Raw genomic sequence first — 108,733 nt, 5'->3', positions numbered from 1 at the left:
AGGAGAGACTTGAACTCTCACGCCGTGAAGCACTGGAACCTAAATCCAGCGTGTCTACCAATTCCACCACTTCCGCAAAGTAAATACCTTTCTTTCATTGGGCACAACAGAAAGAAAAGAAGATTGGTGGCTACGGCGGGACTCGAACCTGCGACCCCATCATTATGAGTGATGTGCTCTAACCAGCTGAGCTACGTAGCCTCCGAAATCTTTACTCCCTCAGGAGTGGCGCGTATTATGCTCATCTACCCGAGGGTCGTCAACCCCTTTTTATGACAACTTTGTTTAACTGGCGATAATGTGTACGTTAATGGTCATTAAAACATCTATTGTAGTTGGTTTTGCACGAAAGCACGGGTTACAGCTCTTCAATTTGCGTCTGATAATAACAAATGTCTATTGGACGGGGAGAGAGATGGCGATCAACATAAAAAGGGTTATCTAAATTTCTCGCCAACTTTATTTTTTCTAAGTAGTCAGGATGGCTGGCTAATTGAATTCGAAAATGACGTTGTGCGCCTGATGGGAGCGTATCTCCCATACGGATAGAAATAATTTTATTATCTGCATTGGTAGATGCTGATTCGTTAGAATTCATATAACCGCTTCTAGGCAGTTTTTGCAAAACATCCAAACCCGCTACGACTCGGCCGAATACTGACATGTTCCTATCAAGGTGACGGGGAGCCTGACCGATTACCACATAAAACTCAGTGGTAGCTGTATCTTTTTTATTGTCTCGAGCCATAGCCAGCATACCAGGGCAATCAACTAACCAATAGCTGTTACGTTGAAGCGTAGTTGCAGCAGCAAACCCGTTAATAAAGCCACTTACCGGAGCGAATAAGCCTGGACGCTCTATTTCATAAAAACCTTCCGCCGATGTTCCAGTAAATTCTGCTTTTAAAGGGGTAGTGCTATCACTTAACTCATGCGCACCATTGCTACCCCCCTGGGCCACAAACCCATCGATTACCCTGTAAAAGGATTGGTTATCATAAAAGCGACTTTTAGCTAGTTGTTTAAAGCGTTTCACATGGTTAGGAGAAATACTGTCGGTTAACGCAACGATAACTAGGCCATCAGGTAAATGTATATAGGCTAACTGTGATTGTTCGGGGGTAAACCAGTGTGCCTCACTTTGCGCCGCAGCGCTGGTAAATAGTAGTGCGCTTATTAGGAGGGTCATTATCTTGCTCAATGTTTCACCTATTCCATTCCGAATTTTCTAACGCATTTTATATAAAAATACATCAACTTTAGAAATTAACTAATTACTTAAAATCACTTTATCATGGGTTAGATTAATATTGGCATTTATGAAAGGTTTGCCGCTTTTGGGTCATTAAGTTATCTCAATACTGTAAATAATTTTTAGGCTACAGCATGGTAAATAGAACCAATTTAATTTGTATTAATAGTGTTATTTACCTGCCCTACAAAAAGGAGCAGCCACGAACGATCCGAACCTTCCTTGGTTGAATGGTGAAAATGGTAAGCCTTGGCCTGGGGCTGAAGGCTTTATGAATGCAACCTATTACGGCAATGTGTCAGAAGGGTTCTATTCAACATTCCCTTTAAAAGGGTTTCAAAATAGCGGTAACAATAAAAATAATACGGCTTACCAAAGCTATGCGGCTGAAGATAAAGGCTCTATTGGCTATCCCACATGCCGTGAATGGTGGGAAGGTGCGGGGGCAGGGTTCAATACGCCCGATGAAAAAGAGGTGGGCCTTAGAAGCCGACTGTTAAAAGAAGCAGAAAGGTTTAAAACCAATACAGATGTTCTTCAATTTATTACAGGCCTGTTTGACACTACCCAAACAAAAGAAAATGAATTGCTCTATGCAGCGTTTTTTAATGAATACGGCATGGAAAAAATTCAAAACGCGGAAATGCGAGATTATTCCACCCAAACAACAGGATTTTGGGATACAGCGATAGGTTATGGATCGCGCTTTGCGGGAATATTAGGAACGGCGGCGTCAGCATCTCAGGAGCTTGCAGGAGCCAGTGTAGTACAGGCAGTGGCGCCCATAGGTCAGGCAATTATTTTGTTCGTGTTAACAGCATTTTTACCCCTTGCCTATATCGTGTCTAAGTATGGCCGGAAATTTATAGTGGGGTATCACTTTTTTATCGCTTCAGTGCTGTTCTGGCCGTATTTATGGGAGCTTTGCATTTTGGTGCAGCAGGGCTTTACAGAAACCGTATTTGGGGGCTCAGAGAGTTATATCGATCAAGCGCTGACTAATCCCAGTACCTTAATATGGGTGAACTACCTTACTGATGCATTATTCATATCTATACCAGGGCTGTTAACAGGGGTGATGACAGCGGCAGGAATGCAGGTCGGTAATAGTATGACAACAGCGACTAATGGAGTTAGTGGCGGTCAAGCTGCTAAGAATGCTGGTGCTTCTGGTGCCGCTAAGTTACAACAGAGAGCGAGTGAAGAGCGTAATTCAGGTACTAAGATGGGCGGCGGTGGAAAGGGCGGTATGTCAAAAGTAGCCAGAGCGACACCTAAAGGCCAAATGGCACATCAGGCAAAAAACAAGGCGCAAAATCGCTTTAAGAACCGACATAAGAAATCGTAAAAAGAAGGCCTAGATATAGGCCTTTTTAATTATCATAATCGATTTGACTCACATACTCATCTGTATCTGCGAAGTATTTATAATTCATAGCACCTAATTTATCATCGTGAGAATTATTAGCTTTTCCACCATCAGCGAAAACAGCAGTAACAACAAATTTCACAAACCAGATCAATAAGCCGAAAGTTAGTTTGAATAGTGTGTTCATTGTCAGGTTCCTCTGTTCAGTAATTGACTGACGCTCGAAACGTCCTGTGACAGTTGATAAACAAATGCGAAGCAAGCCGTGTTCAACGTGGGATGGTCAAGAAGCAATCCGAAGGAGCATTTCTTGCCATGCCGGAGCAGGTCGTTACGTTTGCGTTGTAGTCTCTGAACCAGTGGTACCGATGAACTTACTTAACAAACGTATTCGCAATTTGTTCTGCATGCAGAACATTTGTAGGGAGTATACCTTAAATTTTTGAGGAAATTATTCCATCAATAAAAAATTGCGACCAATTAGGTATGCCTATTTATACACTCGTAGTGGTTCGGCAACGTTATGGTAACTGCAAGGGGCTTTAGCGAATTGATTCAAGTAAAAACCTAGAGCGCAATAAAAAAGCCCCGCTGGAGCGGGGCCAAAGATATTACGAAGCTGTATGGTGTGCTCATTTGGCACACCTGTGTTTACACGTTAAAGCGGAAGTGGATCACATCGCCGTCTTTAACGATATAGTCTTTTCCTTCAAGTCGCCATTTTCCAGCATCTTTCGCGCCTTGCTCACCGTTAAACTCAACAAAATTGTCGTAGCCGATGACTTCTGCTCGGATAAAACCTTTTTCGAAATCAGTGTGAATTTTGCCTGCGGCCTGGGGGGCAGTCGAACCTTCAGGATAAGTCCAAGCACGCACTTCTTTAACGCCTGCGGTAAAGTAAGTTTGCAATGTTAGCAAATTGTAACCTGCGCGGATGACACGGTTTAAGCCAGGCTCCTCAAGCCCCATGTCTTCCATGAATTCGGCTTTCTCTTCGTCATCAAGTTCTGCAATTTCAGATTCAATCGCAGCACACACCGCTACCACTACGGCATTTTCCGTTTCGGCTATGGCTTTCACTTGGTCAAGATACGGGTTATTTTCAAACCCATCTTCGTTTACGTTAGCAATATACATTGTGGGCTTAAGCGTTAACATATTCATGTAGCTAATTGCCGCTAATTCTTCTTTTGATAACGTTAGTGAACGTAGTAAATTGCCTTCATCTAAATGCGGCTTAATCTTTTCCAAAACCTTCAATTCGTATTTAGCGTCAGCATCGCCACCTTTGGCACGCTTACCTACCCGAATAAGGGCTTTTTCAGTCGTCTCCAGATCGCTTAAAGCTAATTCCGTGTTGATAACGTCAATATCGTCCTGAGGGCTTACCTTACCCGCAACATGAACAATGTTGTCGTTATCAAAGCAGCGTACAACATGACCAATGGCGTCGGTTTCTCGGATATTGGCAAGGAATTTATTTCCTAAACCTTCTCCTTTTGAAGCACCTTCCACTAAACCTGCAATATCAACGAATTCCATAGTGGTGGCGATCACCCGCTGTGGATTAACGATAGCTGCAAGTTTATCTAGCCGTGGATCCGGAACAGGTACCACCCCAGTATTGGGCTCAATGGTACAGAAAGGGAAGTTAGCCGCTTCAATGCCTGCTTTCGTTAATGCATTAAAAAGGGTCGACTTACCAACATTTGGCAACCCTACAATGCCACATTTAAAACCCATGGGATGAATCCTTATAAATCGTCAGTCTCCGGCAACGGTTGCCGAGAAAGAGTGTAATCTGTTTTGTGCCTGCTTAAGATCATGCTTAATAAGCAATTCTGTGCAGCGAACCGCTTCGTCGATTGCTTCATCAATAGCCTGTTTTTCGGCAGCAGAAGGCTTGCCTAACACGTGGCCGGTAACCTTACTTTTGTGCCCAGGATGACCAATGCCAATCCGAAGACGTAAAAAATTCTTGTTGTTAGCCATTCTACTAACAATATCGCGCACACCATTTTGACTTGAACTTCCACCCACCTTGAATTTGGCGATGCCAGGGGGCATATCCAACTCATCAAACGCAACCAAAATTTGTTCAGGCTCAATTTTATAAAAGTTAGCAAGTGCTGCTACCGATTGACCACTTCGGTTCATAAATGTAGTGGGGTGGAGCAATCGAATATCTTGTCCGCCTATACTGATTCTGGCGGTATGGCCTGAGAATTTAGACTCTGGTGTTAGCGAGGTGTTATATGCTGCAGCAAACTGGTCAAGAAACCAGGCGCCAGCATTGTGACGGGTGTGTTCGTATTCAGGGCCTGGGTTACCCAGGCCCACAATAAGACGAATATCAGCCAAGCTGATTATTCCTTATCGGCTTCTTCTTGCTTAGCAGCTTTGGCAGCAGCTTGCTCTGCTTCTTCTGCGTCAATTACTGGAGTCTTAGGCGCAGCCTTTACAGTTACTACAGCAAGGTTATGGTCTTCATCACCACGGCCTAGCTCTACTGAAGATACACCTTTAGGAAGCGTAAGATCTGAAAGGTGAACGGTTTGACCCATTTCTACACCCGCCATATCTACTTCTATAAACTCAGGTAGATCTTTTGGTAAACACGTGATTTCGATTTCATTTACGTGGTGCTCAGCGATACCGCCTTCGTTCTTCACGGCAGTGCACTTATCTTCATTAATGAAGTGTAATGGAACGTGAGTGTGAACTTCCTGACCTGCAATTACACGTTGAAAATCAATGTGCGTAATTTTAGGCTTGTACGGGTGGCGTTGCATGTCTTTTACTAACGCTTCAACATTCTTTCCATCAATGTTTAATGTCAAAACATGAGAGTAGAATGCTTCGAAATCAGCAGCGTTGTTTACTTTGTTATGATCTAAAGTTAGGGCAACAGGCGCTTCGTCACCACCGTAAAGGATCGCAGGTAATTTATCAGCACGACGTAGGCGGCGGCTCGCACCTTTCCCCATATCTGTGCGAACTTGCGCATCCAGATTGAATATTGCTTCAGACATTGAATGTCTCCAGAAATTAATAATTAAAATAAGCACGGGTTTTTGCGACCAAAACCCGCATAAAGAAACCCCAAAATTTGAGGGCGGCGAATTCTACCACCTCGCTTCCAGCTTTACAATTATATTAAGTAACAACGCTGGGCGAACTTAATAAGTCCGGTTAGAACGTTCACTACGGGTAACAATGCTGAATTCAAATTAGTCAGTGATTAAAACATGGAATCAAGATACAGATTATAGCTTTCATATTGAGTGCGTTGAGAACCGAACAAAAATTTACGGGGTAATATGTCAGGCTACATCTGAATAGGACTACATTTAAAAAGACAGTGACGGGCGGGATTGAGGCCGTCTGTCCTTCTTTTAGAACTGATAATAAAAGTGTTATAGGCACAATTGAAGCATCCCATAGAATGTTAGCTTTTCCATGCGCTATCCTGATGACGGCAGAAGCGGCCGTTATGGTAGCGGAAATGATTCACGGGGAATACTACCTGTTCTTCTCAATAAACGTAATACACAGTGATTTTGACAATTCAAGACTTTTCGGCAGTTTGTTATTGTTTTGTACTGACCAATATACCAAGGTAAGCTACACCTACTTAACGATAAAAACGCTTCACTCAATCAATGTTCTCACGATTAATTAAAAAATTTAATAAGAAAAAATCTGATGTGGTTATCTATCCGCGAATTAAGACGCGCCGATTTTTAGAAGCATTGGAACCCATAAAAAAACAGTCTCCGGATTCCATGCCATTCTATAAAGCCATTACCAATGACTTATTGTTGACCTTCGCTATTGATGACGGAGAGAATTACACCTCACTTAGCCCGGTCTTGCTAGCAAAAAACAGCATCAGTGAAGAACAAATGTGGGACAGGGGGCTGGATACCGGTTTTGCAGCTATCCAAAATAGTCAAATTATTGCCAGTGAAGCGGTCTGGGAAGTGCGCCTTGATGATATGGCTGCTTGTACAATACTGTATCCCAGCTTTTGGCATGGACTGGAACAGCAAATTGGCGGGCCGGTAGTCATCAATTTCACCCACAAAAATTTTGTATTGTGCGCGCGCAAAGATAACCCTGAGCATCTGCGCACGTTAATCAACTGCATTAACGAAATTGGCTTTGACGAAACGCATTCATTGTCGCCGGAACTGTATACATTTGAAGGCGATGAGCTCCAGCGAGTTGAACTTAGACAAGCAAAAAGCTGAGAAAGACCATAAAACGTTACAACGAAAGAAGGCTAATAATGTTCGTTGATAGGTTTAACCTGTGAGTCATCGATTACTTCCGCCTTTTCTACTTCAAATACGGTACCGTACTGGGTGAAAGTCATTACGTCCTTACGTGGCTTGCCCCATACCTTAATTTTCAAGCCATGTTTGTGAAACTCTTTTGGTAATCTTTGGAAAGTGAATTTTTCGCCACTATCACTATTGAATGCATAGAAACCTCCTTCAAGATTTTTATACACAATAGTACCCGTCATACTTTGCGATATTGCTGAATTTTCTTTACGTTCTTTTGGCTGTTTCATTTCTACCTCCTGTGGCCGTGCGCTGGCTTCCTCAACTGGAACGGGGGAAGTATTATTTGATGAAAGTTCTGGAGAGCAGCCTAATAAGGCCAAGCCGACTGTAAAAGTTAATAGTGTTTTGGTCATAACGCTTTTTACTGTCTACAATAAAAGATGTCTTATCTTAGGCAGAGCGCGAGGGGGAAATCAAGTTAAGAGAGAAAAGCCATCGGTTTAAACCGATGGCGAGATAACATTAATATTCGAACATGGCGGAAATAGATTCTTCGTTGCTGATACGACGAATGGTTTCGGCCAACATCTCAGACAGCGTTAGCTGCTTTACTTTATCAATTGCGCGCATATCGTCATGCAGCGGGATACTATCAGTTACCACAATCTCATCAATCATCGAATCTTTTAAATTCTTAGCAGCATTGCCAGAGAAAATAGCATGAGTAGCATAGGCATACACTTTACGCGCACCATGTTTTTTAAGCGCTTCAGCAGCTTTAGCTAGGGTGCCGCCTGTATCAATCATGTCATCAACAATAATGCAGTCACGATCTTTCACATCACCGATGATATTCATCACCTGGGCGACGTTCGCTTTTGGACGACGTTTGTCGATGATAGCTAAGTCGGTATCGTTAAGTAGCTTCGCTGTAGCTCGTGCTCGCACCACACCGCCAATATCAGGCGATACGACTACAGGATCGACAAAGTCACGCTTCATCATATCGGCCATCAGGATTGGCGTACCGAATGCGTTATCCACGGGTACATCAAAGAATCCCTGAATCTGTTCAGCATGCAGGTCGATAGTTAATACCCGATCGACGCCCACATTCGATAGGAAATCAGCAACAACCTTGGCGGTTATAGGTACACGGGCAGAACGTACACGGCGATCTTGTCGGGCATAACCGAAATAGGGGATAACCGCTGTGATCCTTCCAGCCGATGCTCGACGCAGCGCGTCAATCATCACGATTAGCTCCATCAGGTTATCGTTAGTCGGCGCGCAAGTAGACTGGACAATAAAAACGTCCGATCCACGGACGTTTTCATGTATCTCGACGCTGATTTCACCGTCGCTGAACCGGCCTACACTGGCTTTACCAAGTTTAGTATAAAGGCGTTCGGCGACCTTCTGGGCAAGTTCTGGTACTGCATTACCTGCAAAGAGCTTCATGTCTGGCACAAGTTTTTCCTCAGTGCGTTTTTGAGAAGAGGTGGCTGGGGTAGCAGGACTCGAACCTACGAATGGCGGGATCAAAACCCGCTGCCTTACCAACTTGGCTATACCCCAATTGTAAACAACTACATGTCTGATGCGGCGCGCACTTGTTGTTGTTTTATTTTTAGTGGCGATTGATCGACACCTTTTGCAACGAAACTGCTCCATTTATCGGGTAATTTGGCCTGAACTTCCTTAGCCTGAGCTTCACTTGCAAACGTGGCGAACACACACGCTCCCGTGCCCGTCATCCGCGACGGTGCGTAGTGTACCAACCACTGTAATAAATTTGCAACTTCCGGATGCCTGTTTGTGACTAAAGTTTGGCAATCGTTTCGCGTTTCTTCAAATTTATAGTGCTGCCAATTCATTGCAGCACTATTGCGGGGTAATTCAGGCGCAGCGAACACTTCGGCAGTACTTATGTGAATACCCGGATTGGCTACAAGATACCATTGGCAGGGGATCTTTACTGGATAAATGTTTTCTCCCACACCGCCAGCAAATGCTGTCAATCCATGTATAAAAATAGGCACATCTGCACCGAGTAACAAGCCAAGTTCAGCCAGTTCTGTGGTGTTAAGTTTACAGTTCCAAAGTTCGTTTAATGCAACAAGAGTGGTTGCCGCATTCGATGAACCCCCACCGATACCTCCCCCCATGGGCAGTTGTTTGTCTAAGGTGATAATGGCGCCTTTGGAAGTTTCGCAGGTGGATTGGAGTAACCTGGCAGCCCGAACGATAAGATTTTGATCATCGGGCACACCTTCAAGTGACTGTGACATGGCTATTTTCCCATCATCAGTAAGCGTAAACGCAATTTGGTCTCCCACATCCAGCATTTGAAACAAGGTTTGAAGAAGATGATAGCCTTTTTGATTTCGCCCCAAAATATGTAAAAAGAGGTTTAATTTTGCCGGACTCGGCCACCAGTCAATTAGTTGATCGTCCATTCAGAAATCCGAATCTTTATAAATTGTTTAGGATCATTTGCGCGGGTCATTACAAGACTGTGCGGCAACCATACATTATTAATTTTATCGTAGTTGTCGTAAGCGATTCTCCAGTTTTGGCATCGGCTACACGCCGGAGAAAGTGTTTCTAACAAGCCATGCTCTGAAAGTGTGTAGGTATCACTTGCTTTAGGCAGTCCTTTTATCCACGCCAATAAATCAGCAAGGGGTATATCCCATCCAGTCACCTGAGCGATTAATTCACTTGCGTCGTGATGAGAATACTCTTCATCATTCGCTTTTAGCGTAGCTAAACCAGGCTTAGCGACCATATCTACTAAGGTGATACCTAAAAAATTAGTCAATGTGAAGTAAAAATTATCACGTTCGACATCCCATTTCACAGTGGCACTGATCGCTTCCTTATGGTTTCGAATCGCCATTTTGCCTTTTAACTGCCAGGCTTTCATTGTTTTTAGTGTGGCGACCTGTTTCGGAAGATTAACATCCTCTTTGGGCCCATCTGGTAACGTTGAACAGCCGTAAAGGGAAAGTGAAAGTAAGGCAACAAAAAAGAGATATCTGAATAGGCGTATCATATAAATAGCTGTCGAATTTCTGATGTTTCAATAGAAACACAAATACATCGGTGCTTTCAATCAATTTGCGTTTTTCGTACAATGCGCTCCGACTCTGCCAGTATGAAATTGAATGACCTTACTTGCCCTCGGAATTAATCACACAACAGCACCCGTTGAGCTACGCGAGAAAGTGGCGTTTACGCCCGACTCGATAGTAGCGGCGTTGGCGTCGCTGAAAACGTTGCCTAATGTACAGGAAGCAGTGATAGTGTCGACGTGCAACCGCACCGAGGTGTATGTAGATGCAACTCAAATGGCCAGCGAAACCCTAAGCGAGTGGTTAGCCTCTTTTCACACGTTGCCGCATCAAGCAGTTATTTCGCATAGCTACTGTTACCGTGATCGTCATGCTGTTAATCATGTTATGCGCGTGGCGAGTGGACTGGATTCGCTGATATTGGGCGAGCCGCAAATCCTTGGCCAGGTTAAGCAAGCGTATACTGACGCTAAACATTCAGGGATGGTAGGTTCAGGGTTTGAAAAACTTTTTCAACAAACCTTCGCAGTGGCAAAGAAAGTACGCACCGATACGGAAATAGGCGCCAATGCGGTTTCCGTGGCCTTTGCTGCAGTGCAGCTTGCCAAACATATCTTCTCTGCATTGCCAGAACGAGCAGTATTATTAGTAGGTGCGGGTGAAACTATCGAATTAGTCGCACAGCACTTAAAAGAGCAAGGTGTTTCTCAAATTGCGGTAGCGAATCGTACTGTGGCGCGCGCACAGAATTTGGCCGATAAACTAACTGCCAAAGTGTTGACCTTGTCTCAACTTCCCGCTCAATTAAAAGAATATGATATTGTGATCAGCTCAACCGCAAGCCAGTTACCACTAATCGGCAAGGGGATGGTTGAAGGTGCGTTGAAGCAGCGGCGAAATAAGCCTATCTTTTTAGTAGACTTAGCTGTACCGCGCGATATTGAAGCACAAGTTAACGAACTGGGTGACGCCTACTTGTATACCGTTGATGATCTACAACATATTGTAGAGAAAAACATGGCGTCAAGGGAGATGGCGGCCCAGGAAGCAGAGAAAATTATCGCCCAGTACGTTGAGAATTATCTTAGCTGGCAGCAAGCGCAACAATCGATAGACTTAGTCAAGCAATATCGACAGCGAAGTCTGGCACAGCGAGATCAATTGGTATTGCGGGCTGTAAATCAGTTGCAAGAAGGCAAACCTGCCGATGATGTCATGCAGGAGCTGGCTTACAAATTAACGAATGCATTAATGCATGGCCCCACGCGGGTGTTACGCGAGGCGGCAGCAGAAAATAACACAAATGTTACCCAGTGGCTTGAGCAAGCGCTGGAATTGACGCCTGATACTAATCAGCGCGAAAAATAATTTAACTCACTTATTTGTGAAAGGTTTAATACTTACGTATGAAAGAATCGGTCATTAGAAAGCTGGAAAATCTGGTAGAACGTTTTGACGAAGTGCAGGCTTTGCTGGGGGATCCTGAGGTTATCGGGAATCAGGATAAATTTCGCAATTTGTCAAAAGAGTACAGCCAATTGGAAGATGTTGTGGCCGGCTTCAACGCGTATCAACAAGCCCAGCAAAATTTAGCATCTGCACAAGAAATGCTGAATGAAGACGATGCTGAAATGCGCGAAATGGCGCAGGAAGAAATAAAAGAGGCAAAAGCGCAACTTGAGAATCTGGAAAGCGAATTACAAATTTTACTTTTACCTAAAGATCCTAACGATGATCACAACTGCTTCTTAGAAATTAGAGCCGGAGCAGGAGGTGATGAAGCGGCTATTTTTGCAGGCGATTTATTCAGGATGTACAGCCGTTATGCCGAATCGCGTGGCTGGCGCGTGGAATTAGTGAGTGCCAACGAAGGCGAACATGGCGGTTTTAAAGAAGTCGTCGCTAATTTGAGTGGTGAAGGTGTATATGGAGTGATGAAATTTGAATCAGGCGGTCACCGCGTACAGCGTGTGCCTGAGACAGAGTCACAAGGCCGCATACATACCTCAGCCTGCACGGTTGCAGTGTTGCCTGAAATTCCAGAATCTGAAGCGATCGAAATTAATCCTGCCGATCTTAGAATTGACACGTTTCGAGCGTCCGGTGCTGGCGGTCAGCACGTAAACAAGACTGATTCTGCTATACGTATTACGCACTTGCCAACAGGGTTGGTGGTGGAATGTCAGGATGAACGTTCACAACATAAGAACCGCGCCAAGGCAATGTCAGTTCTTCAGGCTCGTTTGAATCAAATCGAAGAGGAAAAACGCGCGAAAGAAGAAGCGACTACTCGGCGTAACTTAGTAGGAAGCGGTGACCGCTCAGAGCGAATTCGAACCTACAATTTCCCTCAGGGCAGAGTAACTGATCACCGAATTAACCTAACCTTATACAAGCTTGACGAAGTGGTAGAAGGGAATTTAGCCGGGTTAGTAGAACCTATTAGACAAGAACACCAGGCTGATCTGCTGGCATCACTGTCGGACGAATAGCTCACCATGCGCATAGATCAAGCGCTTGCGTTTGCACAGGCAGAACTTGCTGGCACAGAGACTCCCGCTATAGACTCACGGGCACTGCTTTGTCATTGTCTGAAAAAGCCTGTAAGTTATCTTTATACCTGGCCAGAACGCGAGCTCTCAGAAGCACAGCTTTCTCAATTTAATACGCTGGTAGCTAAGCGTAAGGAGGGTACGCCGGTGGCCTATTTAAGGGGACATCAGGAATTCTGGTCTATGGATTTTAGTGTTTCTGAGGCGACGTTAATCCCCCGCCCGGAAACTGAATTACTCGTCGAAAAAGTCCTTGAATTGAATCAGCGTGCTGATGCTGCTATTTGTGATTTAGGTACAGGAACGGGCGCCATTGCGATAGCACTCGCCAGTGAGCTGCCTAAAGCACATATAACAGGTGTCGACAGAGTACCCGAGGCGGTGGAACTGGCAAAGTCGAATGCCGCGCTTAATCATGTTAAAAACGTGACTTTTAAACAAAGTGATTGGTTTTCAGCTATTCCCAATTGTATCTTCGATATCATTGTCAGCAATCCTCCTTATGTAGAATCCGCCAGCGAATATCTTTTGCAAGGAGATGTTCGATTTGAACCCGCATCAGCACTCACGTCTGGAAAAGATGGGCTTGATGATATACGGAATATTTTGTCTACGGCGGCACACCATCTAAATAACAATGGTATGTTGTTAATCGAACATGGTTATAACCAAGGTCCAGCAGTTGCAAAGGAATTTGAAACACATGGATTTACAGACATCATTACATTTTACGACGTTAATACGCTCGATCGGGTCACAACTGGCCGCTGGTATACTTGCTAATAATTAAACTTGAAGTAGTATTCAAATAGCTAAGCGGTAAAAAGAGTATAAAAAGCATGAGTGATGACTTGTTATTTGCTGAAGATACCGACGAACCCCCCATTGAAGTTTTGGGTTTTTGGAAGGTTTTAATTGTTGATGATGAACCTGAGGTTCATGCGGTTACAAAGTTAGCATTAAGTGATTTTATGCTAAACGGAAAACGCCTTACGTTTATAAGTGCCTATTCAGGTTCACAAGCAAAAGCATTGCTACAAGAACATGATGATATTGCAGTAATATTGCTGGATGTGGTTATGGAAACCGATGAAGCAGGTCTGGAAGTCGCTCAGTACGTTCGAAATGAGCTAGACAACCATTTCACTCGGATCATATTGCGAACGGGGCAGCCGGGTCAGGCTCCAGAAAAACACGTTATCATTAATTACGATATCAATGATTATAAGTCTAAAACCGAATTGACCGCCCAGAAGCTGTTCACAGTGATTATTGCCGCGTTACGGTCTTACCGGGATATTATCGTAATAGAAGAAAATCGCGCAGGGCTCGAAAAAATTATCGATGCTTCTACTGATTTATTTGCTACTCATTCTCTCGAAAAATTCATGCAGGGGCTTATTCAGCAGGTTTCTTCTATATTAGGGTGCGCCCGCGATGCTGCATATATCACTACAGCAGTTGCCGCCCCCAAGCCCATTGACAAACAATCACCTGATGAGCTTTATGTATTTGCTGGCAATGGTGAGTATTCACAGAAAGAGGGAAAAAAATTACAAGACGCAGTGGACGACAAAGTCTACGCCTTATGCAGAGAAGCACTGCGTTCTAAAAAGATTGTGTACGGAGATGACTATGTGGTCGCTTACTGTGACAGTAAGAATCGCAACGGTTCGTTACTTTACCTCACAGGTTTGCCCAGAAAAGTAGGCGAAACAGATAAACGATTAGTTAAACTGTTCTCTGATAATGTGCAAATAGCCTTTGAAAATCTTTTGTTGACTAACGAAATTGAAGGCACACAACGAGAGGTTATCGAACGTTTGAGTAAAGCTTTGGATCATGAGCCGCAAAGTAATCGGCATATCGAACGTATGGTATTAATGGCAGAGCTATTGGCTAAAGGGCTTAAAATGGAAGACCGTAAGGTGAAAACGTTTAAGTTAGCCATTCCATTGCATGATGTAGGCAATACTCGGATATCGGCGCAATTGTTGCACAAAACTGAACCATTAACAGAAGATGAAATTTTTCAAATTCGTAAACATGCGGAATTTGGCTACCAAATCCTTAAAGATTCAGAAAAGCCCACGATTCAGCTCGCTGCAACCTTAGCCAAGCAGCATCATGAACGTTGGGATGGAAATGGCTACCCTCAAGGGCTCAAGGAGAAAGAAATTGCTTTGGAAAGCAGGATTGCAGCATTGGTGGATGTATTTGATGCCCTATTAAATAAACGGCCTTATAAAGAGCGTTGGCCTCTGGATAAGGTTAAAACAACCCTGAAGGAGGAGTCAGGAAAACATTTTGATCCTCGTTTAGTTTCATACTTGCTTGAAAATATTGATTTATTCATGCAGGTACAACATGATTACGCCGACTTAGAACAACAATAAGGTATTTACCATGTATGCAGCAGCTAAGCATATTCACTTAACCGCTATCGCGCTAAGTGTACTTTTATTTATTATACGATTTATATGGTCACAATTCAGTCCCGCATTTTTACAAAAAAAATGGGTCAAAGTTGTCCCCCATATTATCGATACTATTCTGTTACTCAGCGCGATCTGGCTATGCGTTATCATTTCTCAGTACCCATTTGTTCACGATTGGGTAACCTTTAAGGTAGTAGGCCTTATTGCCTACATTTTATTGGGGATGTTCGCCCTAAAATGGGGCAGAAATGCTCCCATGAGATGGATCGGATTCGTCGGTGCTCTTATTTGGCTAATGTTAATTGCGAACGTTGCTATCACGAAGCAACCCATGTTTTTTTAGGAGAGTAGACATTACTTATGAATGAATCCAAATCTGTGGTTTCAATCAACACTATTGAAGTATCCAACACGTTACCATTCGTGCTTTTCGGTGGTATGAACGTGCTCGAATCACGTGATTTAGCTATGCGTATTGCAGAGCATTATGTCAATGTGACGCAAAAGCTGGGCATTCCCTACGTATTTAAAGCGTCATTTGATAAGGCTAATCGTTCGTCGGTGCATTCATATCGGGGCCCAGGAATGGAAGAAGGATTAAAGATATTTGAAGAAATCAAAAATACCTTTAATGTTCCATTAATCACTGATGTTCACGAACCTTTTCAGGCTGCTCCTGTAGCTGAAGTAGTCGATGTAATTCAGTTGCCTGCCTTTCTCGCCCGTCAGACAGACTTAGTGGTAGCAATGGCGAACACCGGCGCTGTGATCAACGTTAAAAAACCGCAGTTTTTAGCCCCCCATGAAATGCGACACATCATCAAAAAGTTTGCTGAAGCGGGCAACGATAACATTATTTTGTGTGAACGTGGGACGAGTTTTGGTTACAACAATCTTGTTGTTGATATGTTGGGCATGGATGCAATGAAAGAATATGCGCCCGTCATTTTTGATGCGACTCACGCTCTACAGAAACCAGGCGGTCGTGAAAGTTCAGCAGATGGTCGGCGTGCACAAGCTGCGCAATTAGCGCGTAGTGGAATGGCATTGGGGTTAGCGGGTTTATTCATAGAAGCACATCCTGATCCAGATAAAGCGAAGTGCGATGGGCCTTGTGCGTTACCTTTAGATAAGCTAGCGCCTTATTTAGAGCAAATGAAAGCGTTGGACGAACTTATCAAAAATTTTGCTGAATTAGATACCAGCCAGCGTTAATTAATATAGTAGAATGTCTAAGCAAGCCTGGCGGCGATAGCCGCCAGTTGCTTATCAGGTGTGGTTTTTATTTTATTCGCTGCGTAAGCTTGCGGTTTTACGAGTCTTACGTTTGTCATGCTTAGCAAATAAATTGTTTTTATTTACTATAGTTATTTCATCGGTAAAGGCTTTGTCCACCTGACTTTGAATAGTTTCTGTCAACTCTATGACAGGCTTAATTGAAGCTAAATCAATGCTATTGTGAGCCATTTCATTCAGCGTATAAAATTGGTTTTCAACATGCACTTCATTGGCATTTACTGCCGCTGAAGCAAATGCGACAACAGAAATTGAAGCTAAAAGTAGTTTGTTCATATCACACCTAATATAAGTAATTTAATGTTGGTTGCCGAAATGTTAATTTTTTTACAAATCGTCACAGCGTTACCCTATGAATAAAAAGGGCATTTCTTTACTGCGGGGAAATAATAAACAACTTTTAGTAAACTTGAAAACGAGTTAAAGTATGTCATGTGCATTAAAAAAACTAATGCTTCTGTAACCTTAATTTCATAAAGTTGAATTGATCCAATGCACCGAAGATTACCCCCGCTGAATGCCTTAAAAGCCTTTGAAGCCGCAGCGAGGCATTTGAGCTTTACCCGTGCAGCAGACGAACTGTTTGTAACCCAGGCCGCTGTCAGTCATCAAATCAAAGCACTTGAAGATTACTTATCCATGAAATTGTTTCTACGGCGTAATCGAACTTTGTTATTGACAGAAGAAGGCCAAGCATATTTTCTTGAGCTGAAAGACATATTCAGAAACCTGCAAGAGGCCACGGAAAAGTTATTAGCGAAGGGTTCAAAAGGTGCGGTGACGGTGGCCATGCCGCCGAGTTTTGCTAGCCAATGGTTAGTACCTAGAATCAGCAAATTTAGTTTGGCGCATCCTGATATTGACGTTCGTATTAAAGCCGTCGACTTTGACGAAGGTTTTTTGGACGATGATGTAGACGTGGCTATCTATTACGGCAAAGGGCGGTGGAGTGGAGTAAGTGCGGATAAGCTTCATACAGAATTTCTTACACCACTTTGTTCTCCATTATTATTCAGCGGGCCTAAACCTCTTAATGATCTGTCAGATCTGAAGCATCATGTTCTTCTCCACGATTCCAGTCGCGCCGCCTGGAAAGATTGGTTAAAGCACGTAGGCGTACATGGCGTAAATGTTAATCAAGGGCCGGTGTTTAGCCATTCAATGTTAGTTTTACAAGCCGCAGCACTAGGTCAGGGAATTGCATTGGGCAATACAGTACTTGCAAGGCCAGAACTTGACGCGGGGCGCTTAGTCATCCCATTTGAAGAAAAAGTGGAAAGCCGCGATGCATTCTACCTGGTATGTGATGAAGCGCAGGCAGAATTAGGTAAAATAGCCGCCTTTAGAGATTGGGTGTTAACTCAGGTTGAGGAAGAACAAGATGTCTTATAGTGTGGAGGTGAAAAAAGCGAACAGGTCAGCATTTGCGCGCGCAATTATTGCCCATGGGGCGGGAGCGGGAAAGTCGTCTGATTTCATTCAGCAAGTAGCTATTGGTTTATCTGAGTCGGATGTAGAAGTCGTGCTTTTTGATTTTCCCTATATGCAAATTATAGAGCATACAGGTAAACGGCGCCCCCCGGACAGAATGCCCAAATCAGAGGCTCACTTTCAAGACATTATTTTACATATCAAACAGCAGTATAGCCCTCTCCCTACTTTTATAGGCGGTAAGTCTATGGGAGGAAGAGTGTCTACATTGATTGCAGATGACGTTGATATAGAGGGTGGCATAGTTTACGGCTACCCGTTTCACCCCCCCGGCAAGCCCGAAAAAACGAGAACAGAGCATCTTAAAACGTTATCGACTCCCTATTTGATTCTTCAGGGCGAGCGGGATCCTTTTGGTACCGCCCACGAGATTCAAGACTATTCGTTGAGCACGTCGATCCAGATTGATTTCATGCCTAATGGAGAACATAGTTTCAAACCCCTGAAAGCAAGCGGTCTATCTCAGCAAGACAATATTAATTCAGCAATCGACAAAACAGTCCAATTTATAAAAACACGGTGTAGTTAATGAGATTATTTTTTGTCGCAGGAACGTTAAGCGCATTTATAGCGGTTCTGTTAGGGGCATTTGCCGCCCACGAGCTAAAAGATTCCCTAAGTGCAGATTCATTAAACGTATTTGAAACCGGAGTGCGTTATCAAATGTATCATGCACTTGCAATGCTATTATTGCCGGCTTTATCTGCATTTGGGCATCACCGGTGGCTTAAACGGGCTGGCTGGGCATTCTTAATAGGCAGCTTTTTATTTAGTGGTAGCTTATATATGTTGGCTACTACGGGACAACCCGTGTTTGGACCCATCACGCCTATAGGCGGGATCGCACTTATTATCGGTTGGCTATGTATGTTTGCGGCGAGTTTACGTGGATTTAACAATGACTAGCGTGATTGCGTATTGTCGAAGTGGATACGAAGCAGATACTGCAAAAGAGCTTTCAGAACGCACAGCTAAGCTGAATGTTTACGGTTATCCAGTATTTAAGCCGAATCAGGGATATGTTGAATTTACATTTTATGAGCCGCTAAAAGAATCGTTCTGTACCAGCGAATTTAATATCAAAGATACGGTTTTCGCCCGGCAATTAATATGGCTATTTGCTCAGTTGCCTGAGCTTGACGCTACCGATCGTATTGCTCCAATTTTGGATGAAGTAAGCCGGCATTCACATAAATTTGGCGCAGTCTGGGTTGAATATCCCGATACCGATACAGGAAAAGGACTGGCTAAATTTTGCCGAAAATTTGCTGTGCCGTTACGGCAAGCTTTGCGCAAAAAACAGCATTTGAGTAAGCAGGAAAACCTTAAGCTGCCGGTATTGCATGTATTTTTCACCGATTTTAATATTTGTAAGTTGGCTGTAAGTTATCCGCGTACTCGCAGCCCATTCGAACTGGGTGTGTGTCGGCTAAAGTTTCCTTCGGCCGCTCCGAGTCGTTCGACTTTAAAACTTGAAGAAGCAATTATTACCATGCTTGATGAACAACAGCGGAAAACTGTTTTCAGGGCTGGCGCTCGGGCGGTAGATCTAGGTGCTTGTCCTGGAGGCTGGACTTATCAGCTCGTTACGCGAGAAATGTATGTGGAAGCCGTAGATAATGGTACAATCGATGACAAGTTGATGGCCACAGGTCAAGTCGTTCATTTTGCTGCTGATGGGTTTGCTTATAAACCACAGCATCAAAAAGTAGATCTCTTGGTCTGTGATATGATTGAACAACCCGATCGCGTGGCTAAATTAATGGGTGACTGGTTAGTGACGGGGCGTTCACTTCACGCTATATTTAACCTGAAACTTCCAATGAAGCAGCGTTACGAAACAGTTTCAGCGGCGTTGTTGTCCTTAAAAGCTCGATTAGCAAAATTGAATGACACATTTATTGTGACCGCCAGACACCTTTATCATGACCGTGATGAGGTAACGGTGGTAGTAATTCGACAATGTTGAGTTGAGATAAAAATCATGAAATTTTATTTATTTCACGTAACATTTTGATATTTATAGAATAAATATATTATTGCGGTGGTTTTTACGCGCAGAACTTAACCTTTCTGCGGAAAAAGGTATAAATGTGGTAGCAAAATCCTTTATAATCCCGCCGTTTTTTTACACTGAACCAACGAAAGTGAACCAATGGCAGACTTATCTCATTACAGAAATATAGGTATTTTCGCCCACGTAGACGCGGGGAAAACAACCACAACAGAACGAATCCTGAAACTTACTGGTAAAATTCATAAAACCGGTGAGGTACACGACGGTGAGTCAACAACTGACTTCATGGAGCAGGAGGCTGAGCGCGGTATTACGATTCAGTCAGCAGCGGTTAGCTGTTTTTGGAAAGACCATCGTTTCAACGTTATTGACACTCCCGGACACGTAGACTTTACAGTTGAAGTTTATCGTTCACTGAAAGTATTAGATGGTGGCATCGGTGTTTTCTGTGGCTCTGGGGGTGTTGAGCCTCAGTCTGAAACTAACTGGCGCTATGCAAACGAATCTGAAGTCGCACGTATTATCTTTGTTAACAAACTAGATAGAATGGGCGCAGATTTTTATCGTGTAGTTGGTCAAGTCAAAAAAGTACTTGGTGCCACGCCACTTGTAATGACGTTACCCATTGGAATCGAAGATGATTTCGTTGGTGTAGTAGACGTACTTACGAAGCAAGCATACGTTTGGGATGACACAGGTCTTCCAGAAAACTATGAAATCAAAGATGTCCCAGCTGACATGGTTGATAAAGTTAACGAATATCATGAAGCGTTAATAGAAACTGCTGTTGAGCAGGATGATGACCTTATGATGGCGTATATGGAGGGTGAAGAGCCTTCTGTTGAAGATATCAAGCGTTGTATCCGTAAAGGAACGCGTGACCTTGCTTTCTTCCCAACTTTCTGTGGGTCTGCGTTTAAAAACAAAGGTATGCAGTTAGTATTGGATGCGGTTGTTGATTATTTACCTTCACCTACTGAAGTTGTACCACAACCGTTGACCGACGAAGAAGGTAACGAAACGGGTGAGGTGGCAACGGTTTCAGTTGATGAGCCTCTACGTGCTCTTGCATTCAAGATCATGGATGACCGTTTTGGTGCGCTTACGTTTGTGCGCATATATTCAGGTAAAATCAGCAAAGGTGATACCATACTTAACTCTGCCACAGGCAAAACAGAACGTGTTGGCCGAATGGTAGAGATGCAAGCGGATGAGCGTAACGAACTTACTTCTGCACACGCAGGTGACATCATCGCTATCGTAGGCATGAAGAATGTGCAGACAGGTCACACATTGTGTGATGTTAAGCACCCTTGTACACTTGAAGCAATGGTCTTCCCAGAGCCAGTAATTTCGATTGCAGTTGCACCTAAAGATAAGGGTGGCTCTGAGAAAATGGGTATCGCGATTGGTAAGATGGTTGCAGAAGATCCGTCTTTCCGCGTAGAGACAGACGAAGATTCTGGTGAAACTATTCTTAAGGGTATGGGTGAGCTTCACCTTGATATCAAAGTTGATATTCTTAAGCGTACCTATGGTGTTGAACTGGTAGTAGGTCAACCACAGGTTGCTTACCGTGAAACTATCACGCAACAAGTTGAAGACAGCTACACGCATAAGAAGCAGTCTGGTGGTTCTGGTCAATTCGGTAAAATTGATTATCGTATCAAGCCTGGTGAGCAAAACTCTGGCTTTACATTCACGTCGACTGTTGTTGGTGGTAACGTACCTAAAGAATTCTTCCCAGCCATTGAAAAAGGCTTCAAGAGCATGATGGAAGAAGGTCCAGTAGCGGGTTATCCTGTACTCGACGTTGAGGTAGAGCTTTATGATGGTGCTTTCCACGCAGTTGACTCATCAGCTATCGCGTTCGAAATCGCAGCTAAAGGTGCTTTCCGTCAATCTATGCCTAAAGCAGGCCCTCAGCTTCTAGAACCAGTGATGAAAGTTGATGTGTTTACGCCTGAAGATCACGTAGGTGATGTTATTGGCGACCTTAACCGTCGTCGTGGCATGATCAAAGATCAGGAAGCTGGCGCAACAGGTGTCCGTATTAAAGCGGATGTACCACTTTCAGAAATGTTTGGTTACATTGGTCACCTACGTACTATGACATCTGGACGTGGTCAGTTCTCAATGGAATTCAGTCACTACAGTTCATGTCCACAGAACGTAGCTGAAAAAGTAATTGAAGAAGCAAAAGCACGTAAAGAGAAAAAGTAAGTTCTTTTTCTAAACATTGCAAAGCCCGCTCCTTGTAGCGGGCGTTTTTTTGTTTTCGGGTAGGGGATAACTACGAGACAGGTGGACGGGCTCACCTGATCTAAAACTGGTCTTTAATTGCTAAAGATTATGAATGAAACTTATCAGAATTTCTTATTGAGTTAGCTAACTGTGATCCCAGTTTTTGACCTAGATACACTTTTCTGCATTCCAAGCGGTTGTCCGGCCTGTCTCACATTTCTGTTCGAAGCCTTAGTTGCAGTAATCATAGTATTTTGCTGGCGGCGAGGGAGTCTTTTTCATTCACTGTTTAAAATCCAACGCGGCGTTAAAAGGGAAGTAATAATAATACGTCCCTTGTGTCTATCCGCTAGGGGTGAATTTAGAGCGATAGCGATCTCAGTAACCATGGTTACAACAATCGTTTGTCATTCTAACGCGGTGCGCCTTAAGTCGGGACCATTCACCATTGTCACGCTTATTATCCCGGCATGCTGGGTGAGTAAACTTGCAGAAAAAGCGAAACGGTTATTTCCCATGGCGCAGATAGTTAACGCTTCAGATTAAAAAATAACATTGCCTCGCCGGGGGACACTTAAATCTACCCCATACTTTCTTAATGATCTCTGTAGAGCCTTGACGGTATGTCGCATTCTAATTAGGTCTCTTTTGTAGTTTTGCTCATCTATATCACGCGCACTATATTTGTGTGAGACGAATATTTGCGTAATATTGTCGAAATGTCTGGCGGCGTCGTGAGGCAACACCCCAACAACTTGTTCAAAAAAACTCATTGGAGGGGTTTGATAGCGGTGAAGTCCAACAGAGGCACTTACTGCTTTCGTCGCGATCAAGTAATATCGAGTGATGGGATCAATTGAAGTTTTATTCCATCGGGGAAGAAAATAGAGCGCTAACAGACCACTAATCGTTAACAAACTGCCCAAGATGAGAATGGACATTTTTAGTGGCGTAAGCTGACCAAGTATCGCTGTAAATAGATTTTGTTGCTGACGATTATCAAACCCCAATACCCATCGGCTCCACAGATAGTTCAAGTTGGTAAACATCAAACTAATGTCTTTTACTAAGCCAGATTGACCAAAACCTGAAAAAATAGTGTATTGCTCCAATTCACCGGAGGAATTCAATGCATTCCGTAATCCAGCATCTATTCTCGAAGGGGCCACAACTGCGGTAGGGTCAAATCGAGTCCAGCCAGCGCCGTCCACCATAGCCTCAACCCACGCGTGGGCATCATATTGATAAACGCTGACCACATTATTTTTTAACAGCTCACCTCCTTGATAGCCAGTAACGACGCGCGCAGGAATACCTGCCAGTCTAAGCACATACGCCATTGCACTAGCATAGTGCGAACAGAATCCTGCTTGTTCTTCAAAAAGAAATGTATCGGCGAAATCATTGCGCATCGCAGGGGGGGAAAGCGTATATATGAAAGGTTGTTGGGAAAAGTATATTAAGACCGCATCAACAAATTGCTGATTGTCAGGATGCATCTTGCGTAACGAGGTGACCCACTTTCGCGTTCGCTCGTTGCCCCGCTCTGGAACTATCAGATTAAGCCGGCTTTCCATCGCAAAATTTGGTGAGGGAAGCGTAGTTGCAGGAAAAGATATAACATTGTATGCCCGTTTGCTCTTTAATGGTCGTTTTGCAATGAGCTGATAGTCTCGTGAGTACCATATCTGATTTCGATCTGACCTGGTCGTAGGAACGGCAATATCAATGGCATAGAGCCACGAACGCCCGCTAGGTTCGGCAATAACTTGATAGTTGTAACGTCTAATATCAGTATTGGCAACAAAAAGCTGACCGGATCTTTGATTGCTTTGACGAAGCAGTTCTCTGTGTGGACTGATTTCCCAACTTTTACCATCAAACGCTTCCAGAGTAAGTGCTCGCCAATACCGCTCTCTGCGAGATGGCACGCTGCCTTCGAATGTTGCGTGAAAAACTAATTCGTCAGATTGACTTAAACTAGCGATATCACCAGGAGTGACTTTTTCTGCTAAACCCGTTTTTGTCATTTGGCTGGTAGGCATTTTCCATAGCGGGCCTATGTGCGGTAAAATAAGAAACAGGATTACTGCAATAGGAAATGCCTGTAGGAGTTGAAAGCTAATGGCTTTGATTCTCTTTTGCCAGGATAATTGAGGTGTGAAAAAACTGATCAAGGCAAAAAATAAAAACAACAAAGTAGCAAAGTAAAATAACGCACTAGCTATGCCTTGTTGGAAAATAAACCCGCAACCAATTAAAAAGAGTCCACAAGCAAATAGTTGTAAAAAGTCTTTTCGTTTACTCAGGGTAATTAGCTTCAAGGAACACGCCACGACTAACAGATTGACCATCGAGAGCAACAGGCCCAGATCAATGCTAAACCATGCTAAAGCTAAAGATGAGAGGATAGCAAGCAAGTTTATCGTTTGTTGTGTAGGAGTGTGCTGATACCAACCCAAATATAGGGAAATTCTGACAAATAAAGTACAAAACGTCAGAATGACTACCCAGAGCATCAATGGGGCGAACAAGCTTAAAGCTAGTAGGCTAATAAAAATTGCAATGCATAGGCTTGCCGCGTGACCTGCGATTGGAAGGCGCCCGGCAGTCATACATTATTACCTTTTTTTGGGTAGTACGCGAGTGCAGTTAAGCAACGATGTTTATGTTGTTCGCCCTGAGAGGGCTCAATTCTTGTGTCAGCCAGTATCAGACCAAATGGCACGTTTTTTTCAGAGAGCTTGAGGATTTGATAGCATAAACGACTTAACTCAAGTTCAATATCAGTACCTGTTGGAATGAGCTGTAGGTAACCCGTTTCGGTTTGCTGATGACTAAACGACTTACTGACCCAGTCCCCTCCTTTTGCCACGTTCTTCCACGCCACACGATGGAGGGGCTCTCCCTGATGGTATGGACGTAAGGCATAAAAATCGTCATGCCCTTCCTGTTGAGTTGCTGAAGGTTCGCCTATACCGGATTCAACGTGCAGTTGAACCTGGCAGGCGAGAGGCGTGGGATAAACGATAACGTGTTGGTTTAGGTTAAGGTGAGTCCAACAGCGATAAAGACCAAATGGGTATTCACTATATAATGTGATTCTAGGTAACGGATAAACGCCCCTTCTCGGCGTAAAATAAGGTAAACAAAGTTGGGTATTATCCGAATCTAAATCTATGCTTAGAATGTTTTTTTCTCTTCTCCAGCAGGCATTCACTACGCCGTGGGGTGAGCGTGCTTTATTATTGCTTAAAAACTGGATAGTTAATGAGGCATGCCCTTTAGCGAATACAGGATGTAAAGGCTGTGCTTTAATCTGTAACCGGGAAAAATTTAGATAACTGACAAATAAGTTGAGTAAAAAAATACCTAGAAGAAGATCAAATAGTAATAGCATCAGATTATTTTGATAATTCGCGCCTAATATAAATAACCCAGCGCATGTCACGAGATATCCCAAGCCAAACCACGCAGGAAAAATAAATATTGTACGATGGGTAAGATCTTGTTTTGCAGCTGGTGGTATTCGTTTATTCAACCATTGGTCGACCCGAAAATTCCAAAAGCTTTTTGCTCGCGTTAACATGGTTGGCTCTAGGCGGCTATCGGGTCAACACTTTCTAACAAGCGTTCACTTAAAACTTTTTGTTCGTAAGGGGCATCTCGCTCAGAACGTAAGCGATGCTCAGCAACCGCTACAAAGACAGCTTGAACATCTTCAGGTACAACAAAATCCCTTTCGTGTAAATATGCCCATGCCTTGGCCGATTGCAATAGTGCTTTGCTAGCTCTGGGAGACAATGGGTTAGGGTATATACCATCTTCTCTACTTCGAGTAACCAAACGTAAAATATAGCTAATCACATCATCACTACAATGGACGTGGTTTACTTCCTGCTGATACTTGAGTAAATCTGTCGTCGATATCACTTCATTCATAGCAAAAGGAAGCCTATTGCCCCCTGTTTGGAGCATAGCCTTTTCTGCTTCCCAATTAGGATAGCCCAGTGAAATTCGCATAAGAAAACGATCAAGTTGGGACTCTGGTAATGGATACGTACCAGATTGATAACCCGGGTTTTGTGTACCGATCACGAAAAATGGATGGGGGAGGGTATAGGTTGTGCCATCTACACTAACCTGATGCTCTTCCATTGCCTCTAGCAACGCACTTTGGGTTTTGGGGCTGGCGCGATTGATTTCATCGGCTAGCACCAATTGATTAAAGATTGGACCGGGTTTGAAGGAGAATTCGTGTTTGTGGCTATCAAAAATATTCACCCCCAGCATGTCAGCAGGTAATAAATCTGACGTGAATTGTATTCTGGAGAAGTCCAGCCCAAACGCTTTAGCCAAGCCATGTGAAAGTGTCGTTTTTCCCATTCCAGGTAAATCTTCAATCAGTAAGTGGCCATTCGCAATCAGACATGTAATGGCAAGTTTTATCTGTTCTTGTTTGCCCATAATATGTTGTCCCAAAGCTTTTACTACCGCGTGAAAGCGTGTGTTCATATTCATACCCTGACACCAACTCCTAATTGTTACATCCTAACAAGTTGTTTGTAGTAATAGGTGAGTGCGCTAATACCTAAGTATAGGGTAAGGAATACACAACAGAATAAAATTGGTTGTTTTAACTACTGCGGTATTGTCTAAGGTTGTCTATAATGGGGCGTTCTCAATAGGAAGTAATTATGAAAACAATTGATATTGATGATGATTTGTACGCATTTATCGCTGGTCAGACGAAACATATTGGCGAAAGCGCATCTGATATTTTGCGTCGTTTACTGATGCCGGAAACGCCACCCCCTGTGCGTAATGAAACGCCACCTAAGCCAGTGCAAAAGACTGAGCCAGAGCAAAAGGTTGGGTCAATGGTACCGGATGAAGCTCGTGTTAGCTCAGTTGGTAGCGATGATATATTGGAGAAAATTTCTGAAACGGAGTTGGCGCAATTTACCAAACGCGTTGATCAGTTCCTTTTTGTATTAGCTCAGCTGTTCCAAATCCACGGCGATGAATTTGGCAAAGTCGAACAAATTCGCGGTAAAAATCGGATTTATTTTGCACAAAGCAAAGAAGCCTTATTGGAAAACGGGTCAAGTACTAATCCAAAAGCAATACCAGACAGTCCGTTTTGGGTGGTGACTAACAATAATTCTGCAAAAAAAGTGGCTATGTTAAAGGAAGTGTTGGAAACGCTAGGCTATAACCATCAAATTATTAACGAGATTACTGGTCGCTTTGCACCAGAAACCGTAGAGAAATAACGTTAAGTAACTGGATTAAGGATTCTCAATGGCATTACATGAACACGCGGGGCAACCAGCCGCGGCAGAGCAACTCATCAATGTAGCTGAATTGGTCAGTCAATACTATTCATTAACTCCGGATGTAACGGATCCAGCTCAGGCAGTGAGTTTTGGTACATCTGGTCACCGTGGAAGTGCCGCCGCCCGTACGTTCAATGAAATGCATATTGCCGCTATCTGTCAGGCTTTAGCTGAGCATCGGCAAGCAGAAGGAATAACGGGGCCCCTATATATTGGTAAGGATACCCACGCGTTATCCGAACCCGCCATGCTAACAGCTATTCAGGTATTAACCGCGAATGGCGTAAACGTGGTTATTCAGCTAAAGGAAAATGCAAGCCGTGGCTTTACCCCTACACCAGTAATTTCTCGCACCATTATTCGCCACAACCTTGCATCTGACAATGCCCTAGCGGATGGTGTAGTAATCACGCCTTCGCATAATCCTCCAGAAGACGGGGGATTTAAGTACAATCCTCCGCATGGTGGCCCCGCCGATAGCGATGTGACTAAAGGCATTCAGATGCGGGCCAATGCTCTTATGGCTGAACAAAACAGAGAGGTAAATAAATTTTCTTTAGAACAAGCGTGGTTATCAGGCCGGGTTAAAGAAGAAGATTTTATGGAGCCTTACATCGATGATCTTAGCAAGGTCATCGATATGGAAGCGATCGCCCAAGCAAATTTAAAATTGGGCACTGATCCGTTAGGTGGCGCTGGTATTGGTTATTGGGAGCGTATCGCAGAAAAGTATGGTCTCGATATTACAGTGGTTAATCAAACCATCGACCAGCGTTTTGCTTTCATGCGTCGTGACAAAGATGGCAAGTTGCGTATGGACTGTTCTTCACCTTACGCCATGGCGGGTTTAATTGAGCTTAAGGATAAGTTTGATTTAGCCTGGGGAAACGACCCGGATTTCGATCGTCATGGAATTGTATGTAAAAGCGTTGGTTTGATGAACCCTAATCATTACTTGGCCGTGAGCATAGATTATTTATACCGTCATCGTAAAGAATGGCCTGCCACGCTGAAAGTAGGCAAAACGTTAGTTTCCAGCAGCATGGTAAACCGCGTTGTTAAACAATTGGATAAGCAATTGGCGGAAATGCCAGTGGGCTTTAAGTGGTTTGTTCAGGGACTGGCTAAAAGTGAAATTGGTTTTGCTGGAGAAGAAAGTGCGGGGGGGATTTTCTTACAACGCGATGGAGCCACCTGGGCGACAGATAAAGATGGCTTCATTATGTGCCTACTGGCAGCCGAAATAGTGGCGGTGACAGGAAATGATCCTGGCGCACACTACCAGGCGTTGACCGCAGATTTTGGGGAACCCGTTTATCTGCGCAAAGACGTCGCAGCGACCTTGGAACAAAAAAACAAACTTTCTGCTATAGACGCCTCTGTCATCAAGGAGGCTACGTTGGCAGGGGAAGCTATTATAGCAGTGCAAACCCATGCACCTGGTAACGACGCAGCAATAGGCGGTGTCAAGGTTGCCACAGAAAATGGTTGGTTTGCGGCAAGACCCTCTGGCACAGAGCAAATTTACAAAATTTATGCTGAGAGTTTTAAAGGTGAGGAGCATTTACAGCAGCTACTAGCCGAAGCTCAAAAACTAGTCGATGGAATCATTGATTGACCTAGATGTAAATTAGTTACACTCAATGTGTTAATTTTATGTTAATGGACTGGCTGTTGCATACGTTTTCATGCAAAAAAGATCGAAAATTAACATTCTATTAACACATGTGCGTCTATAACACTGCTATATTGATTCTCACTAAACAGGTTTCGTAATTAAATTACCATATTGATATTGTGGTAGCTAACACGGTGAGAATCATTCTATGGATCGCAAAGCAAAAGCTCTTTCTACGACGTCATCGAAATTGGTCGCGAATGACACTGACAAAAGTGTGTTTAAAGACGCGGTCATTCGACATCTTCACTGCACCTTAGGCACTGATGAAAATAAAGCCAATAATCACGCATGGTGGAAAGCCACATGCTCGGCTATTCAGGAGAACGTGTTAGAAGGGTTGCGTAAAACCCAGAAAACCCATTATCTCAATGACACCCGCGCCGTGCATTACTTTTCAGCTGAATTCCTTATGGGGCGGTTACTTTCAAACAATATGCATAATCTAGGTTTATTCAACACAGCTCAGGAAGCGTTGAAAGAACTAGGTGTCGAACTGACTGATATCATGGAAGAAGAACCTGACATGGCGTTAGGGAATGGCGGCTTAGGCAGGTTAGCAGCTTGTTTTATCGATTCGTTGGCAACGATGGAATTACCAGCCATCGGTTACGGCTTACATTATGAGCATGGTTTGTTTCGTCAGGAAATTAAAAGTGGTGCCCAGATCGAACGGCCAGACAGCTGGCGCGACTACGGTAATCCCTGGGAAATCTGTCGTCCTGAATCTATTCAAGACGTCTCTCTTTACGGCTATGTGGAAACTAAATACGGGGATAACGGACGTATTCAGAAAGAATGGCACCCTGGGGTTATCGTGAAAGGTGTACCCTGGGATATTCCTGTTGTTGGATATGGAGGTAAAACGGTTAATGTATTGCGACTTTGGCAGAGTGAATCCTCAGACTATTTTAACTGGGACGTTTTCAATGCCGGAGGTTATGTTGATGCCCAACGTGAAAACGTGCATGCAGAGACGATTTCTAAGGTACTTTATCCCAACGATGAAACAGAAGCGGGTAAAGAATTGCGTCTTATTCAGCAATATTTCTTTTGCTCTTGTTCTCTGAAAGACATTATTCGCCGCTACAAGCGAGCTCATGGTGATGACTGGAGCCGGTTTGTAGAGCAAGTCGTTATTCAATTAAATGATACGCACCCGGCGATTGCTATACCAGAGCTGATGCGCATTTTAGTTGACCGCGCTGAGTTGGATTGGGACAAGGCATGGGACATTTGCACGCAAGTGTTTGCTTATACAAATCATACGTTACTACCAGAAGCGTTAGAAAAATGGCCAGCACGTATGATTGAAAAGATTCTGCCAAGACACTTGGAAATTATTTATGAAATAAACCATCGTTTTATGGCGTTGGTTGATAAAAAGTGGCCAGGCGATAATCAGATTAAAGCCAAGCTTTCCATTATCGAGGAAGGTAATGAGAAAATGGTACGGATGGGTAATCTTTCCGTTATTGGCTCATTCGCGGTTAACGGCGTAGCAGAGATTCATTCACGTTTAGTTAAACAAAACCTGTTTCCCGAATTCGAGGCATTATGGCCCGGGAAAATTACTAATGTGACGAATGGTATTACCCCACGGCGCTGGTTAAAAGCGTGTAATCCTGCACTATCAGAATTAATTGATAAAAAAGTTGGGGACGATTGGCCACTACACTTGAAGAAGCTGGAGGGCCTCGCAAAGCATGCGGATAACAAAACATTCCAAAAGCAGTTTATGAAAGTAAAGCAGGCTAATAAACAACTTTTAGCGAATGAAATAAAACAAACGTTGAACATCGATGTAGATGTGAATGCAATATTCGATGTGCAAATTAAGCGTTTGCATGAATACAAGCGACAGCATCTGAACTTATTGCACATTATGGCACTGTACCGTCGAATTTTGGAAAACCCTGACTATGATATGCATCCGCGCGTATTTATATTCGGTGCAAAAGCTGCCCCAGCTTATCACTTGGCAAAGGACATTATTTACGCCATCAATATGGTCGGTAATAAAATCAATAATGATCCTAGGGTCAGGAATAAAATTAAAGTGGTCTTTCTACCCAATTATCGTGTTTCATTGGCAGAAAAGATGATCCCCGCATCAGATGTGTCTGAGCAAATCAGTACTGCAGGTAAAGAAGCCTCGGGTACTGGCAATATGAAGTTGGCGCTAAATGGTGCTGTGACTATAGGCACGCTTGACGGTGCAAATATAGAAATAGCTGAAGAGGTGGGCGAGGATAATATCTTTATTTTCGGTATGACAGTAGAAGAAGTGGAAGGGCTGAAGAACAAAGGCTACAACCCTCTCGATTATTATTATCGCGATGCCGAAATTAAAGCCATTCTTGATTGGCTGGAAACCGATTATTTCACACCCGGCAAGCCTGGGGCGTTAGTTTCAATTAAACAAAGTTTGCTGGATCAAGGCGACGCGTATATGGTGTTAGCTGATTTTCGTGCCTACTCGGATGCGCAGAGCAAAGTCGATGAAGCATATCGAGACAAAGAGCGCTGGGCTAAAATGGCCATTATCAATACTGCGAAAATGGGCAAGTTCACTTCCGACCGTTCGATACAGGATTACGTTGATAAAATCTGGAAATTACGTCCCTGTGAGGTGAAATAAATTAATGAGAGGCGTTAGCCTCTCATTTTTTTAGCATCGCCAGCGCCTGCTTATTGTTTAATACGCGCTCTTTACCCCATCTATTTTTGCTCGTAAACTACCGTCGCCATTTTCATCGTCACCACTATACGAAATAATATAAAGTCTGGCTGTTCTTAAATTGGGTTAGTCAGGACAAGTAGTACTCAAGGATCAAACATGAAACCATCTATTTTAGTGCTCTGCGCACTTTCACTAACCATAATGGCCTGCGGAGGCGGGGGCAGTTCTAATACCAGCAATTCAGGACAAAACGTTCAAACACCTCCCGAGAAACAAACTCTAATTATTAATGGTATTGCGACCGATGCCCCGCTAGCTGGAGCCACGGTAACATTAATGATGGACGGCGAAGAAATTGCGTTTTCTACAACTACAGATAACGATGGGCAATATTCACTTGAGCTAGAATATGATGATGCTGACCTAGACGATTTTATATCACTAAAAGCTATGGGAACAGGCAGTCAAGCTAATGCAGGGCTTATTTCACTAGTAGGTGAGTTGAGCTCTCTAGTTAACGACGCCGGTTCTGATAATGTATTGGATGCTTCGGAAAATTTCGCTGTCACAGTGAGTCATATAACAACTGCAACCTATGGACTGATGGTTAAGGCGGCAGGTAGTGAACTTGTTCATTCAGAAGTAATGGTTGAGCAGCTGGCAGAAAAGATTTCCCAACAAGATGTATTGACTGTGGCTACCGCAATTAAGGTAGCAATTGATAAGTCAGAAGCTAATGCTGATCTTGCGCTACCCCCTGGTTTCGACGACACCCTAGAGCTGATGCGATACAGTGGTAGTATGGACGAATATGTGGCATCCGTCGTATTGACAAAAGAATTCGACGATGCGCAAAAAGAAACGCTGGAAGACCCCACAATTTATGATGCCAGCTTAACATTTCCCACGTCATTTGAATTGTTTTTTACTGACGCTATTAATTACATAGATAATAACCCTGCATTTAAGTTTAGTGCAGATGGTACTGGCCAATATCAAGAGCATGCATTTACGTGGGAACACCATGGTAACAGTATCGACATTGCCTTTGCCGACTCGACTTACTTTGAAAGCTATTCCTTTCACACAGATTTACAAACCCATCATAGAGTAAGAGAAGGGTGGAAAAACATTACTTTTACAATAATAAGCCAGCAGGAAAACACGCTGAGCCTGGCCGCGACCTTTACCACAGAAACGTATTACCCTGACAACCCTGAAATTGACACTAAAATTATTCAAACATCAGAATTTAAGTCAGCGACGATGAAAACGTACTTAATTTCGTTTGCAACCCCCATCACGCTTCACTTACCTCTTGCTAACTTTGGTCATTCCGACGGACTTAGTTTGCAAGGCGAAGCCACAAAGTTAAGGATGGAAGCTGACAAGTTCACCTTTAAGTCTGATGGGACGGCGATAGGAGAAATTACGGGGATTAGCGTTAACTGGAAGTTTGAGAACGATGAATTAGTTCTTGATTACTTAGGAAGCAGTTTATCGTGGGATAGTGATTATGCATTTCCCTTCACTTCGATGAAGTTGCGTAAGGTATCTGATGATAATTTTCTCGATCTTGTGCAAGTTAAATTGGAAGATGGCAATGGAATTCACGCTTTTTCATCAGTTTACAATGCGAACTTAACTGGAAGAGTGGGGAGTTGGCAGGAGGATTCGGTCTCCGGTATTTATACTTATGGAGTTGATGTTGAAGGGGGAGGGCTCGATCATTTTTATTTTATTTTACACGAGAATGGCGATGCGGACACAATTTCAACTTACGACGACGACAATAACGGTTCCCTGTCGGAAGATGAGGTCATTAGATTTTACGGTAAATGGAAAGTCGAGGGTGGCAATATAATTATTTCCAGAACGAAATTACGTTCGGGTTCTTTTTCTCCTCAGTGTAGAGAGCCGGGTTATATAAATGGACAAGAAGAGTGTGTTCTTTATCACGAACGAACGTGGGACTTGCTCAGCGCTAAGGAAAATGAATATTTTATTTTCCACAAACACCACTATTACTATAGTAAATTCTATAGTGAGGACGACTTTATTTCTCCAGATAGCATTCAGTGGGATCTTAGGCGTTTATATAAAATAGGCAAAGAGCCCGTGGATTTATCTCACTTAGACGTCGAGTAAGCGGCTTTTTTCGTTACTCTCCTTGACGTTAAAGCAAGCCCAAATTTGTTTGGGCTTGCTTTTATGGCCGATATCTAATTTACTGCCCGATAAAAATGGATAACTCTTTTTCTGTACAGAAAAAGAGTTATCCATCTAATCAATACGTATTTGAAGAGAAACGTAGGGCTAGTACAAATAAAGCGTACACAGAATACATTCCTTCTTCTACCATAAGGCGGGGCTTTTTCCACTTTCGAACTATTCCAATTTGGCACGGTTCAACGTCTTTAAACTTTCTCACAATTGGCATCTCAAGCGTTGAAAACGTTTGTGTAGAGTGAGCGCACCTTATTGCGGATTAGGTTCAAACTGTATAGCATTACAGGTCGTTTTGAGTTTTTAAATGCTGAAGAAAAGATAATCTATACTTTGGTATATAATTTCATATATTATTTAGTTTGCTTAAACAGGCTTCAGCATGTTTTTATAAGCCCTATCTAATGTTTTATTGCAATTTGTTGCGTAGGAAGTTTCACGGTCAATGAGTAGTTTGCATACATCGCTCGCCACCATTCCTAATCGATATGCTTTTATCGATACTATTGACCACTGCGCGTCTAATAGCTCCCATATATCTTTGATGCTTATTGATATCGTCCGCTTCTCAGATGTGACTACCAGTTTAGGTATTAAAGTAGGCGACCGCTTTCTGTTGGAGATCGCTAACCGCATACGCTTCTTGTTCGGTCATGACGTCGAAATTGGTCGAATTAGTGGTGACGTTTTTGGCGTGGTTATTTCGGGTCAAAAAAGTCATATGCAATTGCGAGAAAAGTTTGAGCGCTTAGTAGAGCACTTTAAAACACCTATGCATTATGATGATCATGCTTTCATTGCTGATTTTAATGTGGGGGTAACGAGCTCGTCAGCACAAAACTTTAATCTGATTGCGTTTGTTTCACGAGCGGAAGCAGCACTTAAACAAGCTAAAGAAAATAAATATGAAAATTACTTTTTGCTTAATGGCCATGAAAAGCCTGACACGGGTAGGAGCTTAGCGCTTAAAGCAGATTTGAAGCGTGCGTTACAGAATGACGAACTAGAGTTGTATTTTCAGCCGCAAGTGGATTTAAACACATTAAAGATTATCGGGGCAGAATGTCTATTGCGCTGGAATCACCCATTGGATGGGATTCTGTTTCCTGGCCCATTAATCGAAGCCGCTGAATCATATAATATGATGCAGGAGCTTGCCTACTGGACATTTGAACGAGCCTTTCTAAGTGTGGCGGAGCTGAATTCCAGAGGCATCGACATAATGATGTCAGTAAATATTTCACCAACCCAATTGTATGACACTAAACTGATCAGCCAACTTAAATATCTAAGTCATTGTTACGATGTCGACTTAAAACGTATTGAACTAGAACTTACCGAAGATATTGCGCTTACTAATTCGTTAATGGTGAAGAAGCAATTATCTCAATTGCGGGCCTTGGGGGTGGGGATTTCAGTAGATGACTTTGGAAAGGGATATTCAAATTTAGCTTATATTCGAGATCTGGATATCAATGCACTCAAAATAGATAAGAGTTTCGTACTTGAGTTAGGTGATAACCCCATAAATAGAGCAATAATTGAAGCCGCTCGAATTATCGGCCATGCCAAAAATTGTGATGTAATTGCTGAAGGTGTTGAAACACTCGAGCAACTTCATATTTTACGAGAAGTAGGTTTAACAATGGGACAAGGGTACCTTTTCTCGAAAGCCATTCCTTTAACTGAATTTGTAGAGTTAACTAACCAAGATATTATAGTCGGTGATTCGCCGCTAAGAAAACTTATGGTGTAACCGCTTTGGAAATTTGCCACGCATACCGTTAAACTGTCTCCAATCAAATTTAAGATGGATTAATGATGCAACGTCTGATTGAGACTGGTAAATTTTTAGAAATCTCCCGCCACCAACCTGAACTGCTACAGAATGTTCCTCCGTTTACACTCGCAAACAAGACTCACATTCTGGTAGTGGCGCCCGGCATAATTCAAATAACGCCGCCTAAAGATGAGAGTGTTAGCCTTAAGCACATTGTCTTATCGTGTGGGGTGCATGGAAATGAAACTGCTCCTATTGAGATCTGTGATGAATTGGTTGAACGTATCCTCACTGGTCAATTAGTGCTTAAACACCGGGTGTTATTTCTATTTGGCAATCTGGCAGCAATGGATATTGCTGAACGATTCGTAGAAGAAAATATGAATCGCCTGTTCAGCGGTGCGCATTCTGAGGGTGAAGGTTTAATCAATGATGAGCGTAAACGCGCAAAGCTGTTAGAGGACGCCATTACCGCATTTTTTGCCGATGCAGCGCAGAGCGAAACGCGAATTCATTACGACTTACATACGGCCATCCGCGCGTCTAAAAACGAAAAGTTTGCGGTATATCCCTACTTGCATGAGCGTAAGCACAGCCAGTCTCAACTTGCATTTATGGCCGCTTGTGGGGTGAAAACCATATTGTTGTCAGAAAGTCCCACCACCACCTTTAGCTATTATTCATCGCATGTTCACAATGCTCACGCCTTCACCGTTGAACTTGGAAGAGTTAAACCTTTTGGACAAAATGACATGAGTCGGTTTGAGGAGGCTAAGACATCCCTGATTAAGTTAATTTCCGAAAGCGATTTTTCGCCTGAATATCGTGAAGAAGACATGCTTATTTATCGAGTTAACCAGGTAATTAATCGTGAGCATGAAAATTTTCACCTACACTTTGATGATGACACGCCTAACTTCACTGATTATGCTAAAGGAACAGTGTTGGCATCTGAACCAAACAAAACTTATAAAGCCGAAATGGACGGGGAAGCTATTGTTTTTCCCAACGCTAAAGTGGCGATAGGGCAAAGAGCCTTACTAACCGTAGTACCAACTAAACTGGAAACACTGGATGTTTAAATTAGACCCGCGCTTAGAAAATGACACAATGGTGGTAGGTGATTTACCGCTTTGCCGTGTATTGTTGATGAACGACAGCCAATTTCCGTGGTTAATTCTGGTTCCCAGAATTGAAAATGCGGTGGAGGTTTGTCAGTTAGAAGCGCAGGACAGATTGCGATTATGGGAAGAGTCTCATCTGATTAGTGAGTCAATGATGTCTCTTTTTTCACCAGATAAATTAAATGTAGCTGCGTTAGGTAATGTTGTAAAACAACTGCATATTCATCACGTAGCGCGATTCACCAATGACATCGCCTGGCCACACCCTATTTGGGGAAAGCTGCCGGCTGTTAACTATTCTGTCGAACATGCGGCAAACCGATTAAAACAGTTACGAACTAAACTGAACATGGAGAAGTAAGTAGATGATTATTTCCACAACCCCGACTTTAGATGGGAAAAAAATCGAACAATATTACGGTATTGTTGTAGGCGAGGCGGTGATGGGAGCAAATATTGTAAAGGATATATTTGCTTCTATTCGAGACATTGTGGGCGGACGTTCTGGCTCTTATGAAGATGAGTTAACTAAAGCCCGTAAGATTGCTTTTACAGAAGTAGAAAATGAAGCGCGGGGGATGGGGGCAAACGCGGTTGTCGGTGTAGATATTGACTATGAAGTCCTTGGCGATAAAGGCAGTATGTTAATGGTTAGTATTAGTGGTACGGCAGTGAGAGTAGTCGACGAATAAGATAACTGCCCACGGTAACAGAGCAAAAAAATACAAAAGTACAAAGTAAAAAGTAAAAAGTTACTTCCTGCGGATATGCATGGACGAATTTAAATAGCTGTGACCTCGCGATACAATAGTGAAGTACACCATCCACTAATATGGTCAGTTATTTGAACGCTATTTGTGCGAATATTAAACACAGGACTTCACTAAATATTCTGCCCCTGTAAAGGTTGTGGTGTTTGTTTATGACTTAACCATAGGGATAGCAATTTACTTTACCTACGATACTTTTATACCTAATACAAAGGACATTAATGTAAGTTCGCTTTAGGACAGCTTATTTCGACGATCGCCAAGCGAGTTTCGAGAAACGGTTAGCGACTCAACCGCACATATAGAAGCCTTGCAGTGGTTAAACGCCCCGCGCCATACGAGTGAAAGAGAATGGCATGGGTTCGGCATTTCGAACGATGCATCTTGGTTAGATATATTTTTTCTTTTCGCTGGTTAGGCAGCATTCCCAATGGGTATAATCCGGGTGTTACCATTACGATATGTGGGTTGGTGAAAATTTCGCCGCCCTTTCAAGCGCATCGTTTCGTAAACACTGAAAGCTTTTATTTATACTCTGGGAAACGAAATCAGTGTTTCAAAAGCTAGTCTTTTTTGGTGGTGAATGCGATAGCGCAGCGGGTAATGTTACCGATTGGAAAAAGGTTAAATTTGTCAGCGTTTTTAACCTTTTTCCCATCGATAGTCTTAGCCATTCAATTGGGTTGTTCGGTAAAGTAGCAGTGTGAGACGTTATAATTGAGATGAAAATTGACGCAGCTGCGCCTATAGGTGCATTTGATTCGGGAGTCGGTGGTTTATCGATTTTGAAAGAAATCCGTTATTTAATGCCACAGGAAAAGCTGATTTACGTGGCAGATTCCGCCTATGCTCCCTATGGGCGTAAAGATGATGAAGCAATTTTTCGTCGCTGTCAGGTAATATGCGACTTCCTCATTCAGCGACACTGCAAGCTTATTGTTGTAGCGTGTAATACGGCTACCGCAGCATGTATTGATAGATTACGACAAACCTATTCTATTCCTATTGTGGGGGTCGAACCTGCTCTCAAACCAGCCGCTATGTTAACCCAATCTAATAGAATAGGACTTTTGGCGACGGAAAGTACGCTAAAAAGCCGTCGTTTACTTTCATTGATGACGCGTTTTATTTCATTTGAACAGAAACTCTATCCAGTTGGCTGCCCTGGGTTTGTTGAGCTGGTAGAAAAAGGCAAATTTGATTCATCGGATGTGTATGATTTAGCTCAACCTGTTCTATCACAGCTGATTACAAATGACGTGGATTCATTGGTGTTGGGTTGTACGCATTTTCCCTTTATCCAGCCTGTGCTTGAAGATATTGTTGGAAGCCGAATGCACATTATCAATCCAGCAGCAGCGATAGCAACTGAAGTGCTACGTCAACTAAACGCGTCTAATTTGGCTGGTGGATATAACCAACAAAGCACTTTACAGTTTATTACCAGCGCCGATCCGACAGAACTGGAACCTGTAGTAAAAAGGTTATGGCGAACAGCATTTTCAATTCATAAACTACGCACATAGTCTATGCGCTACCAAGAATCTTCGTCCTTGTCTTTCTCAGATTTTGGTTTGTAATCTTTTGGCATCTTAAACCGTGAACTGTAACGTAGCAGCATGACGTTTCCCAGTACCACTCCAAACACCAGTAACGCTATAACAATAATCCAGCCTAAGCTCATACCTTTCCCCGATTCAGTACGTAGCACTCAAATAATTCTTCTATTCTTATTAGGATGGCATCTTTTCCAGAAATGTCACTTTCTTTCAGTAGATTGTGCAAAGCCTCGCAATTTCTAGCTTGTTCAAATGGGGCCGCGGTTTTTTGATGACTCAAATGCCAGGGTTCTTGAGCGACGCCCCCGTTGAATGCTTCGAAAGGTCTGTAGAAACCAAATTTGCTGGCGTTATCACATAGCCAATTAGCTAATCCGAAGCAAGGACCTTTTGCTTCATATTCTTCCACCACTAGCTTAAATCGCCAGTTTTTGCGTTTAATAGATTGTCTGTCATAAACGTCAAAATCAGTTCCCCAGTGGTGGCGGCTACCTCCTGGTAATGCCGACCAAGTCAGTATTGCATCTATTTTTTCGTTTGCAGATAGACTGGCATGGTCAAGTTGTTCGCTATTTGCATCCAGTAGAGGAAGTTCTCCTGACCATTTTCTGTTCCAAATGGAAAGCTGACGCTCGAAACTGCGATAACTGCTAACAATTTGGCAGTCGACACCAGCATTCCGCGCCGCGGTTTGCATTTCTTTAAATGGCCCGACTACGGCACTATGTAATTGATGATGCTCACTAAGGCTGGTCAGGTGTGGATGGAATATTCCCATCCACTCATTATTGCTTATCATGCAAGTAACCTGACTAATAGGTGATAATACATTTGTGATAGCAATTCGAGATCGCGCTTATTTACATGCTCGTTAATCTTATGAATAGTCGCGTTAACAGGGCCTAATTCGATTACCTGAGCGCCTGTGGGGGCAATAAAACGACCATCTGAGGTCCCCCCGGCAGTACTTAATTTAGCTGGTTTCCCTGTAACTTTGGTTATTGCGGCTTGAGCGGAGTCTACCAGTGCGCCTTTTCCCGTGAGGAAAGGTTGACCGTTATGAGTCCATTTAATGGTGTAATCGAGCTTATGCTCGTTTAACAGGGCTTCAACCCGTTTGATGAGTTCGTTGTCGGTTACTTCGGTAGAAAAACGAAAATTAAAGCAAACATGTAATTCACCAGGTATTACATTGCCAGCCCCTGTTCCACCGTGAATATTCGAAATCTGAAAACTGGTTGGAGGAAAATACGCATTACCCTCATCCCAGGTTATAGAAGAAAGCTCGGCGAGGGCTGGAGCAGCTAGATGAACTGGGTTCTTTGCCAAATGGGGATACGCCACGTGCCCTTGTATACCTTTTATGACTAAATCTCCTGTCAGGGAGCCCCGTCGCCCATTTTTTATCACATCACCCACGTGCTCAGTGCTGGATGGCTCGCCTACCAGACACCAATCGATTTTTTCATCTCGCGCTTCAAGGGTATCAATTACCCGGGTAGTGCCATTTATGAAGGGACCTTCTTCGTCACTGGTGATTAAGAACGCGATACTTCCTTTATGATCGGGGTAGTCGCGCACAAAATGTCTGGTCGCTACCATCATAGCAGCAAGACTACCCTTCATATCCGCAGCTCCACGGCCATAAATACAGTTGTTTTTTTCAGTGGCAACAAATGGCGGGGTATCCCAGGCCGATAAAGGGCCACTAGGTACAACGTCGGTATGTCCGGCAAAACAAAATAGAGGAGGGTGGGAGCCTTTGCGCGACCATAAATTAGTGGTGTCTTCGAACACCATGGTTTCATTGGCGAATCCTGATTCGCTTAACCATTCTTGCATTAACTGCTGACAGCCCGCATCATCAGGGGTGACCGACGGCTTATTTATCAGAGCTTTAGTGAGTTCGATAACATCACTCATGAATTGAATATTCCCTCAAATTGCGCATTAGAAAAACCGATATAGTAACGGCCATCATGTTCAACTATAGGACGCTTTATCATAGCGGGATTTGCAGCTAACAAAGATAAAGCCTTGTCCTTATCCAAGTTTTGCTTATCTTCATCATTTAATTGCCGGAAGGTGGTGCCCCTTTTGTTTAACATTTTTTCCCATCCCAGCTGCGGCTCCACTGATTGTAGCCAATCCAATGTAACGCCATTCTTTCGGTAGTCGTGGAATTCGTGTTCTATTTGATGCTCATTAAGCCATTTCTTTGCTTTTTTTATTGTGTCGCAGTTCGGGATACCAAAAAGGGTTGTCATAAATTTATGCTGTAAAATGAAAATGGATGGTTGCCAGTTTATCCTGCTCGATACACTGATGCAAAAAATGCATTTACTGTGAAAGCGTTACAAGCGGGGGACGAAATATCGTTCCTTTAGAGCGAGAGGGTGTATAAACACTTTGATCGTGAGTAGTCGTGCAAACGATTAAATTACTGTTTAGCAAAACCTTGTCCCCCATATTATTACAACCAATTTATTAATTGCTAAATCGGCATGAACTCTGCAAAAACTTAGCCGACCTCTAATAATTGGAAAACAAAGGAGTTAAAGATGTCTACGGTAAGAACGGCAAGTGCACAATATCAACCTTTAGGCAAAGACGGGCAAGGACACGTATCATTGGGTAGTGGTGTATTGTCTGAACAGCCCTATGGTTTTAACACGCGTTTTGAAGATAAGGCTGGTACTAATCCCGAGGAATTAATTGCCGCTGCGCATGCCAGTTGCTATGCAATGGCGTTGTCATTTGGGCTAGCTGAAGCAGGTTTTGAAGCGGGTAAGTTAAATGTAGACGCAGCTGTTACGTTGGAAAAAGATGGCGACGGTTTTACCGTTACACAGTCAGCATTAATATTAAATGCGAAAGTTGACGGGATGGACGAAAAAGAGTTTGAAGCTGTTGCGAATGATGCAAAAGACAATTGTCCTATATCAAAGTTGTTAAATGCAGAAATCACGTTGGAATACAGTTTTCGAAACTAAGCGTCATACATAAAGTTCGAATAAGTGATCTTCAAGTGCTACGAGGTATTTATTGTTAGCAGGAACCAAAGCACGGATGCTATTTGTATTACGCACCACAATTAAAAAAACGGGTTCGATACCTTTCGATTTCAACCATACAGGATTGATATTCATTAATGGGGTACCTGCTTTTACTTGTTCTTCTCGGCCTACGAGTCTTTGGCATTTCTCTCCCATAAGATGGTGAGTGAAAGCACTTATTTTTATCCACAGCTTTAGTCCCGAAGATGCTTGAAGTAAAACTTCATAACCCGTTTCAGGTACCGTTTCCACTCGAGCATCACATGGTGCATATAGGGTATTGCCTGTTACTCGAATGGCACACCCATCACCCAGTGCACCGCTGTTAAATAATGCATTATGTACGTGGTCGTTTGCTAATCTGCTGCCTGTAACCGGCGAAAACACCGGTATCTTGTATGAATAATCATGGGGTGGAACGTCTGGAAGAGGAAAGATATTGTTTACCCTTTATGTTTCATTTACGGTATAGCCAGCATTACGCAATGCACGGACCGCGTCCTTCAGTTTATTATTTTTTACCAGAAAGAAATCTGTTTCAAATGTCGAGACGATAAAAATGCTGATCTTTGCCTTTGCTAATACATCCCCAATCTGCGCCATTATCCCTACCATAGACAAAGCTAATGGGCCAATCAATTCTAATGCGCGCCATTGAAGATCGGAATCCAGTGAATTCACTGAAATATGAGAGGGAACCACGATAGAAAGTTCTTCACTCGTTTTTCCAAGGAAGAAAAACGGACTGGAAAGTACTTCCGCTGGAATTGCAGCATCCGACTCCAGACTGTGAATAGTAAATTCCATAGGTAATACGGCCAATGTCTGTTTAGGCATATTATTCCTTCAATTTATAAGTACCGAACATGCTAGTCATCAATATTCAATGCCCACAGTTATCACCAGTTATCCACTTATTCTGTGGATAAGTTTGTTAAGTAGTGTGGGGTTGATTTGTAACTCACTGATAATAATGAATTAAAGAAGCTGTTTATTCATTGTTCAATGTTTTCTTATTACACATTTCAACCATCTTTTTGAGCAGATGTCTATAATTATTGTAGAATTTTTTTTGTTTTGCAGGTTATTGTTGTATTCCGTACTAAAAAAGGAACAGTCACATGTCTGAAAATTCGATCTCCTCTTGGTGTGATATCACAGTAGAAGACGCCACATCTCTGAAGAATTTCTATGTGAAGGTAATGGGGTGGACTGCCGAAGCGTTTAACATGGGGGATTACGAAGACTACATTATGAAGGACGCTCAAGGTAATGCCATAGGGGGGATATGCCATGCAAAAGGTTCGAACAAGTCTATGCCTGCTAGCTGGATCCAATACTTCACTGTGGCTGATTTAGCTGAGTCACTAAAGCACGTGGTCGCCAATGGTGGCGAGCAGATCGGTGATATTCGCTCACACGGCGATGCACAGTTTTGTGTTATCAAAGACCCTTCAGGTGCTTTTAGCGCTCTTTATCAAGCGAGTTAGGCAAATTCGCAAGAGTGTGCTGCAAGATTTGTGAAAAAAATGTATTCAAACAAGTGGGATGGGAGGGAATACTATGGTGTAGCAAATCTTTGTAATGCAAGTTATCTGGATTTTTCTACGTTACCCATGCTGCTACTTCTTTTACGTGTGAACTGCTTTAAGTTCACACGATTTTTGTCCACTGATTCTTTGATTAACGGATTCCCATGGGAAAAAAAGATCACACCCCGAGAGAGCCCTTTTTATTACAGTTTTATACTAATTATGACTGAATAGTTGAATTGTTTTAGGGAGCTGTTAAATTAGCCAAACCAAGGACTTACATTACGGGAAGGATTACGTTGGCAGCACCATTGGATATCTACGCTGGCCCCACGGCGATGACTGCCCTGAAACGGCATGGCTTTTACCCCTTACTTTTTAAATATTTTCTGGGCGCATCAGGTGGACCGAAATGGTTCGTTTTGACTGGGCTGGACCGCGTTATTTTTCCTGAATGGTTTCAACGCAGGGGAGGGCAAGTTCAGGTAATCGGCTCTTCAGCTGGCGCCTTTCGTGCTGCTTGTTTTGTACAGCATGATCCACTTAGGGCCATTAACAAACTGGCCCACTCTTATGCCAATACAACTTACCCTAAAAAAACAAACGAATTCGATATCTCCAGAAGCGCCAAGAAGATTATCAATAATATGTTAGGGGGCGACGGCATTATGGATGTGCTGACTAACGAACGCTTTAAACTGCACGTAGTTATAGCCAAGTGTCATGGTATGATGGAAAACCAAGGACGATTAGCACAGTTAGGCGGTTTAACTATGGCTGCGAGTGCAAACACCATCAACCGCCGTTACCTCCAGCAGCAATTCACACGGTATATTTTTTCTGCGCCAAAAAGCAAATTTGAGATTAACGATCCCTATAATCTCGAAACAGAACGTCTCGAATTCGGCTATAACAATGTTAAAGATGTATTGCTCGCCTCCGGCTCTATTCCGGTGATAATGAGGGGCGTTGAACACATTGTGGATGCGCCTGTGGGGGTATATCGCGATGGGGGAATCATCGACTACCACTTCGATTTAAGTTTTGGCCCGGAGCCAGGACTTGTTCTATATCCTCATTTTTACCCCCGCCCCATTACAGGATGGTTTGATAAAGGGTTAAAGAAAAGGTGGCCTCACGCCAGCAGTTACGCCAATACGGTAATGCTGGTACCTTCAGCGGAATTTGTTAATTCGTTGCCTTTTTCTAAAATCCCCGATCGTAAAGACTTTAAAAAGATGGATGACAAGACCCGAATCAGTTATTGGGAAACGGTTATTCAAGAGTCTGACAAACTGGGAGAGTACTTTATGAAAATTACCGAGGATCAATCCATAGTGGATTTAATCAAACCGCTACCGTTTGAATGCTTACCCTCTCCAAAAATCAATGAACTGAGTGCAGTTTGAGCAGTTAATCGCCATCTAATTAAAATATACTTGCGTCCGGGCGGGAGCATCGTTATTATACGCGCCGTTCCAGCAACTTAGACTACTGGAACGGCTGCAAGATTTTCAATGCGTCTATAGCTCAGTTGGTTAGAGCGCTACCTTGACATGGTAGAGGTCCCCTGTTCGAGTCAGGGTAGACGCACCATTCTTAAAGGCTTTCGCCTTACGTTCCACCGTTTCCTGAATATGAAACCTATTCCTAGCCGTATACAGCATTGCTATTTGCCATATTATAACGCGTCCAAGTAGGTCTTGAAGACTCAAAACAAATCAAATTGGTAATATCGCCCCTGTTGGAGATGGTAAACACTCAATTCGCGTTGCTAAGCAAGGGTCATAACCTAGGATAGGGGATTTACCAAAACTGGAATTGTTACTGAACAACCCTGTATTCCAATTGATTCTCTACGTGGGTGGGCATGCAAAAGGTTTGTTGATTTTCCCAGCTCTCAAAAAGTAGCCACATTTAGCGCGACCCAAATAGAGCGCAACGCCGTAGCATAAAAAAGGCCGCTAAATGCGGCCTGATTCATTTATTTACGTTTGTTTCGTCTAAAGCCAATAAGAGCTAAAGCGGGAAGAAATAGTGCTGCTGCTAACGGCTCCGGCACTAGATATTTAGTATCTGTCAATGTAAGCGAATTACCCACACCAAAAGCGATTTGATAGATATCATCACCATAGTAATAGTTGTCACCGTAGAGCAACGTCAAATCAAGCGTCCAGCCGTGGTGATTTAGTTGAGGGTCGTACAGAAACGGGTATCCATCCTCTTCTCTATAATAGAAATTATCAATTGTCGCGGTATTATATTCGCCAACTGCCGTTTTATAATGGGGCCGATTGAATGAGGCATCTATTCCGTAAAATGCATTTAGCCGACCTACAATCCGAAAATTGTCAGCGACATTAGTAAGATTCTTATCTAAGTTGATATCCCATGAGTAATAAAGGGGGTTACCATCAAATCCAAGCTCAAATTCGTTAGGGCCAACGTGAATGCTAGTAATATAGCCAGGATTCCTACCCAAGCTGTTATCAATAGTAAACACTTGATTATCTAACTCAGTGTAGTTGAAAGTGTATAGCAGTGACGCATTAGCCCATGCAGGGATTAACAGTGCTGCTAAAAGTAACATCTTTTTCATTATTCAATTCCTTCTGAAGTTGTTAAGTTAATGTTTTGTTGATTTATTTTGTAACTCTACTGTATGTAATTTGTTCAGTTTTTTCAATTGGTTTGTGAGTAGTTTTGGTTTACCCCATTTTCAGGAATGGTTTTGTTATTGTCTAAACGTTCTATTGTGATTTGCGACGCTAGGACACTCGCTTGAATTACGGGCGCTCTCAACTTGTTGGAGTAGAAGTAACCATCCTTATTTGAACGTATATTGATGAAATCTACATCAACCTTATATTCTCCTCGAAGGTCAATCTCGTCCCCTGAGGTTCTCTTCAAGGCGATTCTTTAAACAGCCATGCTCCATGCGTATTCCTTTTTCGTAAATATTAAATAATTCCGTTAGGAGACTACTGGAAACGTGATGGGGTTGTTTATTGTGGAGGGTGGCAATGGTGATCATCTTTCGTATCAGGGCAAGTTAACTGTTTTGAAAGTCTTGGGTTATTTTTAAAACTGTAAACCTTTAAAAATAACTTAAACACAATCACAGCCATATCGTTACATGTGCTGACCGGTAATCGCCATTATTACGACAGCGTGGTTTTTAATACGCCAGCAAATGCGCTGGTCGATTAATACGGTACAATGATAATCTAGGCAGAATCTCTTCTACGCTGGTATATAGGTCGGAAGATATCTTTTCAAATCCATTAAATAATACGTGGTAATAATTATCTACGTCGTGTTTGCTTACTCCCTTAAGCCCATTTGAGTGAGGGTGACGAATGATCAATGAGGCTTGCGTAAGACGCTTAAAGCTCGTCTTCTCTTCGTGATGATTTTCTTAGTTTGTTTAGCAAACTTTTACGATGGGTATCGATAACCCTTCATTGTTCTGCCCGATGTCGTTTTCCTTTAAGTACGTCTATTTTCTGATTACGCATTTGCTTTTCTCGCAAAGCCCTACAAATTAATCCCCGTTCTGTTACGTAGCTGTTTGTTACCATGTGCAGTCAAAAACACCTGTTTTGCCGACAGGTTACCGATATAGTTTACATGGCCGTACCTATTCGATGCCCCACAGCACTCAATGATATTTATTTATGAATTGGTTTTGCGGGCGGTAGTGCAACAACCATAATGAATGGGGCAAGCAAGCTCTGAGGCTTTTCGTCGAATAGAGTATAAGTGAATATGATTTTGTTTGATTTTGCGGACGTAAAGAAGGAGTGTCTGAGTTGATTGCGCGACAATCGCCGCGCCATTTGTAGTGATTTTAAGATGAGGTGATTAGCTTTCGACGCCGACCCAAGCCGACGCCCGCCAAAGCAACCATGCCAGCTATTAACGGCTCGGAAACGCCAACCGTGAGTAGCTCGCCGACAGTGTCTGATATTTCCAGATAACTATTTTCACCAAACATGACAAATTCATCGGCTGAGGGAAGCGCACTTAAGGAGAGCATCTCTACGTAAGAATCTAGCGTAAATTGAAACTCCCAAAAGCCTTCGTCTAGCCAAGGGCTGACATTAACCAAAGGATCATACTCACCACTATATTCCATAGTGATGTTAGCGTTATCCCCATCAATCATGTATGCCGCACTTTCGTCCCCAAAAATTCTGAATACGAGACGGCCTGCGGAAGATAAGTTTATATTTTCTAAATTAACGACAATGCGCGCTTCCTGCATTACCTTAATCGGCGAATTATCGATATCCAGTAACAGGTAACCCGCATCTTCACCATAAACGGAACGGTACAATGATTCACCGATAAGGTGATCTAAATCGTATCTGACAACAGTGGCTTGGGATGACAAGGAAAACAAAAGAAGTAGCGAGGCATAGAAAGCTTTCATAGCAAATCCTTTTAATAATACAAATAACTAAGATAAATGGCAATGCAGTGAAATGCGTTATTAAAATGGGGGGAGGTAGTGCAAGACCTGCATTGCAATCCCAGTGTATACAGAAAACCATTAAAAAAACCACTTAAATTTTCTTTTAGGTATAAGCTTTACCGACTCATTCTTGTTTATTCTAATGAGGTCTTATATTCACTATTTTTATGTATAATTTGTTTGATGCTTTTTTAGTCAGTAGGGTGAAGTAGCAAATAAGCAAGGAGAAACCTATGACTTTAGTAAAAGGGTTACTGCACACTGTTAGCGGAAGCTGCAGAAAGAATATCATTTGCCTCCACGTATCAAGCAAGTCAAGGGATGTATAACCCTGATGTGGTTCTGGTGGATATACGAGACATTCGCGAATTAGAAAATAGCGGTCAAATACCGGGCGCCTTACATGCCCCGCGCGGTATGTTAGAATTTTGGGTAGATCCTGACAGTCCCTATTTCAAACCTATATTTGGGAAAACAAAATCATTTATTTTATACTGCGATTCGGGCTGGCGCTCAACATTGGCTACTGCCACTCTGGTTGAGATGGGGCTACAATCAGTGAGCTATCTCGAAGGTGGTTTCACAGCCTGGAAACGATCGGGTTTGCCTGTAGAACCGGTCGCTCGTGAAGAATTAGTGTTAGGCTAACTTGAAAAGAAAGTTGTTCAAAATGCGCTGCCAGGCTGGTTAAGAAAGGCTTTTTCAGCGGGCGTAGATTCTCTACCTAGAATGGTGTTCCTATGGGGATAGCGGCCGAACTTGCAAATAATATCGCGATGTTGTTTTTCGAATTTTAACTGCGCTTCAAGCCCTTCAGTTGCGAAAAGTTGCATCGCTATGTCATGAATATGAAGTGACTCACTATGCATAAAAGGCATATACATAAACGCACGTTGTTCAATAGGTAACGTTTTATCTGCAGCTAAACTGATTGCTTCTTGAGATAACGCTAATGCTAATACATCATTCGAAAACGCTTTCTCGTTGTCTCTAAAAATATTTCTGGAAAACTGATCCAGCACAATAACCTCAGCCAGTCGTCCCAGGGGAGTGGCCCGCCAGTGCCATAGCTCACCTCTCGTAGCTGCAGTGTGAATTTTCGCGTAGCGAACTGCTATCAACTTGTCTACGCTGTTATCTTTTTTAAACCATTGCTCAGGTTTAAGCTCCTGAAACCAAAATGCGATGACACCTGATGCTTCTTCTGTTGAAATACCAGTCTTTTCTACCATTTGGGTTACTCACTTCTTACATTCGATTCTATTATCGTAGCGTGCTTTCTGTACCGATGCCTGTCGATGATATAAACAGTAAGGCAATCACTAATACAGGCCTGAAACTAAACGGGGACATTCACTAAACTCAACTCTATATTTACTATGAAGAGACGCTGAATTGTTCAAAAATGACTGGTGAACGCTTTATTAAATCTTTCAGCCCGTCCGCTATAGTACATAAGTTGGTATAAGAAGCGGGTCCGTAATGGGGCGAGTCTGGCTTTCCGTTATCGTGTTATAGCTTAGCCTCGCTATTGTCGCGTATTCCCGCCGTTAACTCAGCCTACACCGGAGGGGGTAGACGAGCAAAACTGGGGGGAAGTTTTCTCACTACTATTAGATTAGGATCTTATCTGCCCACTTTTTCGTAAGTTCCTTCGTATGAGCAAAAACATAAGGGACGCAATTGGATAAATTGACTGGGTTCATCAGGGGGCAAAGCTACCCATTCGGCGATGCTTTTGTCAGTATCAAAACAGGGTTACAAGATCTAGGGATGTCACTCCTTGAGCGTATACCCAGTATTGCATTAGGCGCGCTACTACTTCTTATTATCATTTTTGTTGCTTCACCCTTGTCTCGAATATTGCTCAAGCCATTTAACTACGTGACGAAAAGTGATCTTATACGTTCAGTGTCACGCCGTGCTGTATCGTTACTTATCATTTTATTAGGGTGCTACCTTTTTTTAAAGCTAGCAGGATTAACCGAATTTGCAGTGGCGATCATAAGTGGCACAGGGGTGCTAGGTCTTATCCTTGGATTCGCATTCAGGGATATAGCCGAAAACTTTATTTCAAGCTTGCTGCTGACGGTTCAACGGCCGTTTAAACTAGGTGATATCGTAAAAGTAAATGAGTACACCGGTGTGGTTCAAAAGGTTACCACCCGAGCCACCACGTTAGTGGATTTTGATGGCAATCACATCCAAATTCCAAATGCGATTATTTATAAAGGGGTGGTAAAGAATTTCACTACCAATCACAGAATGCGGGGAACTTTTGTCATCGGAATCGGCTACGATAATGATGCCAAAGCAGCGCAACAGCTTGCAATGCAACTATTATCTTCTCATCCCCACGTGTTAGATGATCCCGAGCCACAGGTGCTGGTGGATAATCTTGGTTCATCAACTATAAATTTGAAAATCTACTTTTGGATTAATGTAGAAGTTGTCAGTGTACTAAAAATGGCATCCGTACTGATGCGAGACATAGTGGCACTGTTTGAAGGTAGTGGTATAAGTATGCCGGATGATGCCCGTGAAATAATATTTCCGGAAGGTATCAACGTAATCCAATCCAGTGAGCAAAAAAGAGCGCATGAGGAGGTGTCTCATAAAGAGTCGAATGTGATTTCACGCGCATATGAACCTGGAAAAGTTAAATCTGCGAAGGATTCAGCCCCTGATGATGTGAGCAGTGAAGCTCAATCTATACGACAGCAGGCAGCACAGACCAGCGATCCCAAAAGCGGTGAAAATATTCTTTAACGCGTACTTGTCGCTGAGACTTCAATTCCACACTGCTTAAAAAAATTTTGCCACATTACGACATGGTTTTGCATTTGTGTCTGATATTCAGCAAAACCTTCCACAGTATGGTGATGAACATACTGCTTAAACGGCTCGCTTAAACTATCGTCGTTAATCCAACTATCCCACACGGGTTGTAATTGATAGTGGTAATGATTTAACTTACTGCCAATAGGTTGTATTTTTTGAACGAAGAACAGCTGAAAAATATTTCGTAGTATTTCCGCCTTATTGAAATCCGTGGTCTTAGTACAGTCTAGCTTTTTAAGTTCAAAGGCCGTTACCTCAGTAATACTTGCTAATTGACTGGCTAAAACTGATTGGGTGCGCCACAGTTTCGCCGGTAACCTTGATAATTGAAGCGTTGCCAAGCTTGCTTCAACTTCGTGATTTACCACCGCTAACGGATTGTTTTTTAAAGAGTTCAGGTAAGAAAGAGCAATAACCGAATTCATGTCAGTATGTTCTGAAGTATTGCTTAACGTACCTTGGCTAACACTTAAGGCGGTTTTGATTTCTTCACTCTTTTGGATGAGAGTGCCCCAGAGCGCGGTATACTGTGATTGCTTTATTTTGAATATCTTGCCAATACGTTGTGAAAGCTCGGTATGCGTTAAAGCAATTGAGAGTTCACAACGTTCCAGAAGCGTGAGCAATTTTGCTTCATAAACAAATCGCTGCGACAAGGGCTGTACTTTCCCTAAAGTGGTGTTTCTTTCTGCTATCAAAGAAGACAGTTCACACTGACTCAAACGACTAAGGTCGAGTAAATTGATACTGTTTTTTTCAAATTCACGGGTAGCGTCTGGAATATCAGGAAACGCGAAACCACGGTTACGAACAGGCGTGATGACGGGAATATCGAGTACCCGTTGAAGTCGCTGCCGATAATCATTCAGCGTTGTCTCCAATGCGGGTTCAAAGCTACACGACAAAATACCCACTATAGATATAACTATGAGTCCTCGTAGGTATAGCCGTTCTGAAAATTTACTAATCATGCGGTGGCATTTGATTGAATACTTCTGCCGCCGTCAACATAGATCGTCTGCCCAGTGATGTAGTCAGCATTGATCAAAAACAACATAGTGTGCGCTATTGCTTCGGGGGAGCCTAACTTTTTTAAGGGTACGGTGTTTATTAACTGTTCCTTTTCTTCTTTAGACATCTTCCTTTCTGGCCAGAGAATAGGTCCAGGGGCGATTGCGTTAACGCGAATAGTTGGCGCAAGCTCAGTGGCTAGAGAACGGGTTAATGAACCCAAGGCCGATTTGGCTAAACAATAAACTGAATGCTCTGGAAGAGGCCTGTCTATATGCATGTCAGTTAAATTAATGATGCAGCCATTTTGTTGTTGCAAGTTTTTCTGTAAAGCTTGAACTAAAAAAAGTGCGCCTTTGACATTACTGCCGATTAATTCATCCCAAACCGGGAGTGTAATTTTCCCCAATGGCGTGGGATAGAAGGCGGACGCATTATTTACCAGCACATCGATTCTGCCAAAAGCCTTGAGGGCTTTTTTAGCCAACAATGCGACATCTTCCATATCGGATAAATTGGCTTGAATGATTTCTGCGGAGTTCATTTTTGAAGTATTAAGTTGACCTTGTAACGCCTTCGCAGCTTCTTTTGAATTATGGTAATGGATAATTACCCGGTAACCAGCGTCATGCAGACTTATCGCTAGCGTTTTTCCGATGCGCTTGGCCGCCCCTGTAATCAATGCAACGGGTGAGTCGGTCATTTGTTTTCCTAATACTGATGAAGAAATTGCTGAATAATGGATTGAGAGGATGACACATAATCACCACCAAATAAAAGGGCGTGATTAAGCAAATGATATAGTTGATAAATCTGTTTTCGAGCTTCGTAGCCTGGCTGCGTTGGTAGCCTTTGGTAATAGGCATTGTAAAAGTTTATCTTGAACCTTCCAAATAACTCAGTCATGGCGATATCAGTTTCAGCGTCACCCACGTAGACGGCAGGATCGAAAACCACGGGGCCATGTTTGCAAAAACCTACGTTCCCCGACCATAAATCTCCGTGTACTAGTGAGGGCGTTGGTTTATGATCCGAAAGAAAAATGAGCACTCGTTCGACAAAATGATCCGGATTAATAATGCGTACATCTTTTCGGGCAAGCTTTTCGAGCATCGCTCCGATTCGGTGTTCGGCAAAAAAGTGAGCCCAGCTTTCAGTTTGCGTATTTTGTTGAAGGGTCGCGCCAAGATAATTCGGGTGAGGCCAGCCGAATTGTTCTATTGCAGTAGTAGACTGATGCATTGTCGCGAGTTGTTCCCCCAACGTTGACCATTGGTCGAATGAACCCGATTGGAACTTAATATGTTGAAGTACCAAGTACGCCACAGGCACTTCATTGGTAGTGACTTCACCGGTGCAAATAACCCGTGGGCAGGCGAGGGTATTTGTACCACGAATTGCCGATAGCCCTTCAGCTTCTCGAGAGAATGCATCAATAGTCAGGGCTGTAGATGTTTTAACAAAATATCGGTGGGTATCATCTTTAACAATATAGCAGTCATGAGTGTCTCCACCGGCTACGCGATGGAAGCTTTGCACCACAAAATCATTCTGCGTCTGTTCACTGATATGTTCGCTAATAAAATGCCACATATATTGCTTTTGTAATGAGAAAGATAATACAAAAGTATGACAAAGATTGAGGGCATTTCCACAAAGCAGGGGGGGTGTTTTTGATTAATTTAACGCTTTTTTTAAATACCGTTGCATAACTAATGCTTACCGTTATAATCCGATGTCCTTGGGCAACATTGCCCGTACGATTCGCAGTAAGCGGTAAATTAACTACATAAGATACAAGTGGCACAGAGTAGGTGTCACCACTGTTAAGGAATTTTCATGCCTGTAATAACTCTCCCTGATGGAAGTCAACGCGTCTTCGACCATGCAGTTTCAGTTTTAGATGTAGCCCAAGATATCGGTCCGGGTTTGGCTAAAGCCACCATTGCAGGTAAGGTTAATGGTGAGCGGGTCGATGCCGTCGACCTGATAGAACAAGACGCCAATTTACAAATAATTACCGCGAAAGATGAAGATGGTCTAGAAATTATTCGCCACAGTTGCGCCCACCTTATTGGACACGCAATTAAGCAGTTATGGCCTGATGCAAAAATGGCAATTGGTCCGACTATCGATAACGGCTTTTATTACGATGTAGACATGCCGCATAGCTTAACTCAAGAAGACTTACAAAAGTTAGAGAAGCGCATGCTTGAGTTAGCTAAAACCAATTATGATGTAATAAAGAAAAAGGTCAGTTGGGCAGAAGCACGAGAAGCATTCGCACAGCGCGGTGAAACGTACAAAATTGAAATTCTGGATGAGAACATCAGCCAGGAGGATAGACCAGGGTTGTATCACCACGAAGAATATGTGGATATGTGCCGTGGACCGCATGTTCCGAACATGCGCTTTTGCCACCACTTTAAATTAATGAAAGTGGCGGGAGCTTACTGGCGAGGCGATAGCGAAAATAAAATGCTACAACGCATTTACGGTACGGCTTGGGCTGATAAAAAACAATTGAAAGCCTATCTTAATCGCCTTGAAGAAGCAGAAAAACGAGATCATCGTAAGATCGGAAAGTCGCTAGATTTATTTCACTGGCAAGAAGAAGCACCAGGCATGGTATTTTGGCACAACGATGGCTGGAGTATATATACCGAACTGGAAAGATTTGTTCGCGGATTGTTACGTAAATACCACTACGATGAAGTTAAGGGGCCATTAATGATGGACCGTTCGTTGTGGGAAAAGTCTGGTCATTGGGATAAATACGCAGAAAACATGTTCACGACCGAGTCCGAAAAGCGTGAATATGCTATTAAACCAATGAATTGTCCGGGTCACGTACAAATTTTCAATCAAGGGCTGAAATCTTATCGCGATTTGCCGATAAGAATGGCTGAGTTCGGTTGTTGCCATCGCAACGAACCATCTGGAGCGCTACACGGACTTATGCGAGTGCGGGGTTTCACCCAAGATGATGCACACGTTTTCTGTACTGAAGAGCAGATTCAAGCGGAAGTGGGTAGCTGTATTGATATGGTTTACGAAGCTTACGAAACGTTTGGATTTAATAAAATTGCCGTGAAACTTTCGACTCGACCCGAAAAACGTGTCGGAAGTGACGAAATCTGGGATAAGTCAGAAAAGGCATTGGCAGACGTGTTAAATGACAAAAACATTGAGTTTGCCTATTTGCCGGGTGAAGGTGCATTCTATGGGCCGAAAATTGAATTTACGTTGTATGATTGCCTAGATCGGGCATGGCAATGTGGAACAGTTCAATTAGACTTTTCTATGCCGAACCGTTTAGGCTCTACCTACGTAGCAGAAGATGGTGAACGTAAAGTTCCTGTTATGATCCACAGAGCGATACTGGGGTCACTTGAGCGTTTTATTGGTATTTTAACGGAAGAATATGCGGGATGGTTTCCACTTTGGTTGTCTCCACAGCAAGTTACCGTAATGAATATTACTGATAAACAAGCGGGTTTTGTCAACGAATGCGTACAAAAACTGCAAGATTTTGGCTTTAGAGCAAAGTCTGACTTGAGAAATGAGAAAATAGGCTTTAAAATTCGCGAGCACACTCTTAAAAGAGTACCATATATGCTTGTCATTGGTGACAAAGAAGTGGAAGCTGGAGAAGTTGCCGTGCGAACACGCAAAGGTGATGACTTGGGTAAAATGTCCCTCGACGCATTTATGAACAGAATGCAGCAGGAAATTGCTGACAAATTGATTTAGAATCTTAATCTGATATCAGATGAGATTCAGTGGTATACTTGCTTACCACAACGGTGCCCTCAATCAAAACGGATTGATTCAGGGTGTACGATGATAATTTTTGGAGGAATAGCACATTAAAGGCGCTAATAATAAGGCTCAGGGCGATAAAGCCCGCATTAACGATGAAATCAAAGTCAATGAAGTTCGACTCATTGGTGTTGAAGGTGAACAGATAGGTGTAGTACCCATTACAGACGCTTTGAAAAAAGCAGAAGAGGTAAATCTCGATCTGGTCGAAATTAGTCCGAATGCTGAGCCGCCAGTCTGTAAAGTTATGGACTATGGCAAGTTCCTCTTTGAAAAAAGCAAGGCTCAGAAAGAGCAAAAGAAAAAGCAAAAGCAAATTCAGGTCAAGGAGATTAAATTTCGCCCTGGCACTGATGAAGGCGATTACCAGGTAAAACTGCGCAACCTGCGTCGCTTTCTGGAAGGCGGTGACAAAGCCAAAGTCACAATCCGTTTTCGCGGACGTGAAATGGCGCACCAGGATATTGGTATTGACTTACTTAACCGGGTTAAAACCGAGTTAGAAGACATTGCCAACTGTGAGTCTTTCCCTAGAAGGGTAGAAGGCAGACAGATGATCATGGTGCTCGCCCCACTTAAGAAGTAGTAGTGGTCTAAAGTTTTCAGGATTCTGCACTCCCGAAACACCCTGCTGCAAATGTAACTGGTGAAATGATGACTGCACATCTCATTAGCCAATATTAACAATGCGGAGTTTTAGCAATGCCTAAAATGAAATCTAACAGCGGAGCAGCCAAGCGCTTTAAAAAGACTGGCTCGGGTCGCTTTAAAAGCAAGCAGTCTCACTTACGTCATATCTTGACTAAGAAGAGTACTAAGCGTAAACGCCATTTACGTGGCAAAAAACTGGTTCATGATGCTGATACCAAATTGGTACAGCGTATGTTGCCATACGTTTAAGACGAGGAGACTGAATAATGGCTAGAGTAAAACGCGGTACCATTGCACGTGCCCGTCATAAAAAAGTTTTAAAACAAGCTAAAGGTTACTACGGTGCTCGTAGTCGCGTATATCGCGTAGCGGTACAGGCTGTAACTAAAGCTGGTCAGTATGCTTACCGTGACCGTCGTCAGCGTAAACGTCAATTCCGCCAATTGTGGATTGCTCGTATTAACGCGGCAGCCCGTCACAATGGTATGTCATATAGCCGTTTCATTAACGGTTTGAAAAAAGCGTCTGTTGAAATTGATCGTAAGATCCTTGCCGACATCGCAGTACATGACAAAGCAGCATTCAGCGCATTAGTCGAAGCGGCTAAAGGTGCATTAGCTTAATTATTAATTATTAACTAATTAAGTTTAAGTTCTTTCGGAAAACGGCGAACCAGGATGGTTCGCCGTTTTTCGTTGTGAAGCGCATTCTAATTCCCAATAATAGGTGATTAGCGCGATGAATGTGGGATATATGTATGTCTCACGTATTGATTAAAGAATGCTATGACTCTTCAAGTCGTGAGAACACAGCGCGGATACATACCCGTTTCATGTTTCAAGTAAGACTATCGCAACTCTTGCAAACTTAAGCTTCACTCTCCTACCGTTTCCAGACGTGGGTTTGTCAAAAGTTGAAACGCGTTCGTACTTAGTGCGCATCCATATTCCTGTTGAGTATAAGATGGCTCTAATGCCAATGCCAATGCCAATGCCAAAGACAAGGCTACATATGGCGCGGGGTTGTGTGGAGCAAAAGGTGAGGCAAACTGGGGGCTAGCTGCACACGGGCGATTTACTAAAAATATCTAATAAACCTCTAACAAACCATCATGACGATCTGCCACGCATAATCATTTTGTTTGACGTAAGTTAACGCACCAATCAATCAGTTTCAACAGGATGAGACAACAGGGTGGCGTCAGGAATCCAAACGGTAACCAACAACTTCTTTAATTAAAAAGCCCAATATAAAACAGTGATGCTTTTGGCTAATTACCGTGCACGTGGAACGCAGAGTCAAATAGTAAATAGTTACTTGCCATAGTGTGTCCACAGCCAACTTCTAAGAACTTGTGAACGAGGGATGTTCAGCGATTTAGCCGTTTTTAACAGAGAAGATAGCTTAGGTTTTTTACCAGAAGCGATATCGAAAGGGGTTCTTAATTGAAGTTTCCCCGAAAACATATCGCTTGATAATGGGGTGTAGTAGAGACAGTCCTTGAAAAAATAATGGGTTACTTGACTATAACGTGAGCTTTTTGGATTATTAACTTTGGAGCCGCCATGTAGTAACCCGCTAGCCCAAACAAGCGCATCACCTTTTTTCATTTTTGCTAGTTTGACTTTCATGTCAAACTTCACAACGAGTTGTTCAATATACTTCTCATATTCAGGGTAGCTGATGTGAGAGTTTCCCTGTCCAGGTGTGCCATGCTGGAGGTTTAATGAGAACAAATCGATATTTGGTAAAGTGTGACTATTTTCCACATATTTTATTGCCCCGTTTTCTTCCGAAATATCTTCCAAAGCGACCCATACTCCAGCCATGAAGTGGTTTGGATAACTATTGAAATGGACGGTGTCAGCATGCAGTTTTTGTTGCGTACCTTGATCAAAATTCAGTGACTGGAAGGCAAATGTTTGTTTTCCATATACGTCGGATAAAAGTTTTATAATCCGCTTATCAATAGCAAGCTCTTTTATCACCTGAGATTGTTTCCAGCCATCTTGCCATCTTAATCTACCGGTCGTTTTTCCTTTTTCTTTTTCAAAATGCGCTTTGCACTCTTCCACAATTTTATTGGCGCGCTCTTCAGATACAAAATTCTCTAAGATACTAAATCCAGTATTCTTCAGATCCAAAGCCACTTTCATGGCTTGGTCATCCTGAAATTGGGAACGTATCTCTTTTTCGTTGAGAGCGTGAAATAATGGAAGTTGAGCTAAGTGTGGCATGAAGTTCCTTTTAATAGTTTACGACGCTACTTAATACGATTATATCGATTCTACATGATTAGTAATAAAGTAGACGGCGATTATACACTGTAAATTTAATAAATCAGCTTGATTAGGTAGCGAATTGAGTTAGCTCTCGTGTAAACTACGCTTTTTGAATTTTTAGGCGGCTGCGAAAATAACAGCAGTTATCCAGTCATTATGCCAATCGGGGAAATCATGGAGCTTGAAGCAATTATCAATCAGGCAAAAGCGCAGATTGAAACTGCAGATGATGCAGCATCGCTTGACCAGGTCAGGGTCGAGTTTATGGGTAAGAAAGGTAAACTTACGGAGCTATTAAAAGGGCTCGGACGTTTATCTGCAGAAGAACGTCCTGCAGCAGGCCAGAAAATTAATGTGGCGAAGCAGGAGATTCAGCAGGCAATAAGTGCAAAGGGCGACGCGCTGCGCACTGCTGAAATGAATAAAAAGCTTGCTGAAGAAGCTATTGACGTTACCCTGCCCGGTAGAGGAGAAATCCCAGGAAATTTGCACCCAGTTAGTCGCACTATTGAGCGCATAGAATCCTTCTTTTCTCAACTAGGCTTTGCTGTGAAAAGTGGCCCTGAGATTGAAGATGGTTTTCATAATTTTGATGCATTGAATATTCCGGCTAATCATCCGGCTCGCGCTGATCACGATACGTTCTACTTCAATCCGGATGTGATGTTACGTACACAAACATCTGGTGTACAAATTCGAACGATGGAAGTGGAAAAGCCACCTTTAAGAATCATCTCGCCTGGCCGTGTTTACCGAAATGACTATGATCAAACGCATACGCCTATGTTTCATCAGGTTGAAGGGCTGATGGTCGATAAGAATGTTAGCTTCACCGAGTTAAAAGGTATATTGCACGACTTTTTACATCACTTCTTCGAAGAGTCATTACAAATTCGTTTCCGCCCCTCTTACTTTCCTTTCACTGAGCCTTCTGCTGAAGTAGACGTGATGGGTAAAAATGGCCAATGGTTAGAGGTATTAGGTTGCGGTATGGTTCACCCAAATGTCCTTAAAGCCGTAAATATTGATCCGGAAGAGTATACCGGATTCGCGTTTGGTATGGGCGTTGAGCGTCTCACCATGCTCCGTTATGGCGTAACTGATTTGCGCGCATTTTTCGAAAATGATTTACGTTTCCTCAAGCAATTCAATTAAAGGCAAGTAACTAATGAAGTTCAGTGAAAATTGGTTAAGAGAATGGGTTAACCCAGCAGTGACAACTGCAGCGTTGTCTGAGCAACTTAGTATGGCAGGCCTTGAAGTTGACGGAGTTGAGCCCGTGGCAGGGGAGTTTACCGGCGTAAAAGTAGGCAAGGTCATAGAGTGTGGCCAGCATCCGAATGCAGATAAACTTCGCGTAACAAAAGTGGACGTAGGCGCAGACACGCTGCTCGATATTGTGTGCGGCGCACCGAATTGCCGCCAAGGAATTATGGTTGCTGTAGCCGTTGTCGGTGCAGTACTTCCAGGTGAATTTAAAATAAAGAAAGCAAAACTACGTGGTGAACCTTCTATGGGCATGCTTTGTAGTTTTTCTGAATTAGGCATGGGCGAAGATCATTCCGGCATCATTGAATTGCCAGCCGATGCACCTATTGGTCAGGATATCCGCGAATATTTAAATCTCAATGATTCTACTATTGAAGTTGACCTGACCCCAAATCGCGCAGATTGTCTTGGTGTGCGAGGCATTGCCCGGGAAGTTGCGGTACTCAACGATCTTGATTTGATTGAGCCTGACGTAGAATCGGTAAAGCCAACCTGTGATACGAAATTAACTGTAAAACTAAATGCGCCCCAGGGTTGCCCCCGTTATCTCGGTCGCGTGGTTAAAAACGTCAATGTGAACGCATCGTCCCCCCTTTGGTTAACTGAAAAGCTAAGGCGGTGTGGAATACGTAGCATCGATCCTATCGTCGATGTCACTAATTTTGTATTACTGGAACTTGGCCAACCTATGCACGCTTTCGATTTGGATAAAATCGAAGGTGGTATTCAAGTAAGAATGGCAACTTCTGGTGAGCAACTAACGCTATTAGACGAAAATACGGTTGAACTGTCTGACAATACCTTAGTGATAGCGGATGATAAGAAAGCGCTAGCAATGGCTGGGGTTTTCGGCGGTTTGCACTCTGGCGTTTCCGCTAAGACGAAGGACATTTTGTTAGAAAGCGCTTTTTTCAGTCGTGATGTGATTATGGGGCGAGCACGACAATATGGCTTGCATACCGATGCTTCACATCGCTATGAAAGAGGTGTAGACCCTCAACTTCAGCACAGAGCTATGGAACGTGCAACTGCGCTTATTCTGGAGATTTGTGGTGGCGAAGCAGGACCTATAGCGGAAGCTGCAGATGAGCATTCCTTACCGTCAGTTACCGAGGTGACATTACGGCAAGAAAGACTCAATCGGGTGTTAGGAATTGAAATATCCACGGATAAAGTTACTCAGCTTCTTTCTCGGTTAGGTCTTGCTACTACTTTCTCTGAAGGCGTCTGGTACAATATTGTTCCTAGTTATCGTTTTGACATAGCCATAGAAGAAGATTTAATCGAAGAAGTTGCTCGTATTTACGGATATAACAATATTCCAGACGTTGCCCCTACTGCGCATTTGAATATGTTGCCCGCACAAGAGGCGTATTTATCCGACGCTCAACTAAAATCAGTCTTGTTGCAACGCGGTTATCAAGAAGCGATCACTTATTCGTTTGTTGATCCTAAAATTCAGCAAGCGCTCTTTCCGGGGACTAAATCTTTAACATTACCTCACCCTATTTCTTCTGATATGTCAGTAATGCGGGTGAGTCTTATGCCGGGTTTACTGGGGGCCGCAGCGTATAATCAAAAGCGCCAGCAAGCTCGAATTCGATTTTTCGAAACAGGCCTTAAGTTTATAGCAGATGATTCAGCGCCAAATGGCGTGTTACAAGTTCCGGTAATTGGCGGTTTAATAGTCGGAAAACGAAATGAGGAACATTGGGATTTAGGTGACGAGGCCTTTGATTTCTACGACCTCAAAGGTGATGTTGAAGCGCTATTAACGTTAACGGGTAACGTTTCTGAATTTTCGTTTGTAGCATCTAATCATTCTGCATTACATCCGGGGATGGCTGCTGACATAGAATTTCAGGGTAAAAAAATTGGTGTGATTGGCGCAATCCATCCGCAATTCATGAAGTTGCTAGGATTAAATGGTCGGGTTTTTGTGTTTGAACTTGATCTTAGCGCGATTAATACGCGTAATTTGCCCCAAGCAAAACCCATTTCTCGTTATCCCGCAAACCGTCGCGATATCGCCATTACGGTGAAAGATGACATTGCGGTAGGAGATATACTAAAATTTGTAGAAAAAATTGGCGTAAATCAACTAGTTGGCCTAAACTTGTTCGACGTATATAAAGGGAGTGGTATTGAACCCGGCTATAAGAGCCTGGCAATAACACTAATTTTGCAGGATACAGACAAAACTCTGGAAGAATCTGAAATACAGCAAGCCGTAAATACGGTTGTTTCAGGGCTAGAGTCAGAGTTTGAGGCAGCGTTAAGAGAGTAAACTATGGCATTGACCAAAGCCGAGATGGCTGAACACTTATTCGAAAAGTTAGGCATAAACAAACGTGATGCAAAAGATCTGGTAGAAGCTTTTTTTGAAGAGATTAAAGCCGCACTGGAATCTGGTGAACAAGTGAAACTATCAGGTTTTGGTAATTTTGACCTGAGGGATAAAAACGAACGTCCAGGACGTAACCCGAAAACAGGTGAAGATATCCCCATTAAGGCCAGAAGGGTTGTGACGTTTAGGCCAGGGCAAAAGCTAAAAAGCCGAGTTGAAAATTCAAAGCCGAGTGAATAACTTATAGAATGCTTTGGATGATGTTGTTAAAAGCAGTCGACTTCATGTTCGACTGCTTTTTTATTTGGCGATTGATCTCGGTTTAAACGTAATTTATGTCGCTTCTCTTTTAGCAAATATCAAGCAGCAATAATGGATGATTAGCGCTGAGAAAACGGAATCTATCTTATTCCCAAGCCAATGGAGCTGTACCTTCCTTTAAACGCGGTTACTCCGACTGCTGAATTGCTTATTTCTTCCTCGCTTAGCCTCACTGAATTTCCCTAATCGGCTGATGTAATATCAAAAAGCGCCATAGATGATAGGCGCATATCGTCTCGAAAATGTATAAGCATTATTTTTCTTAACAGACGAGCTCAAGTGTGATTATTGGCCGGACTTAACGTAAAGTTAACTCCTGCCAAATATCTTTCATAAATCACTATGGGTAAAATCGGGTGAGTTAATTCACCGCAGCTGTGCAATTTTATTGGGCAATTATGCTAAATTACGCAAGGTGAATTTGAAATGTGGAGAAGGTATGAAGCGCATCGCTTTAGTAGGAATGTTGGTTTTAGCGATTACTGTTGTGGCGTGGTTTGGGTGGTTATCAAAAGATTCGGCTACAGATGAAGTTGTGCCTGTGATAACTGTCATGGACATCTTACACGCTACCGATCTTCAGGAAGGCATCAAACAAGCGGTATTAAAGCACGATGTTGATAAAGTTGAACAGTGGTTGGAAAAAGCGCAAGAAGTAGCAGAAGAGGCCAGATTACCCCAATCGGACATAAACTATCTGGAATCAAGACAGGCTAAAGAATACGTAATCTTTAATGCAAAGCGAACCTTGTTTAATGACGAATTCGAGCAGCGTTTTTATTCTTTGCAAGATATCGAGTCGTTGAAGAAAAAATATCCGGAAGCAAAAGATTTATTTCCTAGCGTTGAACGCCTTTTGGCTAAACGGGATCAAATCGTTATGAATATAGCCTCGACTCTTTCAGATGGCGCAGAGCCAGGGGCAGCTGAGATTAAAAAAGCCAAGGCTATGTGGGTAGAGCGCTATAAACAGCAAACCCAAAGTGAAAATAATGAAAATTTAACGCAATAAACGTAACCTTTTACTTATTGGTAATAGCCACCCTAAGGCCTTAGCCTGCTGGTTTTAAGGTAAGGGTATGTTCGACCGGGCCGGGTAATAATGGCGTAGAGCGTTGGTTTGCATAGTCATCAAATCCTGTTTTGTAAAAAGGTGAAAGGGGATGCCCAGATTGTCCGCCTGGGATTGTCATAATGGCCTTTTCAAGGTGCTTAGGTTGGACAAAAAAACGTTGTGAAGCGCCAAAAGTTGGTAATTGAACCGCCGGCATATAGCTATCACCGTAGCCAGCGACTTCATCCATATTCAAGTATTTAGCCATAAACGGCATTTGCTTAGCAAAGGGATGAGCTACGCGTAATGTGTTTACTTTTCCCCACGTTAAATCCATCAACGAACGCGTTCCGTGTTTTTTAAATAATTTATCTTTAGTTATGTCATAGCGGGAAAGTAAAAAAGACTGCCATGATGACTGTCCTACTGGGAGCCAACTCTTGGGCTGCTGTTCCAGAAGTTGCCATAATGCAGGCTCGAGCTGCCGATATAATTGCGCAGGATCTATCTCATTTTCAGTAAGTTTACTGAATATGGGACTAAATAATGCGTCCACTATCGATGAACGGTAGCGTCTTACCAATGTGTAGCCAACAGAAGATTCACAGGCACACGCCTGCCAATTTTCAAGGGTTTCGATGTCCTCGTGATATTTATCTTGTTTACTTTGTAATAAGGCCAGTAGGTGTTGATGCCACGGAGTTAGAAATTGTGCTTTATTATCAAGCTGTATTGCATAAAAATCCTGTTCGTTGAATTGTTGTTTCTCATGTAGTCTCTGTTCAATTTGTTTTGCCCTCGCGCCGAGTGCATAACCGCCATCGCCAAAGCGAGACATTTGCTCAGCCGAGATTACGCGAGAATTCGCCGTCCAAATTCGGTTCTTTGGTGGGTTTTTAATAATGGGTAAATCGCGTTCGTTCTGCCCCCAGCTGTCATCCCACTTTGCTTCAGCAATCGCACGAAGAGTGGGAGTAGAGCGCGCCGTTACAGCTCCCCCTGGCGTCCAGGCAGCATTACCTTGCCCGTCAACCACTACAAAATTTTGAGCTGGGATAGCCATAGTTCCAGCCACTTCAAGCGCATCATCAACTGACTGAGGAGTATCTAAGTCAGCAATTCGGAGGTTAACAGCATAAGGATAATGAGCCACCCAGCTTAATGCGTATCGCTTGTTATCAACGGTTCTAACGGGACCAAACTCACTCATTTCAAGCTTGTATTCGTATTCATCGTTATCGATGCTGATTTTTTCGATGATAGTGTGGGTTTTCGTTGATTCACTCAGCGCAATCCAATCGACATTATCAAGATTGGAATTGGTAAATCCCCATGCTATGAAGCCATTAGTTCCTACCACTATGCCAGGTAAACCCGGCAGAGAGACCCCGGTTAGCTGCACATCGTGACTTTCGTGAATATAATTAAGTTGGGTGCGATACCAAATAATAGGTACGCGTAATCCGAGGTGCATGTCGTTTGCCAGCATTGCGCTACCTGTTCGGGTAAGTGTTCCGGTGACTGCCCAGTTGTTACTACCAATGTCTAACGGTTCTTCAAAAGTTTGATGCGCGTCAGCAGTCTGAATATTCAACTCAGGAATAGAGATATCTTTCGGAGGGATAACACTTACGTCCAAAGCTGATTGATAGGGGCTGGGCTGAGTCAAAAATTCCAGCATAGGCTGACCAAAATAACGAGCAACTCCAGTACGTGCCATATCTAGTTCGACCTGTCCAAGCTGCAAGTCCATATACATGGAAAATACAACTAAAATGCTATCTTGAGGCGTCCAGCGTGCCGGTGAAAATCCGGTCAATACATACTCAAACGGAGGAACGGATAACTCATCGATTACCTGATTTACTCCTCTTGTATAAGCCTCCAATAGTGCTTTTTGCTCGCTATCTAGTTCTCTATAAACTACATCTGCGCGTTTACGGAATTGATGGAATCTAGCCCGCTTGTCAACATCAATAAGCTTTTCCCCCAACCATTCTGCTAACTCACCAGCGGCTACACGGCGTTGCAAATCCATCTGGGTTAATCTGTCCTGGGCATGGGCTATGCCTAAGGTGAAAGCCGCATCAGTACGGTTTTTTGCATTAATTATTGCCTGACCCAACGTGTCACGGGATAGTGTACTTACTGCGCTGAGGTGTGGGGAATCGAGAGCGCCTCCAAGGTCGGGTAAGCTTGAACGCATTACTACGACCAGGGTTACCGCCAAAGCTAAAATAATGCTAATAAATCCAATAGACAGCCACTTTATCCAGTGCATCACGTGTTAAACTCTCCTTTTTTCAACTATCCTAACCAACACCTGAAGTGATGAGAAGTAACTTTTGAGAGGAATATGATGGGTCCTTTGATGATGGACTGTTCTGCAGAGCTATTAACAGCAGAAGAGCGTGAAATGCTTGCTCATCCGCTAACGGGCGGAATAATTCTTTTTTCACGGAATTATTATGATCAACCGCAATTAACTGAATTGATTCGTCAAATACGCGACGCGTCCAAAACGCCGCTGATTATAGCTGTAGATCACGAGGGGGGGCGCGTTCAACGTTTCAAGCAGGATTTCACACATTTACCCGCCATGGGACAACTCACTGAGCTCACCAGCACGAAAGAGGAAGCAGGCAATTTAGCAAGAGACTGTGGTGTTATTATGGCTTATGAGCTTAAGTCAATGGACATTGATTTAAGTTTCGCGCCGGTATTGGATATTAATGGTATCTCTAATGTCATAGGCGATCGCGGTCTAGCAGACAATGCCAGCGATGTGATTGTGTTAGCGAGAGAATTAATTGCGGGCATGCGACTTATGAATATGCCCACCACCGGTAAACATTTTCCTGGTCATGGAAGTGTAGAAGCAGATTCCCATATTGCAGTCCCTGTAGACGACCGTTCGCTGGAAACTATTTTAGAAGTGGATACAAAGGTGTTTAAAGCCTGTGTTACGGATAATTTACTGGATGCAATTATGCCGGCCCATGTGATTTATTCGGCCGTGGATCCACAACCGGCTGGTTTTTCTTCTTACTGGTTGCAAACGATGCTAAGGCAGCAATTTGGTTTCACTGGCGTTATATTTTCAGACGATTTGTCTATGGAAGGCGCAAAGGTGGCGGGTAATTACTACCAGCGAGGTGAGGCAGCGCTGCTGGCAGGTTGTGACATGATTTTAGCATGCAATAATCCTGCGGGAGCGGTTTCAATTTTAGACAATCTATCCCATAACTTTATTGGTAATCCCCGCTTAAGCCAGTTTGTACATCATGCGTTACCTAAAGACGCGAAAAAATACTATGAAGCATCAATAGACGCATTGAAAAAGGCGCTCGTTTGACAACAAAATGGAGTCACCAAGACGTTGTTGGCTCCGACTCTATTTTGCTATCTCATAGAAGAAATATCAGGTAACTATTATCATCATATGCATAAGGCATGTCTTTGTTGTCGGGACCAACAACACCAATAAAGTCATAATCCCGGTTTTCCAGAATAGGTAGCATTTCCATTTCAAATACTCTGCCATTAGCGTCGATTACGCGACCTTCCCTTTCGAATGCTGTAAAATCCGCTACATGAGATTCGATAAGTGTTTTTAACTCTTCAATTAGTTCTTTCTGCTCACGTAGCAACTGTTTGTCAACATAGAGGGGGTCGCCAGCTTCCTGAATTGCGCGAACGATTAATTCACTTATTTGATTAGTATATTTATTGATATCGTCTTCAATTAGTCCGATGGGTAGGGAGTAGGGAGTAGGGAGTAGTGAGATAGACTTTATTTTTTATCTGCCTTCTGGTGCTTCCAACAACCCACCAGCCACTTTAATGAGTTTAAGTCAGCTTGGTCTCCATCGACATAGCTTGGTAGGCAAATCGCCAGAATTAAACGTGAGGTTACGTTAACGGGACACTTTCTCAACATCTTTGACTCCGCTTACTGCGTTTTCATAGCGAGCAAGTACAAAGAAGTAATCAGAAAGCCGGTTAATAAATTGTAATATGACGGCAGGCACCTGGTGTTTTTCCGACAGCGCGACTAACGCACGCTCTGCGCGTCGACACACGGCACGGCAAATATGGCTTTGTGAGGCACTTACTGCTCCACCCGGAAGAATAAAAGACCGTTGTTCCGGAATGTCTTGGCTGAGACGATCGATTTCAGTTTCTATCGCCTGTACATCTTCCTCGCTCAGAGTTGAGGTTGCAGAAATAGCAAAGCCGACTTCGAACAGTTGATTTTGTAGGGACGAAAGTAAAGGATTGGGCGTTTTGCTTAAACTAATTAACAAACCTATATGGCAATTAAGTTCGTCTAGCTCGCCATAAACCTGCAAAATTTCATCCGATTTTGCCAGTCGCTCGGTTTTTTCCAGGTAAACCTGAGTATGCCCCTGGTCACCTTTTTTCGTATAGATTTTGGACATGGTTATTCCTTATCCATAGGCAGTTGATGACGTCGAATTTGTACTACCATACCGAATAGAGGGTGGTCGAAATAATGAATTTGTTTACTTATCACTCTACGCATTTGTTGAAAGGGAACGGAGACCAACCGATATTGCGGATTTTGTTGCTCTTGTTGGGCTGAATTTATCGGAATGGGCTGACGGTAAAACAACTCGCTTTCGATGTGTAGATAAGGCACGCGGTTAATATATTTCAAAAACACCTTCATATACCCATCCAGTTTCCATATCGGAATGGGTCCTTGGGTTGAATCGGCAGATATCCCCTGTTTGGCTTTACGTTCATTGTCTTTAACTGCGGCCATCATACTGGCAAACGGAACCGGCTCGGGGTGATTCAGTTGGCGTTGTAACTGTTGAAAGAATTTACCCTGCTTATCTTCTTGTTGCGTCGTAGTGCCGATTATCGATTTAATCGAGTCATCGTTAATTGCATCTCCGGTAAGCGTAAATTGCTTAGCATAATCATTTCCAGCGAATAACCTGACCTTTTCAGCGTTATCTTTGCCAAACTTAACCTGTTGGCGCCAAGTCATATGCAGTAACCTGTTCAACCCCCGCGCCTGACGTATCTGCTGAGACAATTTTGCTAATTCACGTGCTGATTCAGGTAAAATATGTGCATTTCGGGCGAACGGCTTTTCGTCTCCGTTTAGTTCAATTTTGATCTCGTCAGGATAGGGGAGTGAATTATCTTCACGGTGCCGCGTCCACGTACCATCTTTCCACGATAGCCAGGCTTTTTCTTCACGACAAAACTGTAGCTTTGGGATACTTGGGCTGGGTGGAACGGGGGGGAGTGCGTAATTCAACCATATTCCAATAACATCCTGCTCAGTTACCGTATCAGCTAGGATGGCATCTCGGGAAGACGGCTTTGACGCTGCTAGCGTATGTTGCGGACTAAAACGACTTGCCGCGAAAGAATCGGTCGTCGATTCTCGCTCATAATTTTGCCGGGATTCGGCAGACATAACTTCATCACCTTCTAATGGTTCGGCCTGTAGCCGCTTCCATTCATCGTGCATTTGCAAAATAGTATCAATCGAAGGTGGGGTAGCAAGATGTAACTCGCTATATTTTCCACAAACCGGAAGGCTTTGTTTTACATTGTTTATGTCGGGATGTATTAAGTCGGATATGACATCTATCTCAGTGTCGATCGGACGTAAATTATCGGCGAAGTCAAATTGCTCATCAAGTTCAGTTAACGCAATAGCGCGATCAAATAAGATTACTTCCACGTCAAACCACCAGGAATCATCGTCTTGAGCCTGAGCAAAACCAGAAAGAAATAATAATGTGATTAAAAAGTGAAAATTCATTTTCCGGATGTCCCTTTTGCGAATGCGTCTAGCAATTCTCCGACAAAGGTTAGGCGTGCTTTCGCGGAATCGGTCTGTTTAACCACTCTCAATTTTTGACTTCCTTCAAATTTAAATGTGTCGGATTGCGTTTGTACCAGCTTAATAATAAACCCTGGATCCACCTTCGCTTTTTCACTGAATTCAATAGTACCACCGACACTGGTCATATCCATCTTAAGAATACCCAACTCTTTTGCTATCAGTTTTAGTTCCGCCACTGCAATTAAATTCTTGGCCGCATCGGGTAACAAGCCGAAGCGATCTATACACTCAATCTGAAATTCATCAATCTCTGCCTTTGTATCGCAACTGGCCAATTGCTTATACAGTGATAAACGCGTGTTAACATCAGCAATGTAGTCTTCTGGTAACAAAGCTGGAATACGCAGTTCAATTTCAGTTTGGTTTGAAAGAGTATCGTTTAAGGTTGGCTCACGACCTTCTTTTAATGCCGTAACGGCTTGGTCGAGCATATCCATATACAAACTAAACCCGATGCTGGTTATTTGGCCAGATTGACCTTCACCCAATAATTCACCCGCGCCACGAATTTCTAAATCATGAGTGGCTAACGCAAAACCTGCTCCCAAATCTTCTAATGCCGCTATGGCTTCAAGACGTTTGGCGGCGTCTTTGGTCATCCGTTTCGGATGGGGGGTTAGCAAGTACGCGTAAGCCTGATGATGAGAACGACCTACACGTCCACGCAGTTGGTGAAGTTGTGCAAGCCCTAAGTGGTCTGCTCTATCCATGATAATAGTATTGGCGGTGGGGACATCAATACCTGTTTCAATAATGGTAGTACAAACCAATACGTTATATCGTTGGTGATAAAAGTCGCTCATTACCTGTTCTAGCTCACGCTCTCGCATTTGGCCATGTCCAACTGCTATACGTGCTTCGGGCACAATCTCGGCAATTTCTTCAGAGGTCTTAGCTATGGTATCTACTTCGTTATGAAGGAAGTACACCTGTCCTCCACGCAAAATTTCGCGCATAATGGCTTCACGAATAGTGGCTTTGTTGCGTTGTTGTACAAAGGTTTTAATTGACAAACGTTTGGCTGGAGGGGTAGCGATAATTGACAAATCGCGCATGCCCGAAAGCGCCATATTCAATGTACGTGGAATCGGTGTAGCGGTAAGAGTCAAAATATCCACGTCAGCACGTAGGGACTTAAATTTCTCTTTCTGGCGCACGCCGAAGCGATGCTCTTCATCAATGATAACTAGCCCAAGATCAGCGAACTTGATATCGTTTTGTAGAAGTTTATGGGTGCCAACAACAATATCGACTTTGCCCTGCTCGATATTCCCAATAACCTCTTTCTGCACTTTTGCACTGACAAAACGACTCATTACCTGAATATTAAACGGCCAGTTGGCGAAACGATCGACAAAGTTCTCGTAGTGTTGTTGAGCGAGCAGGGTAGTCGGCACCAATATAGCCACTTGTTTACCCTGATTGGCTGCTAAAAACGCTGCGCGCATGGCCACTTCGGTTTTTCCGAACCCTACATCCCCGCACACCAGTCTATCCATAGCTTGAGGGTTGCCCATATCTTGAATAACCGACGTTATGGCTTGCTGTTGATCTGGTGTTTCTTCGAACGGGAAACTGTCAGCGAAGGAATGATATTCTTCCCAGTTGATAGGGTAAGCAAAACCCGGTTTTGAAGCTCGTTTAGCGTAAACGTCGAGTAGCTCTGCTGCTACGTCACGAACTTTTTCTGCTGCTTTTTGTTTTGCTTTACTCCACGCGTCTGAACCTAATGAATTAATCGGGGCATGATCAACGTCACCCCCTGTGTAGCGAGCGATTAGGTGAAGTGATGATACAGGTACGTAGAGCTTGGCCTGTTTGGCGTATTCAATACACAGATATTCGGTAGTGACGCCCCCTGCATCTAATGTTTGTAAGCCTAAGTAGCGTCCGACACCATGGTCTAAATGGACTACCGGCTGGCCAATGGACAATTCAGCAAGATTTCGAATAACTGCATTTTCGTCGGTCGCCGCGCGTTTTTCTCGCAGTCGGCGCTGACTGATTTTATGACCGAGCAGTTCCGACTCGGTAATGAATAAAATGCACTGCGTTGAAGTTTGCCAAATGAAGCTGTTTTCAACCTGTCCTACCGTTATACCTACAGGGTCATCGGTAGTTAAGAAATCGCTAAAGCCCAAACATGGCGCTGGATGAATACCTGACTTACCCAGTAAGGCCAGCAAATTTTCTCTTCTGCCTTGAGATTCTGCACAGAACAACACCCGGTCTTGTTTGGACTTCGCCTCATCGAGGAGTTTCTTTAAACGTTCTGCGGGATGCTTTTTTTGAGGCTCAAATGCAATGTCGTTCAGAGGACTAAAGCCAGAATTATAATTTCCCGCTTTTTCCGAAAGCACATCTCCTTGCAAGGTAACCCGAGGCCACTTTTTAATATCTTCAAACAGTTCGTTAACAGGCAAAAATACCTCTTCAGGAGGTAATAACGGGCGTGTTAGGTCATAACGCAATTGTTCGTATCGTTCTGTTATGTCATGCCAATGTGCTTCGCTTGCTTTAAAAATATCCCCATTCAAAAAAACCACAAACTCAGGATGAAGATAATCGAATAGTGTTGCCGTATTTTCGAAAAACAGAGGTAAATAATACTCTATTCCACTGGGAAGTGTGCCTTTGTTGACCTGATAAAAGATAGATTCACGGGCGTTGCTGGCATCAAATTGAGTTAAAAATTGTTGTCTGAATAATGATAACGCATCTTTATCTGTAGGAAACTCGCGCGCGGGGAGTAACCGTATTTCTTTAACTTCTTCGCTCGAGCGCTGACTATCCGGGTCAAAAAAACGAATGGAATCAATTTCATCATCAAATAAATCTATACGATAAGGTTTACTGCTTCCCATCGGGAATAAGTCAATAATGCTGCCTCGTATGGAAAATTCACTATGACTCATTACCTGATTGACGTGGAGGTAACCGGCCTGTTCTAAGCGGCGTCTGAAATTATCACGATCAAGTGTCTGACCCTTATTCAGCATTAGCAAATATTTGTTCAGATAATCAGTGGGGGCAAGACGCTGCATCAATGTATTTACAGGGACGATGAAAATACCTTTGGCTTTATTGGAAAGGTAATAAAGCGTTTCCAGGCGCTGAGAAACAATATCCTGATGGGGGGAAAACGCATCGTACGGTAGGGTTTCCCAGTCGGGGAAAAGTGTGATTGTGGCTGCGTCATCATTTATGAAAAAACGCAACTCACGCTCCAGCTTCATCGCCGAAGGCGTATCAGTAGTTAACACCAGCAATGGCCCATTATGTTGAGTATACGCTTGGCTGATAACCATAGCGCGACTACTGCTGGTCAGTTGCCCCCATTGCTGATGGTCGCCAAATTTTGCTTGGTGTTTAATTTTGGGTAAAGGAAGCATAGAACGTGAGGCTGTCATGTCACCCTTTATAAGTTAGTGGTATCGTTTGAGTAGAAATTGTGTCGGCGAAAAATTAAGATTGGTTCCGCTTTTGTGAACGTTTCCGCAATTGCTGTGTTTGCAAATGCAAACTAGCGCGTACTAACAATTCCTGATCTTCTTCCCGAATACGATTAAAGATGAATGCTATATGGTATTCATCTTCAGCCTGCTGACAAGTAATAACTTCACCATAGCAAAAAATAGCCGCCGCTTCTTCGTTTAAAAACAGCTTTAATTCGGCTTTAGTGCCTACAGGAATGACGTCGTGATGATGTACAACAATGCCCCCACCACCGAATTTTAACGCTTCAAAGCGTGTATCCGGTTCATCCTGTTGCTGCAAAATATAGGACATCATCAAATCAATTTTTCGAGATTGCAGATGGAGATAATCAACCAGCTCGGTAGCGTGATCGCTCAATCCGCGTAATGGTCGGAGGGCCTGAGACTGAATCGAAGACATTTCATTTGCAATTCTGAAGGCATAAGGCATGACATCATCAAGTTCGCCAGTATCGGGCAAAGTGAAGTCATCGTCTAGCGGAGTGATATTAATTTTCAATGGGTGGGCAATCATGAAAAATTCATCAAACTGCGCCTGTTTTTGTTCCAGAGATAAGTTGTCCATCTGCTTTACCTGATACTTCTCACTTCTCAACTTGTTAGTGTGCTAGCTTACACGTAGTATAGTGAGTTTACTATCAATGCCACTGCGCTGTGCGGCCTTTTTTACCAGCCGGCATTTTATATACCAGTATAGGCACAGACTTAAGAAAGTGATCACTTCTAATATCATGTTAAATTCGTTACCTGCTTTTATCGCCTTACGCTATTCAACATCCGGCAAACACAAGAGTTTTGTCGCGTTCATCAATCGCTTTTCCGTTGCAGGAATTGCCCTTGGGGTGATGGCACTTATCGTAGTAGTGTCAGTCATGAATGGTTTTGAGGGGCAGTTAAAAGACCGCGTGTTAGGAATTGCACCTCACATAGTGGTAAAAGCGAGTGACGCCTCCGAACAATCGAATTTGTCATCTTTACCTGGCGTCATCCGGGTTATGGACTTTATCGAGTCTGAAGGCGTTATTCAATCTCGCAGTGGTTTGCGAGGTGTGCAACTTCAGGGCATCGATCCGCTTATAATGCAACAACACAGTATTGTGCAATCAAAAATGCTTGTAGGACAGTTTAACCAGCTTACACCAGGTAGTTATCACGTGGTGATCGGAAGAGCGTTAGCGGTGCAGTTAGATCTTCATATAGGAGACAGACTTAGGCTACTGGTGGCAGGGGCCAGTATTTATACCCCTTTTGGCCGCATGCCTGGCCAGCGCCTTGTCACCGTGAGTGGCATATATGATGTAGGCTCCCAGTTAGATGATAAAGCAATTTTTTTACACGCTAGAGATTTGCAAAAACTATTGCGAATAGCACCGTCAGCAGCATTGGATAGGCGATTGTTTTTAGAAGATGCGTTTGAATACGAACACGTCGTGAAAACATTAGATAGCATGCAATTAGAGAGTGAAAACTGGCGTAGTCGTCAGGGGCCTTTATTTGATGCGGTAAAAATGGAAAAAAATATGATGTTTATGATGCTGTTACTTATTATCGCGGTGGCAGCTTTCAATATAGTGTCGTCTTTGGTGATGGTGGTAACAGAAAAGCAGGGCGATATAGCGATCTTGCGTACGCAAGGCATGGCAAGAAACCAAATCATGCGCATATTCATTCTTAATGGTGTCTTTAACGGTATGAAGGGGGCTTTAATTGGTGGCCTGTTAGGAATTCTCGCTTCCACTCAGCTGAATTCGCTCCTGGTGCTGATGAATGTTCCAATCGCGTTCGCTGATAATGGGCAGGGGATCCCGATTGATTTACGCTGGATGCAGATTGGGCTGGTGATGTTATTTTCACTCCTGCTGTGTGTGGTGGCCAGCTTATATCCTGCATTTAAGGCAATGTCAGTTCAACCTGCCAGCGCATTGCAAAACGAGTAGCGTGTCGTCAATACCATTCGCACTGGCGTGCGTGCAGACATCATAGTGAATTGTTATACATTGCGTTTTGCCCGTGCAAAACAGGCGCGAATTCACTATACTCCCGATCTTTTAACAATCGCGCAGAAGTCAGTATGAAAAAGCATTTTATAACCTCCCAGTCGTTATTAGAGGATAGTTTTCGTCTAGCTGCAAAAGTGTATGACGATGGCTTTCGCCCCGATTTTATTATCGGCATCTGGCGTGGCGGTGCCCCTATAGGTATTGCTGTGCAGGAATTTTTTGAGTTTCGCAATACGCCTACTGATCATATCGCAGTGCGTACGTCGTCTTATTATGGGATCAACCAGCAATCAAAAGAAATTCGCGTACACGGTCTACATTATCTAGTTGAAAACGCCAATGCCGGTGATTCTCTGTTAATTGTTGATGATGTATTCGATTCAGGACGCAGCGTAGATGCGTTGATTAAGCAAATTAAAAAATTGATGCGGTTAAACGTCCCTCAAGATATTCGTATCGCTTGCCCTTGGTATAAACCTGCTAACAATAAAACCGATATCGAGCCAAATTATTACATTAACAGTAGTGAGGAATGGTTGGTATTCCCTCACGAAATTACCGGATTGAGTGAAGAAGAAATTCGTGAAGGTAAAACCGAATTAAGCAGTGTTATGGATATCTTATTTAAAAAGTAACTTTAATTGTTACTTGTTACTTGTTACTTGTTACTTGTTACTTGTTACTTGTTACTTGTTATCAAGGTAGAACTTATCATGGAAAGTGTAAACCCACTCAGGTTTATAAATTGTTAAGAGCGTTATAGTCATTCCATTAAGCATCCCCTCAGGGAAGAGGAGCAATGGAATTAGAATTAAATAGTTATCCTTTATTACGTCCCACGCATAAATACTATCAATAAAATAATACCCTCCTAGCAATCCCATTTTAAGAGCAATCATTGCCGCACCAGGGAAAAACGCACATACGAATATGTAAACGAACAGGTTTCGCGGTATGCGATGAAACGATATCATAAAAATAACATAGGTAAGGGCTATGGGGGCCACAATGCCTAATAACCCATTGACACCCAACATTGACCAGTCATCATGTCCGATTATGGTCGTGCCTACCAGGGCGAGGGTGCCGGCTAAAATAGCAAAGCGGAAACCCAAGATTAGCGCCAACGCTGGTAGCCAGAGAAAATGTACATCCAAGCCAGGGTAAATACCCGCTCTGAATAGCCACAGCGCGAACACCGAAGCGGCAGCCCCAAATACGATATGCTGCCGGCGGCTATCGGCACGAAACTGCTCGAATGAAATATTTTTAATTATCAGGCCGTTTACCAACAGGAAAGCGACCAGACAAACAATTTGCAGAATAGTCAAAAAAAGTACTCTGTTATAGGTTGTATTCGGCCCAGATAGGGGCGTGATCGGAAGGCTTTTCAATCCCTCTTAAATCATAGTCGATGCCCGCATCCTCCAACGTCTCATGCACTGACAAAGTACTTAATATAAGATCGATACGGAGACCGCGATTGTCGTTGAAACCTTTAGAGCGGTAATCAAACCAGCTGAATTTATCTTCTGTATGGGGATGAAGATCACGGAAGCTGTCTTTGAACCCCCAATTAAAAACGGTATTCAGCCATTCGCGTTCCTCTGGTAAAAAGCTACACTTGCCGGTACGTAACCATCGTTTTTTGTTATCTTCACCTATACCGATATCTTTGTCAGTATGAGAGATATTTACATCGCCCATCACAATGATATTTTCGTCCGGTTGATGAGAAGTATTGAGGTACGTCATCAAATCCTGATAAAACTTTCGCTTAGCTGGGAATTTGGTTTCGTGGTCACGGTTTTCACCTTGCGGAAAATAACCATTTAAAATCGTAATGGGTTTACCAGATGCCCCTTTGATAGTGACCATAATCATACGACGCTGCGCGTCCTCTTCGTCAGTAGGGAAGCCCATTACTACGTTTTCTGGCTTTTCTTTCGTCAGCATAGCGACGCCATAATGACTCTTCTGGCCGTGATAAAAAACGTGATATCCCAATTCTTTTACAGCTTCCAGTGGAAACTGGTCATTATGGACCTTAATTTCTTGCAATCCGATAACGTCTGGCTGATGCTTCTCAATTAGGGCTTTTAACTGATGCAGACGGGCACGAATACCATTAATATTAAACGAGATAACTTTCATCTATTTTTACTTACTAATAAAGAGTTCATTCAAAGAGTGACGCATACTACCAGATAATCGGCCCGATCAAAGGGGCTGTGCATACTCTAGTCTTTTTAAATTTTTGGGTGTCGAGACAGTTCGAGCGTAAGCGATGATCCCTTCGAACCAATTAATCGCATGGGCAATAATTAAATCAGGTTGGATATCAGTTAGTCTCAGTTGTTCACTGATAAGTACTTTGACCTGCAGCCAATTTGCCGATTGTGCTGCCATTGTTTGATAATACCGCATCGGTAACGACGATTCACTTTTTCGCAGCCACCTAATAAGAATTTGTGCCCCCATACTGGAGCCAGCCCACACGTAGGCAAACGCTAAAAGCGAGTGAATGTCCGTTGACGCTATTTTTAAAGGACGCGAAGGGGCGAGAGTAGAAGCCGGCTGTAGTGAGTTTAAGTCCTGCATGACAGCCTCAAGCGTGGATTCACAACTCAATAAGCTACTTAACTTTGTGTTTAATTTACTGGGAGCGAACAACCTCATGCATTGATGGAACGCCGCCATTGTCGCTAGTACTTGATAATAGCTGTTTTCGTCAAACCGCTTGGGTTGCATCAACGTGGAGAAGGGAAAAGTCTTCTCTAAGTGATTGTGACAATTGGAAGTTTTGCTTTTCAATTGTTGGAAAAATGACACGTCAATCATACTAAATTATTGATCTAATCCTAAATAAAGAAGGTAATCTACGAATACATTCATATTTACAATCATAAATGTATGTTTCATGACCTCACCTGAACTACCAGCGTACCCCGAAAAGGTCGATTTATCCAATTGTGATCGTGAACCCATTCATCTTATTGGTAATATTCAAAGCCACGGCTGTTTAGTCGCATTGCGTTCTGACTGGATAGTCGCTTATTGTTCGCAAAATACGCTAGAGTATTTTGGTGCCTCTCCAGACTCCCTCATTGGTGAGCCTATTAAAAACTGGCTCGACAAAGACACCCTCCATCATATCCGTTCTGGTTTGCAATCATCAATGATAACTGGGCGTAACGAGCGGCTATTTAATCAATTCATTGAGATCACCAAAGCCGAAGTTGATGTATCGATACATCATAACGGTCAATTAATTATTATCGAATTTGAACTCGTCAATGAAGAGCGTGAACCAGCAAGTGAGTTTGTTCGCTCTTTACTCAGCCAATTTTATCGTGTAGCCGATACGAACGCATTATTCGAAACTGTGGCGGAGCAATTGCGGCTCATTACGTCATTCGACCGAGTTATGATCTATAAATTCCTACCTGACGGCTCGGGTGAGGTCATTTCTGAAGCAAAATCACATAAACTTGAAGCATTCCTTGGACTTCGTTTTCCAGCTTCAGATATACCTAAACAAGCAAGAGCGCTTTATTTAAAGAACTTATTGCGAGTCATTGGGAATGTAAATTCAGACGTCTACCCGATACTTCCCGCGTGTGGACCGGGAGGGGAAACCATAGATTTGTCATTTTCCACCTTACGTGCGGTATCTCCGATTCATATTGAGTACCTACAAAATATGGGGGTAGTGGCATCGTTATCTGTTTCAATTGTAGTTAATGGGAAGTTGTGGGGCTTAATTGCCTGCCACCATTATTCACCCAAAGTGCCTTCTTACTTCGAACGCACTGAGCTTGAATTGTTCGCTGAAGTCTTCGCTCTGGAGCTATCTTCGCGGCTTGCGAAAGACAGCGAATCCGAGAGTCTTCGTGTCAGAAAGGTGCATAACAAAATCATGTCGACGATATCATCAGATGGGGCTTTGATTGATATCATTACTAAGCAGTTTCGGACGCTCAATGAACTTATTGAGAACGACGGAATTTCAGTGATTGTTGAGGGGCAGGTAAGTTGTACAGGTAGGGCTTTGCCAGAAGGCGAATTACGAAAAGTAATTCGTTATCTCATCGGTCAGCCACCGAGCCAGATCATCGCGATCAATTCACTTGTCGCTGTTATTCCAAATTATAAAAGCAGTGTCCACAAAATTGCAGGATTGCTTGCCATTCCGGTCTCACGAGCGCCGCGTGATTATCTGCTATTTTTGCGTGAGGCCCAAACCAATACGATTAATTGGGCCGGTAATCCGCAAAAGGCGGTGGCAATAGGACCAAATGGGGCTAGGCTCCTCCCTCGCGGTAGCTTTGAACTTTGGCAGGAAACGCATGAAAATTGTTGTCATGAATGGACAGAAAATGACGAAATAGTGGGTGAATCATTACGCATTACTCTGCTTGAAGTGATGCTGCGTCACGTTCAGGAACGGGATACCATCCTGCAACAGGCGGGTCGAAAACATGAAATCTTAATTTCAGAACTGAATCATCGGGTAAGAAATATTTTAAACCTCGTTAATGCAATTATCTTACAAACAGATCATAGCGAAAGAAGTACCGAAGACTTCGTAAATGTTCTTACCGGCAGGCTATCAGCGCTTGCGTCAGCTCATAACCAGTTAACTGCATCTGAATGGACCGAAATTTCACTAGACGAATTACTCGAAACAGAAATTCAGGAGTATATGAATGCAGATACGCGTATAAAGCGCAACGGCCCGAAAATTAAGTTACATCCAGAAGCGGCTACACCGGTCGTGTTGATTATGCATGAACTTTTTACCAATGCTGCCAAATACGGGGCGCTTTCTCGCTCTCGACACGGTAGGGTAGAGATAGAATGGTATATCACCCAAGACAATGACTTGGCTATTGAATGGCAAGAAGTGGGAGGGCCACCGGTCGCCCCTCCCACACAGGAAGGCTTTGGAATGACCTTGATACAGTCTGTAATCCCCCACGAGCTACAAGGGAAGGCAGATGTTGAATTTTCTCCTCAGGGACTGAAAGCGCGCTTTACTTTTCCGAAACGGTTTATAACGGAAGTTGAAGCCAGTCGTCGAAGTTCACCGTTGATGGATCACGCAACCGAACTACAGGCATCGGTCCTACCCGACAATGCCCTCGTGGTTGAAGATAGTTTAGTGATTGCCATGGAGATACAGAAAAAGCTGAAAAGCATGGGTATCAAACACGTGTCGGTTGTGGGCAATATTAAAAACGCGACGAAGAGATACCAAGAAGAAAAGTTCGGTTTTGTAGTATTTGATATTCACCTTGGCAAGGAGACAACATTAGGCCTTATTAAGAGGGTAGCTGCCGACAACATACCGTGCGTAATTATGAGCGGATACGGTGACCAATTACAGCTACCTAAAGAATGTGATTCTGTTCCTATTCTGACCAAACCCGTATCAGAAAATGAGTTGAAACTAATATTACATTCACTGTTTCAGGAGAATAACTAAACTGTGGTAATGAAGTTAATTGAAAAACGTCGGGTATTAATTGTTGAAGATACCACAATTGCTGCGACATATCTGGCACGGGAACTATCAAAACTGGGCGCTGACGTAGTTGGCTTAGCCCGCTCTGAAGATCAGGCCATTGAAATGACAAGAGCAGAATTGCCTGAGCTTATTCTAATGGATATCCACCTGGCTGACGGGTCAGATGGAGTTGAAACAGCGGAAAAAATCACTTCACAGTTTGCCATTCCTATTATTTTTACGACGTCTTACTCCGATGATGCCACTGTTAATCGCGCGTTGAAAGCGTCCCCATACGGATATATTGTCAAGCCGTTTGACACCAAAACTATCAAAGTGACATGCGAAACTGCATTACATCGCTTTGCTCTTGAGCAAAAAGTGGTTAGCTCTGAAAAACGGTTTAAAGTAGCAGCTGAAGCAGCGCAGTTCGGCGTGGTAGAGTTAGATGGCAAAGGTAAGACCTTTTCATTTGATGGCGCGCAGAGCCTGCAGAATCGGTTTGGCGCCGGCACCCAGATGTCACGTGAAGCATTCTTAGCGCTTTTCCCGGAGCATGAACGAGGCGAAATCATTCTTACCCTCGAAAAACGCGCAAGTTTACGCAAAACCATTGTGTTGGAAGGGGATGAATCAGGTCGTAAATACTTAGATATCGTTTTTAGTGAGGTAGATTTTCATAATGGTGATGTAATCATCGGTGCAGTGATCGATGTTACTGACAAACAACGGCAGATTAAGCAATTAAGACTGTCCAATATTATTCTCGATCAATTGGTTGAAGGTGTGGCGTTGCTTGACCAGCAATTCAATATCATAGACTGTAACAAAGCGCTTTCGACGTTACTGCGAATTGATATTAGTCGTTTAAGTCATCGCGATATCTTTCAGTTTGGCTTACATGCATCCGACTTAAAAGATGCGCTTAACACATCGCAGATAGTGCGTAGAAAGACGATCTTGTTAACCGCGGATGGCGTTGAATTTCCAGCATTTGTCACCTTATCTGAGTTGGAGCAGCAACATGAAGAAATACGTTATGTTGCTACATTTTCTGATATTACCGATTTGAGCAAAGCGGAACGAAAACTAGAGTCGCTGGCTTTCACCGACCAGTTAACGGGCGCCGGAAACCGAAATTATCTTAAACTCATTCTGAACGAAGCGACCTATGCGCATTCTATTCGCGCGCTTGTGTTTATTGATTTAGATGGCTTTAAACTGGTAAATGATACTTACGGGCACAACGTCGGCGATGAACTGTTGTCCCAGTGTGCGTCCCGAATACGCGCCGTGATCCGCAATGAAGATACGTTTATTCGCCATGGGGGTGACGAATTCGTTATTTTAGTGCAGGAAGAAGGAGATTTAGCGCAATTGGGTAAGCGATTGCTGGACGTCTTCGCAGAGCCTATTGAGGTAAGTGATACCGAGTTAAAAACCAGCGCGAGCATCGGTATTGCCGAAATGGAAGGTACCCAGGAGCCAGAAAACCTTCTAAAGCATGCAGATATTGCTATGTACGAGGCAAAGCGCAAAGGAAAAAACCAGGTAGTCTTTTTTTCAGGTGAACAAAACGATGCGATTGAATACCGCCTGTATGTGGAACAAGGGCTATTTAACGCTATAGAGAACAAAGATTTACATGCACGCTTTCAGCCCATTGTGGATACAGAAAACCGTGTGGTGGCTTTAGAAGCATTGTGTCGATGGCGCAGTCAGGATATAGGCGATATTCATCCCGAAAGTTTTATTCCCATAGCTGAAGAGACAGGGCTGATAAATGCATTGGGTCTGAAGATGCTCAAAGAGGTATGTATAGCCAGCGTGACATTGAGGGATGCTGGTTTAGGGGATATAAAGTTCCATGTGAATGTATCGATCTTGCAGCTAAATTCAAAATTAATGGTGAGCCAGTTTTTAGAGTATCTGGACGATTTCGACGTCAAGCCTGAAGCGTTGGTATTGGAAGTCACAGAGTCTGCAATGCACGACATTGGCACGCGTAAAGTACTGCGAAAACTTGCTAAATCAGGTTTCACCATTGCCTTGGACGATTTCGGGGCGGGATACGCTTCGGTTTCCGAGCTGGGCGAATCTTATACGTCTATCATTAAACTGGATAAGTCTCTTGCTCCCGGAGAAGATAAGTCCAGCCAAAAAAATATTATCGCAGAAAGTATTATTCAGTTATGTCGTCGGTTAGATAAATCAATTTTATTGGAAGGAATTGAAACACAACAACAAGCCGATTTTGCTCGCCATGCAGGCTGCCACTATATGCAAGGTTTTCATTTTTCAGAGCCTTTAACATTGACGGACGTTATCTCATTTATTCAGCAAGATTGAGATTCGCCTTTATGCGTAAGTGCCACAGGGCAAGAGGGATATAGCTTAAGAAGTTGCTTTGGAGTGAAGTGCCAAGGTTTTTCAAGGCAACGTAATGCGCAGTAAATGCCTGTCTTTTTTGCTTCAGTTCAGGCAAGCATAACCTTAAGCGATAGGAATCGGAATACCACTCTTGCAGCCACTTTAGCTCAATGTAGAAGCACAGACCTAGCGAGGGGTAATATTCTAGGTTGTCTCAACAAACGCTTTCCTTAAGTACTGATAGTTTGATATTGCCGGGGCTGTCTATCGTTTAAGGTATCGTTATTCCGTGTCATCAAAAATGTAACGTGTACTTATTACCTATTTCCCATTATCAATCTAACCAATATAAGTCGTCGAGCATTGTTTCACTTTTCACTTTTCACTATTTCCCCAGGTTAGCAATCCACACCATTAGTCGCTCATCGGTGTAATAGTAAGGTTGACTACTTTCTGTAGATCGACTTGGCGTCTTTTGAGATGAGAAAAATACATACCTTTCAGTCTGTCATCGACTTTATAAAGGGTTAAATATCTTCGGTTTCGATGCTGCTTAGACGTTGCGTGATGAACGTTTGTGCCGAACAGTTATGGTCGTATATTACTGGCAGTGTGAATTTATTAGGACAAATCATCTCATTGATCATTTTGTGAATGAGCTGGGGGGTAGGGGTAACGATAGCCACACTGCACGCAGATTTCGACGTTTCGCAAACAACTACAGTGCAAGGCAATTGCTCAATACGATCTTCGATCAATTCAAGCATGCTTAATGTTTGGCCTGGAAATGAATTCAAACGCACTGAATGATTTTGCGCTATAGCCTCGTCATTCCATAAAAACCTTACTTCCACAATGTCACCTTCAATAGCTGCTGCAATATCATCTCGAAGATACAACATGAAACGTCGGTAATTTATGCTAACGGTGTCACGACTGTTGAATCGGGCGGGTAATAAAAACTGTGTTTTGACATTATGTAGTTGCATTTGCTAAACGTATTCTCTGCCAAAATTATGATTGTTTACATACATTGAGATAGGAAATGTATCATATACTTTATCGCTGGACATGCGAGTACCATGAACAACAAATAAGTTTGCATGTTCATTTCCGTATTCGCTAACAAACACGCCTATAAACTCGTTAACTAGCTCATTCGCTTTGACAAAAACGTCCTGGATCAACTCCATCGCTTGGTCATGTAACCGTTTCAGGCTCTGATTAAAGGTAGTGAGCATTTTAATAAGGTCCAGCGTTCCGCTTACTTCATCAAAAACCGATGCTCTGAATTCAGCAGGTCCGCCAATGTAATCTTTTTCAATAAAGGCATTGATGTAATATAGCCTTTCAAATAGGCCTGCATCATTTTGTTTCATTTCAGTTTTCATTTTTATAGTGTGGATACTCAACCCATAGTGAGCTACGTAGTCATAAAGTGAATCGATGAAACGAAATGCGAACGAGCGTTTGTACTCACTTTCCATTTTTCTTGAGAGCACATTAACTAATTCCCGATCCTGTGGAACGCAGGTTTGTACGTGACGTTTTAATTGGCTGGTGAAAATTCGTGCGCTTAGCACATAGTTATTAATATTCGCATTTAAACGCGCTTTACCGTCTTCAATCGCTTTAATATCATCTTGTCGCGCATATTGTTCGCCTAAAGAACGCATGGCTTCAAGAATCAGTTTGTAATTGGATAGTACTAAACGATGCTTATGCGATATCGCATAAGCAGAAGATAGTCTTTTTCGAGCGCGTTTAAGCTCTTTAAACTGTTCTTGAGTAAGCGCAAGCCGAACATCCTGCTTACGTGACACAATGTAAAATTCTGAGTCCATTGGTAAAGGCTACGTCTAATACTGAATAGAGATTAGCACGCTTTGCGTGGAAACAAAATTACAACCGGATGAGCGGTAAAAATTTATCCACCTGCTTTAGTAGAATTTAATTTTGGCGTGGTAGCAAGGGATTAAAGTAGTTATTCTATGTTTAAGCACTTATAATTTAAGCGTCTTAATTATCGGAGTTCGTAAGTGTTTCCTCATACTGTCACTCATTCTTTACCTGACAATATAATTACTCAGGCCGCCGCCTTATCTGCTGAGGAACGACTAGAGTTATTTTTAACTTATGTCGCAAAAGCGGGGGAAATATGGGCACTGGTCGGAAATAACGGCTACGTTATGATGGAAATGCTGGAAGGTAGTTGCCTACCCGTGTGGCCCCATAAACAACTGGTTCAATGTTGGCATCGTTCAGCGAAAACTGATGCTATGCCCCAGCCCATTTCACTGGATGAGTTCCTAGTAACTTGGCTACCAGGTCTGGAAAAAAATAATACAAGCGTAGCAGTCTTTCCAACCGCTGAACATGAGGCTGAGATGCTGCTGACCGCTAATGAGCTCAAATCGCATTTACTCGATGGTGTAGAGTAAGCATTAACCATGATGAACTCAACCGAATTTCAGCCTCTTGCTTTACGTTTGTTGAACGCACGTGGCTGGGATAATAAAATGCGAATGTTAGTTTTAGCGTCTAAACAGTTACCCACGCTGGATACTCACTTGAGAGTCAATGATACCCTGGTAAAGGGTTGTGACAGCGATGTATGGCTGGATTGTAAAGATACCGAACCTACAATACTTTATATGGCGTATTCACCTAGTAAGGTAATCAGAGGCGTGCTGGCGATCATTTTGGAACAAACAAATCAGTTAACGCCTGAAGCAGTAGTGGCATTCAATTTTGATGAATTTTGTGAAAAACTAGCGTTGTCACGTTTTCTAAGCCAATCCAGAGGTAATGGTTTGCGAAAGGTTATTCAGCGTATTAAATTGCTTGCCGAAAGATGAACTTAAGCACATTACGATAGTCTACGTTTTTGACTTATTTTTTTCTTCGATCCATTGCGACATGTATTGAGTGCTGCGCAGTGTTTTGTGCCACAACACAAACTGTAAAGGGAGTGTGGCTCTGTGTTCGTCCAGCTCCTCCAATAATTGTGCTATTTGCGTGAGGAATCTACGTTTATTCTCGGCAGAGGCAAATTTGGGCGATAATACAGATTCAATTTTTGCCTGTTGCGAGACCCACAAAGATTCATTTAAATAAAGCTCAATAGCCTGCTCAGCAAATTCCTGCCAGTTATCAGAAACAGCGCCGGGCCATTTGGCTTTCGGGGCTATGCCTTCAGCTCCAATTGATGAGGTAACGCTCGGCATTTGTGCATGCATTGCCGCAAGTAGTTTGCCTTTTATTCCTGCACCGAACCTTATAGGGGCCAACATCACACGATGGAGCGGTAACACTTCGGCAATATTCTCTACCCATCCTTTTACAAGAAAACCCGTTTTTACATCTTCTAATTGCGTCGCTTTTTTCGGGGGATAGGCTCCCATTACAGATAAGGTAGCGTCCGGTATGCTTGCTTTAATTTTAGGCCATATGTGTTGCTTTAACTGTAAGGTAGCATCCCAGTTAGGCGCGTGTCTGAAATTGCCTACCCAGGCAAAGCCATGACGCTGTGAAAATGAGGGGGTCTCACAATTAAACTCGGTGTCAAGCAAAGGAAGATACATTAATTGCTGTTCTGGAATGCCAAAGTGGGTGGTCAGTATTGAATACTCATGCTCAGAAATGATTAAGGTTAAGTCACTTCGTAATATGGCAGCTATTTCACGTTGGGTAATGTCACTTGTAATATCGCTCGTGTGCGGCACTGGCGTATTGCTTTTAATCGCCTGATGCCGCGTATGGCGCAGACTATGCAAATCTTCTGTATTAATAACACGCATCGCACGGGGGCATACATGTTTTACCCGCCAGGAGAACTGTTCTTCAGTCATAAAACGATCAAAAATAACCAGCGTTGGGTCAACTTTCTTTACGTAGTCATCAAAGCTGGAATCGTTCAACGAGATAGTATCCAGGCAGACTCCTAACGAGGTTATATCCGCTTTGTGCAGACTATCTGCGGCAGCGCTAACAAAGTTTACTTCCCACTGTTGTTGTTTTAGCGCATTAATTATGCCCATCATATTTTGACCTGCCGCAGAGGAATTAGGCTCAGGCCAGACAAATCCCACTATTAACGCCCGCTTTTTCATTAACACTTCCGCACAATCATCTTCTGGGTCAGAATTGTACCAAAGATCGCCGTAAGGAGTAGCAGCGTGTTGCATGGAGTTTTCGGCGCTGCATTTATCGGGGCGGCATTGGCAAACCATTGCGTAAAGATAGGTTTGTGTCTCGCGGGCAGTGGATAAGGAGATTACAAGAAGCCCTCATTCTTACTGACTATGTCGGCAATTGTGCGAAAATCACCCTTTCTATCCCTGGACCGAATTAAAAAGCGAATGTGATGTGGTTAGCGGGCAAATGTACTGCGACAAAATCCTGAATTGAAGATCTGAAAAGATAGTACATAAGCCATCCGTGTTTATCTGATGACAGAACGGTATAGGTTCCCACAAGTTTGTTAAACCACATTTCCATCCTACGTGGTTATTAAAGACCGTGTTCCGTTTAATGTAGTTAGCAACACAAATGCTGACAATTGATGAAAATGTAAAGCATCTATGTGGTGGGATTTGAAGGCAGACAAACCATCTGAAATCGACTATCTAAATTATGCGGTACTCAACGCAGGATTGCAGCACAATATCTCATGTCAGGTTAACTTATTTTTAGTAGATGAAATAAATTTTCTCGAGATAGAGTATACCAATCCAGCAGCTTATAAGGAGGTGGCAGCTGGTTAACTATTAGAAAAACTAATATCGAAAATAAAAAAAGATAGTTCTGGAAATTGATCAATAGAAGATTAATTATAAAAAACTCAGTAAAATAGTTGCAACTGGCTAGGTTAATGGCCTATACGTAATAGTCAGGATAACCTCAATTATCAACGGAACTGAAATACGCGATCCACTAAGTGGCAGGATTGCTTTCGGAGTTGCTATTCAATGAGCGTACAAGATATTGCCGTAAACGCTAAAGACATTTATGTTTTACCCGATGCGGTAACCCGTTTGAAAGAGTGTCTCGACGACAACTCAGCGACAATCGATGATATAGCTGACATTATCTCTTTCGATCCCGCTTTGGCTGCGCAAATTCTTAAAGTTTCAAACAGCGCCCTTTATCGTTTTCCTAATAAAATTGAAACGATTAGCAAAGCGCTGCAAGTCATAGGTACACGCGCTGCGTATGATCTTGCATTGGCATATGGGGTCACTCATGCATTTAGCGAAGTTGACGGTTCAGTTATAGATTTGGACAAATTTTGGGAACAGAGCGTGTCGTGTGGCTTATTGGCTAAATTTATAGCTGAGCAACGGGGTATAAAAGAACCAGAAAGACTTTTTGTTGCAGGTTTACTTCACAATATTGGGGAACTTGTCATTTCGGAGTCGCATCCGAAACAGGCTGAACGATGTCAGGCTTTTAATGAACGAGTGAGTCCGGCAGAACTCCAACACGCTATTTTAGATTTTACTTATGCTGAATTATCAGCAGAGTTAGTAAAACAATGGGGTATTCCAGAATCGATTTATCGCCCGGTAAACGAGATTCACCAGGTCTTTAATGAAAGGGCGCTGGAAGACGAGCGCATATTACAGCTAAGTTACGTGTTAGCACTGGATAATGTAAACCCTGAAATTTATCCCAGTTACAGCAATTTAGAACCACATTTGCATGAATCGTTGGCATTGGAAATAGATGATCTTGAGGACGCGCTGGATATAACTAATTTACAGTGTTTAAGCGTTATTTCCCTGTTTAATCCCAGCGCGTTTATGCTCTACTAATTTTGTCTGATTTAATCGAACACTGCAACGGTCTGCCGACTTAGGGCTACTACCTGATTATGCTTGTCCCAGATTGTTGCTTCAACATGCCCATAACCATCAGCAGCTTGACGTGTCTCAGCCTTATATGCAAACCAGTCTTCACCGCTTACATGGCGATGCGGATGTATAAACTCAACATTCCAGCTGACTGTACTTGCAGGCGCAGGCCATCGTAGCATCTGCAACAGGGTGGGAGGCCAAGCGTCAATCATGGCGATAACATGAGCGTCATTAATCTGTTTTGGGGGCTTGGCAAAACGCATAAATCCTTCGTATAGCGCTGATTTCTTTCCAGTGAAAGGTATTCCGCCTTTGTCGATGGATAAATCGAAGTGCTGAATGAATTTTGGCGTAACTTTAGGTATCTGCGGGATAAATTTAGCTCTGTCAGGCGCTGGCATGGAATGCTCTTGCTTATTTTCCACCGCAATTTTAGATTTTCGGGCTAGACCAAAACAGGCCTGGGAAAACACGCTCACCTGTCCATTTTGGATAACCTCACCCGTGTACTGCGACACACTCTTACCTTCTCGTAGTTTGGTAACTTTTATAGTGAATGCGGTATCTAGCGCCAATGGACCAATAAAGTTTGTGGTAAAAGAACGTAACAAACTGCTATCGTCATTAACGATTCGTTTAATCGCTGTATAAACCATGGCTGCGGAAATTCCACCAAATGCGGTGCGGCCTTGCGCCCAGTTTTTCGGAATAGTTAACTCGGTGAACTCGCTGTGAGTTGTGGAGAGCTTTATCGGCTCTGGTAAAGTCAGTAATTCGTCTACAAACATTTGATCTGGTCAGATGAGTTGGGTTAAGGTGCATCATAACTAAAATAAACACGTGCGCCAATACCTTATAATTGGATTTAATTAACGATGACCTCACACTCTGACAAGCTGATTCCTGTCCAATTCGTTCATGCGAATGGTTTTCCGTTTGGAAGCTACCGTGCTTTAGTTGATGCTGTGTCAGACAATATTTGCATTTCAGGTAAAGAAAAGTATGGGCACGAGCCACATTTGCCGGTTACTAACAATTGGCCATTTATTGTAAAGGAAGTATTGGAACAGATTGATGAAAACAGCGCATCATACAATAAAACATTTTTAGTAGGGCATTCGTTCGGTGCAGTGGTTTCCTATATGGCTGCATGTTTAGCACCTGAAAAAGTGGCCGGCCTGATTATGCTTGATCCCCCCTTAGTGACGGGGTGGCGAAGGTATTTAATAAAGCTACTAAAGAAAACACCGTGGATTGATAAAGTTACCCCAGCAGGCTTAGCACAAACGCGCAACATAAGCTGGCCCCATTCAACGGACATGGTAGACTACTTTTCGGCTAAAACACTCTTTTCGAATATGGATAGGCGGTGTATAGAAGACTATGTGAGAAGTGCTACGAATGCAGAACAAGACGCTATTCGACTTACCTTTAGCCATGAGGTCGAGGCTTCAATTTTTCGTAACGTTGCCGATAATTTAAATTATTATGCGGGCAAACTTCAATGTCCATCTTTGCTGGTAACGGGAGAGTCATCGACCGTATGTATGCCAGCCATGCGGGATGTGTTTGTTAAACAAAACGCGCTGAAACATATCATCACACGGGGGGGACACATGTTTCCGTTGGAATACCCCGAACACACGGCAAAACTAATCGAAGCAATCTTGACTCAGTGGTATCAAGAAAGCTCGCAGTAATGCATACGTGCTGAGCATACATAAGTGTTGATTTACGCTTCAGGATTGAGGCCACCGACCGGCTGACCTAGCATTTCTCTGGTAACCAGAACTACGCCTTTGTCCGATACTCGAAACCCTCTGGCGCGGTCCTCTTCATGGTTATATCCAATTACTGTTCCCTCGGGGACAACACATCCGCGGTCAATAACTACCTTTTTCAGTTTACAATGCCGCATAATTTCAACATCTGGCAATAAGACGGCTTCTTCAATAAGTCCGTATGAGTGGACTCGAACATTTGAAAATACCAGACTTCGACGTAACGTTGAGCCTGAGATAATACATCCCCCCGATACGACAGAGTTGATGGCTTCTCCTCGGCGGCCGGGATCTTCCCAAACAAATTTTGCTGGAGGGAGTTGCTCTTGATATGTCCAGATAGGCCACTTTTGGTCATACAGGTTTAGTTGAGGAACTGGGGCTACCATCTCCATGTTAGCCTGCCAGAAAGAGTCAATGGTCCCCACGTCTCGCCAATATACATCGCCGCCCGCCGATTTCTCAAATGGAAACGCAAATACATTATGATCTTTAATAATGGCCGGAATGATGTCTTTACCGAAGTCGCGTTCAGAGCCTAAGTTTTGTGCATCACGGCGAAGTTGCTCGAATAAAAATTCGGTGTCAAACACGTAGTTACCCATTGATGCCAAACAATGTGTGGGATCATGGGGTAACGGTACTGGCTGGGTTGGTTTCTCCTCAAAACCAAGGATACGGTAATGCTCATCAACTGACATCACGCCAAACGCCCCCGCAGCCTCCTCAAGGGGCACCGCCATACACGATACCGTCATTTTTGCATTATTTTCGACATGATGCGCTAACATGTGGCCGTAATCCATACGGTAGATATGGTCCCCGGATAAAATCATTACATACTTAGGCAATTCGTCGCGGATAATATCAATATTCTGGAATACAGCATCCGCTGTGCCTTCATACCAGCTTTCAGAAAATCGCTGGGAGGCAGGTAAAATCTCGACCGATTCACCTAACTCTTTTTTAAAGTGTCCCCAGCCGCGAACCAGATGTCGAATAAGAGAGTGAGATTTGTATTGTGTCACCACTCCAATTCGACGGATGCCTGAATTAACACAGTTTGATAAGGGAAAATCAATAATGCGAAATTTACCGCCAAAGTAGAGGGCTGGTTTTGCGCGCCAATTGGTAAGCTCATGTAAACGAGAGCCCTTGCCACCTGCCAATATCAAAGCATAGGTGTCGCGGGTTAAATTACTGATGTAACGTGAACTTTTATCAACCATATGGCGGTGCTCCTGGTAATATGACACGGTACCGCTGTGCCGAGATATAATTCATGGTAACGTATTTATCTTACACACTAACTTAAAATAAGCCAGTTAACTCCCTATGCAGCATAAAGATAGCGTAAAAAGGCGAAAAGTGATTTTTGATCACGATGGTGGCATTGATGACTTACTTTCACTGCTATTACTGTTAACCATGGAACACATCGAAGTAGTGGGTATCACCATTACGCCAGCAGACTGTTATCCAGAAGATGCGCTGACCTCTACGCTAAAAATTCTCAGCCTCACTAATAATGAGTCCATTCCGGTAGCCCTAGGTAATCTTGCGGGGCTAAACCCCTTTCCGGCAGATTGGCGAGCACAACCTAAGTTTTGCCATGCATTGCCGGTAATGTTGCGAACGAAGGAAGCGCGGGCCAATGTAGTGGATGAGCCGGCACATGTTTGGGTAGCAAAATATTTGCAAAACGCGTGTGAGCAAGTCACCGTATTGATGACAGGGCCAGCAACCAACCTTGCATATGTAATTGAAGGTCATTCAGAGTATAAGAATAATATAGGACAAGTTATCTGGATGGGTGGGGCAATCCGCGTAAAAGGGAATGTTGCTATGCACGACAGCGATGGTTCTCAGGAATGGAATGCGTATTGGGACCCTCAGGCAACGAAAGTGCTAATAGAATCGGGCGTTAACCTGTGTTTGGTCCCCTTAGACGCCACTAATTCCCTTCCTATTGATCGACAGTTTTTATTTGAACTATCGAATGTGAAAACGGAGTTAGCTGATTTAGCTGGACAATTCTGGGCCGCAACCACTACCGCAATCCCTACTTATGAGTTTACTTATTTTATGTGGGATATTTTGGCCACTGCTTTGCTGGGGGTATCCGAATCGTGTTGGCAGACCACATCTACACACGTTTCAGTCGAGTTAACCTCGCCGCGTGCAGGAACGATTTCCTGTGCAGAAAGCAGTGCGGGAAGCCGAATTGAATGGGTACAGAGTATCAACGCAGAACAGGTACGTCAGTATGTCATACGTCAATTCAACCGAAATTTTGAGACATTTTTCACTAACAAATGTTAATAAAGTGTTATAAAGTAATTTAAGTAACAACCACATGGAGAAAAACATGTCAGCGTTAAAGAAAATTCTGGTGGCGGTTGCGGCAATACTCATTATTGCAGTGGCAGTGGGTTTTACGTTACCCAAAGAGTATGAAGTAAAACGCAGCATAGTTATTAACGCGTCACCTCAAACTATTTACGCGAATGTTGTCGATCTCAAGGCTTGGCCTAAATGGGGTGTATGGTTCAAACGGGATCCAGCAATGGAAGTCACATACAAAGGGCCGGATCGCGCTATCGGAATGCGCTCTGAATGGATAAGTGAAAGTGAGGGGAGCGGTCAAATGGAAATTACCGAGCTAGAACATAATAAAAGAATGGTTTATAGCTTATATTTTCCTGAATTTGAGATGGGCTCCACCGGCCAATTTGAACTAGAACCTATCGGTGATGGGGAAACCCGCGTCACGTGGGTCGACAAAGGAGAAGTAGGCAATAATCCAGTTGAACGCTATTTTGTGCTGATGATGGATGACATGATAGGACCAGACTTTGAGAAAGGGTTAGAGAACTTAAAGACCGTCTCAGAGAACCAAAGCTAAACGCTGAAAAATAAATATAAAAATGAAAAATAGCGCCTTGAATAGTCAGGCGCTATTTTTTTACCCTAAAGCATTAAATACTTTTGAAGAGGGGGAGCGCTGAATCACGCTGCTGATTCTGCGAGCCGCGTGTAATAGTTTATTTAAATCGATTCCGGTTTTTATACCCATACCATTTAACATATAAACCACGTCTTCCGTTGCAACGTTTCCACTTGCTCCTCTGGCATAAGGACAACCGCCTAATCCTGCGACTGCGCTGTCAATAGTCGCTACGCCGTATTGCAAAGCAATAGTTAAATTCGCCAGTGCCTGACCATAGGTGTCATGGAAATGAGCAGCCAGCCGACTAACAGGAACATGTCGAATTACGTCATCAAGCATTAATGCTGTCTTAACAGGTGTTCCGGTGCCGATAGTGTCGCCAAGAGAAATTTCATAGCATCCCATATCGAGTAGCTGCTTGCTTACGCTAGCTACTGCCTGTGGAGCAATCTCACCTTCATAGGGGCAGCCGAGAACGCATGAAACATAGCCGCGCACTCTAATGCCTGACTTTTGGGCTGCGTCTATTACAGGTTCGAATCGCTTAAGGCTTTCATCAATTGAACAATTAATATTCCGCTGAGAAAAACTTTCTGACGCCGCACCAAATACAGCCACTTCGTCAACACCGGCTTCCATCGCCGCCTCGAAACCTCTCATGTTTGGCGTCAGCGCTGAATAAACGACCTGCTGTTGGCGTTTGATACGCCCAAATACATCGGGTGAATCAGACATCTGTGGTACCCATTTAGGTGACACAAAGCTACCTGATTCAATACGCTTTAGTCCTGCATTGGCAAGGTTGTGTACCAATTCCACCTTATCGAGAGTTGAGACATGAGATTTTTCATTTTGCAAACCATCCCTGGGGCCAACTTCAACAATGCTGACCTGGGTAGGGTAGTGATGTTTATTCATCTTCTTCAAACTCCAACAGGGGCGCGCCACCATCGACTAACTCACCTGCTTTAAAGAAAAATGAAGTCACTTTGCCTCTCGCTGGCGCTTTGATACTGTGCTCCATCTTCATGGCTTCCATAACCATTAGTGTGGTCCCTTTCTCAACAACATTATCAGGCTCTACTAACAGCTCTACCACGGTTCCATTCATCGGGGCATTAAAACCCTGCCCGCTATCAACATCATCTTCTACACCTAAGTCAGGTAGGTAATGGGTAAAGTGATAGGCTTCATCCGCTGCAAATATTACAAACTGATTGTTCTTTTCTGACCAGGTAAAGCGTTGACGATGACCATCTAAATTCACCTGCAAACTATGCTCGGATAGCTGGCCGGAAATCATCCACTGATTAGACTGATAACTGACTTGCCAAGTATTAGTAGTGACTCCTGTTTGGCCGTCATTCAGTACCCGCACGTTCAGCTCGAAATCTTTCCCAGCATAGTGCAATTTTAATATTTGTTCGTGCTGCTCATTGGCACGCCAAGAAGTAGGTAAAGACCAGGGTGAAGTAGGGTCGCTGGCGAATTTCATCGTTTGTTGCTGTTCTACAAGCAACAATAATGCAGCCATCATCGGCAGCTTTTCAACATCTGGTTCGACTTCATCGGCAAATAGAACGTGCTTATTCTTTTCAATAAAGGTCGTCACCAAATCTTGCTCACCAAACGGCTTACTTGCCGCTACGTTATATAAAAATTCTATGTTGGTGGTCACGCCGTCAATGTAGTATTCACGTAAGGCTTTGAGCAGTCGTTGTAACGCCTTGTCACGGTCTTCGTCCCATACCACTAATTTTGCGATCATAGGGTCGTAGTAGACTGAAACCTCGTCACCTTCAAGCACACCCGTATCTACACGTACATGTTTGTTTTCTTGGGGGGGGTGTAATAGCGTTAGGCGACCTGTGGAAGGCAAAAAGTCGTTGTCAGGATCTTCTGCGTAAATACGCGCTTCAAACGCGTGACCGCGTATAGTCAACTCGTTTTGCGTTTTAGGGAGCGGTTGGCCCTGTGCAACTTTGATTTGCCATTCAACTAAGTCTTCGCCAGTAATAAATTCGGTTACTGGATGTTCTACCTGGAGACGGGTATTCATTTCCATGAAATAGAAGCTACCGTCCTTATCATAAAGAAACTCTACTGTACCGGCACCCACATAATCGATAGCCTGCGCCGCTTTTAGCGCAGCCTCGCCCATTTGTTTTCGAGTATCGTCAGATAAACCAGGTGCTGGTGCTTCTTCAATTACCTTTTGATGACGTCGCTGCACAGAGCAATCACGTTCAAACAGGTAAACACCATTTCCGTGCTGATCACAAAACACCTGAATTTCAACGTGACGTGGCTGGGTTAGATACTTTTCTACCAGCATAGTATCGTCGCCAAAACTGGCATTGGCTTCACGTTTCGCTGCTGCCAGCGCCTCCTTAAATTCAGTTTCGGAGCTGACCAGACGCATACCTTTGCCGCCACCCCCGGCCGCAGCTTTTAACAATACAGGATAACCCATATCGTCAGCGGATTTTTTTAGCAGACTCTCGCTCTGATCGTCACCATGATAGCCAGGAACTAAAGGTACGCCGGCTTTTTCCATGATATGTTTTGCCGCAGACTTAGATCCCATCGCTTCTATAGCCGAGGTAGGCGGGCCGATAAAAATAATATCATTCTGCTTACATTTCTCCGCGAAGGCTGCGTTCTCTGAAAGAAAGCCATAACCGGGATGGATAGCATCGACATTCAGCTTTTTTGCTGCTTCAATAATTCGATCTGCGACCAGATAACTTTCTTTAGACGGGGCAGCGCCAATATTTATAGATTCGTCAGCTTTATGTACATGCAGGGCATTCGCATCGGCATCAGAGTAGACTGCGACAGTAGCGATACCCATTTTACGAGCAGATTTAATCACTCGGCAGGCAATTTCACCGCGGTTTGCAATAAGAATTTTCTTTATCATGTTTAGCTCTCCTGCCACTTTGCGGGACGCTTTTCTAAAAACGCATGTAAGCCTTCCTGCCCTTCGTCAGATACACGAATGTCTGCAATCATTTTGCTGGTCTGTTGCATTAGCTCAGGTGTTATAGGTTGGTAGGCGACCTCACGCACGAGTCGTTTTGCCTGTGCGACTGCGTTGGGGCCATTTTTAACCACCTGGTCAATGATTTGGTCGATAGTGACGTCAAGCTCTTCTTCCGTCACTGACTCACTCAATAAACCTAATCGTCTGGCACGTTGTGCAGAAAATACTTCCGCTGTCTGGAAATAACGTCGGCAAATACGCTCACCCATAGCTTCAATCACATATGGGCTGATGGTGGCGGGTATAAGACCAATTTTTACTTCGCTTAAACAGAACTTGCTAAGCTTACTGCCTATGGCCACATCGCAACAGGCCACTAATCCCACTGCGCCACCAAATGCCGCCCCTTGAACTCTCGCAATAGTTGTTTTGGGCAAGGTGTATAACGTTTGTAACATAGTGGCAAGTGCCATAGCATCTTTTTCATTTTCTGCATGACTATAAGAAGCCATTCTTTGCATCCAACTTAAATCTGCACCAGCACTGAAGCTTTTGCCTTTCGCCTCTAGTACGATTGCGCGTACTGTGTCGTCATCTCCCGCTCGTTTAAATGACTCAGTCAGCAAACTGATCATTTGGTCGTCAAACGCGTTATGTTTAGCGGGTTTATTTAGCGTAATAAAAGCTACACCACGATCATCAACGCGGTAAAGAATAGATTGTTCAGTTGCATTTTCCATTTTCGATTCCTCTCGCGCTACATGCGGAACACACCAAAACGGGTGTCTTCTATGGGTTTATTCAATGCTGCGGATAACGAAAGTCCTAGCACCATTCGGGTGTCGGCAGGATCGATAACACCGTCATCCCATAATCTGGCTGAGGCATAGTAAGGATGACCCTGTGTTTCGTATGTATCGATAATAGGCTGTTTAAACGCTTTCTCTTCTTCTTCTGACCAGCTTTCGTCTACTCGTGCTTTCTGATCCCGTTTAACCTGAGCTAAAACGCCTGCGGCCTGCTCGCCACCCATTACCGAAATTCTGGCGTTAGGCCACATGAACAAAAAGCGGGGATCGTAGGCCCGTCCACACATACCATAGTTACCCGCGCCAAAGCTCCCGCCAATCAGCACGGTTAGCTTTGGTACGTTAGCGCATGCCACTGCTGTCACCATTTTGGCCCCGTGTTTTGCAATACCACCAGATTCATACTGTTTTCCAACCATAAAACCGGTAATGTTTTGTAGAAAAACCAAGGGGATTTTACGGGTAGCGCAAAGCTCAATAAAATGAGCACCTTTAAGCGCGCTTTCGCCAAATAAAATACCATTATTGGCAACGATACCTACCGGATAACCAAAGATCCTGGCGAAACCACAAATTAATGTGGTTCCATAAAGTGGTTTAAATTCATCGAACTCTGAGCCATCTACAATTCTCGCAATAATTTCTTTTACGTCAAATGTCTTGCGTGTATCTTTTGGAACGATGCCGTAGATTTCGCTACTTTTATATATTGGTTCACAGCTGGGTTTAACATCCATTTCCAGACGTTTAGTGCGATTCAATCTTGCAACCGCATCCCTTGCTAATTGCAAAGCATGATGATCGTTGTTAGCGAGTTGATCGGCCACCCCCGAAGTACGGGTATGTACATCGCCACCACCTAATTCCTCAGCCGAAACTACTTCACCAGTAGCGGCTTTCACTAAAGGGGGCCCCCCTAAAAATATTGTGCCTTGTTCTTTTACAATAATGGACACATCTGCCATGGCGGGAACATAAGCACCCCCAGCCGTACATGACCCCATAACAACCGCAATCTGGGGGATATTTTTAGCTGACATATTAGCTTGATTGAAAAAGATGCGACCGAAATGTTCTTTGTCTGGAAACACTTCGTCCTGGCGTGGCAGGTTAGCACCGCCTGAATCAACAAGGTATATACAGGGAAGATGATTTTCCTCTGCGATGGCTTGGGCGCGCAGGTGCTTTTTCACCGTGAGTGGGTAATATGTCCCCCCTTTCACCGTGGCATCGTTGGCGACAATCATACACTCGATGCCGGAAACTCGACCAATACCTGCAATAACGCCAGCGCCGGGGACATAGTCATCATAGACTTCCCATGCGGCCAATTGACCAATTTCTAGAAAAGGTGAGCCTTTATCCAGTAAGCCATTGATGCGGTCACGAGGTAACAGTTTTCCTCTAGCTTCGTGACGTTGGTTAGACTTTTCTCCACCGCCTTGTTTTATTTGCGCGATCTTATCCTTCAGGTCATCTACCTGCTTTTGCATATGCGCGGCGTTTTCTGTAAACGCTTCAGACTTTGCATTTACTGCACTTCGAAGAATGGGCACGAGTTACCCTCCTTTTGATCCTAAAATAGCCGCGAATACGCATTCACATACGCGCGGCATAAATTTGCGTTAAACGTTTATTTATTCTGACTCTTTGAACAGCTCACGCCCGATAAGCATGCGACGTATTTCCGACGTCCCTGCGCCTATTTCATAAAGCTTGGCGTCACGCAGCAAGCGCCCGGTAGGATATTCGTTGATATAACCGTTTCCACCTAATAACTGAATTGCATCCAGCGCCATCTTGGTGGCTAATTCTGCTGAATATAAAATTGCGCCTGCCGCATCTTTACGCGTGGTTTCGCCACGGTCACACGCTTTTGCTACTGCATATACATAGGCGCGAGCTGCGTTCATCTGGGTGTACATGTCAGCGACTTTTCCCTGCACCAGCTGGAACTGGCCGATAGACTGGCCAAATTGCTCGCGGTCATGTATATAAGGTACCACTGCATCCATACATGCCTGCATGATACCTAATGGACCGCCAGACAGAACCAGACGCTCGTAATCGAGACCACTCATTAGTACGCGAACCCCTTCGCCAACGTTACCTAACACATTTTCTTCAGGGACTTCACAATCTTCAAATACTAATTCACACGTATTTGACGAGCGCATGCCTAATTTATCTAGCTTCTGAGCTTGACTAAAGCCAGCGAAATCCCGTTCTACGATAAACGCAGTCATACCTTTGGGGCCTGCGGCAGGGTCGGTTTTGGCGTAAATTACGAAAGTGTGGGCATCAGGTCCGTTGGTGATCCACATTTTATTTCCATTCAAAATGTATTTATCGCCTTTCTTTTCAGCGCGCAATTTCATGCTGACTACATCTGAACCCGCATTGGGTTCACTCATCGCTAATGCTCCGATATGTTCACCAGACACCAACTTAGGAAGATATTTCTCACGCTGTGCATCATTACCATTGCGGAAAATTTGGTTCACGCATAAATTAGAATGTGCACCATAGCTTAAGCCGATGCCAGCAGATGCGCGGCTGACTTCTTCCATCGCAACCGTGTGGGCGAGGTAACCCATGTCAGAACCACCATATTGCTCGGAAACTGTCACCCCGAGTAGTCCCATATCGCCTAACTTAGGCCATAATTCATTAGGAAACGCGTTCGCCTCGTCGGCTTTTTCAGCCAGGGGGGCAATTTCTTTTTGCGCAAACTGGTAAACATGATCGCGCAGCATGTCGATATCTTCGCCCAAATCGAAATTCAGTGTAGGGTAGGGGGCATTCATACAATATTTCCTCTTTTTAATTCGGCCAGTTCTTCACGACAACGTCCTTCGACGTCATCCAATTCACTCATCAACATTTGAATATCGTGTAATTGTTGTCGTAGAACAGCACGTTTTTGTTCGGTCAGCGCCAGCATGGTTTCAAGCTGGACTGCTGAATTCGGGTTTGAATCATATAATTCAAATAAGTTCTTAATTTCTGCTAACGAGAATCCTAGTCTTTTGCCTCTGAGGATCAGTTTCAGTCTTACGCGATCTTTACCTGTGTAAATTCGGTTTTGCCCGGTACGCTCTGGACTCATCAAACCTTGTTCTTCGTAGAATCGGATGGAGCGAGGCGTAATGTCGTAATCCCGGGCCAGTTCACCAATGGTAAATGTTGGTTCCTGCTGTTGGCTGCTCATGGCTACCTCGTTAATAATAAGATGCTTTTTATTATTTCTGCGTTTTTCTTGTAAAGCTTTTGACACAGCGCAGCGTCGAACCGCTGGCGCTGAAATTGACACGCAGATACTTCAGGTTTACGTTAACGTAAATCGCAATTAACGTTAAGGTAAAGTAACGCGAATTATTCGTCAATCTCTGGCAACAAAGCGTTACGACGTTTAGCGGGAAACCGACCGAAAGTGCTATAGGTATGGATTAAAAGCCTTGAGTACACTTATCTTACAAACGCTTTAAAAGAAGAGGAGAGGGTATGAATACCGATTCTGTCGTCATTGTGGCGGCTAAAAGAACGCCAATGGGAAGTTTTAACGGGGGGCTGTCATCCGTCTCGGCTACTGAGCTTGGCGCAGTGGCTATTGAGGCTGTCATCGATGGGATCGATGTCAGTTTGGTAGATGAAGTAATTATGGGGTGTGTTTTACCCGCAGGTTTAGGTCAGTCGCCTGCCCGCCAGGCTTCTTTAAAAGCGGGTTTACCCTTGAGTGCGGGCGTAACTACCATCAATAAAGTCTGTGGTTCAGGTTTGAAAGCCGTCATGCTAGCTAACGACCTGATTAAAGCAGGCAGCGCTGAAGTAGTCTTGGCGGGAGGGATGGAAAGTATGTCTAATGCGCCATACATGTTGCCAAAGGCGCGTACGGGTTATCGTATGGGGCACGGGCAGATAGTAGATCACATGATGTTGGATGGTCTGGAGAATGCTTATGATGGTCAAGCTATGGGGTGTTTTGCGCAGGCGACCGCGGATGAAGAAGGGATCACCCGTGAAAAAATGGATGAATTTGCATTAAGTTCGCTTTCTAAAGCCAGTTCAGCAATCGAAACCGGGGCGTTTGACAACGAAATTTCTCCGGTAACTGTGTCTTCTCGAAAAGGTGAGGTAGTTATAGACACCGATGAAGGCCCAGCTTCAGCTCGTCCAGATAAAATTCCACAACTGCGCCCTGCATTTAAGAAAGAGGGTACTGTTACAGCAGCAAATTCCAGTTCTATTTCTGATGGAGCTGCAGCGCTATTGGTAATGAGCGAAGCAAAAGCTAAAGAAATGGGCTTGCAGCCAATAGCAAAGGTCGTTGCCCATGCCACCCATTCTATTGAGCCTGAAAACTTCACAGTAGCACCCGTCGGTGCGGTAGAAAAAGCGTTGAAAAACGCTGATTGGAACAAAGACGATGTAGACTTATTCGAAATAAATGAAGCCTTCGCTATGGTTACCATGTTGGCTATCAGCAAGTTAGAACTCGACGAAACGAAAGTAAATATTAATGGTGGCGCGTGCGCATTAGGGCATCCTATAGGGGCATCTGGTGCTCGTATTTTGGTCACGCTACTCCATGCTTTGAAAGCAAAAAATCTCTCAAAAGGGCTGGCTACGTTATGTATTGGCGGTGGCGAAGCGGTAGCATTAGCGGTTGAGATGCTATAACTATTCGGCCCGCACCCAATAAGCTTTGTGTGCGGGTCGTAAAATTCCCTGACATGTAACAATTTCGTTAAATCTTATAAATTTAACCTTTTCATACTAATATCCCCCCTGCTTTAGAAATATTCATTTCGTTCGCTGTATAAGATTTGTCCGTTGAGGTAAAAGCCAACTTCTGCGGCTGTCAAATTATTTTACAGTTCCCGGTGTTGCAACATCTTTGTAACATTTAACTTTTTGTTTTTAATGCTATTTTATAAGTTGGCACAATTCGTGTTTGTTAAAAATTTGTTTTGTTGCATCGTGCTAATAAAACGACATTCTAATAATTACAAAAATAAGCCAATCGAATCTTTATGTTGGATTCAAAAAGAGCCATCGGGGTTGTTGTATAGATGGAAGTCGTCTCGGCTTTACTCCCTACATTCCCCCTGATAAGAATGATAAAAATCGTGTCATCGGGAGACGCAAAAGATGTTTAAAAAAAGTGTTGTTGGGACTATGGTGTCCCTGGCTGTTACTGCATCACTCACCGCAGCAGCATCCGCCCAGGAAGTAATTTCAAATAATCCAATCATTGCAAAACAAGCGTATTCGACCAGCGGCGTCCAAAAGAGCTCTGGCTTATACATCGTTCAATTGAAACAACCTGCTGGTGTTGAGCAGGCTCAAGCGTTAGGCGAACTGGTTCCCAATAATCAGTTAGTAGCTCAGGTAGGAAACCGTTATAACGCGCAATCTTCAAGAATGAAGGCTTATACCAAGGCGCTTAGTGCAAAACAAAATAAAGTTGCAAAAGATCTTGGTAACGTGAAGGTTCTGCACAACTACGTACACAGCTTCAACGGCTTTTCTGCAAAACTTAACAAATCACAGGCAAAAGCGCTTCGTCAGCATCCAGATGTGGCGAAAGTATGGGAAGATGAACTACACCAGCCCGCTACTGCCAATACTTCTGCATTCTTAGGCCTAACCGGAGCAGGTGGTCAGCATACATTAGGAATTAAAGGTGAAGACGTAATCGTTGGCGTATTAGATACTGGTATCACGCCCGAAAATCCAAGCTTTGCCGATGATGGCTCTTATTCAGATCCGTCCGCTCTAGGGTGGGCTGGTGCATGTGATACAGGCGTTGATGAAACTTTCGCATGTAATAACAAATTAATTGGCGCTCGCTATTATAAAGATTCATTCGAAGCGGTATACGACGTGCAATATGATCTTGGTGAAATGGCCTCACCTCGTGACTCAGATGGTCATGGTAGTCATACAGCGGGCACAGCGGCAGGTAACGAAGGCGTAGTGGCCGAAATGGCGGGTAGCGAAATTGGAGTCATGTCTGGTATCGCTCCTCGCGCACGTATCGCCATGTACAAAGTATGCTGGAACTCAGATTATGTTAGTCCTGAAGGTGCCGAAGAGCGAGGTTGTTTTTACGGTGACACCATGGCTGCTATCGACCAGGCAGTGGCAGACGGTGTTGATGTAATCAACTACTCTATCGGTGGTAGCCGCACTGACTTAACCGTACCTCCTACGGCAGCTATGCTTCGTGCAGCAGATGCGGGGGTATTTGTATCAGTATCGGCGGGTAACTCAGGTCCAACAACTGAAACAGTAGGTACACCCGCACCTTGGGTTATGTCTGTAGGTATGTCTACCTATGATGGTTCTCGCGCTATCAACGCTATAGAAGTAACCTCACGTGAACCGGTAGAAATATATTCGTTTGTTGAAGGTGCGATTACTAAACCATTAGCAGAGACGGGTGACGTTGAAGAGTCAGTGGTTGTGGGTGAGCCGCTAAAGGGTTGCTATGAAGCGTCAGGGACGCCCACACCTTTAGATAATGCCGCTGAAGTTGACGGTAACATAGTTCTAATTGAACGGGGAGCTTGTGCTTTCGTCGAGAAAGTAGAACGCGCGCGTTTATCTGGCGCTGCCGCAGTATTGATTTACTCTGATGACCGACCAATAACTGCGCTAGGGGGCGAGGGATACAGTGCAAATATTCCAGGCGGAATGATTGCTAGAGATGTAGGTGAAAGCTTTAAAGCTGCCATAGAAGGCGGTGAGAATATGGCCGTAAGAATGAGTGCTGGCTTGTTCACGGAAATTACCGAAGTGGGTAATATAATGGACGAGCAATCTTCTCGTGGGCCGAACGGCTCGACGTATGATTTGATCAAACCTGATATTACCGCCCCAGGTGTGAACGTTCTTGCCGCTACAACAAGTACGCCCATGTTCGATTTAGCCGGTCAACAAGTTAAATATCTTACCGGTACATCAATGGCTGCTCCTCATATCGCTGGTATGGCTGCTTTGTTCAAAGAACAATATGCTGATTGGACGCCGGCTCAAATTAAGTCAGCGCTAATGACCACAGCGTACCAAGATGTATTCAAAGAAGATGGTGTGACGCCTGCCGACCCGTTTGATTTTGGTGCTGGTCACGCAAATCCTGTTCCTGCGATGGATCCACGCTTAACTTATAATGCAGAATACGCTGATTATTTGGCCTTTTTGTGTGGTGTCGGTAATAGCGGCTTCGTTGAAGCAACATCTTCGACGACCTGTTCAGAACTGGAAACCTCAGGTTTTTCACTTGAGCCAAGCCAGTTGAACTATCCATCAATCGCCCTTGGTGGTCTACTTGGGACGAAGACTGTATCGCGCACCGTTACCGATATGACAGGTACTGGCGGCACTTATACTGTAACCATTGAAGGGTTAGAAGACCTGGATGTATCGTTTGCCACGTACAATAGCGAAGGTGTTGAGACTGATAGCGATATGCTTGAAGTCGCAGCTGGTGGAAAAGCCAGTTACAGCATTACCTTTACCCGCGATGACGAAACACCAGTAGGTTATAAATTTGGTGCAGTAATACTTGAAGCTGCTGACGGTACGCAAGTACGTAGTCCAATAGCTATTAACGTGCCGGTAACCGTTGATATCGATGTTCCGGCATACTTATCGCTTGATCTTAAACGTGGTCGTGCACACTTCCCCGTAGAAATGATGTACTCAGGTCGTACAAGCTTAGATTACGCGGGTTTTGTACCAGCGACCAAGACGAGTTCACTAATAGAGGATCAAGATTACAGCCTGATTCAAGTGCCAGTTCCAGAGGGAACAAAGGTAGCGCGCTTCAGCTTGTCTAATGAAGATGTCGCGGTTGAAGGTGCAGATTTAGACCTGCAAGTATATGCATGTAACCCAATTCCTGATAACTGCGTAGAGGTTGGTTCGTCAGGTAATGTAGACTCTAACGAAGAAGTGTTGTTAATTAATCCAGAGCCACTAAACGACGCAGAAAATGATATTGCTTACTATGTCCAGGTTTTCGCTTACGGCTTGGCGGGTGAAGCATCTACAGAGTATACGCTGTCTTCTTGGGTGGCGAGCGAGCCTAATCGTAATACTCGTGTTATGAGTTCATCTCGCGCCATTGAAGGTCGTTGGAATAACGTTCGTATCTCTAGTCGCGGACTTGACGCTAACGAAACTTACATGGGCGGCGTAACCTTCTATAACGACGAAGGTGAAGCGCAAGGTACAACAGTCATTCAACTAAATCCATAGTGTAGTAGTGGGGCGTGTTTTACGCCCCCGTTTTAAAAAAGGATAAACATAATGAAAAAATTCAAGACACTCATCAATGTAATGTTACTGGCAAGCTGTTCATTGTTTGCTGCCTCTAAAGCGCAAGCTGCGATTATCTTGCAAGATATGTTTGTTAGTGGCTATAACATCGGCTCGGTGCTGGTTGAAGTCGATAACGATTTCATGAATACAGGCTATCTTGATACCGACTTCGATTTTCCAGCAATTCAGGTATTAGATATGTCTGTTCTTGGGCTCTCTGTTGATGTGTTCGATATCTTTGCTGAAGTCAATACCGACACTATTTTTGGTGGTTTGACGGCATTGGTTTTCGACGTAAGTGATACAGATGCAGGCGATCCATGGGCGTATCAGTTTGTTTATGACACAGCGCTCCCTGATGACAATTTTGCTGATATCTTTGATTCTGCTGGGGGATTGCTACTCTTCGCAGAAGGTGGTGAAGTTCAATTAGGAGAAGCGTTTTTATTCGATGTGCCGCTACCTTCTTCTTTATCTCTAGCGGGTTTAATGGCGTTGGTTTTGTTCAGCCGTCGTCGCGTTCAAAAGTAATACTTTTACCGTTGTGAGTTTACAAGCCCTTTTCATTGAAAAGGGCTTTTTCTTTATATAACCTCGTCTTAACTCACTTCAATTATCAATTTGTTACTATATACTCAACCTTTATTGCTGAAAATCAAAGTGCCAGCTCGCTGTTGCTGATGTGGGTCGTTCATAAACGTGTCATTAAAACTACGATATTTGTTAATTTGTTTCTTTATTGCCTATTTTCCATCGGTTAAAAGTCAGGAAGAGCAAGCTATTACCTATTGTATCGATCCTGATTGGATGCCTTATGAAGCATTAAGAAATGGCGTACATATTGGGATCTCAGCAGACTACCTTGCTTTAATTACTGAGCTTACTGATTTACATTTTGAATTTGTGCCAACAGATAGCTGGCAGCAATCGCTGGACTTTGTAAAGCAAGGGACGTGTAAGATGGTGACGCTGATAAACCCCACTCCATCTAATAAGAAGTATTTGGCGTTCTCGTATCCTTACTTAGAGGCACCTAATGTGTTTGTGGCACAAAAAGGCACCCCTATGATCCAAGGATATTCAAGTATTGGAAACCGTGTACTGGGAATCATTGAAGGATATCGCCACGCAGAATATTTAGCTCGATACTACCCAGAAGTACAAGTCGAATACTTAAAAACGGAAAGAGAGGGCTTACTAAAAATTGCCAATGGCTCGCTTGATGTAATGGTTGGCGCACTACTTAGCGTTAACGTAAACATCAATACTCTGGGTATGCGAAAATTAAGTGTCGTAGGCTACGCTGAGCCCTTTGATTCATTACGTATCGGCTTAAATCCGGCTTTAACGGATAAACTAGCACTTTTAAATGCCGCGCTGGATGCTATCCCTGAATCACGCAAAGTAGAAATTTACAAACGCTGGAATACCACCCTTATTCAAAATGAATCTTCTTTCTCAACCATACTGATAACTATTTTAGTAGGCGTTTTATCACTCGTTTTGTTAATTTGGTATCGCAAAGTTAAACTTAAATGGCAAACCTTAATTGACACCAAAACTGCCGAGGTGGAACACCTTCAATCCACATTATTGGAGAAAAATAGAACCCTTGAATTTTTATCTAATCATGATGCTGTAACTGGCTTATACAATCGAAACTACATGATGCATAAAGCCCAGGAAGAGATCTCAAGATTTCAGCGTTTTCATTCCGCCACCGCAATAATCGTCTTGGAGATGATAAAAAATTCCTCGGACAATAGTATCAGCAAACCTAATGCGCTCGAAAGTAAATTAAAATTCGTGGCGAGTATTTGTTTGACCACCGTTCGCGAAGTTGATATTGCTGCGCGCTGGAGCGGAGATCAATTTATTATACTGAGTCCACACACGACTGTCGTAGAGGCCAAAGCGCTCGCCGAAAGATTATTGCGTGAACTAAGAAAGCAAGCCCCCGTAGAAGAAGAAAAATTGCAAATTGCATTAGGCGTGGCTTCGTTGCACGGAAGCGAAAGCTTTACCGAATGGTATGACAGAGCAGCCAAGGCTTTATATCAATCGAGGCGCAATGGCTTTAACGTCGTTTGTGTGGCCGATTAAAGTTAATTTTTAGTGCGTAGATAAGATTAATGGCGTTGTAAACGGACTTATTTAATGAGCTGAATCTATTTTATCTGTGTCATATTTTACCACAATAGCGAATAGAGCGAATAGAATAGAGCGAAAGCGAATAGCGAAAGCGAATAGGACAGGCACTCCGAAGAAAGCGAATAGGACAGGCACTCTAGTAAGAGCGAATAGGACAGGCACTCCGAATAGAGTAAATAGGACAGGCACTCGGGAAATAGCACTCAGCCCGAAGCTGCAAATCAGTATATTTACATCAGTCGACTTTTTTAAATCTCAATTTTTCTTTTGTGTGTAACTTAAAGAATGTTGGATTGGGGTTTAAAGACCGAAGTCGAGCCGGGCGAGGGCAGATTTGAGGGCAAGCTTCCCTCGCGTATTCTTGACGGTAGCGAATAGGACAGGCACTCAGCCCGACGCTGCAAATCAGTATATTTACATCAGTCGACTTTTTTAAATCTCAATTTTTTCTTTCGTTTGTAACTTAAAGAATGTTGGATTGGGTTTTAAAGACCGAAGTCGAGCCGGGCGAGGGTAGATTTGAGGGCAAACTTCCCTCGCGTATTCTTGACGGTATTCATTGTTTAGGTTTGTTGTCTGATTGTGCTAAAAATGGCCCGAGAGAGTATTGCTACGCTGTGTTATATCCTTTATTTCTGTCACGAAGATTTATCAGTTTTTCAATACTCACCACTGATTGAAATTCGGTCTCGATTCCTGCCACCAGGTGGTTCCAATTTGCCTGGTCTAAACCAACTCGAGTCAAAATGGG

99 protein-coding genes and 3 tRNA genes are annotated in these 108,733 nt (G+C 43.4%); 53 read left to right on the top strand and 49 right to left on the bottom strand.

Annotated features, from left to right (window positions below; all coding sequences use genetic code 11):
• Nucleotides 1-124 precede the first annotated feature (124 nt).
• A tRNA-Met gene (locus OPS28_RS02495) sits at nt 125-201 on the bottom strand.
• Nucleotides 202-358: 157 nt separating this feature from the next.
• Nucleotides 359-1,201 (bottom strand): peptidylprolyl isomerase, encoded by an 843-nt coding sequence (locus tag OPS28_RS02490; protein ID WP_265607857.1) that lies wholly within the window; start codon nt 1,199-1,201, stop codon nt 359-361.
• Between the two features lie 322 nt (nt 1,202-1,523).
• On the opposite strand from OPS28_RS02490, the gene OPS28_RS02485 reads away from it, so the two are divergent.
• Entirely contained in the window at nt 1,524-2,600 is a 1,077-nt protein-coding gene (locus OPS28_RS02485) for a conjugal transfer protein TraG N-terminal domain-containing protein (RefSeq protein ID WP_265607856.1), read from the top strand.
• Nucleotides 2,601-2,625: 25 nt separating this feature from the next.
• On the opposite strand, the gene OPS28_RS02480 is transcribed toward OPS28_RS02485, so the two are convergent.
• The 4 genes from OPS28_RS02480 to OPS28_RS02465 form a co-directional block, all read right to left on the bottom strand.
• On the bottom strand, nt 2,626-2,808 hold the full coding sequence (locus OPS28_RS02480) for a hypothetical protein (protein WP_265607855.1): 183 nt from the start codon (nt 2,806-2,808) through the stop codon (nt 2,626-2,628).
• Between the two features lie 464 nt (nt 2,809-3,272).
• Entirely contained in the window at nt 3,273-4,364 is a 1,092-nt protein-coding gene (ychF, locus tag OPS28_RS02475; RefSeq protein WP_265607854.1) for a redox-regulated ATPase YchF, read from the bottom strand.
• 21 nt (nt 4,365-4,385) lie between these two features.
• Entirely contained in the window at nt 4,386-4,982 is a 597-nt protein-coding gene (gene pth, locus OPS28_RS02470) for an aminoacyl-tRNA hydrolase (RefSeq protein ID WP_265607853.1), read from the bottom strand.
• A 5-nt stretch (nt 4,983-4,987) separates the two neighbouring features.
• Nucleotides 4,988-5,653 (bottom strand): 50S ribosomal protein L25/general stress protein Ctc, encoded by a 666-nt coding sequence (locus OPS28_RS02465; RefSeq protein WP_265607852.1) that lies wholly within the window; start codon nt 5,651-5,653, stop codon nt 4,988-4,990.
• Between the two features lie 630 nt (nt 5,654-6,283).
• Between OPS28_RS02465 and OPS28_RS02460 the strand changes: the two genes are divergently transcribed.
• Nucleotides 6,284-6,874, top strand: a complete 591-nt coding sequence (locus tag OPS28_RS02460; RefSeq protein ID WP_265607851.1) for a hypothetical protein — start codon at nt 6,284-6,286, stop codon at nt 6,872-6,874.
• A gap of 32 nt (nt 6,875-6,906) precedes the next feature.
• Here the strand turns inward: OPS28_RS02460 and OPS28_RS02455 are convergent, their stop codons facing one another.
• From OPS28_RS02455 to lolB, 5 genes are all read right to left on the bottom strand, one after another.
• A complete protein-coding gene (locus OPS28_RS02455) occupies nt 6,907-7,326 on the bottom strand; it encodes a hypothetical protein (protein ID WP_265607850.1) in 420 nt (139 codons plus the stop codon).
• Nucleotides 7,327-7,435: 109 nt separating this feature from the next.
• The gene (locus OPS28_RS02450) at nt 7,436-8,383 is read right to left on the bottom strand and encodes a ribose-phosphate pyrophosphokinase (RefSeq protein ID WP_265607849.1); all 948 of its coding nucleotides are present in this window, start codon (nt 8,381-8,383) and stop codon (nt 7,436-7,438) included.
• Between the two features lie 32 nt (nt 8,384-8,415).
• Nucleotides 8,416-8,491, bottom strand: a tRNA-Gln gene (locus OPS28_RS02445).
• Between the two features lie 11 nt (nt 8,492-8,502).
• Entirely contained in the window at nt 8,503-9,372 is an 870-nt protein-coding gene (gene ispE, locus OPS28_RS02440) for a 4-(cytidine 5'-diphospho)-2-C-methyl-D-erythritol kinase (protein WP_265607848.1), read from the bottom strand.
• Nucleotides 9,357-9,971 carry a lipoprotein insertase outer membrane protein LolB gene (gene lolB, locus OPS28_RS02435; protein WP_265607847.1) on the bottom strand — a complete coding sequence of 205 codons (615 nt, stop codon included), beginning with the start codon at nt 9,969-9,971 and terminating at the stop codon, nt 9,357-9,359. The genes ispE and lolB overlap by 16 nt, the downstream gene beginning before the upstream one ends.
• A gap of 112 nt (nt 9,972-10,083) precedes the next feature.
• Here lolB and hemA point away from each other — a divergent pair, with 112 nt between their 5' ends.
• The 6 genes from hemA to kdsA are packed head-to-tail and all read left to right on the top strand — an operon-like array spanning nt 10,084 to nt 16,195.
• Nucleotides 10,084-11,358, top strand: coding sequence for a glutamyl-tRNA reductase (hemA, locus tag OPS28_RS02430; protein ID WP_265607846.1), 1,275 nt, complete (start codon nt 10,084-10,086; stop codon nt 11,356-11,358).
• A 38-nt stretch (nt 11,359-11,396) separates the two neighbouring features.
• A complete protein-coding gene (prfA, locus tag OPS28_RS02425) occupies nt 11,397-12,482 on the top strand; it encodes a peptide chain release factor 1 (protein WP_265607845.1) in 1,086 nt (361 codons plus the stop codon).
• Between the two features lie 6 nt (nt 12,483-12,488).
• Nucleotides 12,489-13,325, top strand: a complete 837-nt coding sequence (gene prmC, locus OPS28_RS02420; protein WP_265607844.1) for a peptide chain release factor N(5)-glutamine methyltransferase — start codon at nt 12,489-12,491, stop codon at nt 13,323-13,325.
• A 56-nt stretch (nt 13,326-13,381) separates the two neighbouring features.
• The gene (locus OPS28_RS02415; RefSeq protein ID WP_265607843.1) at nt 13,382-14,938 is read left to right on the top strand and encodes a response regulator; all 1,557 of its coding nucleotides are present in this window, start codon (nt 13,382-13,384) and stop codon (nt 14,936-14,938) included.
• 10 nt (nt 14,939-14,948) lie between these two features.
• A complete protein-coding gene (locus OPS28_RS02410) occupies nt 14,949-15,323 on the top strand; it encodes a SirB2 family protein (RefSeq protein WP_265607842.1) in 375 nt (124 codons plus the stop codon).
• A 17-nt stretch (nt 15,324-15,340) separates the two neighbouring features.
• Complete coding sequence (gene kdsA, locus OPS28_RS02405) at nt 15,341-16,195, top strand: 3-deoxy-8-phosphooctulonate synthase (RefSeq protein ID WP_265607841.1); 855 nt, start codon at nt 15,341-15,343, stop codon at nt 16,193-16,195.
• A 72-nt stretch (nt 16,196-16,267) separates the two neighbouring features.
• Here the strand turns inward: kdsA and OPS28_RS02400 are convergent, their stop codons facing one another.
• A complete protein-coding gene (locus tag OPS28_RS02400; RefSeq protein WP_265607840.1) occupies nt 16,268-16,552 on the bottom strand; it encodes a hypothetical protein in 285 nt (94 codons plus the stop codon).
• Nucleotides 16,553-16,768: 216 nt separating this feature from the next.
• Here OPS28_RS02400 and OPS28_RS02395 point away from each other — a divergent pair, with 216 nt between their 5' ends.
• From OPS28_RS02395 to fusA, 5 genes are all read left to right on the top strand, one after another.
• Nucleotides 16,769-17,668 (top strand): transcriptional regulator GcvA, encoded by a 900-nt coding sequence (locus tag OPS28_RS02395; protein WP_265607839.1) that lies wholly within the window; start codon nt 16,769-16,771, stop codon nt 17,666-17,668.
• Entirely contained in the window at nt 17,658-18,296 is a 639-nt protein-coding gene (locus OPS28_RS02390) for an alpha/beta family hydrolase (RefSeq protein ID WP_265607838.1), read from the top strand. Before OPS28_RS02395 ends, OPS28_RS02390 begins: the two co-directional genes overlap by 11 nt.
• Nucleotides 18,296-18,673, top strand: a complete 378-nt coding sequence (locus OPS28_RS02385; RefSeq protein WP_265607837.1) for a DUF423 domain-containing protein — start codon at nt 18,296-18,298, stop codon at nt 18,671-18,673. The genes OPS28_RS02390 and OPS28_RS02385 overlap by 1 nt, the downstream gene beginning before the upstream one ends.
• The gene (gene rlmM, locus OPS28_RS02380; protein ID WP_265607836.1) at nt 18,666-19,736 is read left to right on the top strand and encodes a 23S rRNA (cytidine(2498)-2'-O)-methyltransferase RlmM; all 1,071 of its coding nucleotides are present in this window, start codon (nt 18,666-18,668) and stop codon (nt 19,734-19,736) included. Before OPS28_RS02385 ends, rlmM begins: the two co-directional genes overlap by 8 nt.
• 186 nt (nt 19,737-19,922) lie before the next feature.
• Nucleotides 19,923-22,007: an elongation factor G gene (fusA, locus tag OPS28_RS02375; protein WP_265607835.1), complete on the top strand. Its 2,085-nt coding sequence runs from the start codon at nt 19,923-19,925 to the stop codon at nt 22,005-22,007.
• A 563-nt stretch (nt 22,008-22,570) separates the two neighbouring features.
• Here fusA and OPS28_RS02370 read toward each other — a convergent pair.
• The 3 genes from OPS28_RS02370 to OPS28_RS02360 are packed head-to-tail and all read right to left on the bottom strand — an operon-like array spanning nt 22,571 to nt 26,543.
• Complete coding sequence (locus tag OPS28_RS02370) at nt 22,571-24,643, bottom strand: transglutaminase family protein (RefSeq protein WP_265607834.1); 2,073 nt, start codon at nt 24,641-24,643, stop codon at nt 22,571-22,573.
• Nucleotides 24,640-25,617 carry a DUF58 domain-containing protein gene (locus OPS28_RS02365; protein ID WP_265607833.1) on the bottom strand — a complete coding sequence of 326 codons (978 nt, stop codon included), beginning with the start codon at nt 25,615-25,617 and terminating at the stop codon, nt 24,640-24,642. Before OPS28_RS02365 ends, OPS28_RS02370 begins: the two co-directional genes overlap by 4 nt.
• An 8-nt stretch (nt 25,618-25,625) precedes the next feature.
• Nucleotides 25,626-26,543 (bottom strand): AAA family ATPase, encoded by a 918-nt coding sequence (locus OPS28_RS02360; protein ID WP_265607832.1) that lies wholly within the window; start codon nt 26,541-26,543, stop codon nt 25,626-25,628.
• Between the two features lie 182 nt (nt 26,544-26,725).
• On the opposite strand from OPS28_RS02360, the gene seqA reads away from it, so the two are divergent.
• The 10 genes from seqA (at nt 26,726) to murI (ending at nt 39,154) form a co-directional block, all read left to right on the top strand.
• Nucleotides 26,726-27,304, top strand: coding sequence for a replication initiation negative regulator SeqA (gene seqA, locus OPS28_RS02355; protein WP_265607831.1), 579 nt, complete (start codon nt 26,726-26,728; stop codon nt 27,302-27,304).
• A gap of 28 nt (nt 27,305-27,332) precedes the next feature.
• Complete coding sequence (pgm, locus tag OPS28_RS02350; protein ID WP_265607830.1) at nt 27,333-28,985, top strand: phosphoglucomutase (alpha-D-glucose-1,6-bisphosphate-dependent); 1,653 nt, start codon at nt 27,333-27,335, stop codon at nt 28,983-28,985.
• A 208-nt stretch (nt 28,986-29,193) separates the two neighbouring features.
• Entirely contained in the window at nt 29,194-31,686 is a 2,493-nt protein-coding gene (locus tag OPS28_RS02345; RefSeq protein WP_265607829.1) for a glycogen/starch/alpha-glucan phosphorylase, read from the top strand.
• Between the two features lie 198 nt (nt 31,687-31,884).
• Nucleotides 31,885-33,876 carry a carboxypeptidase-like regulatory domain-containing protein gene (locus tag OPS28_RS02340; protein WP_265607828.1) on the top strand — a complete coding sequence of 664 codons (1,992 nt, stop codon included), beginning with the start codon at nt 31,885-31,887 and terminating at the stop codon, nt 33,874-33,876.
• A gap of 523 nt (nt 33,877-34,399) precedes the next feature.
• Entirely contained in the window at nt 34,400-35,710 is a 1,311-nt protein-coding gene (locus OPS28_RS02335; RefSeq protein WP_265607827.1) for a putative bifunctional diguanylate cyclase/phosphodiesterase, read from the top strand.
• 65 nt (nt 35,711-35,775) lie between these two features.
• Nucleotides 35,776-36,816: a succinylglutamate desuccinylase gene (gene astE, locus OPS28_RS02330; protein ID WP_265607863.1), complete on the top strand. Its 1,041-nt coding sequence runs from the start codon at nt 35,776-35,778 to the stop codon at nt 36,814-36,816.
• Nucleotides 36,809-37,219, top strand: a complete 411-nt coding sequence (locus OPS28_RS02325) for an HIT domain-containing protein (RefSeq protein ID WP_265607826.1) — start codon at nt 36,809-36,811, stop codon at nt 37,217-37,219. Before astE ends, OPS28_RS02325 begins: the two co-directional genes overlap by 8 nt.
• Before the next feature lie 4 nt (nt 37,220-37,223).
• Nucleotides 37,224-37,550 (top strand): heavy metal-binding domain-containing protein, encoded by a 327-nt coding sequence (locus tag OPS28_RS02320; RefSeq protein ID WP_265607825.1) that lies wholly within the window; start codon nt 37,224-37,226, stop codon nt 37,548-37,550.
• Between the two features lie 629 nt (nt 37,551-38,179).
• The gene (locus OPS28_RS02315) at nt 38,180-38,335 is read left to right on the top strand and encodes a hypothetical protein (RefSeq protein WP_265607824.1); all 156 of its coding nucleotides are present in this window, start codon (nt 38,180-38,182) and stop codon (nt 38,333-38,335) included.
• Between the two features lie 15 nt (nt 38,336-38,350).
• A complete protein-coding gene (gene murI / locus OPS28_RS02310; protein ID WP_265607823.1) occupies nt 38,351-39,154 on the top strand; it encodes a glutamate racemase in 804 nt (267 codons plus the stop codon).
• 8 nt (nt 39,155-39,162) lie between these two features.
• Here the strand turns inward: murI and OPS28_RS02305 are convergent, their stop codons facing one another.
• The 4 genes from OPS28_RS02305 to OPS28_RS02290 are packed head-to-tail and all read right to left on the bottom strand — an operon-like array spanning nt 39,163 to nt 41,454.
• Nucleotides 39,163-39,312, bottom strand: coding sequence for a DUF2897 family protein (locus OPS28_RS02305; protein WP_265607822.1), 150 nt, complete (start codon nt 39,310-39,312; stop codon nt 39,163-39,165).
• Complete coding sequence (locus OPS28_RS02300; protein ID WP_265607821.1) at nt 39,309-39,986, bottom strand: M15 family metallopeptidase; 678 nt, start codon at nt 39,984-39,986, stop codon at nt 39,309-39,311. Before OPS28_RS02300 ends, OPS28_RS02305 begins: the two co-directional genes overlap by 4 nt.
• The gene (gene dapE, locus OPS28_RS02295) at nt 39,983-41,110 is read right to left on the bottom strand and encodes a succinyl-diaminopimelate desuccinylase (RefSeq protein WP_265607820.1); all 1,128 of its coding nucleotides are present in this window, start codon (nt 41,108-41,110) and stop codon (nt 39,983-39,985) included. The genes OPS28_RS02300 and dapE overlap by 4 nt, the downstream gene beginning before the upstream one ends.
• Nucleotides 41,107-41,454 carry an ArsC family reductase gene (locus OPS28_RS02290; protein ID WP_265607819.1) on the bottom strand — a complete coding sequence of 116 codons (348 nt, stop codon included), beginning with the start codon at nt 41,452-41,454 and terminating at the stop codon, nt 41,107-41,109. Before OPS28_RS02290 ends, dapE begins: the two co-directional genes overlap by 4 nt.
• A 294-nt stretch (nt 41,455-41,748) precedes the next feature.
• On the opposite strand from OPS28_RS02290, the gene OPS28_RS02285 reads away from it, so the two are divergent.
• A complete protein-coding gene (locus OPS28_RS02285) occupies nt 41,749-42,180 on the top strand; it encodes an OsmC family protein (RefSeq protein WP_265607818.1) in 432 nt (143 codons plus the stop codon).
• Between the two features lie 3 nt (nt 42,181-42,183).
• On the opposite strand, the gene OPS28_RS02280 is transcribed toward OPS28_RS02285, so the two are convergent.
• Nucleotides 42,184-42,630, bottom strand: a complete 447-nt coding sequence (locus OPS28_RS02280) for a PTS sugar transporter subunit IIA (RefSeq protein ID WP_265607817.1) — start codon at nt 42,628-42,630, stop codon at nt 42,184-42,186.
• Nucleotides 42,631-42,693: 63 nt separating this feature from the next.
• Nucleotides 42,694-43,080, bottom strand: a complete 387-nt coding sequence (locus OPS28_RS02275; protein WP_265607816.1) for an ACT domain-containing protein — start codon at nt 43,078-43,080, stop codon at nt 42,694-42,696.
• 284 nt (nt 43,081-43,364) lie between these two features.
• Here OPS28_RS02275 and OPS28_RS02270 point away from each other — a divergent pair, with 284 nt between their 5' ends.
• The 3 genes from OPS28_RS02270 (at nt 43,365) to OPS28_RS02260 (ending at nt 45,371) form a co-directional block, all read left to right on the top strand.
• Nucleotides 43,365-43,733 carry a VOC family protein gene (locus OPS28_RS02270; protein WP_265607815.1) on the top strand — a complete coding sequence of 123 codons (369 nt, stop codon included), beginning with the start codon at nt 43,365-43,367 and terminating at the stop codon, nt 43,731-43,733.
• A 380-nt stretch (nt 43,734-44,113) separates the two neighbouring features.
• The gene (locus tag OPS28_RS02265) at nt 44,114-45,184 is read left to right on the top strand and encodes a patatin-like phospholipase family protein (RefSeq protein ID WP_265607862.1); all 1,071 of its coding nucleotides are present in this window, start codon (nt 44,114-44,116) and stop codon (nt 45,182-45,184) included.
• 110 nt (nt 45,185-45,294) lie between these two features.
• Nucleotides 45,295-45,371: transfer RNA gene (locus OPS28_RS02260), tRNA-Val, on the top strand.
• A 388-nt stretch (nt 45,372-45,759) separates the two neighbouring features.
• On the opposite strand, the gene OPS28_RS02255 is transcribed toward OPS28_RS02260, so the two are convergent.
• The 3 genes from OPS28_RS02255 to OPS28_RS02245 form a co-directional block, all read right to left on the bottom strand.
• Entirely contained in the window at nt 45,760-46,374 is a 615-nt protein-coding gene (locus OPS28_RS02255) for a hypothetical protein (RefSeq protein WP_265607814.1), read from the bottom strand.
• A gap of 83 nt (nt 46,375-46,457) precedes the next feature.
• Entirely contained in the window at nt 46,458-46,685 is a 228-nt protein-coding gene (locus tag OPS28_RS02250; protein ID WP_265607813.1) for a hypothetical protein, read from the bottom strand.
• 940 nt (nt 46,686-47,625) lie between these two features.
• Nucleotides 47,626-48,210 carry a hypothetical protein gene (locus OPS28_RS02245; RefSeq protein ID WP_265607812.1) on the bottom strand — a complete coding sequence of 195 codons (585 nt, stop codon included), beginning with the start codon at nt 48,208-48,210 and terminating at the stop codon, nt 47,626-47,628.
• Nucleotides 48,211-48,513: 303 nt separating this feature from the next.
• Between OPS28_RS02245 and OPS28_RS02240 the strand changes: the two genes are divergently transcribed.
• Entirely contained in the window at nt 48,514-48,900 is a 387-nt protein-coding gene (locus tag OPS28_RS02240; RefSeq protein ID WP_269468565.1) for a rhodanese-like domain-containing protein, read from the top strand.
• Nucleotides 48,901-48,917: 17 nt separating this feature from the next.
• On the opposite strand, the gene OPS28_RS02235 is transcribed toward OPS28_RS02240, so the two are convergent.
• Nucleotides 48,918-49,484, bottom strand: coding sequence for a DUF924 family protein (locus tag OPS28_RS02235; RefSeq protein ID WP_265607811.1), 567 nt, complete (start codon nt 49,482-49,484; stop codon nt 48,918-48,920).
• A 451-nt stretch (nt 49,485-49,935) separates the two neighbouring features.
• On the opposite strand from OPS28_RS02235, the gene OPS28_RS02230 reads away from it, so the two are divergent.
• Nucleotides 49,936-51,021: a mechanosensitive ion channel family protein gene (locus OPS28_RS02230; protein ID WP_265607810.1), complete on the top strand. Its 1,086-nt coding sequence runs from the start codon at nt 49,936-49,938 to the stop codon at nt 51,019-51,021.
• Here the strand turns inward: OPS28_RS02230 and OPS28_RS02225 are convergent.
• Genes OPS28_RS02225 through OPS28_RS02215 form a run of 3 tightly spaced genes read right to left on the bottom strand, consistent with a single transcriptional unit; the run spans nt 51,018 to nt 53,697 of the window.
• Nucleotides 51,018-52,064 carry a DUF3080 family protein gene (locus tag OPS28_RS02225; RefSeq protein WP_265607809.1) on the bottom strand — a complete coding sequence of 349 codons (1,047 nt, stop codon included), beginning with the start codon at nt 52,062-52,064 and terminating at the stop codon, nt 51,018-51,020. The genes OPS28_RS02230 and OPS28_RS02225 overlap by 4 nt on opposite strands.
• Nucleotides 52,061-52,807, bottom strand: coding sequence for a pteridine reductase (locus tag OPS28_RS02220; RefSeq protein ID WP_265607808.1), 747 nt, complete (start codon nt 52,805-52,807; stop codon nt 52,061-52,063). Before OPS28_RS02220 ends, OPS28_RS02225 begins: the two co-directional genes overlap by 4 nt.
• Nucleotides 52,808-52,815: 8 nt before the next feature.
• Complete coding sequence (locus OPS28_RS02215; protein ID WP_265607807.1) at nt 52,816-53,697, bottom strand: fructosamine kinase family protein; 882 nt, start codon at nt 53,695-53,697, stop codon at nt 52,816-52,818.
• A 246-nt stretch (nt 53,698-53,943) separates the two neighbouring features.
• Between OPS28_RS02215 and thrS the strand changes: the two genes are divergently transcribed.
• The 4 genes from thrS (at nt 53,944) to rplT (ending at nt 57,200) form a co-directional block, all read left to right on the top strand.
• On the top strand, nt 53,944-55,857 hold the full coding sequence (thrS, locus tag OPS28_RS02210; RefSeq protein ID WP_265607805.1) for a threonine--tRNA ligase: 1,914 nt from the start codon (nt 53,944-53,946) through the stop codon (nt 55,855-55,857).
• Nucleotides 55,858-55,972: 115 nt separating this feature from the next.
• Nucleotides 55,973-56,512, top strand: coding sequence for a translation initiation factor IF-3 (gene infC, locus OPS28_RS02205; RefSeq protein WP_265607860.1), 540 nt, complete (start codon nt 55,973-55,975; stop codon nt 56,510-56,512).
• Between the two features lie 116 nt (nt 56,513-56,628).
• The gene (gene rpmI / locus OPS28_RS02200; protein ID WP_018981376.1) at nt 56,629-56,826 is read left to right on the top strand and encodes a 50S ribosomal protein L35; all 198 of its coding nucleotides are present in this window, start codon (nt 56,629-56,631) and stop codon (nt 56,824-56,826) included.
• Between the two features lie 17 nt (nt 56,827-56,843).
• Nucleotides 56,844-57,200, top strand: coding sequence for a 50S ribosomal protein L20 (gene rplT / locus OPS28_RS02195; protein WP_169209315.1), 357 nt, complete (start codon nt 56,844-56,846; stop codon nt 57,198-57,200).
• Nucleotides 57,201-57,890: 690 nt separating this feature from the next.
• Here the strand turns inward: rplT and OPS28_RS02190 are convergent.
• Complete coding sequence (locus OPS28_RS02190) at nt 57,891-58,814, bottom strand: phytanoyl-CoA dioxygenase family protein (RefSeq protein ID WP_265607799.1); 924 nt, start codon at nt 58,812-58,814, stop codon at nt 57,891-57,893.
• A 219-nt stretch (nt 58,815-59,033) separates the two neighbouring features.
• Here OPS28_RS02190 and pheS point away from each other — a divergent pair, with 219 nt between their 5' ends.
• The 4 genes from pheS (at nt 59,034) to OPS28_RS02170 (ending at nt 63,808) form a co-directional block, all read left to right on the top strand.
• On the top strand, nt 59,034-60,014 hold the full coding sequence (gene pheS, locus OPS28_RS02185) for a phenylalanine--tRNA ligase subunit alpha (protein ID WP_265607798.1): 981 nt from the start codon (nt 59,034-59,036) through the stop codon (nt 60,012-60,014).
• 13 nt (nt 60,015-60,027) lie between these two features.
• A complete protein-coding gene (pheT, locus tag OPS28_RS02180) occupies nt 60,028-62,415 on the top strand; it encodes a phenylalanine--tRNA ligase subunit beta (RefSeq protein WP_265607797.1) in 2,388 nt (795 codons plus the stop codon).
• A gap of 3 nt (nt 62,416-62,418) precedes the next feature.
• Nucleotides 62,419-62,715 carry an integration host factor subunit alpha gene (gene ihfA / locus OPS28_RS02175; protein WP_265607795.1) on the top strand — a complete coding sequence of 99 codons (297 nt, stop codon included), beginning with the start codon at nt 62,419-62,421 and terminating at the stop codon, nt 62,713-62,715.
• Between the two features lie 520 nt (nt 62,716-63,235).
• Nucleotides 63,236-63,808, top strand: coding sequence for a hypothetical protein (locus tag OPS28_RS02170; RefSeq protein WP_265607793.1), 573 nt, complete (start codon nt 63,236-63,238; stop codon nt 63,806-63,808).
• A gap of 40 nt (nt 63,809-63,848) precedes the next feature.
• Here OPS28_RS02170 and OPS28_RS02165 read toward each other — a convergent pair whose 3' ends face one another.
• The gene (locus OPS28_RS02165) at nt 63,849-66,131 is read right to left on the bottom strand and encodes a penicillin acylase family protein (protein WP_269468564.1); all 2,283 of its coding nucleotides are present in this window, start codon (nt 66,129-66,131) and stop codon (nt 63,849-63,851) included.
• 75 nt (nt 66,132-66,206) lie between these two features.
• Between OPS28_RS02165 and nagZ the strand changes: the two genes are divergently transcribed.
• A complete protein-coding gene (nagZ, locus tag OPS28_RS02160; protein WP_265607791.1) occupies nt 66,207-67,205 on the top strand; it encodes a beta-N-acetylhexosaminidase in 999 nt (332 codons plus the stop codon).
• Between the two features lie 52 nt (nt 67,206-67,257).
• Here the strand turns inward: nagZ and OPS28_RS02155 are convergent, their stop codons facing one another.
• The 5 genes from OPS28_RS02155 to OPS28_RS02135 form a co-directional block, all read right to left on the bottom strand.
• Complete coding sequence (locus OPS28_RS02155; RefSeq protein ID WP_265607789.1) at nt 67,258-67,500, bottom strand: hypothetical protein; 243 nt, start codon at nt 67,498-67,500, stop codon at nt 67,258-67,260.
• Between the two features lie 267 nt (nt 67,501-67,767).
• A complete protein-coding gene (locus OPS28_RS02150) occupies nt 67,768-68,292 on the bottom strand; it encodes a cob(I)yrinic acid a,c-diamide adenosyltransferase (protein ID WP_265607788.1) in 525 nt (174 codons plus the stop codon).
• A 2-nt stretch (nt 68,293-68,294) separates the two neighbouring features.
• The gene (locus OPS28_RS02145; RefSeq protein WP_265607787.1) at nt 68,295-69,659 is read right to left on the bottom strand and encodes a CsiV family protein; all 1,365 of its coding nucleotides are present in this window, start codon (nt 69,657-69,659) and stop codon (nt 68,295-68,297) included.
• A complete protein-coding gene (gene mfd / locus OPS28_RS02140; protein WP_265607786.1) occupies nt 69,656-73,153 on the bottom strand; it encodes a transcription-repair coupling factor in 3,498 nt (1,165 codons plus the stop codon). Before mfd ends, OPS28_RS02145 begins: the two co-directional genes overlap by 4 nt.
• A 55-nt stretch (nt 73,154-73,208) precedes the next feature.
• Entirely contained in the window at nt 73,209-73,805 is a 597-nt protein-coding gene (locus OPS28_RS02135) for a PilZ domain-containing protein (RefSeq protein WP_265607785.1), read from the bottom strand.
• Between the two features lie 166 nt (nt 73,806-73,971).
• On the opposite strand from OPS28_RS02135, the gene OPS28_RS02130 reads away from it, so the two are divergent.
• Nucleotides 73,972-75,177: a lipoprotein-releasing ABC transporter permease subunit gene (locus tag OPS28_RS02130; protein WP_265607784.1), complete on the top strand. Its 1,206-nt coding sequence runs from the start codon at nt 73,972-73,974 to the stop codon at nt 75,175-75,177.
• A 134-nt stretch (nt 75,178-75,311) separates the two neighbouring features.
• Entirely contained in the window at nt 75,312-75,875 is a 564-nt protein-coding gene (locus tag OPS28_RS02125; protein WP_265607783.1) for a phosphoribosyltransferase, read from the top strand.
• 51 nt (nt 75,876-75,926) lie between these two features.
• On the opposite strand, the gene OPS28_RS02120 is transcribed toward OPS28_RS02125, so the two are convergent.
• From OPS28_RS02120 to OPS28_RS02110, 3 genes are all read right to left on the bottom strand, one after another.
• Nucleotides 75,927-76,571 (bottom strand): energy-coupling factor ABC transporter permease, encoded by a 645-nt coding sequence (locus tag OPS28_RS02120; protein ID WP_265607782.1) that lies wholly within the window; start codon nt 76,569-76,571, stop codon nt 75,927-75,929.
• Between the two features lie 13 nt (nt 76,572-76,584).
• Nucleotides 76,585-77,394, bottom strand: coding sequence for an exodeoxyribonuclease III (xthA, locus tag OPS28_RS02115; RefSeq protein WP_265607781.1), 810 nt, complete (start codon nt 77,392-77,394; stop codon nt 76,585-76,587).
• A 66-nt stretch (nt 77,395-77,460) separates the two neighbouring features.
• A complete protein-coding gene (locus tag OPS28_RS02110) occupies nt 77,461-78,081 on the bottom strand; it encodes a biliverdin-producing heme oxygenase (protein WP_265607779.1) in 621 nt (206 codons plus the stop codon).
• A 79-nt stretch (nt 78,082-78,160) separates the two neighbouring features.
• Here OPS28_RS02110 and OPS28_RS02105 point away from each other — a divergent pair, with 79 nt between their 5' ends.
• Both OPS28_RS02105 and OPS28_RS02100 read left to right on the top strand, forming a co-directional pair.
• Complete coding sequence (locus OPS28_RS02105) at nt 78,161-80,728, top strand: HWE histidine kinase domain-containing protein (protein WP_265607778.1); 2,568 nt, start codon at nt 78,161-78,163, stop codon at nt 80,726-80,728.
• A 9-nt stretch (nt 80,729-80,737) separates the two neighbouring features.
• A complete protein-coding gene (locus OPS28_RS02100) occupies nt 80,738-83,098 on the top strand; it encodes a two-component system response regulator (protein ID WP_265607859.1) in 2,361 nt (786 codons plus the stop codon).
• 548 nt (nt 83,099-83,646) lie between these two features.
• On the opposite strand, the gene OPS28_RS02095 is transcribed toward OPS28_RS02100, so the two are convergent.
• Complete coding sequence (locus OPS28_RS02095; RefSeq protein WP_265607777.1) at nt 83,647-84,108, bottom strand: hypothetical protein; 462 nt, start codon at nt 84,106-84,108, stop codon at nt 83,647-83,649.
• 3 nt (nt 84,109-84,111) lie between these two features.
• Complete coding sequence (locus OPS28_RS02090) at nt 84,112-84,963, bottom strand: hypothetical protein (RefSeq protein WP_265607776.1); 852 nt, start codon at nt 84,961-84,963, stop codon at nt 84,112-84,114.
• A 195-nt stretch (nt 84,964-85,158) separates the two neighbouring features.
• Here OPS28_RS02090 and OPS28_RS02085 point away from each other — a divergent pair, with 195 nt between their 5' ends.
• Nucleotides 85,159-85,560 (top strand): DUF2750 domain-containing protein, encoded by a 402-nt coding sequence (locus OPS28_RS02085; RefSeq protein ID WP_265607775.1) that lies wholly within the window; start codon nt 85,159-85,161, stop codon nt 85,558-85,560.
• A gap of 9 nt (nt 85,561-85,569) precedes the next feature.
• Entirely contained in the window at nt 85,570-85,977 is a 408-nt protein-coding gene (locus tag OPS28_RS02080) for a SufE family protein (protein WP_265607774.1), read from the top strand.
• 21 nt (nt 85,978-85,998) lie between these two features.
• Here OPS28_RS02080 and OPS28_RS02075 read toward each other — a convergent pair whose 3' ends face one another.
• A complete protein-coding gene (locus OPS28_RS02075) occupies nt 85,999-87,306 on the bottom strand; it encodes a glycosyltransferase (protein ID WP_265607773.1) in 1,308 nt (435 codons plus the stop codon).
• Nucleotides 87,307-87,702: 396 nt separating this feature from the next.
• Here OPS28_RS02075 and OPS28_RS02070 point away from each other — a divergent pair, with 396 nt between their 5' ends.
• Together OPS28_RS02070 and OPS28_RS02065 are read left to right on the top strand one after the other, a co-directional pair.
• Nucleotides 87,703-87,885, top strand: a complete 183-nt coding sequence (locus OPS28_RS02070) for a ketopantoate reductase family protein (protein ID WP_265607772.1) — start codon at nt 87,703-87,705, stop codon at nt 87,883-87,885.
• Between the two features lie 204 nt (nt 87,886-88,089).
• Nucleotides 88,090-88,935: an HDOD domain-containing protein gene (locus OPS28_RS02065; RefSeq protein ID WP_265607770.1), complete on the top strand. Its 846-nt coding sequence runs from the start codon at nt 88,090-88,092 to the stop codon at nt 88,933-88,935.
• A gap of 11 nt (nt 88,936-88,946) precedes the next feature.
• Here OPS28_RS02065 and OPS28_RS02060 read toward each other — a convergent pair whose 3' ends face one another.
• Nucleotides 88,947-89,765 carry a thioesterase family protein gene (locus OPS28_RS02060; protein WP_265607769.1) on the bottom strand — a complete coding sequence of 273 codons (819 nt, stop codon included), beginning with the start codon at nt 89,763-89,765 and terminating at the stop codon, nt 88,947-88,949.
• 87 nt (nt 89,766-89,852) lie between these two features.
• On the opposite strand from OPS28_RS02060, the gene OPS28_RS02055 reads away from it, so the two are divergent.
• Complete coding sequence (locus tag OPS28_RS02055) at nt 89,853-90,677, top strand: alpha/beta fold hydrolase (RefSeq protein WP_265607768.1); 825 nt, start codon at nt 89,853-89,855, stop codon at nt 90,675-90,677.
• A 32-nt stretch (nt 90,678-90,709) separates the two neighbouring features.
• Here OPS28_RS02055 and glgC read toward each other — a convergent pair whose 3' ends face one another.
• Nucleotides 90,710-91,987 (bottom strand): glucose-1-phosphate adenylyltransferase, encoded by a 1,278-nt coding sequence (gene glgC / locus OPS28_RS02050; RefSeq protein WP_265607767.1) that lies wholly within the window; start codon nt 91,985-91,987, stop codon nt 90,710-90,712.
• A gap of 139 nt (nt 91,988-92,126) precedes the next feature.
• On the opposite strand from glgC, the gene OPS28_RS02045 reads away from it, so the two are divergent.
• A complete protein-coding gene (locus OPS28_RS02045) occupies nt 92,127-93,080 on the top strand; it encodes a nucleoside hydrolase (protein ID WP_265607765.1) in 954 nt (317 codons plus the stop codon).
• A gap of 46 nt (nt 93,081-93,126) precedes the next feature.
• On the top strand, nt 93,127-93,663 hold the full coding sequence (locus OPS28_RS02040) for an SRPBCC family protein (protein ID WP_265607764.1): 537 nt from the start codon (nt 93,127-93,129) through the stop codon (nt 93,661-93,663).
• 60 nt (nt 93,664-93,723) lie between these two features.
• Here OPS28_RS02040 and OPS28_RS02035 read toward each other — a convergent pair whose 3' ends face one another.
• The 6 genes from OPS28_RS02035 to OPS28_RS02010 form a co-directional block, all read right to left on the bottom strand.
• On the bottom strand, nt 93,724-94,626 hold the full coding sequence (locus OPS28_RS02035) for a hydroxymethylglutaryl-CoA lyase (RefSeq protein ID WP_265607763.1): 903 nt from the start codon (nt 94,624-94,626) through the stop codon (nt 93,724-93,726).
• Complete coding sequence (locus tag OPS28_RS02030) at nt 94,619-96,631, bottom strand: acetyl/propionyl/methylcrotonyl-CoA carboxylase subunit alpha (RefSeq protein ID WP_265607761.1); 2,013 nt, start codon at nt 96,629-96,631, stop codon at nt 94,619-94,621. The genes OPS28_RS02035 and OPS28_RS02030 overlap by 8 nt, the downstream gene beginning before the upstream one ends.
• A 2-nt stretch (nt 96,632-96,633) precedes the next feature.
• Nucleotides 96,634-97,434: an enoyl-CoA hydratase/isomerase family protein gene (locus OPS28_RS02025; RefSeq protein ID WP_265607760.1), complete on the bottom strand. Its 801-nt coding sequence runs from the start codon at nt 97,432-97,434 to the stop codon at nt 96,634-96,636.
• 17 nt (nt 97,435-97,451) lie between these two features.
• Complete coding sequence (locus OPS28_RS02020) at nt 97,452-99,059, bottom strand: carboxyl transferase domain-containing protein (RefSeq protein ID WP_265607758.1); 1,608 nt, start codon at nt 99,057-99,059, stop codon at nt 97,452-97,454.
• A gap of 81 nt (nt 99,060-99,140) precedes the next feature.
• A complete protein-coding gene (locus tag OPS28_RS02015) occupies nt 99,141-100,310 on the bottom strand; it encodes an isovaleryl-CoA dehydrogenase (protein WP_265607757.1) in 1,170 nt (389 codons plus the stop codon).
• Nucleotides 100,307-100,714, bottom strand: coding sequence for a MerR family transcriptional regulator (locus OPS28_RS02010; RefSeq protein WP_265607858.1), 408 nt, complete (start codon nt 100,712-100,714; stop codon nt 100,307-100,309). The genes OPS28_RS02015 and OPS28_RS02010 overlap by 4 nt, the downstream gene beginning before the upstream one ends.
• A gap of 293 nt (nt 100,715-101,007) precedes the next feature.
• Here OPS28_RS02010 and OPS28_RS02005 point away from each other — a divergent pair, with 293 nt between their 5' ends.
• The 4 genes from OPS28_RS02005 to OPS28_RS01990 all read left to right on the top strand — a co-directional run bounded on the left by OPS28_RS02005 (nt 101,008) and on the right by OPS28_RS01990 (nt 107,934).
• The gene (locus OPS28_RS02005; RefSeq protein WP_265607755.1) at nt 101,008-102,183 is read left to right on the top strand and encodes a thiolase family protein; all 1,176 of its coding nucleotides are present in this window, start codon (nt 101,008-101,010) and stop codon (nt 102,181-102,183) included.
• A 471-nt stretch (nt 102,184-102,654) separates the two neighbouring features.
• Nucleotides 102,655-105,768, top strand: coding sequence for a S8 family serine peptidase (locus OPS28_RS02000; protein WP_265607754.1), 3,114 nt, complete (start codon nt 102,655-102,657; stop codon nt 105,766-105,768).
• 51 nt (nt 105,769-105,819) lie between these two features.
• Nucleotides 105,820-106,362, top strand: a complete 543-nt coding sequence (locus OPS28_RS01995; RefSeq protein ID WP_265607753.1) for a hypothetical protein — start codon at nt 105,820-105,822, stop codon at nt 106,360-106,362.
• A 168-nt stretch (nt 106,363-106,530) separates the two neighbouring features.
• On the top strand, nt 106,531-107,934 hold the full coding sequence (locus OPS28_RS01990) for a GGDEF domain-containing protein (RefSeq protein WP_265607752.1): 1,404 nt from the start codon (nt 106,531-106,533) through the stop codon (nt 107,932-107,934).
• The last annotated feature ends 799 nt before the right edge of the window (nt 107,935-108,733 follow it).

Source organism: Alteromonas sp. ASW11-130 (assembly GCF_026183735.1).
Taxonomy (GTDB): Bacteria; Pseudomonadota; Gammaproteobacteria; order Enterobacterales; family Alteromonadaceae; genus Alteromonas.
The sequence above is the reverse complement of the archived record's forward strand: the minus strand, read 5'-3'. Positions and strand labels throughout refer to the sequence as shown.

Coding starts and splice junctions, on each gene's coding strand:
- OPS28_RS01995 (WP_265607753.1), top strand. CDS start 105,820: ATGAAAAAATTCAAGACACTCATCAATGTAATGTTACTGGCAAGCTGT.
- mfd (WP_265607786.1), bottom strand. CDS start 73,153: ATGACAGCCTCACGTTCTATGCTTCCTTTACCCAAAATTAAACACCAA.
- lolB (WP_265607847.1), bottom strand. CDS start 9,971: ATGATACGCCTATTCAGATATCTCTTTTTTGTTGCCTTACTTTCACTT.
- glgC (WP_265607767.1), bottom strand. CDS start 91,987: ATGGTTGATAAAAGTTCACGTTACATCAGTAATTTAACCCGCGACACC.
- ihfA (WP_265607795.1), top strand. CDS start 62,419: ATGGCATTGACCAAAGCCGAGATGGCTGAACACTTATTCGAAAAGTTA.
- OPS28_RS02455 (WP_265607850.1), bottom strand. CDS start 7,326: ATGACCAAAACACTATTAACTTTTACAGTCGGCTTGGCCTTATTAGGC.
- OPS28_RS02265 (WP_265607862.1), top strand. CDS start 44,114: ATGACTGCCCTGAAACGGCATGGCTTTTACCCCTTACTTTTTAAATAT.
- kdsA (WP_265607841.1), top strand. CDS start 15,341: ATGAATGAATCCAAATCTGTGGTTTCAATCAACACTATTGAAGTATCC.
- rlmM (WP_265607836.1), top strand. CDS start 18,666: ATGACTAGCGTGATTGCGTATTGTCGAAGTGGATACGAAGCAGATACT.
- OPS28_RS02075 (WP_265607773.1), bottom strand. CDS start 87,306: ATGCAACACGCTGCTACTCCTTACGGCGATCTTTGGTACAATTCTGAC.
- OPS28_RS02305 (WP_265607822.1), bottom strand. CDS start 39,312: ATGAGCTTAGGCTGGATTATTGTTATAGCGTTACTGGTGTTTGGAGTG.
- OPS28_RS02005 (WP_265607755.1), top strand. CDS start 101,008: ATGAATACCGATTCTGTCGTCATTGTGGCGGCTAAAAGAACGCCAATG.
- OPS28_RS02410 (WP_265607842.1), top strand. CDS start 14,949: ATGTATGCAGCAGCTAAGCATATTCACTTAACCGCTATCGCGCTAAGT.
- OPS28_RS02000 (WP_265607754.1), top strand. CDS start 102,655: ATGTTTAAAAAAAGTGTTGTTGGGACTATGGTGTCCCTGGCTGTTACT.
- nagZ (WP_265607791.1), top strand. CDS start 66,207: ATGATGGGTCCTTTGATGATGGACTGTTCTGCAGAGCTATTAACAGCA.
- OPS28_RS02095 (WP_265607777.1), bottom strand. CDS start 84,108: ATGCAACTACATAATGTCAAAACACAGTTTTTATTACCCGCCCGATTC.
- OPS28_RS02465 (WP_265607852.1), bottom strand. CDS start 5,653: ATGTCTGAAGCAATATTCAATCTGGATGCGCAAGTTCGCACAGATATG.
- OPS28_RS02360 (WP_265607832.1), bottom strand. CDS start 26,543: ATGAACACACGCTTTCACGCGGTAGTAAAAGCTTTGGGACAACATATT.
- murI (WP_265607823.1), top strand. CDS start 38,351: ATGAAAATTGACGCAGCTGCGCCTATAGGTGCATTTGATTCGGGAGTC.
- seqA (WP_265607831.1), top strand. CDS start 26,726: ATGAAAACAATTGATATTGATGATGATTTGTACGCATTTATCGCTGGT.
- OPS28_RS02370 (WP_265607834.1), bottom strand. CDS start 24,643: ATGACTGCCGGGCGCCTTCCAATCGCAGGTCACGCGGCAAGCCTATGC.
- OPS28_RS02285 (WP_265607818.1), top strand. CDS start 41,749: ATGTCTACGGTAAGAACGGCAAGTGCACAATATCAACCTTTAGGCAAA.
- OPS28_RS02110 (WP_265607779.1), bottom strand. CDS start 78,081: ATGATTGACGTGTCATTTTTCCAACAATTGAAAAGCAAAACTTCCAAT.
- OPS28_RS02275 (WP_265607816.1), bottom strand. CDS start 43,080: ATGCCTAAACAGACATTGGCCGTATTACCTATGGAATTTACTATTCAC.
- OPS28_RS02130 (WP_265607784.1), top strand. CDS start 73,972: ATGTTAAATTCGTTACCTGCTTTTATCGCCTTACGCTATTCAACATCC.
- OPS28_RS02415 (WP_265607843.1), top strand. CDS start 13,382: ATGAGTGATGACTTGTTATTTGCTGAAGATACCGACGAACCCCCCATT.
- OPS28_RS02055 (WP_265607768.1), top strand. CDS start 89,853: ATGACCTCACACTCTGACAAGCTGATTCCTGTCCAATTCGTTCATGCG.
- ychF (WP_265607854.1), bottom strand. CDS start 4,364: ATGGGTTTTAAATGTGGCATTGTAGGGTTGCCAAATGTTGGTAAGTCG.
- OPS28_RS02015 (WP_265607757.1), bottom strand. CDS start 100,310: ATGAATGCCCCCTACCCTACACTGAATTTCGATTTGGGCGAAGATATC.
- OPS28_RS02255 (WP_265607814.1), bottom strand. CDS start 46,374: ATGAAAAAGATGTTACTTTTAGCAGCACTGTTAATCCCTGCATGGGCT.
- OPS28_RS02060 (WP_265607769.1), bottom strand. CDS start 89,765: ATGTTTGTAGACGAATTACTGACTTTACCAGAGCCGATAAAGCTCTCC.
- OPS28_RS02040 (WP_265607764.1), top strand. CDS start 93,127: ATGTCAGCGTTAAAGAAAATTCTGGTGGCGGTTGCGGCAATACTCATT.
- OPS28_RS02170 (WP_265607793.1), top strand. CDS start 63,236: ATGAAGCGCATCGCTTTAGTAGGAATGTTGGTTTTAGCGATTACTGTT.
- OPS28_RS02320 (WP_265607825.1), top strand. CDS start 37,224: ATGATTATTTCCACAACCCCGACTTTAGATGGGAAAAAAATCGAACAA.
- OPS28_RS02105 (WP_265607778.1), top strand. CDS start 78,161: ATGACCTCACCTGAACTACCAGCGTACCCCGAAAAGGTCGATTTATCC.
- OPS28_RS02340 (WP_265607828.1), top strand. CDS start 31,885: ATGAAACCATCTATTTTAGTGCTCTGCGCACTTTCACTAACCATAATG.
- OPS28_RS02270 (WP_265607815.1), top strand. CDS start 43,365: ATGTCTGAAAATTCGATCTCCTCTTGGTGTGATATCACAGTAGAAGAC.
- OPS28_RS02080 (WP_265607774.1), top strand. CDS start 85,570: ATGATGAACTCAACCGAATTTCAGCCTCTTGCTTTACGTTTGTTGAAC.
- OPS28_RS02235 (WP_265607811.1), bottom strand. CDS start 49,484: ATGGTAGAAAAGACTGGTATTTCAACAGAAGAAGCATCAGGTGTCATC.
- OPS28_RS02390 (WP_265607838.1), top strand. CDS start 17,658: ATGTCTTATAGTGTGGAGGTGAAAAAAGCGAACAGGTCAGCATTTGCG.
- OPS28_RS02100 (WP_265607859.1), top strand. CDS start 80,738: ATGAAGTTAATTGAAAAACGTCGGGTATTAATTGTTGAAGATACCACA.
- prfA (WP_265607845.1), top strand. CDS start 11,397: ATGAAAGAATCGGTCATTAGAAAGCTGGAAAATCTGGTAGAACGTTTT.
- OPS28_RS02485 (WP_265607856.1), top strand. CDS start 1,524: ATGAATGCAACCTATTACGGCAATGTGTCAGAAGGGTTCTATTCAACA.
- OPS28_RS02245 (WP_265607812.1), bottom strand. CDS start 48,210: ATGAAAGCTTTCTATGCCTCGCTACTTCTTTTGTTTTCCTTGTCATCC.
- OPS28_RS02035 (WP_265607763.1), bottom strand. CDS start 94,626: ATGAATAAACATCACTACCCTACCCAGGTCAGCATTGTTGAAGTTGGC.
- OPS28_RS02225 (WP_265607809.1), bottom strand. CDS start 52,064: ATGATTAGTAAATTTTCAGAACGGCTATACCTACGAGGACTCATAGTT.
- OPS28_RS02010 (WP_265607858.1), bottom strand. CDS start 100,714: ATGAGCAGCCAACAGCAGGAACCAACATTTACCATTGGTGAACTGGCC.
- astE (WP_265607863.1), top strand. CDS start 35,776: ATGCAACGTCTGATTGAGACTGGTAAATTTTTAGAAATCTCCCGCCAC.
- OPS28_RS02165 (WP_269468564.1), bottom strand. CDS start 66,131: ATGCACTGGATAAAGTGGCTGTCTATTGGATTTATTAGCATTATTTTA.
- OPS28_RS02135 (WP_265607785.1), bottom strand. CDS start 73,805: ATGGACAACTTATCTCTGGAACAAAAACAGGCGCAGTTTGATGAATTT.
- OPS28_RS02190 (WP_265607799.1), bottom strand. CDS start 58,814: ATGCCACACTTAGCTCAACTTCCATTATTTCACGCTCTCAACGAAAAA.
- OPS28_RS02150 (WP_265607788.1), bottom strand. CDS start 68,292: ATGTCCAAAATCTATACGAAAAAAGGTGACCAGGGGCATACTCAGGTT.
- pheT (WP_265607797.1), top strand. CDS start 60,028: ATGAAGTTCAGTGAAAATTGGTTAAGAGAATGGGTTAACCCAGCAGTG.
- dapE (WP_265607820.1), bottom strand. CDS start 41,110: ATGAGTGATGTTATCGAACTCACTAAAGCTCTGATAAATAAGCCGTCG.
- prmC (WP_265607844.1), top strand. CDS start 12,489: ATGCGCATAGATCAAGCGCTTGCGTTTGCACAGGCAGAACTTGCTGGC.
- fusA (WP_265607835.1), top strand. CDS start 19,923: ATGGCAGACTTATCTCATTACAGAAATATAGGTATTTTCGCCCACGTA.
- xthA (WP_265607781.1), bottom strand. CDS start 77,394: ATGAAAGTTATCTCGTTTAATATTAATGGTATTCGTGCCCGTCTGCAT.
- OPS28_RS02145 (WP_265607787.1), bottom strand. CDS start 69,659: ATGAATTTTCACTTTTTAATCACATTATTATTTCTTTCTGGTTTTGCT.
- OPS28_RS02220 (WP_265607808.1), bottom strand. CDS start 52,807: ATGACCGACTCACCCGTTGCATTGATTACAGGGGCGGCCAAGCGCATC.
- OPS28_RS02395 (WP_265607839.1), top strand. CDS start 16,769: ATGCACCGAAGATTACCCCCGCTGAATGCCTTAAAAGCCTTTGAAGCC.
- OPS28_RS02215 (WP_265607807.1), bottom strand. CDS start 53,697: ATGTGGCATTTTATTAGCGAACATATCAGTGAACAGACGCAGAATGAT.
- OPS28_RS02460 (WP_265607851.1), top strand. CDS start 6,284: ATGTTCTCACGATTAATTAAAAAATTTAATAAGAAAAAATCTGATGTG.
- OPS28_RS02400 (WP_265607840.1), bottom strand. CDS start 16,552: ATGAACAAACTACTTTTAGCTTCAATTTCTGTTGTCGCATTTGCTTCA.
- OPS28_RS02325 (WP_265607826.1), top strand. CDS start 36,809: ATGTTTAAATTAGACCCGCGCTTAGAAAATGACACAATGGTGGTAGGT.
- OPS28_RS02070 (WP_265607772.1), top strand. CDS start 87,703: ATGTGGTGGGATTTGAAGGCAGACAAACCATCTGAAATCGACTATCTA.
- thrS (WP_265607805.1), top strand. CDS start 53,944: ATGCCTGTAATAACTCTCCCTGATGGAAGTCAACGCGTCTTCGACCAT.
- rplT (WP_169209315.1), top strand. CDS start 56,844: ATGGCTAGAGTAAAACGCGGTACCATTGCACGTGCCCGTCATAAAAAA.
- OPS28_RS02335 (WP_265607827.1), top strand. CDS start 34,400: ATGAGTAGTTTGCATACATCGCTCGCCACCATTCCTAATCGATATGCT.
- OPS28_RS02290 (WP_265607819.1), bottom strand. CDS start 41,454: ATGACAACCCTTTTTGGTATCCCGAACTGCGACACAATAAAAAAAGCA.
- OPS28_RS02480 (WP_265607855.1), bottom strand. CDS start 2,808: ATGAACACACTATTCAAACTAACTTTCGGCTTATTGATCTGGTTTGTG.
- OPS28_RS02300 (WP_265607821.1), bottom strand. CDS start 39,986: ATGATAAGCAATAATGAGTGGATGGGAATATTCCATCCACACCTGACC.
- hemA (WP_265607846.1), top strand. CDS start 10,084: ATGACCTTACTTGCCCTCGGAATTAATCACACAACAGCACCCGTTGAG.
- OPS28_RS02365 (WP_265607833.1), bottom strand. CDS start 25,617: ATGTTAACGCGAGCAAAAAGCTTTTGGAATTTTCGGGTCGACCAATGG.
- OPS28_RS02030 (WP_265607761.1), bottom strand. CDS start 96,631: ATGATAAAGAAAATTCTTATTGCAAACCGCGGTGAAATTGCCTGCCGA.
- rpmI (WP_018981376.1), top strand. CDS start 56,629: ATGCCTAAAATGAAATCTAACAGCGGAGCAGCCAAGCGCTTTAAAAAG.
- pheS (WP_265607798.1), top strand. CDS start 59,034: ATGGAGCTTGAAGCAATTATCAATCAGGCAAAAGCGCAGATTGAAACT.
- OPS28_RS02385 (WP_265607837.1), top strand. CDS start 18,296: ATGAGATTATTTTTTGTCGCAGGAACGTTAAGCGCATTTATAGCGGTT.
- ispE (WP_265607848.1), bottom strand. CDS start 9,372: ATGGACGATCAACTAATTGACTGGTGGCCGAGTCCGGCAAAATTAAAC.
- OPS28_RS02345 (WP_265607829.1), top strand. CDS start 29,194: ATGGATCGCAAAGCAAAAGCTCTTTCTACGACGTCATCGAAATTGGTC.
- OPS28_RS02090 (WP_265607776.1), bottom strand. CDS start 84,963: ATGGACTCAGAATTTTACATTGTGTCACGTAAGCAGGATGTTCGGCTT.
- OPS28_RS02025 (WP_265607760.1), bottom strand. CDS start 97,434: ATGGAAAATGCAACTGAACAATCTATTCTTTACCGCGTTGATGATCGT.
- OPS28_RS02065 (WP_265607770.1), top strand. CDS start 88,090: ATGAGCGTACAAGATATTGCCGTAAACGCTAAAGACATTTATGTTTTA.
- OPS28_RS02125 (WP_265607783.1), top strand. CDS start 75,312: ATGAAAAAGCATTTTATAACCTCCCAGTCGTTATTAGAGGATAGTTTT.
- pgm (WP_265607830.1), top strand. CDS start 27,333: ATGGCATTACATGAACACGCGGGGCAACCAGCCGCGGCAGAGCAACTC.